Raw genomic sequence first — 115,343 nt, 5'->3', positions numbered from 1 at the left:
TTACACCAAATGATAAAAATTGAACATTTCGAGATTTTTAATAGTGAAATTAAATGAATACAACACTAGTTGTTAATTATAAGAAAAATCAAAGAAGCATTTAGTTTAATTTTCAGAATAACTGTTATTATAATTTTTCGTGTTTTTTGAAGAGGTAAAGGAAATATAAAGCACGATAATAATACAGAATAATAGAGTGATATGAAAAAGGAAATGAAGCGTATTTGGAACAATTCCATTCATTACTGGAAGGAAAGAATGGGTATCTCCAAACATTTGATTATATCTTTCGACTTTTTGTTCTGCACCATACCCAAATAAGTAAGGAATCCACCAGGATATTAGCACTCCAACAAAAATACATAACTGGTGGATTATTAGCCAAAGTTTAACCCAAATTGGATACCTTTTTCCCATAAATTTAACTAACAAGCCCATTAATATTAAAATTTGCCCTACATTAATCAATGTAACAGTGATTAATTCATTATATGAATTTGCTTCTCTAATGGCTTGAACGTCATTAAATGAACCTAAAGGAACCCAATCTTGTACGATCATAAAAAAAAACATAAAACTAAATCCAGCCAACAATAGTTTTTCTGAAATACGTATTTCTTTTTTCACAGATTCCCTCCTATAAAATAACATACATTACAATTACAACAACTACAATTTAGCACATACAGATAACTCTTTCTATATCCCTAAGGTCTAATTTAATGTAAGGCTTAGGTCTTAAAATTTAGAGTATTTTAATTTAATGCTACAACGCCAACTCTGTTCCTATACATCAATTCTTCTCCTTTTGAAAGAAACACCACCATTCGTATAGGTTCAACTTGAAATGAAAAATCACTGGTTAACCATTTTTTAATCTCTACTTTCATAATATTAATAAATTCTACTTTATCGGCACTACGGAATTACTTGTGTAACCCCATTTGTTTAAAGCTAAATAAAAGCGTTATGCTAACTCAGATACTTTGATCTCCAAAAGTCTCCCTCTTAATCAACTGAAGCATCAAAATAACATCCTTTTTTATGCACACGAACATTCTTTCGTGTATATTTAAATTATTCTAATAAAAGGAGATATTCTTGATGAATTCTATTGATTTAATTATTTTAAACTTTAATGAAATTAGAAGAAGAAGTATTAAAGTCTGGACATCTATTCCTGATGAGAAACTCCAATGGAAGCCAGATGACGAGGCAATGAGTTGCCTCGAAATGATTAGACACATACTTGAAAGCGAACATTACTATCACTTAGCAATCAAAAACAAAGGGAGTTTGTCCGTTTTCAATTCTCCTTTTGAAAATCGTCCCTTTACCACAGTAAATGATGAACTGAATTATGCTGAACCTTATAGAAAAGCATTTCTGGATACAATCAAGTCATTTTCTGAAGAAGATTTAGAAAACATTAAGATTGACCGTTCTGACTCAGGTTACATAAGAGACTTAGGTGACATGTTATTACGTGTTGGCTATCATGAATCTGTTCATACAGGTCAGTTATTAGATTATTTAAGAACAGCAGGTATTCCAAGAGTCCGTATCTGGGATTAGTACACTCAACTGGTGCTACCATAAATTGTGGAGCGCCTATTATATTTCATAAGTTAGTTCCGAGCTCCGGCAATACTTTTTTCCAACTGCGAAACCTCCTTACTCTTTTGTTTAATAAAATAGCTTATTACGAATTTTTATCTACAAGCTGCGTAAAATATTAATGGACGTTAAGCGAATCATCTACTTTCCATATAAAAGAGGTGATCGCAATGAAGTTTGTCTTTATATTCTTGATTGTCAAGAAAAGTATTATTAGTTCCATTATTAATTGGTTTAAAGAGTTTTTTAAGTAAGCAATGCTTAAAATTTTGGGCCTTCGTCCAATTTTGATTCGCGGGCCCGGGTTTCTCAAAACTCGGGTCCGTAATATAATTAAATTAATACAGCTAAAATAACTTTATTAATGATCCAAAACAAAGACTCCTGATAAACTCCCATCTCGGCTGCCACTGGATTAATCCACAATACCTCTTGGGCTCTCTGCCCCTGCTACTGCTGTCACATCCATTGTTTTAATATATCGGACGAGCATATCTCGAAAGCAAGACTGGAGTAGGAGGGAGTTTAATACATTAATTAAATTAATTCGGTCATCTATGAGCACTACGGAGAGTTTTTTTAATACCACGCTGTAAGTTTTTTGGAACCCAAGGCCAAACCCATGGTTTCTTTTCACAAACAAAAAGCCCCTGACGCTCAGAGCGCCAAAGGCTATAAAGATTAATACATTTGCATATACTGCTCTCTTTCCCACGGATGGACTTGCGTTCTGAACATATCCCATTCGATCTCTTTTGCTTCTAGGAAATGTTCTAAAATATGTTCTCCAAGTGCAGCAGTCATGACTTCATCTGCTCTAAGCTGATCCAATGCTTGCGCCAAAGTAGCAGGTAAATCTACAATTCCTTCCTCAATGCGCTCTTCTCTTGACATCACGTAAATGTTGCGATCAACAGGAGCCGGAGGAGTTAAGTTATTCTTAATTCCGTCAAGACCAGCGCTTAACAGCACAGCCATTGCTAAATATGGGTTAGCAGATGGATCGACGCTTCGTACCTCAACACGAGTGCTTAGACCGCGAGAAGCTGGGATCCGAATTAATGGTGAACGGTTTCTAGCAGACCATGCTACATAACATGGAGCTTCATATCCAGGTACTAAACGTTTGTAAGAGTTAATTGTTGGGTTTGTTACTGCTGTAAACGCTGGTGCGTGTTTAATGATACCAGCAATGAATTGACGAGCTGTATCACTGAGTTCTAAGTTTCCAGTTGTATCAAAAAATGCATTTTTACCGTTAGTAAATAGCGATACGTTGCAGTGCATCCCAGAGCCGTTAACACCGAATAATGGTTTCGGCATGAATGTAGCGTGTAAACCATGCTTGCGAGCAATCGTTTTTACTACTAGTTTAAAAGTTTGGATTTGGTCACATGCAGTGATTGCATCTGCATATTTGAAATCAATTTCATGCTGACCAGGTGCCACTTCATGGTGAGAAGCTTCGATTTCAAAGCCCATTTCCTCTAATTCTAGTACGATATCACGGCGACAGTTTTCCCCTAAATCAGTTGGAGCTAGGTCGAAGTAACCACCGGCATCATTTAACTCAAGAGTCGGGTCTCCTTTTTCGTCTAACTTAAATAAAAAGAACTCTGGCTCTGGTCCCAGATTGAAGTCAGTGAAGCCTAACTCTTCCATTTCTTTCAAGATACGTCGTAAGTTATTACGTGGATCTCCTAAAAATGGAGTGCCGTCTGGATTGTAAATATCACAAATTAAGCGTGCAACTTTTCCTTTTTCAGCAGTCCAAGGGAAAATGACCCATGTATCCAAATCAGGATATAAATACATGTCGGATTCTTCGATTCGAACAAATCCTTCAATAGAGGATCCGTCGAACATCATTTTATTGTCCAACGCTTTTTCGAGCTGACTGATAGGAATCTCCACATTTTTGATTGTTCCTAAAATGTCAGTGAACTGCAGGCGGATAAACTTTACGTTTTCCTCACTCGCCATTCTTTTGATATCATCTTTAGTAAACTTCGCCATTCTACTTCCTCCCTATTTTTACTTCTTGTTGGCCTCTCCCAACTAGTGACATGCTAGGAAAAGCTTTTATGACTTAAAAAAGCGAGACATATCTCCTTGACGAAGGGAAGAACGGTTGAAACGACCAGCTTGCATCATTTCAGCCCTTAAAATCCTCCTCAATTCATCATCAGATAATTCACGTCTTACTTTTTTAGCTTCTTTCTCCATCTCCTCAGTTACTACTTCTTTCTCCTTCACAGCAAAAAGTTGTTTAATTCCAGCAAGATTAACTCCTTGATCAATAAGATCCTTGATCTCAAGCAGAAGGTCAATATCATTAAGAGAAAACATTCTCCTGTTTCCCTCTGTTCGCGCCGGAGAAATCAATTGATGTTCCTCATAGTAGCGGATTTGCCGAGCAGTTAAATCAGTTAATTGCATCACAATTCCTATTGGAAATAGTGGCATCGTACGACGAATTTCACTTCCGCTCATGCGATTTTCTCTCCACCTTTCTATCATGCTTTTATTATATTTAATGTTAGGTTTTCTGTCAACAGATGTTAGGTTATATTACATGATTTTTTTAAATATTATTTTTCTTTGATCTTTTGAGCTATTTACCTAGTATTTTTCATCAATACTTAGGAGCTTCTTTTCTAATAAATGATTTAGTGCGATGCAAATCGCTATTTTGACATGTGAATATGTTAATCCCCCTTGAACGTATGCCACATATGGTGGACGGGTCGGTCCATCAGCGGTAAGTTCTATACTCGCTCCTTGGATAAACGTGCCTGCTGCCATAATGACATCATCTTCATAGCCAGGCATATAACTCGGATATGGTGTTACATGGGAATTAATAGGAGAAGAAAATTGAATGGCTTGGCAAAAAGCAACCATCTTCTCTCGCTCATCAAACTGGACAGACTGGATTAAATCCGTTCGCACGGCATCCCACTTTGGATTCGTATTCATTCCCAGCTTTTCAAGCGTGGCCGCGGTCAGGATCGCTCCTTTTAATGCTTGACCAACGATATGCGGTGCCATAAAAAAGCCCTGATACATTTCTTGTAGACTATAAAGAGAAGCCCCTGCTTCTCTACCGATCCCAGGAGACGTAAGTCTATAAGCACAAGCCTCGACCCATTCCTTTTTGCCGACAATATAACCGCCGGTTTTAACAAGACCGCCACCTGGATTCTTGATCAGTGAACCAGCCATTAAATCTGCGCCGACATGACATGGTTCAATCTCTTCCACGAATTCTCCGTAACAATTATCAACAAAGACGACAACATTCGGATTAACCTTTTTTACAAAATCAATCATTTCTTTTATTTGCTGAACTGTAAATGACGGTCGATTCGCATAACCTTTAGAGCGCTGAATACCAATCATTTTCGTATTGGGCTTCATCGCTTGTTTAATCGCGGGGTAATCGATATCCCCTTCTGCCGTTAAAGGAACACTATTATAAGAAATTCCATATTCCTTCAGTGAACCAACCCCACTTCCCCTAATACCAACGATTTCTTCGAGAGTGTCATAAGGCTTCCCTGTTATGTACAGAAGTTCATCACCAGGTCTAAGTACGCCAAAGAGGGAAATGGAGATAGCGTGAGTTCCTGAGATGATTTGAGGTCTAACTAGCCCAGCCTCACCGCCAAACACCTCTGCGTAAATATCTTCTAATGTATCTCGGCCAATATCATCATAGCCGTAACCGGTTGAGGGATTAAAATGAGAATCACTCACACGATGATGCTGAAAACTTGAGAGCACTCGAAATTGGTTGCGATCGATTCGTTCATCAATCTCTTTATGCAGATCCTGCACTTGCGCTTCTACTTCTTTCATGATTTTTTCTAACTGCTTCCCATATGTTAATTGCTGAAACATGCTGTTCTCCTTCTATATATCAAATATCATTTTCATTTAATCGAATAGTGATAAAGTTGGCCAAGAATTTGATGATCAGTCAAACAATAGCCTTTGCACACATATAATTGTTTTTCTTCATGAAAACGAAGCTCTCTTAGTATGGTATCATTCTTTAATTGCGCTAACAGCTTTCCTTCTGTTGATGGAACCTCCACATGGTAAAATTCCATTGCTTGCAATACAATTTGTTCAATTTGTTTTTTTAACCGCATGCGATCTTGTTCATCAAACGCACTAATTAGGATTGTCTCAGTCTTGGCAGTCGGGACAAAATCACCGTGCTGCTGATCCTTTTTATTGTAAACCGTTAGCTGAGGAATTTGCTGAACTTCTAAATCCTCCAATAATTTATGGACCGTTTGCTCATGTTGAAAGTAATCCTCATTCGACATATCAACAAGATGAAGAATTAAATCTGCTTCCTTCACCTCCTCAAGCGTTGAACGGAAGGCGGCGATTAGCGTTGTAGGCAAATCTTGGATAAAACCAACCGTGTCCGTTAAAAGAGTTCCAAAGCCACTTGGCAAAATCATTTTTCGTGTCATTGGATCAAGCGTTGCAAATAATTGGTTTTCTTCAAATGCATCAGCTTCTGTCAGACGGTTAAATAAGGTCGATTTCCCGGCATTCGTATAGCCAACGAGTGCAATTTGGAACGCTTTGTTTTTCTTGCGTCGTTCACGATAACGATCACGATGCTGGACAATAACACTAAGCTGGGTCTTGATATCATCAATTCTACGGCGAATATGGCGGCGATCACTTTCAAGCTTCGTTTCCCCAGGTCCCCTTGTCCCAATTCCAGCTCCTAATCTTGACAGTTGAAGTCCTTGACCACCGAGTCTTGGTAGGAGATATTGAAGCTGAGCTAATTCCACCTGTAGCTTTCCTTCCTTTGAACGGGCTCTCGTTGCGAATATGTCCAAAATTAATTGTGTTCGATCAATAATCCTCCCCTCAAGCTCTGCAGAGAGATTTCGCACTTGACTTGGAGACAGCTCATCATTAAAAATAATCAGTTCGGCCTCAAGCTCTGCTTCCAATGCTTTTAATTCTGCCACCTTCCCCTTTCCTATGTATGTAGACGGATGAATCCGTTCTCTTTTTTGCGTTAACTTCGCAGCTACCTTTCCCTTTGCAGTTTCTGTTAATGACTCAAGCTCTTCCATTGAATATTGATAGCGAAGATCATCCTCTGTTGTTTGACAACCTACAAGGATCACTCTTTCAATACTCGCTTCCTGTTTTGACAAATCATTTCCTCCTGTCCATAAAGCCTCTATATTAATTGGAAATTGAGTGAGCAATCTACTTCGAATTCATCATATCAAAAAAGGAGAGCGAACACGAATTTTGTAAAAAAATAAATATCTTTCATTGCAAACATACTCCGTGATAAAATCAAATTGTTTGTTTTAAGTGGGCGAATTTATCATTTAGAGGAGAATACAAGAATGACCTGGGAAGTATTAAGTATGATCGGCACCGTTGCATTTGCTATTAGCGGAGCGATTATTGCAATGGAAGAAGAATATGATATTTTAGGAGTTTACATATTAGGAATTGTGACTGCTTTCGGAGGAGGGGCGATTCGCAACCTGCTTATCGGGGTCCCAGTTTCAGCACTATGGGAGCAAGGACTCTTTTTTCAGGTTGCCCTTTTATCAATAACGCTCGTCTTTTTCTTCCTTAACAACCTCCTCAAAATATGGCAAAGATGGGGTAACCTCTTTGACGCCATCGGTTTGTCAGCCTTCGCAATTCAAGGTGCTCTCTATGCTGTAAAAATGGAATTGCCCCTAAGTGCCGTTATTGTCGCGGCAGTACTGACTGGAAGCGGCGGTGGGATCATCCGCGATTTATTAGCAGGGAGAAAACCATTGGTATTAAGCTCAGAGATATATGCTCTGTGGGCAATTTTAGCAGGGATCGCAATTGGCTTAAAATGGGCTGTAACTTCCTTTGAATTATATACTCTTTTTATCATCATCACTTTTTTACGCGTTTTATCTTACACTTATAATTGGAAGCTTCCAAAACGATTTAATCTTGCCATTCAAGCAAAAAAGCGAAACATAGAGAGTTAACATCGACCTTCGGATCATAGAAGGCTGACTTTTCGTCAGCCTTCATCAAGAATTAAATCGTTACTTCGGATCGTCATCAAATCATGACGATCGAATTGATTTTGCATGAGCAAGCGCATCGATTGGGCACGAATCGATTTTTCAATCACATTTCGCATATATCGGCCATTGGAGAAGCTTGTTACGTTCAAGGAATTTTTAATCCAATATAAATGATCACGCAGCCTTTTTTCCGCTTCATGACTTAATGTATACTCTTTCTCCCGCAGCATCTTATCACCAATTTCCATTAATTGATCAATGGTATAATCAGGAAAATCGATCACGAGTGGAAAGCGTGAATAAAGACCGGGATTTAACGTTAAAAACTGATCCATCTCTCTGGAGTAACCGGCAAGAATCAATATGAAATCATGTTGTTTATCCTCCATATGCTTGACCATCGTATCGATCGCTTCTTTTCCAAAATCTTTCTCACCGCCACGGCCTAAGCTATATGCTTCATCCACAAACAAAATGCCACCCATTGCCTTTTTGATTAAATCTCTCGTTTTTTGAGCTGTATGACCAATGTACTCCCCTACCAAATCTGCTCTCTCAGCCTCGATGAGATGGCCTTTAGAGAGAACATTCATTTTTTGGAATAACCTGCCAATCAGCCTTGCAACCGTTGTTTTTCCTGTACCGGGATTTCCTTTAAACATCATGTGAAGTGCCTGTTTTCCGACTTTTAAACCTTCTTCTTCTCGTTTTTTATTAATATATATCCAGGCATATATTTCTTTAATCGTTTTCTTCATTTCTTCCATTCCCACTAATGTACCCAGTTCCTCTTCAATTTCCTTTAAAGCTGCATGCTCCTGTGGAATCGTCTTTGGAACCACTTTTACATCTGGCAACTCCTTCGCAACCGTTTTTCTTATTTGTGAATTAAGAACAATGCTAATTTGACCGTTATTTTTCATACGAAAAGGTTGGTCCAAAGCTTTCACCTCACATTTCTAAAAGCTGTTTTCTCTAGATGAATTCAGAAAAATTCAATAGTTGGGTGAATCGGCCATGTTTACGAAAAAGCACCGCTTCTCCATCTCAAAAGAATTATTTATCATCATCATACTCTGATGAGATCATTTTCGTGACACTAGCCTAATTTCACTTTTACACAGGTTGGGATATGATGCTGTTGATGTTCGGTTTTTCATGAAATTCCCGATTCTTTCGTAAATGAAAAAAGGAGTAATTAATGCAACTACAACTAGGCAGCCATCTGTTAACATAGCCTTCGTTAAAAATGTTAACTATACTATATGTATTCAATCTAAACCTATTTCATTAAAGTTTTTATTAAAAACCCCTTCATCCTTTAAATCTGGTCCCGATGTGAATGGAGCAAGGTTGTTTTCCTTAGTGTTCATTGTACTAACTGGAAGTGCGAGCAGAGAAACGGATGCACCAAACCTAAGCGCTGAACCAGCTTCTTATTGTTGAGGGGGAAACTATTCCCTTTACGAAAGAAACGTAAAAAGGCTCGCTTCATATCGAAGCGAACCTTTGTATTTTACGATTGTGAAGGATTTTCTAAATCAATTTGCACATTTCTTTGTGGGGCAAAGGTTGAGATTGCATGCTTATAAACAAGCTGCTGCTTGCCTTCTGATTCAAATAACACGGTGAAGTTATCAAAACCTTTTATTTGACCTCTTAATTGGAAACCATTTAATAAAAAAACTGTAACACTGCTTCCATCCTTACGCAATTGATTTAAGAATTGATCTTGAATATTAATGGATTGTTTCATCTGGGATCCTCCTCTTTTATCTCTATTAATATGTATTCGATTTTATTTTCAGCTTTCCTTCAATATACGTGGAAATTTCCGCAATTTTTTTTGTAAATGTTACGTTGTCGGTCACATCTGACATATCGAACCACTGAACATCCATTTTATTGCGAAACCAAGTTAGCTGCCGTTTTGCATAACGGCGAGAATTCTGTTTTAATTTCTCAACGGCTAAATTTAATGGGAGTTTCCCATCAAAATAATCGTACAGCTCCTTATAGCCAATCGCTTGGACCGAGCCGCAATCTCTAAGTCCAGATTGATACAATCCTTTCACCTCGTCTACTAATCCTTGCTCGATCATGATGTCAACCCGCTTGTCAATGCGCTCATATAGTTGTTCTCTTTCCATTGTTAACCCAATTAGAGCAGTGTCATAGCATAAATCCGCCGTTTGTTTTTCTTGAAATTGACTCATTGTCTTACCAGTACAATGGAAAATTTCGAGAGCTCTTATCACCCTGCGCACATTATTGGGGTGAATATTCCTAGCACCAAGCGGATCAATTGTGAGAAGTTCTTGATAAATTACATCTTTTCCTTCTTTTTCCGCTTTTAATTCCATGCTTTTTCGAAATTCCTCATCCGATGGGGCGCTCGAAAATTGATAATCATGAATGACTGACTGGATGTACAAGCCAGTACCACCAACGATTATCACCAGCTTATTGCGATTGGTGATATCCGAAATTTTTTCACGAACAAGCGTTTGAAATTCTGCAACAGAAAAGGATTGATTCGGCGCTTTAATATCAATTAAATGATGGGGAATTCCCTCCATCTCCTCGTTTGTGATTTTTGCGGTGCCTATATCCATTCCTTTATATACTTGCATCGAATCACCACTAATGATTTCACCATTGAAACGTTTGGCCAATTCAATGCTCATTTTCGTCTTTCCTACAGCAGTAGGTCCAAGTAAAACAAGGACTTTTTCTTTACTGTCCACTACCTCCACGCCTTTACTATCCATTTGTGTTTTTATCGCAGTAAAACTGCTAATTCTCATCGTAACACATTTAAAGGCTATTTTCTTCATTTGTAATATTTTTTAACAAACATGTCGATACATTTTTTTAAGTTTATGAACAAATTAATCGCGAAATACGAGAAACTTTCAACATTTAATTAGCATCTCCAAAAATATCCAGTTTATTCACATCCATGCACAATTTACAAATAATCCATTTTACATTACAATTCCTTAACGTTTATATAACAACCCCCTAAATGAACCACTTCCATGCTAATTTATATAAAGACATGAACAAACTGTAATTTTTATATTAATTCTATTTACTACAGCATAAATGATGTCATCAAGAAAATAGAGAATAGGTGGGGAAAGAAATGCTTGCAGCAAATGAAATTGGAATTGACTTAGGAACTGCAAATATATTAGTCTATAGCAAAAATAAAGGAATTACATTGAATGAGCCCTCATTAGTAGCCGTTGATGTCCGTACAAAAAAAGTGATTGCTTTCGGTCAAGAAGCGAAGGAAATGGTTGGCAAAACACCTCCTCATATCCATGTCATCCGCCCTCTTAAAAATGGAGTTATTGCGGACTTTGATATTACGACAGAGCTTCTGAAAATCATCATGAAGCAAGCTATGAATAAATCTGGCGTAAACGTTCGAAAGCCGAATGTGATCATCTGTACCCCTTCCGCAGCAACTAGTGTAGACAAACGGGCGATCCAAGATGCTGCACGGAATGCCGGTGCGAAGCAAGTCTTTTTAATAGACGAGCCTGTTGCCGCAGCGATCGGGTCAGGGCTTCCAGTAGATGAGCCTGTGGCCAATATGATTGTCGATATTGGCGGCGGTTCTACGGAAGTAGCCATCATTTCTTTTGGAGGTGTAGTCGCAGCCCAATCGATCAATATAGGCGGAGATCGACTGGATGAGGAAATTATTCAATATGTGCGTAAAAATTATAATGTCCTTATCGGAGAAAGAACCGCTGAGCAAGTAAAAATGGAAATTGGCCATGCCCTCGTAGATCATGAAGAACTAAAGATGGAGATTCGTGGACGGGATCTAGTAACTGGTTTACCGAAAACAATCACTCTATCATCTTACGAAATTCGTGAAACGTTAAAAGAATCCTTACTCCATATGCTGGAGGCGATTCGTGCTACTTTAGAAGAATGCCCGGCAGAATTAAGTGGAGATATTGTTGATAGAGGTGTTGTTCTCACAGGTGGTGGCTCACTTTTAAACGGAATGGAAGAATGGTTAAGTAAAGAAATCTTCGTACCTGTTCAGCTTTCAGAAAGTCCACTTGAATCTGTCGCATTAGGAACTGGTGAATCATTAAGTATTATGAAAAAACTTCGCCAAGCGGCAAAATAAAACAACGAAAAGTGCCCTTAAAACATGTTAAGTTTGAACTGCTCCTATAAGTCAGACTGATTCTGGGCAGCTTTCCATCGTCCTTAAATAACTGTTGATTTTAACAGAAAGAACGAGAAGTTTGTTCGCAAGGTGCAAAGTTAATAAAGAGCCTTGTCTACTTTCCTAGACGATATGAAAATGCAACGATGGGCACTTTAGTTGCCACAAAATGTGAATGATACCATTAGATAGCCATTACATTGATGCGGATTGAAAACATTTGTCGGGATCAAACGAGATGTTACAATAAGGCTATCAACACTGAACTTTGCAAAGAAAGCGAACATTTACAGGCAGCCTGAGAGGTTGTATAAACGGTCTTTGTTATACAACCTCTTCAAACTAAAAGCCTGACTTGCGACCATATTAATGATTTCCATGAGCCCGTACCCCATGTCTATGGTCATGTCCTAACGTAATTCGCCTTTTTCCTATTCAATTGATTTTCGGCGCCACTTATTAAAATAAAGGAAAATAGGCAGTGGAATAAGAATAAATCCTAAGCTTTTAATCATTTGGTTTTTGGCGTTCTCCTTTTGTCGCTCTCTCTCATCCTCCATCAATTGCTCGTACTCTGCTCGTAATTGCTCCTCCGTTAATGTAACCGCTTGTTTACCTTCTATTTTCTCACTTTGTCTCATGATTTTAAAATCAGAATAGGTCTGATAATAAGATGGTGGATTAACTAAGTCCGCCGTTGCCATAAAGATTGAAATTCCGCCGCCAATCACCATCATTAATGTGGCAAAAAGAACAAGGTATACATAAAGATGTCTGACCAAACTTTCTCCTCCTTCCTTACTTTTTGATAAAACAACAATTAGAAAAATAATGAAGACTGCTATCATGATTATTGGTAACAAGGATATTAAAAACATCAAATAATAACCGCCTCCTCGTCTATCACTATATTATGCTTTATTAAAGCATTTCACACCAGCTATCATCTCACAATGTCGGTTCTATAATAACGGATATTTTCTGCATAATTGTACAATTGAAATGAAATGCTAACGATATATCAGCGAGATTTATTGATGAATGGATTGGCTGGGGTGCAAATGAAAGCTTCAGATATAAATAAAGATATTCAAAAAGTATATTCCTTATACAATCAAGCCCATGAATCATTTGTGGATATTTGGCAAAAGATGATTCTGTTTAGCCCAATGTGGTGGCTAGGATTTACTTTAAGTATTTTACCGTGGATTATTTGGTTCAAATTACATAATCGCCAGAATAGAGGCGATCTCATTCGCGCCGGGTTATTCATGGCGATTATTGCATTAATACTTGATTCAATCGGCCTCCAATTCGGCCTTTGGACATACCCATATAATGTGTTTCCATTTATTACAGGCTATTTGCCATGGGATCTTACTTTATTACCCGTCTCAATGATGCTTATGATTGAACTTAAGCCATCTTTAAATCATTTTCTAAAAGGAATCATCTATGGAGCACTTGCAGCATTTATTGGTGAACCAATTGCAATGTGGTTAGATTTGTATGAACCTATTCGTTGGAAAAGCATTTATTCTTTTCCCATATATGTTTTATTATTTTTGCTATCGAACTATATTGCTAAAGGCAAACCGTTTCACACAACATTGTAATTACTACTTGCAATCCTTTAATAAAATTTTGAAACGATCACACCAAAAGAAAGACAGACGGTTCATGAATCATTTCCAAGGTAAAATAAAATGATGGCACCTTTAAAGAAGTCTCTCTCTCCGTCTAACCAATTGAGAACGAACATGAGTAAATGAACGATGTTCAAGTCCATCTCGTAATAGCGAGTATAACATTTTGACTCACTTTCTCAATTATTCATATTCTGAAGGATTTACTGTGAAAGCATAGACTAAATAAATGACTAAACATATAGCCGTCGTAATAAATCCCCAGCCAAGTGTTAATTGATCAATGACTAAATAATTATTACATAACGACTCTTCCGACCATATATATAAGGCTCCCATCCCAAAATACTTGACTGTAAAAATAAAAATAATAATATTTTTCCCTGCCTTTGTTAGCTTCTTCCAACTATCCCTCAGTGGCATTCCAGCCAAAAATGGTAAGCTCATAAACTTCCAAATCTCCATAGTTTGCATCGTTAATGCTTCATCCATTGTTCGAGGAATAGTCCAATATATCATTATCATCATAAAAAGGGTGATCCCTGGTATGCCATTATGGTTCCACTTTTCAAAAAAACGATGGGACCGTCTCAATAAAAAGCCAGACATTAAGAAACCTGAAATGACCAGCATGGGCATTTGCATATGCATATGGGTTATCATCATAGATTCAAAAAGAGCAGCAATAGGTGGGATCATCAAGAAAATATATAATAATAAGCCATAGATAAATTGTGTCATCTCTTGCTCACCTGCTCACCTTCAAGTATCCTTTCAACTTTTTCAGCCGCCTCCTCAATTTTGGTAAAATCCATCACCTCTCTAAGGCTGCCAGTTTTATCGACGAGATAAAAGGCTGAATTATGAGTAAAGTTTCCTTGACCATCAGGAATGACAATAACTCCGAATTTTTCTAGTAACGTATTTAGTTCTGTTTTGTCCACAATCCTTGCCATTCGCCATGTTTCCCCATCACTTTTAAAAGCTTTTCGATATCTTTCCAATGTTTCTGGCTCATCTCGTTCTGGATCAAAGCTAATGCTAAGAAAGACAATCTCATCTCCCATATACTTCTGTGGTAGCAAATCATATACTTGAGCCATATTGTATTCTAATTGAGGACAAACCGTTCCACATGCTGTGTACAGGAAAGTGATAAACATGAATTTCCCTTCAAACTCAGAGATAGGATACGTTCTCCCTTTGCTATCCTCCAGCGTCACGTTTGGAACCTTTGGCTGTTCTTCCATTAAGCGATTGACCCTAGCTGATTCTTCTGTAAATGCTTTAAATCCGTCTGTGCCGATGAAAAGCAGAATAATGCCAAACGATACCACGACAAGTAAAGCTATCGTGCTATGAAAGTTTTTATGCATCAGATCACTTCCAAATTTCATTTTGAATTGAAAGACCACCATAGACCTTAAAAAGATAGCTCCAAATGGTGCTATCTTTTCATCCTCAATAAATAATTACCATGTTTTAAAAGGAGGTGAACCTGGTGGTGCATTGACAATCATATCTGTCAAAGGCAGAACATATGCCATAGCAATTACGATCATCATGACAACAACCCAAATTCCCCAGCGCTCTGTCATATATGGAGCAGCCGTTTCATTTTTTTCCACTTCAGCAATTGGGAATTCGACTTCCCCTTTTGGCGCAAAGAACATCATATTAAATACAGCATGGACCTGAAGAATTACCGCAATTAACAAAAGGGTTGCACCTATGCCAACCGCTGTCATCAATGGATTCCATCCTAATGTCTCTGCAAAATCGCCATAGGTTGTAAAAGATGTCCTTCTCGGGGAACCAAACAATCCAGCTGCATGCATGGAGATAGCCATGATTACCATTCCCACCGTCCAAATAATTGTTTGAATAACGCCTAATTTATTCATTTGTGGAGTTAACACCCGTTTTGAAAGGTAAGGTACTAACCAGTAGCTAATTCCAAAGAATGTCATGACCACTGACATTCCAAGTGTTAAATGGAAGTGCCCAACTATCCACATCGTGTTATGAACCACCTGATCTAATTGATTTGTACTTTGCACGATCCCGCCTGCTCCGGCTGGGATAAAAGCTGCCATTGCGATAAAAGGAGATAGGAAGCGAACGTCCCCCCATGGAAGTTTCTTAAACCAACCAAGTGCTCCCTTGCCACCTTTCCTTCTACCTGTACGCTCAAAAACTCTAAACATCGCATAGGCAGTCATTAATGAAGGAAAACCAATAGCAAGACTCATAAATACGTGCATAAATTTGATCGGAAGTGATATACCTGGGTCAACAATCTGATGATGGAAACCACCTGTAATATTCATAATGACAAGTGCAATCACAACGACGCGAGTTAAATAATCATTCCATCTTGTACCCCCAATAATTTTTGGTACGATAACATACCATGCAGATACAGCTGTTAAATACCAGATGTTGACCGCCGTATGTCCAAATGCCCAAAATAATGTTCTCGCAACCATAACATTAATCGTCTCGACCCAGCCGAGAGACCATGGAATAATCATAAATAGTACTTCCACAGCAACGAATGCAGTTGCTCCGACCAATAACACAAACACCCCGGTTGCAAAGAATGCTAAGATTGGAAGATGTTGTCCTTTATGATTCTTCCTCCAATGAGCCACGTTGATGAATGCTCCTGTTGCCAGCATCCAAATTCCTAATACAACGAATACTAACCCAAAATAGAAGACTGGATGGGCTGCCATTGGTGGATAGAATGTATACATAACAGAAGCTTCATTCATTAGAACTGGAACAACAACCAAGACAAGACCTACCATTTTTGTCCAGAATCCAATCCAAGCCAGTTTTCGCACCTTTGGCAAGAGACCACCTAATGTATGGGAAAGACCCGCGTAAAAATATCCGATCGTAAAAAATGCGGAGAGTACAACAACGAGTAACAATCCATGTGCGGTCAATATTTGATAATAATTCAGCCAAGCTGGTAATTCCAGAACCCCTGCCCGGTTCAACCCTTGCAATAAACCTAGCAATCCCCCGAGCAGTAATGCGACAAAAGCGACAGCTAAATATGATTTCGATATTCGCGCATCCTCTAAACAAACGCCTAAAACCTTATTCTTTTTCTCGCTAAGAACTGCTGCTCTTCTATTTTGTTCAATAGCCGCGTCCATTTTGATTCCCTCCTTTATTTAACCGTAATCGTCGTGCTCATTAACTGATGTCCTGCACCGCAATATTCATTGCATAGCACTAAATACTCACCAGGCTCAGAAAATTTCTGCGAAATTTTTTGGATATGTCCTGGCATGACCATTGCATTAATATTCGTATTCGCTACTTGAAATCCGTGTACAACGTCCTTTGAAGTTAACGTGAAGTGTACGGTTGAACCTGCAGGTATTTCAAGCTCCATTGGCGTAAAACTGAAAACTTGTAAAGTCATCACAACTTCATATTCTTTTTCGCCAATTTGCTTTATTCCAGGTTCATCAAATGGAGCCGTTTCATCTACTTTTTGCGGATCTAGTATTTCATTATGACTTGGCGGTCCCATTTCCAATGCAAATGCTTGATAGCCAGTAATCAACATAAATATCATGATGATGCCGAAGCTCAGTGTTAACCAAATTTTTTCATCAAGGTGCATCATATTTTCCTCCTTTAAACTCTATCCATATAGACTCCGAATATTATAAAGTAAGTAACTAGAATAACGGCTGCAACCACACCGACAGAGATCCACGTACCCAATTTTGATGTGGCAAGTTTATCCGTATTTTCATTTTCAACATTTATTTCATCTTGAACATGGTCAGAAGCTTTCATTAAAATTCCCTCCCTTAGTTTTCTCACTTTCAGCATAATTGCGAATGATTCTCATCGTAGTGAGAAAAATCACTTTGCCACTTCCTTTATTCAAAAAACATTCACTTTTCCGCTCGATTATCGCGATAATCACTGTTGTGTAGGGAATAGCAAAATAAATATCCTTTTAACGAATTCGGATTTTTATAAAAAAATGCCTAACCTGTATACGTTCTTTAAGACAGGTTAGGCATTGGGCTCTATTTTTTAAAAGAAATGCACTCACTATAATGATGGACTGATTGGAAAAGAAATATAATCGTATTTGAACTTAAAAACATATCGCACCCATTTCTCTCTGGAAGAACCGGTTTCCTTTAAAGAGGAAAACAGTTCTAAAAGAATAAAATCTACTATTGTATTGAATTACGAAAAAACGGCACTCCAATCATAGTCCCCAGATGTTTCAATACTCCTTGGCCAATTTGAACACCAATTAGGAACAATGGTTTTTTCCACCCTGTCAAAGCTTGGTGTATAAGGCTTAATATCAAGTACTGGCGTTCCATCCTCTGCATCAATATAAGCTAGACCTATAATCCCCTTGTCAACCTCAAGATAAGAGATATAGACACAAGTAAGAGCGATGGGATTTGGACGTTCCGGAGCACGTGTAGCAAAAGTGCCTAATGTATCCGGAGAACCTTTGTAAGGGCTTTTCTCAATCAACTTTGAACGCGACTCCTCAGTATCGCAATGATGGAACCACCATAATACGTTAATGTAACCGAAGCCCTCAAGGTTCCTAAGGCCAGGAATAAACGCCTTTTCCAGTTCAATCCGTATTCCATTTTCGTCTGAACGCACCTTTCCAATCGTTTTTACAATGAACTGTTCCATATATAATTCTCCTAATCAATATATTTCGGCGCCGTTATATTATTTGTGCTGACATTTATAAATTGATAAAAAATAGACAGCATACAAGAGATCGTTCAAAAGGAATCCAAGTATATAAAGAAACTATTAATCGTCAATTCAAGGATCAAGAAAATGCTTTAAAGTTTGTGAATGAAGTAGCCCAGCAATATCCGAGATATGTAAGAGATCAGCTGCAGGTCATTCAATACGCTATTACCCATTTTCGACCTCAAATAGAGAAAGCCCTCGCTGTTTGTCTAAAAAAGCAACTTTGGAGTGCAAACGATCTACATGATATTGCACAACATTTAACTAGATTAAAAAAAGGAAAAGATATATCTCCTGCTTCAATCGAAGCTAAAAAAGATACCCCCGCAACAAAGGTCAGCAGTAAAAAGGGAAGTAGAATATTATACGAACATAATTAGAGGTGTTTCATAATGACTAGCACTGTACAACTCTTACAAGAACAATTTCGCCATCTTCGGATGGCGGAAACGGCCGATGAGTTGCCAGTATTACTACGAAATGCGGAGAAATTTTCGTGGACGTATCAAGAGTTTCTACAGGAACTTCTAATGCATGAAATGAAGAAACGTGAAGATAAGAATGATTAAAATGGGCTAAATTTCCGTATCTCAAAACAATTGATGAGTTTAAAGTTGAAGAACAAATATCGCTTAGTACACGTCAATTAAACCAGTTAAGGGAACTAACTTGGCTAGAACAACAATACAACCTATTTTTATTAGGACCGCCAGGTTCAGGTAAAACGTATATTAGTATAGGACTAGGTTTAGAAGCTATTCAAAAGGGCTATAAAGTTGCCTTTTCTACAATGGGAGAACTCATCCATCTACTAAAAACAGAAGAGTATATAAGAAAGTCTCAAACTCAGTTAAAACGCTTAAAAGAGTCTGATATGGTAATTATTGATGATTTAATGTATATGGCAATGGATCAGAGAGAAGTCAATCTACTTTTCCATCTAATCAATTATCTATACGAGCGTAGTTCCATTATTTTAACTTCCAATAAAGGTCCAGAAGAATGGGGAGAACTATTGGGAGATCAAGGAATCACGACAGCAATTTTAGACCGATTACTCCATAGAGTAGAAGTTATTCAATTGAATGAAAATGACAGTTATCGAATAAAACATCGCACTACCATTTTCGGAAAAGAAAGTGTTCAAAAATTAATTAGCATAAAGTGTTCAAAACTACTTGACGGTTACAAGTATCTTAAGCAAATAAACTTAGCAAGAACTACGGGGGATAAATGGTAAAGTTAAGAGGCATGAGTCCAAGAACTCATGCCTTCCCAAGTAATAATACTTGTCTAATCCTTTTGGTCACTTCTTATAAAAAGGAGCTTTTTGCTACATGACATCGAAATTACTTTTTCTAGATTTAAGTATAAATCTCTTGGTTCCGTAACTATCTCTTCTAAAAAAACTTCTCACATATCTACTAGAGTGTTATCTGACTACTAAGACTCTATATGAAAAGATGTAAAAGCTAAATAGTTTTCACTGCAAATTACCTCTTTATTCCTCAGGAACAACATTCAAAATAACTAAATATACTTTTTCATTCTTTTTAAATTCTCCTACAAAGAGTACCTGATGTATTTCCAGAGATTCACCTGATTTTAAGTTATGTTGATTCGACTCTATCATCTTTTCTAAATTATCTACAAAAGAAAAATCAGGATAGGTTTTATAAATTGTCCATTCATTGATTATTTGGTTCTTTATGCGCATTTTTTTACAGTCCTTTCAACTATTTACAATACGGGTGATGAGTATTTTGTTCAGAATAATCGTGACTAATTATCACACGGTGGTAATCCGTATAGCCATAATCACTCATTCTCATATTCATTGTACGACCACCTTTAAATTTTTTTATATATGTAGTAGTCCTAGAGTTATCTCCATGTGTTGTTGTAAACTTTTCATCAGGAACTGACCTCGTAGTATTTGTTAAACTTTTAACACCAACATCCTGTGCGTATCTAGATCTACTACAAGATGATGCAGCATTATTCACATATTTATGCCTATCAAAGGCATGATCACTTAAGAATTGGGATCGTGTACTACCTCCATTTATTTTAAATGGCACCTGATAGTCTCGTAGTAGAGAAATTGGATTAGACTCTTCCTCGGATGGTATTTCTTGCGCTGCAGATATTTTCTTAACCGAATCTCTCCATTCTATTGATTTTTTTATTTGCTCTACTTCTGTTTTTGAATTAATATTTTTTTCTTCTACAAAGATTATTTTTGCTTCTGAATTCACCACAATATTTAGGTCTACGCTTTGTTCATTATCTTTTATATCATTCCAATAATACCTAACTTCATTACTTCCCTCTTCTAAAATATCATCTATGAAATTCAATTTATACAAAGCTATCTTTTCTTCACTTTTGATTCAGTATTATCATGATAAGGTAACTCCAGAGCAGCGAGACCAACACCTCCAGAAAAACAAATAAAAGCAAAAATTACTAAAATAAAAGACAAATACAATTTTCTTTTCATTAAGTAACATTCCCCCTATGATAAAAATTATTAGTATTTTTCCTATCATACATATACAGAAAACTCTAAAATATCGCACAATAACAGGAAATTAATTTATATAATACCAATATTTTCAAAAAATGTAAAGCGGTGTTATTGGAAATTTTTAAAAAATTTAAAAAACACACCCGAGACTATCTCTTTTTAATAATCAAAGGATCCAACTTCTGAAGTTACCGACACACATCTATTTTCAGTTGAGAACAACTAAAAAAATATGCTTGAAATCAAAACTACCATTATTCCTCCTACCTTAAAAAATTTATTTCAAGTAGAAAGAAGTAAGGAGTAGCAATTCCAAACCGAAGTGAGATATTCATTAAAGAATCTCTACTTTTATTATATAGTCAAATGCATCAATCTTGAGTTGAACAGAAAAAACTTCATTCATTCGTTTTTTCATCAATCCATCTACACCAAATTTTTCAAACACTTTAACCTATTTATCTACCAAATTATAACTTTTTAGCTACCAAACAATATTCTAATTTGCTTTCTGGATATTCTATAATTATCAAAAGCTTAATTGATTCACTATATTTAGCAGTAAAAAAACACCCCGAAAGTAAGATTTGAAGCTAACTTTTGGGGTGCAATTCATAGCCAGAGTTTTTTAAACCATTAAAAGGGGTTTCTAATTCCTTAGAAACCCCTCTACATCACGCGTTTAAACATCTTTTCCATTTCATATGTTGAGTAATGAATAATGATCGGTCTTCCGTGTGGGCATGTGAATGGATCCGATGATCTTCTTAACTGATCCAAAAGTGCTTGAATTTCACTCATTTGCAAATAATGATTTGCTTTTATCGAAGCTTTGCAGCTCATCATGATCGCTGCTTCCTCTCGCAGTTTCTTTATATCGACTTTTTTCATTGTGAGCAGTTGTTCGAGCATTTCTTCAATAATTTCCTTTTCCAGTCCTGTTGGAAACCACTGCGGATGAGAGCGTGCAATAAAGCTATTGATTCCGAAAGGTTCTAAAAATACACCAACTTCTTCAAGCTGCTCCTTATGCTCCATAATTTTAATCGCTTCATCTGCCGAGTATTCAAAAGTTAAAGGTACAAGCATCTCTTGAAGCTCGCTTTCAACCTGTCCTACTTTCTCACGAAAATATTCATATTTAATTCTTTCTTGTGCGGCATGTTGATCAATAATGTAAAGTCCCTTTTCATTTTGAGCCAAAATATAGGTTCCATGCATTTGACCAATCGGATATAACGGTGGGACTCTTGATTCAACGTTTGCTTCATCTTTGCTGACAGTTGCTGGTGCTGAAGCAATCATTTCCTCCTCAACAAATGAGCGTGCGGCTTTAACTTGGCTGCTTTCTATCGGTCTAACAGGAAGTTCCCTTATTGTTTCCTGCACTTCAACCTGCGGAAATTCTTCAAAAGAAAATGTCGGTTGCGCTTCTTTAGCAACTGGAAGATGCTCGAAATCGAAAGAGGGCTGCTCCGATCTTTCTACTTGTTTTGGTTCTCGCTTCAAACCTTCTGGAATAAGTTCTTTTTGGTGAAAAGCGTTTTTAATTGTTTCTGTTACAAGGTGATTTAATTCAGCTTCTTTACTGAATCGCACTTCCATTTTTGAAGGATGAACATTGACATCCACCAAAATCGGGTCCATTTCAACGTTGAGCAAAGCTATTGGAAAACGTCCAATTGGAAGAAGAGTATGATATCCTTCTTGAATTGATTTTACCAATGGATAGTTTTTAATAAATCTACCATTAACCATCGTTGTAATATAATTGCGCGATGCCCTCGTTATCTCAGGCAAAGCAAGCCAGCCACGAATGGTAAAATCAAGTGAAGTCGCTTCAATCGGAATCATTTTTTTAACGATATTTAGACCGTAGATTGCCGCCAGCACTTGGCGTACGTCCCCATTGCCATTCGTATGCAGAAGCTTTCTATCATTGTGTATAAGGCGGAAAGAAACTTCTGGATGAGAAAGGGCAAGGCGATTGACAATATCGGTAATATTTCCAAGCTCTGTATGAACTGTTTTCATATATTTTAATCTTGCTGGTGTGTTGAAAAATAAATCTGTGACAATGATATCTGTCCCTTTGCGGCTTGATGCTTTTTCAAAGATTTCTACATGACCACCTTCTAAAACGAGACGCGTTCCCTCTTCACCTGTCGATGTCTTAATCTCAATCCTTGAAACAGAGGAAATACTTGGAAGGGCCTCTCCACGAAACCCTAACGTTCTAATTCGGAATAAATCTTGATCATTTTTGATTTTACTTGTGGCATGACGCTGAAAAGCCATTAATACATCTGATTCTTCAATTCCATCACCATTGTCTGTAATGCGAATTTTCGCAAGACCTGCTTCTTCTACCTCGATTTCGATAATCGTACTATTGGCGTCTAGCGCATTCTCCACTAATTCCTTTACAACAGAGGCAGGTCTCTCTACTACTTCACCTGCAGCAATTTTATTCGAAAGTAGATCGTCTAGCTGAATAATTTTCCCCATTACGCCACCCCTCAACAATTAGCCTTTTAATTTTTTATGGAGCTCATATAGGGTATTCATCGCTTGCATTGGCGTCATCTCTAAAATATCGATTTCCCTGATTTGATCCAATGCTTTTTTCTCCTTTGCACTGAATGGAGAAGCTTCCTTGATCACTGGCTCATCAAAGAATGACAGCTGCCCACTTTCCAACTTTGGAGGTTGCACGCTTTCACCTTGATTCTCAAAGTTTTCAAGCAGTTCATTAGCCCGCTTGATTAAAGAGTTAGGCAGGTTAGCGAGCTGGGCAACGTGAATCCCGTAGCTCTTATCGGCAGCACCCTCCTTAATTTTATGTAGGAAGACAACTTTGCCATTTTGTTCAATTGCACTAACATGTACATTCTTTAATTGCTTGAGCTCCTTATCTAATACTGTTAATTCATGGTAATGGGTTGAAAATAAAGTTTTCGCGCCAATTTTATTATGAATATGCTCAATAATCGCTTGCGCAAGCGCCATTCCATCATAAGTAGAAGTCCCACGACCAATTTCGTCAAAAAGAATCAGACTATTGGCTGTCGCATTTTCAATCGCATGATTTGCTTCAAGCATTTCAACCATGAACGTACTTTGACCGGAAATTAAATCGTCTGCAGCGCCGATACGGGTAAACACCTGATCAAAAATAGGCAAGGTTGCTTCACTGGCAGGGACGAAGCAACCGATTTGGGCTAGAATCGCCGTAAGGGCAATTTGGCGCATATACGTGCTTTTCCCAGACATATTCGGTCCAGTTATAAGAAGAATTTCTCTTTCTTTATCCATGTAACAATCATTTGGAACATATTCTTGTGCATTCATTACTTTTTCTACTACCGGATGTCTGCCCTCCTTCAGCAAAATCAAACGTTCAGAGGAAAATTGTGGCTTCACATAATGCCTTTCTTCACTTATGGAAGCAAAACATTGCAGTACATCAATCTCACTAACTATTTTTGCTAATCTTTGCAATCTCGGAATATAGCATTTTACAAACTCGCGGATTTCTGTGAATAACACATATTCCAGCTCCACACTTTTTTCCTCTGCTTGTAGAATGAGCGCTTCCTTTTCTTTGAGAGCAGGCGTCACAAACCGCTCCGCATTTGTTAATGTTTGCTTCCGTTCATATTGCCCTTCCTCAAGCAAATGAAGATTCGCCTTTGTCACTTCAATATAATAACCAAACACACGGTTATAGCCGATTTTCAACGATTTAATTCCCGTTTTCTCCCGTTCTTCTCGCTCGAGTTGCGCAATCCACGTTTTTCCGTTTTTGCTAGCATCACGATACTTGTCTAACTCTTCATGATAGCCATCTTGAATGATGTTTCCATCTTTGATGGATAAAGGTGGATTGTCAACGATCGCTCTTTCCAGTAAATCGACTACTTCTTCGCAAGGATCAAGCTGAGCAGCTAAAAGAGCCGATTCTTCATCTTCCATCTGTGCAATAATACTTTTCAGATGTGGTATTTGATAGAGGGAGCGTTTTAATTGCATCAAGTCACGGGCATTGACATTGCCAAAGGCGACTCTTCCTGCCAACCTTTCTAGATCATATACTTCTGTTAGTTTTTCCCGCATTTCCTGCCGTTCAAAATAATGGGACATGAACACTTCAACGAGAGATTGACGTCTGATAATATCTTCCTTTTTAATAAGAGGGCGATCTATCCATTGCTTTAACAAACGTCCGCCCATTGCTGTTTTCGTTTCATCCAACAGCCATAATAAAGAACCCTTCTTGCCTTTCGAACGAATCGTTTCTGTCAGCTCAAGATTTCGTTTTGAATAATAATCAATCTTCATAAATTGCTGAATTTCGTATCGGTTGACAGGCTGAAGGTGATCAAGCGATCTTTTTTGTGTTCGGTACAGATAGTTGAATAACCGTGAAATCGTACTCTTTAACTTCGTTTCTTCCATAGAGTTGAGAAGAGTTGAAAAACTCTCATTTATCGTTTCATTGTCTTCAAAAGATAAGGTAGCCGCAAATCGTTCACGAATTTTAAGCTGCAGTTCCTCAGACAGCTGTGAAGGAATGACCACTTCCTTTGCACCTGAAAGAGCAATTTCATTTAAAACAAGCTCGTAATCCCCTTTAAGCAACGTAACCTTGCTTTCTCCAGTAGAAAGATCACTATAAGCGAAACCATAGCTCCCATCCGAGAAAGGACTTAGAGCAGCTATAAAATTATTTTCTTTCTCTTGTAGCCCTCGACCTTCCATCATTGTTCCTGGAGTAATTAACTGAACAACTTCCCGTTTGACAACGCCTTTCGCTTGCCTTGGGTCCTCCGTTTGTTCGCAAATTGCGACTTTATATCCTTTTTCTATTAATCTTTCTATGTATTGCGGTGCAGAGTGATACGGTACTCCACACATCGGGATTCGTTCCTCAGAACCACCCTCACGGCTTGTTAATGTAATTTCAAGCTCCTGTGACGCCTTCAGTGCGTCATCAAAGAACATTTCATAAAAATCCCCTAATCGAAAAAATAAAAAGGCATCTTGATAATCTGCCTTCACCTGTAAATATTGTTGTATCATCGGCGTATATGTAGCCATTCTAATCCTCCAAAACTTTTCTCACATTAATGAATAATATGGATCTATTATATCATAGGTAAAAATAAGCGAAAACGGTTTGCATCCAATACCAAATTTTTTCGTACTTCTTCAATATTCTAAGGACAAGATTACCGCATTCTTAATTATGCAAAATCAATGCTAAAAACTGGTTGATAAAAATGGCAAGACTAGGTAAACTTTCTATAATCTAACTCAAAGGGGGAGAGTGGAATGAAATTTAATCGCAAAGACAAAACACTTGAAACAGAACGCTTACAGCTTCGGCTATTTACAGCAGCCGATGCGGAACAGGTGCGTTCCCTCTGTGACAACTTTACTATTTTCAAGACCACTTTGAATATGCCCTATCCTTATTCTTTAGAATGCGCTCTTTCATGGATGGCGAATCATGAACGTAACTTCACTGAGGATAAATTATATGAGCTTGCGATTACCAACAAAAATAACGGCCAGCTTTACGGAGCGATCGCTCTTTCCAATCAACGTCTCCATCAAAATGGGGAAATGGCCTATTGGATCGGAAAGCCCTTTTGGGGAAATGGCTATGCCACAGAAGCAGCACGTGCCATGTTGGAGTTTGCTTTTGAAGAAAAAAACTACCATCGCGTATATGCACGATATTTTAAATCGAATCCTGCCTCGGGCAGAGTTTTGGAGAAATGCGGAATGGTCTACGAAGGCACCCTTAAAGACCATGTATATAAATTAAACACTTTTGAAGACCTGATTTATTACGGCATCGTAAAGTAAAAAACAGGACTGCACTTTATGTGAGTCCTGAACCCAAAATTAAAAATGTATACGGGCAGCTAATAAAATACAATACGTTTAACCACCAAGCAAAATGCATAGGGAGCAAGTAATGAGTCCATGACTTGCTAGCAGGAAAAAAGCTGCCTAAACAACATCTTTTATACAAATTCTTTTTTTCTTGAAGCCTGTTTCATTACACTGATTTAGTTTTCCTTAGCTATTTTCGAAAACTCGCTAAGCCTTCACTAATTTCTTTCGTTGCTTGATACACACGCTGATATAGATTAAAAAGCTGCCCATACTCGCGGACATTTTGCTCAATTGGCTCATATACTTTCGCAATCTTTATAAAGCTTTCTGCACATTCATTCAGTGAGGAAAACCAATTGCAGCCATATGCCGCTAACATCGCTGCGCCAATTCCCGGCCCTTGTTCACTCGAAAGCTTTACAACCTTGGCTTGAAAAATATCAGCTTGCATTTGCAGCCAAGTGTCATTCTTCGCTCCACCGCCGATCGATATAATCGTATCAATATTTTTTCCACTATCTTTAAACATTTTGATTGATTCATTTAATGAGAAGGTAATCCCCTCCAAAATGGCGCGAACAAAGTCAATGCGCTTATGCGAGCTATCTACCCCGATAAAGCTTCCACGTATAAACGCATCTGCATGTGGGGTCCGCTCCCCAACTATATATGGGGCAAATATAAGTCCCCTCGCTCCAATCGGAACTGCTTCAATCCCTGTTAATAATTGCTCATAATCTTCATTTGCAGCGAAAGCTTCTTTAAACCAACTTAAGCTATACCCTGCTGCAAGAGTAACACCCATCGTATAAAAAGCATTCTCTTTGCCATGATTAAAGAAATGAACCTTCCCTTCGAAATTTCGCCCTCGATCCTCCTCATAAGCAAGAACGACTCCTGAAGTCCCGATGCTGCATAATGTTTTCCCAACTTCTAAAATTCCAGCTCCAATCGCACCACATGCGTTATCAGCACCGCCGGCAAACACTTTTGTTTTTTCAGATAAACCTGTTAACAGAGCAATCTCCCTTGTAATGGTCCCAACAAATTGATGCGATTCTATTAAAGGAGGACATAATGAAATATCCAACCCTACAGCCTCACAAATTTCACGACTCCAGCATTTACGGGTACAATCAAGCAATAGGGTTCCAGCGGCGTCAGAATATTCCGTATGAATGTGTCCTGTTAAACGATAACGCAAATAATCCTTCGGCAATAAAAAAGTTTTTGCTTTCTTATACAGATGTGGTTCGTGCTCCTTTACCCACAAAAGCTTTGGTAACGTGAAACCTTCCAAAGCAGAATTTTTAGCAATTTCTAATAGGGTTTCCTTGCCAACAAGCCGATTAATATCCTCACATTGTGAAGTTGTCCTAACATCATTCCAAAGAATGGCGTTTCGAACGACTTCATGATGTTGATCCAATAACACAAGCCCATGCATTTGCCCTGAAAAGCTAATTCCCTCAATATCTTCTGGAGAACCATGAAAGCCTTTTACAAGCATGGATAAAGCAGTAATTGTCTTTTTGACCCACTCCTCCGGTTCCTGTTCGCTATATCCTGATTTTTTTTGAATGAGAGGATATGGTTGTGACAATTCGACACATACCTCACCTAATTGATTCATCAATATTATTTTTACTGCACTCGTACCAAGGTCAACACCGATAACGTATTTCATTGTTTAACACCTGCTTATCTTATAAAATGTTGGAAAAATGCCAGGAATTTCCGGAACATGAATTTAACGGACAGAAACGACCTCTGCTTCTAGCAAATATTGATTAAGTATCGCTCTTAACCGTTCATAGCGACCTGAAGTATTTTTGATTTCTTTTAAGGAGAAAGCATGTTGTTCGAGCTGATGGAAATCTGTTCGCCCTTCAACAACGTCAAGCCCGATTCCTTTCGAAAAACTTTCGTAACGCTCCGCAATAAATTTTTCGAATACTTGGTCCTCTATTAGGCGCTGGGCCACTTTAAGACCGATGGCAAACGAGTCCATTCCAGCAATATGGGCATGAAATAAGTCTTCTGCTTCAAACGAGCCTCTCCGTACTTTGGCATCAAAATTGAGTCCACCTGAGCCAAGGCCACCATTTAAGAGAATTTCATACATAGCAAGAGTCGTCGAATATAAATCAGTCGGAAATTCATCTGTATCCCATCCTAGAAGCATATCGCCTTGATTGGCATCAACAGAACCGAGCATGCCGTTAATGCGAGCCGTTCTTAACTCGTGCTCAAATGTATGCCCTGCTAGTGTAGCATGGTTCGCTTCAATATTAAATTTAAAATGGTCGGTAAGATCATATTTTTGCAAAAATGCCAGACCAGTTGCAACGTCAAAGTCGTATTGATGTTTCGTTGGTTCTTTCGGCTTTGGTTCAATGAGAAATTGACCAGTGAAGCCAATCTCTTTCGCATAATCAACGGCCATATGAAAAAAACGCCCTAAATTATCCAATTCCAGTTTCATATCAGTATTAAGGAGTGTTTCATAACCCTCACGGCCACCCCAAAAGACATAGTTTTCAGCATCTAATTCCTTCGCTATTTCCAAACCTTTTTTTACTTTTGCCGCCGCATAAGCAAAGACATCCGCATTTGGTGAAGTTGCTGCCCCATGGAGCCAACGGGGATGTGTGAAATTGTTAGCCGTGTTCCAGAGAAGTTTCGTTTTGCTTGTTTTTATATACTCTTTCAGCATTGCCACAATTTCATCTAAGTTTCTGTATGTTTCTGCCAATGTATTCCCTTCTGGAGCAATATCCACATCATGGAAGCAGAAATAGGGTACATTTAATTTTCCAAAGAATTCAAATGCGGCCTCCACCCGGGCTTTTGCCTGATCCATTCCAGTTAAATGATCCCATGGACGAAGCATGGAACCTGCTCCAAACGGATCAGTGCCTTCGAACGTAAATGTATGCCAATAAGCGACAGCAAATCTTAACGTTTCTTCCATCGTTTTTCCTGCGATTTTTTCTTCTGGATTGTAGTGCTTAAAGGCAAAGGGATTAGTCGATGTAGAACCCTCGAACTGAATTTTTGAAATACCATTAAAATATGACATGGAATAACCTCCTAATTGGAAAAAAATAATAGCTAAATGAAAATGTTTACATTATGATATGAATAGACTTTTGTTTATTAAGCAGAAAAACAAATGTAAAAAGTTGCAAGGGAGATTCGTATGAACGAAATTAGCACTGTCGTCTATCGTATTTTTGAGTGGATTACTCGTTTTGCTTACCTTCAGCTTTTATGGATTCTATTTAGTTTAGTCGGTGGAATTATCTTAGGATTTTTTCCAGCAACTGTCGCTATGTTCGCCATTATCCGCAAGTGGCTTAGGGGGAATAAAGACATTTCACTCTTCCCGACTTTTTGGAACTTTTATAAAAATGAGTTTCGAAAAAGCAATCAATTAGGACTCATTCTTTACCTGCTTATCTTCATAATCGGCATCGATTTCATTTATCTACATGAAAATAGTGGACAATTAACGTGGGTGCAGGCTCCCTTATTTGCGTTCATGCTTCTCTCTCTGCTGTTTGTTTCCTATCTATTTCCTGCTTTTGTTCATTTTGAGCTCAACCATTTTTCGATTATGAAGCATGCTTTTTTTATTATGCTTGTTCACCCATTGCATAGCTTGCTAATGCTGCTTTCACTACTATCACTGTTAGTGATCGTTTATTATGTTCCTGCTTTCGGTTTTATTTTTGGTGCTAGCAGCTCCGCATTTATGACAATGTCGTTAGCACTACACGCTTTTAATAAGCTTCAAAAGAAAACGAGTTAGCCTTTTACTGCACTTGAAGACATGCCTTCAACGACTTTATTGCTGAAGAAAATAAAGGCGATTAAAATAGGCAGTACACTGATAATCAAAGTAGCTCCGATGGCGCCCCAATCTGTCATATATTGCCCGATGAAATTTTGAATCCCGACTGTTAATGTTTTATATTTATCAGAGCTGATAAAAGTATTGACAAAAACAAACTCATTCCAGTTGTAAATCATATTGATAATGACAGTTGTGGACATAACAGGAATTGTCATCGGAAGGATAATGCGAAAAAACATTTGCGGGACGGAGCACCCATCAATAATTGCCGCCTCTTCGATCTCTCGCGGAAGAGTATAATAGAAACCAAGTAAAATCATGATTGTGATCGGAAGATTATAGGCCGTATAAGTGATCACGATCGACCAAGGGCTATCAATTAAATTGATATTAAGAAACATATTAAATAAAGGAATGATCGAAGAATGGATCGGAATCATTAATCCTACCATGAACAGACCAAGGACAAGCTTGCTTAGCTTCCATTTCATCCTAGTAATCGCGAAAGTTGCCATGCTGGCAAAAAGCACTGTTAATAAAATAGCGAGCCCCGTAATCCAAACGCTATTCCAAAAATAAACCCCTATACCGCCCTCCCATACTTTCGTGTAATTCTCCCACCGGAATTGTGATGGCAATGCAAAGGGGGAACCAGAAAAAATTTCTCGATTATCCTTTAAGGAAAACAAAAACAGCCAAATGATCGGAAAGATTTGGAATACAGCGACAATCGCTAATGACAAATAAAGAAAAAAAGAACCTATTCTCTTCATGAAAAATCCTCCTCCTTCCTAATATTGAATTTCTTCTTTTGTTGCCGTTAGCTTACGAACAATAAACGTCACAACAAGAGTTATGATTAAAAGTACGAAGCCAATCGCACTTCCGTAGCCGAAATTATTGCTGCTAAAAGCGAGTTTGTACATGTACGAAGCCATAACTTCACTAGCGCCGTTTGGTCCTCCACCAGTCATAACATAAATTAAATCAAAATATTTTAATGAACCGACTACAGCTAAGACAATCGTTACTTTCACGACACTCATAATCAGCGGCAGTTTGATTTTTAACGCAATTTGCACGGGGGAAGCCCCATCAATCCGCGCAGCTTCAATAATAGATTCAGGGATATTTTTTAATGCTGCATAATAAATCAATATATAGAAGCCTGCATATTGCCATAAAATAGGCACGAAAATCGCGTACAGCACAAGTGCTGTATCAGCCAACCATGCAGGTGGATGTTCGACTCCAATCGCCATAAGAATTTGATTCAGCATTCCATTTGTAGGATTGTATATTTTAATCCACAATTGAGCTATCGCCACAGACGAAAGTAGCATTGGAATTAAGTAAATTTTTCGGAGCAAATCGGCCCCCTTTATTTTTGAGGACAAAATAAGCGCAATTACTAAGTATAAAAGTAAACTAAGCGTTGAAAATATCGCCAGTAAAAAGGAATGCCATGCACTATCCCAAAATTTCCCGTCTTGCAACGCATTCATATAATTTTCCAATCCGATAAACTTCATCGCACCGATTCCATCCCAATCCATTAAACCGTAGTAACCGGATAACGCTAACGGGATAAAAATTAAGATTGCCGTTAACAACAGTGCTGGTAATACGAATAACGCGATGAGCCATTTATTGGACATAACCTTATCCATCACATTCAACCCCATATTCGCTAAGTAGAAAAGGCCTGTAAAAAAATACTCCTCTTCTAGTTACAAATTTTAACGATGACACCAATATGAATAAAACGATTGATCCTTCCTTCAGAGAAAACAGTTATTTTTTCTTTAGCTAAAAAGTTGCTTTGACCGATGAGCCAAAGTATATCCCTTAGCTCATCAAGTCAGAGAAAAGCTATATAAAAAAATACTTGTACGATTTAAAAACTAAGTTCATAAACTGCCATCCTACTACACTATTATTCTGCTGCAAGCGCATTCTCGTGTTCTTTTGCAAATTCGTCAGGAGCTACTTCCTTGCCAAAAATAGCTTGAATCATATTTAAATGAACTTCAGCAACCTGTGGGCTCATTTGAACATCAGCAAAAAGTGTTATATTCGTTGCATTGCTTAGTTCGTTTAAGACGTCTACATACATTTGTGGCAGCTCTAACGAGTCAGCATCAAGCTTGGTTGCTGGAATAACGCCGGCTTGTGTGACCGATTTTTCTCCCCATTCCTTTACAAAGTAGGAAACAAACTTTTTCGCTTCTTCCTTAACATCGGAATCTTCACTGACAAATAGCCCTACACCAGGACCACCGACATGACTGTTTAAATCCCCTTTTCCATCAACGGTTGGGAAATTAAAGAAACCAATTGAATCTCTAAACTCCTGTGGGACTTCTTCATTTGTTGTAAAGTTTGGCAAATCCCAGGAACCAATTAAGTACATTGCTGCTTGTTCACTCATAAACATACTTTTCGCTTCCTCATCGGCCAAACCGTTGAATCCTTTTACAAACGCATTCATATCAACTAAATTTTGCACTTCTTCCGCCGCTGAAACTAAGGCAGGATCTTCAAAAGTTCCAGAGCGATTGATTGCGCTCGTTAGTACATCTGTACCGCCGATTCGATCCGCTAAATACATATACCAAAGAGAGCCAGTCCAACGGTCTTTATTTCCAAGGGCAATCGGCGCAACCCCGTTGTCGTTTAAAGTTGTAATAATATGTTTGAATTCATCATAAGTTTTTGGCGCTTCAAGTCCATATTCCGCGAAGATTGCTTTATTGTAGAAAATTGTTGCGATGTTTAGTTCTAGAGGTAAACCATATGTCTTCCCGTCAATAGCATAGGCCTCGGCTGTGCCTGCTACAAAACTATCATTCAATTCATTTTCAAGAAGATCATCTAATGGAGCAAATTTATTGCCTTCAACATAAGGAGTTAAAAAACCTGCCGCCCATGTCATCCCCACATCCGGCAATTCATTGGAAGTAGAGAGTACCTTCAGCTTATCTTTGTATTGTTCATTACTTAAAACTTCCAGCTCAACCTTAACACCTTCATTTTCCTTCTCAAAATTAGCAATAATTTCATTCACAATGGTGTGATGTGTTTTTGAGCTGCCTTCTGGCCATAGATGCATAAACTTAATCGTTTTCGTATCACCTGAATTGCTAGAGACATTTTCGCTATCTGTGCCTGAGCAACCAACGATGACAAAAATAGTAGCAACTAAGGTGAACAACAATGTAATCGCTTTCTTTTTCCTCATACATAAGCCCCCTAAAAAGTGTATGATGCTTATTACATAAGCTCAAAGTTAGAATAACAGAGAACAATTCGTTTGTCTAGTGGATAAACTAAGTGTATAATAAACTCAAAGAGGCTAGCTTTTTTCCTATACATCTATGAAAATCGCTGATTTAATAGCATCTCTCAAGAAAAGAAAAGTTATCAACATATTGCGGTTGTCGATTATTGTCAGAAAATATTGAACGAATACCAATCACTTCCCTCAATCTTGCTCCATGCTAAAATTGATCCGTATAATGAAAATATAAACTTAAAAGAAAGAGATGACCGTTTAATGAAAACGTGGAACCAACATGTAGTAAAACAAGAAAACAAAACACTCGTCTTAAATACAATTAAACAGCTCTCTCCTATTTCAAGAGCTGAAATTGCCAATCTGACTGGACTCAATAAAGGGACTGTATCCTCTCTTGTCAGTGAATTGTTAGAAGAGAAACTGATATATGAATCTGGTCCTGGGCAATCAAGCGGTGGCAGAAGACCTGTTATGCTGCTCTTTAATCAAGTTGCCGGTTTTTCAATTGGAATTGATCTCGGCGTCAACTACTTACTCGGGATTGTGACCGATCTTCAAGGAAATATACTGCATGAGAAGACGATTAGTTATAAAGATTTGACCTATGAAAAAATTATGACTCATTTGTACGATATCATTGATCAGCTAATCGCGTTAACACCTAAGAGTCCATATGGAATTGTTGGAATCGGCGTCGGTGTACCTGGAACGGTAAGTAAAGCGGGAAAAGTATTGCTCGCACCTAATTTGAAATGGAGAAATATTGACTTAAAATCTGTTCTTCAAGATAAATACAATGTTCCCATCATTATTGAAAATGAAGCGAACGCCGGCGCTTACGGTGAAAAATTGTTTGGAGCGGGAAAGGAAGCGAAAAATCTTGTTTATGTAAGCGTCGGGATAGGAATTGGAGTTGGATTGATTTTAAACAACCAATTATATCGCGGAAATAATGGCTTTTCAGGGGAACTTGGTCATATGACAATCGACATCGCTGGAGAAAAATGCAGATGTGGCAATAAAGGCTGCTGGGAACTGTATGCGTCAGAACAAGCATTGCTAAAAAAAGCCAACGATGCCGGCCTTTCTTCAACGGGAGATGATGTTACACTCGATTATTTATTAAAGCTTGCCACATCTGGAGAAACAATCGCGATTCAGCAGTTTGAACATATTGGAGAAAACCTTGCAGTCGGAATCAATAATATCATCAACATCTTTAATCCTCAGCAAATTATTATTGGAAACCGGATGGCATCAGCCAAACGGTGGCTGACAAACCCATTGGAAAAGCGGATGCAAGCTCGAACTTTATGGTTTCAGCAGCGCGATTTAGAAATTAATTTTTCCGAGCTATCCACACATTCAGCTGCTTTAGGTGTGACCGCTTTTGTGGCAGAGAATTTTTTCAACAGTGATCTGCAAAAGTTTTCTCAAGCACTTTAGTTCATCAGGAATGCACAATCGTTCGCGATTGTTTTCTAATTATAATAAAATAATATGAATGAGGTGGGGAAACATGGCAAAGATTCAAAATCCCATTTTAACAGGTTTTAATCCAGACCCGTGTATTTGCAGAAATGGAGAAGACTATTACATTGCGGTTTCGACCTTCGAATGGTTTCCTGGAGTTGGAATTTATCACTCCAAGGATTTAAAAAATTGGCGTTTAGTCTCAAGACCTCTCAATCGATTAAGCCAGCTAAATATGATTGGCAATCCTGATTCTGGCGGAATTTGGGCACCTGCCCTCTCCTATCATGATCAAAAATTTTGGCTGATTTATACCGATGTAAAGGTAACGGAAGGACGCTGGAAGGATTGTCATAATTATCTTGTGACTTGTGACACGATTGACGGAGATTGGTCTGAACCAATCCATCTAAACAGTTCAGGCTTTGATCCATCATTATTTCATGATGAGGATGGTAAAAAGTATTTAGTCAATATGCTTTGGGATCATCGCATCCACAATCATAATTTTTACGGAATCGTATTACAGGAGTACAGCGCTAAGGAGCAAAAATTAATTGGCGATGCAACGGTCATTTTTAAAGGCACAGACATTAAATTAACGGAAGCTCCCCATCTTTATAAAATAAATGACTATTATTATTTACTCACAGCTGAAGGTGGCACGAAATATGATCACCAAGCAACCATTGCACGTTCCAAACAATTATTTGGACCTTACGAAGTTCATCCAGACAACCCACTCATTAGTTCCTTCGCTCATCCAAGAAACCCCTTACAAAAGGCAGGACATGCATCTATTGTACAGACCCATACGGATGAATGGTTTCTAGTCCATTTAACCGGTAGACCACTGCCACGTGACGGCCAGCCTTTATTAGATCCGCGCGGCTTTTGTCCACTTGGAAGGGAGACAGCAATCCAACGTTTGGAATGGAAGAATGATTGGCCCTATGTTGTTGGGGGAAATCAACCATCACTTGAAATTGATGGTCCTGAGATTGAAGAAGTCATATGGAGCAGCGATGCCAATATAAAAGATGACTTCAACAGTCCTGAATTAAATCTTCAGTTTCAATCATTACGCATCCCTTTAGGTGAAGAAGTTGCTTCTTTAACAGCTCGTCCAGGACATTTAAGACTCTATGGCAAAGAATCGTTAACTTCGAAATTCACGCAGGCTTTTATTGCGAGACGGTGGCAGCACTTTTATTTTACAGCAGAAACGAAAGTCGCTTTTGAGCCAACAACATTCCAACAGTCGGCAGGGCTTGTAAACTACTACAATACACAAAACTGGACCGCACTACAAATTTCATGGCATGAAAGGAAAGGACGTATTCTAGAAATCATGACCTGTGATAATTTTAGCTTTACTCAGCCCCTTTTTGACCAAGAAATCTTGCTTCCATCCGAACTTGAATATGTTTATCTTCGCGTCGATGTAGAATTACATGTTTATTCTTACTCCTACTCCTTTGATGGTCAAAACTGGGTTAAAATTCCAATAAAGTTCGACTCATACAAACTTTCTGATGATTACATTCAAGGCGGAGGATTCTTCACAGGAGCCTTTGTCGGGATGCAATGTCAAGATACATCTGGTCAAAATCGACACGCCGACTTCGATTACTTTCTTTATCAACCACAGTAACACAAATGAGCACCTGCTTCTTACGGTGCTCATTTTCGATTCATCTACTAAAAACGGAATTTAGCATTTCTCTTTCGTTTTTTCCTTTATTTTTGTTCATCGGTGTTGATTTTTCTTAACCATTTGCTTAACAAAAATTAAGCACAAAGAAAAAACTAGGAAGCATAATCTCCCTAGCCTTCGTTTTACTCTTCCTCAGAGCCGACTAAGAAATCTGGATCTAAATCCTCAAACTCCTCATCGTCTACATCAAAGTAGTCTTCATCATCATCTTTATGCTTGCCTGGATGAACTTCTACACATACCTTTGTTTCCCCAATGACTTCCACTAGAAACTCCCTCTCGACGTGCACGATGATTTTGTTTCCATTTGGGGAAATAACTGCTTCGACACAGTTTGGCTGCTGAAGTACTTTCACGATTACGTCGAGGTCGTCAAGGCAATCTGGGTCACGATATTTTAGTTTAATAACGTCTGTATAGTCTACTCGTTCTGTGACAACTTCAGTTTGTGTATTATCATTAAAGGAGTACCAAACATTAATGTCATAGTAGCCGCAAACTTCAACTGTTTTGCCAACCTTTTTCGCCTCGTACGTATGGTTGATAATCCAACAACCTAGGATGCTAGTTGGATTATTTTTTGGGCAAATCGTATGATTGGATTGGGTGAATTTTCGTCCTTTCGCTACGACCGCTTTTGTGATAATCTCTCTGTATTCTCCCATTGCGAGCGAACCCTCCTCACTTAAGTTTCATTTCATCCTATGCGGGATATTAGACTAGTGTGCTTATCTTTTTATGAATGTCTATCCTTGTCAGAACGTAATGACACTCCATTTATTCGGGCAATTTTTCATGAACTAAACGTCAATTTATCCTATGCATGAACCCAGAAATGGGTGAATGCAGGAAGATGGGAAGAGGGTTCCTTCTTTACAAGAAAAAGCGCAATTCGAGGAAATTATTGTATTAACAGATTGGGTAAGAGAACAACGCGAAATTAGGCTTCTACTATCTGCTTGAAAGTAAAACAGCCTCTGCCGCCAAAACGGAAAAGGCTGTTTTACCTATTTTTAATGATTATGTGAGCATTCTTTATTCTTTATTTCTGCTCCCGTTTCACCACTGAGAAGATTTCCCCCTGTGGAGGTGATGATTTCATCTGTTACTTTATTAGAAATCGTTGAAGCAACTAACTGGAGCAATTCATTCACATCACCTTGAGACTGTTTGAACTCTTGGACAACTGGAATAGCATCTAATTCTGCTTCTATTTTAGCAATCTTTTCTTCCGTTCTCTTTAATGCTTCAGGTTTTCCATAGTGATGAAGATTGACCGCTTGCTTTTGTAATCCTTTAATCTCATCAATCAATTTGCGGACTTTTTCATTTTCATGAATTTGCGCTTCTGCTCTTTTAAAGAAATCAACTTCCTCTGTTTGCGCAATTAATGTTGCAAGTTCTTGTGCACGCGCTACAATTTCGTCTTTTGTATATTTCGCCATATTATTTCACCTCGACTGGTTGAACTTCTTCTACCATCTCTCCATTTAATGACCAAGTCTTTGTTTCTGTCACTTTTACCTTTACGACTTTACCGATAGCTGTTTTTGGACCAACAAAGTTTACAAGCTTGTTTCTACGTGTATATCCTGCTAACACATCAGGATTGTTCTTGCTTTCTCCCTCTACAAGAACTTCAACAACTTGATCCTTATATTTCTTCATTGCTTGAGCAGAAAGCTCATTTACAAGGCTGTTTAATCGTTGGAGACGTTCTTTTTTTACTTCCATTGGAACATTATCCTGCATTTTTGCCGCAGGTGTTCCCTCACGTGGAGAGTAAATGAACGTATATGCTGCCTCGAATCCAACTTCGCGGTATAAAGAAAGGGTTTCTTCAAACTGTTCATCGGTCTCATTTGGATATCCAACAATAATATCCGTTGATAATGCGACATTCGGGATAGCTTTCTTTATTTTACGAACAAGTTCAAGATACTGTTCTCTTGTATACTTACGGGCCATAATTTTTAAAACATCAGTTGAACCAGACTGAACTGGCAAATGAATGTGTTCGACTAGATTTCCACCCTTTGCAAGAACTTCAATAAGATGATCATCAAAATCACGAGGATGACTAGTCGTAAAGCGAACACGTGGAATGTCAATTTTACGAATTTCATCCATTAAGTCGCCTAAACCATATTTCATATCGTCAAAGTCTTTCCCATAAGCATTCACGTTTTGCCCAAGAAGGGTGATCTCTTGATATCCTTGTGCAGCTAATTGCCGCACTTCATGAATAATTTCTTCTGGACGGCGACTTCGTTCTTTTCCCCGTGTATATGGGACAATACAATACGTACAAAATTTGTCGCAGCCATACATAATGTTAACCCAGCCTTTAATATTACCACGACGAACCTTCGGAAGATTTTCGATGATATCCCCTTCCTTAGACCAAACTTCTACAACCATTTCCTTTGACATATAGGCTTCTTGCAGAATGTTTGGCAGGCGGTGAATATTATGGGTTCCGAAAATCATATCGACTTGATTGTATGTTTTTAGAATCTTGTTCACGACAGATTCTTCCTGTGACATGCACCCACAAACCCCAAGCAAAAGATCAGGATTTTGTGTTTTTAAATGCTTTAAATGACCGAGTTCACCAAACACCTTATTTTCGGCATTTTCACGAATCGCACAAGTATTTAGTAAAATAACATTAGCATCTTCAACGGTATCTGTCGGCTCATAACCTAGACCGATGAAAATCCCTGCCATTACCTCCGTGTCATGTTCATTCATCTGACATCCGTAAGTACGAATATAAAATTTTCTTCCTTTACCCATTCCCATGAATTCTTCTGGAATAGCAAAATCATGATGGTATTTAACCTCTTCTTTTCCTCTCTTTTTTGCCTCTTTTAAGGACGGAGGTACGTATACAGTTTCAAAGTATTTGCTGTAATCCTTTTCGGATTTTTTGTCCGAAGAATTAGCAACCTGTACTTGTTGACCTTCTAATCGTTGTTTCTCATTCATTGAAAATCTCCTTTCTCATGAATCCACTTGTAAAAAGCTTCTTATCATTTTAGTAGATATACACACATTACTAAAGTATAAACCCAATAGGAAGTGAATACAATAGGAAGCCTGCTTTTATCCCTTTAAAACTTAGCATGAACTGCTCTGATTTTGTCAAAGCATTTGAGGTTGCAGACTGTATACAAACTCGAAGGATTTCAGTTTGCCTACAGTTTTTACAGCCAATATCCAAAAATGACAAAAGCCATCGAGAGGCTGCCTCTCGATGGCTTTTGTCGACACTCTGACAACCTCAAAGCATTTGAGGTTGTTTACATTTTCTTTCCATTACATAAACTCAGCTACTAGTTTTTCAAAATGTGCTTCATCTATTTGCAGGTCTGCTTGGGAAAGCGGTGTTTCTGAGTAACCAGGAAGCATCTCCTGATAAGATGGACGCTCCGTATTTTGATAAATAAGTCCGGTTACTAAGCCATCATGTTTCATAAGGGTTTGCATGGCTTGTTCACGGCTTGATGGATCATATCCTTCAATATCTGCCAATTTCGTAAGATTTTCTTTGAACCAATCATACGTATTGACCTTGTTATACGTTACACATGGACTAAATACGTTGATTAAAGAAAAGCCTTTATGCTTAATTCCAGCTTCAATTAAAGCCGTTAAATCTTTTAAATCAGTTGAAAAGCTTTGCGCTACAAAAGTAGCACCAGCAGTTAATGCCATTTCCATTGGGGAAATTGGTTGTTCAACAGATCCTGATGGCGTCGATTTCGTTTTGAAACCTGCAGCCGATCTTGGAGAAGTTTGACCTTTTGTTAAACCATAGATTTGATTATCCATGACGATATATGTGATATCGACGTTGCGACGAATAGCATGAATCGTATGTCCCATCCCGATTGCAAACCCATCTCCGTCACCACCAGAGGCAATCACAGTTAAATCACGATTGGCCATTTTTACCCCTTGGGCAATTGGAAGAGAACGTCCATGAATTCCATGGAATCCATATGAATTAATATATCCAGAAATACGTCCTGAACAACCGATACCTGAAACAACTGCTAAATTTTCTGGTTCCAGCCCAACATTTGCTGCCGCTCTTTGAATAGCCGCTTGAACCGAGAAATCCCCACACCCTGGACACCAGTTGGGCTTCACATTGTTACGAAAGTCTTTAAATGTTGCCATTTTTAGAACAGCTCCTTGCTTTTTGTATAAATTTCATGTGGCAAGAATGGATTTCCGTCGTATTTTAAGTGGTTTTTCACTTTGTTAGCATGTCCGACGTTCATCTTCAGAATATTGGCTAACTGACCTGTTGCATTGTTTTCAACAACAAGAACGTTTTTAGCTGATTGAACAAGTGGTAACATCTCATCCGTTGGAAATGGATGAATTAAGCGAATATGAGCATGATTCACTTTTAATCCATCTTGCTCAAGACGAGTTATCGCTTCTTCAATCGCCCCACGTGTAGAGTTAAAGCCAACGATTAAAAGGTCTGGCTCTTGATGAGGAGCATTCTTATATACTGGTGTATTAAATTTCAAATTTTCGATTTTGCGGAAACGCTTATCCATTTGAGCATTACGATTTAGTGCAGATTCTGATGGTTTTCCTGTTTCATCATGTTCCACCCCTGTGACATGATGAATTCCGTTTTTCATTCCTGGGATGACACGTGGTGAAACACCATCTTCTGTCACTTCATAACGTTTGAAATAACCTTTATTTTCAATTTCTGGCAACTCATCTTGCTGTAATTTTCCGCGGCGAATTTCAATTTTACTATAATCAAGCGGTTCCACTGTCTGTTTTCCGAGTGAGAGCTGCAAATCGGATAAAACAATAACCGGACATTGGTATTCTTCAGCTAAATTAAATGCCTCTGCCGTATCATAAAATGCTTCTTGAACCGTGCTTGGAGCCATAACGATCTTTGGAATTTCACCATGAGTTCCATAAATCATCGCCATTAAATCAGATTGCTCCTGCTTTGTTGGTAAACCTGTTGATGGGCCCCCACGTTGAGTGTCAACAATAACGAGCGGTTGTTCAGTTATACCAGACAAGCCAATCGCTTCCATTTTCAATGAAAGGCCAGGACCTGCAGATGCCGTTAGTGCACGAACCCCGGCATAATTAGCACCGATCGCCATCGTAGCAGCTGCAATTTCATCTTCAGTTTGAATAACTGTTCCGCCAAGCGCTGGAAGCTTCTGGATTAAATATTCCATAATTTCTGAAGCAGGTGTAATCGGGTATGCAGCCATAAAGCGACAGCCACCAGCTAATGCTCCAAGAGCGATAGCATCGTTTCCAATCATGAAAAGACGTTTATTTCCATCAGCTTTCTCTAAATGCATCACTGCATTTTCAGCCAATTCAGCTTTCATATGGTCAAACCCAGCCTTAACGGCTTCCATATTCTTATCAACAACTTGTTGGCCCTTTTTGCCAAAGATTTCTTGCACCACTTCTCTGAAAACATTAATATCTAAATCTAGTACAGCACATGTAGCACCAACTGCTACCATGTTTTTCATTAAAGATGTTCCCAGTTCAGTAGCAATCTCTGTGAATGGGACTGCATACAAAGTCGCATTGGTATCCTCTGGTTGAGCAGGATTAAACTTCGCATCAGCGATGATAATTCCATTGTCATGAAGCTCTTTGTAATTTAGATCCACTGTCTCTTGGTCAAACGCGACTAAAATGTCTAAATCATCCGAAATAGACCGAACTTGAGTCGTACTTACACGAATCTTATTGTTCGTATGCCCACCTTTAATTCGTGATGAAAAGTGACGGTAGCCATACAAGTAGTAGCCCAGACGATTCAGAGCAATTGAAAAAATTTCCCCAGTACTTTCAATACCTTCCCCTTGTTGTCCGCCAACTTTCCAAGAAAGTTGATTGATCATGTCTTACACCCCTTCAGATACGTTAAGAAATATGTAAAAAACGTTATTTGATTTCGACGAGCTCATTTCAAAATGGTTCATTCAGCCTAGAAACAATTTCTAAGACAGAAGAAAAATATCGATCGCAATGCTTCCAGACGAATCTGAAACATTGTGAAATTTACTCATGGTCTAGTACAATTCTCACCCAAATTTCATTGGAAAAGTAGGGTACTAAACGCTTTCAATTCTAGCCCTATGTTGTGAAAAAAGCAACCCTTTCCGCATAAATATTGACGAAAGTATGAATATTTTTTTAGTTTTCAAAACATAATAAATAGTTGGCAACCTTTGCTGTTTCATAAATGTTTTCCATGATTGAAAAAATTTAAATTTCTTTCAAGAAGGCTTTGTTATATGTCCATGTTGATATTTGGCTCATTTCGAGTAAAACCAAGTTTTCACAGAAAATGAACCAAATATCGTTTAATTTCAAGAAAAAAGCCTGCTTGCTAAGCAAACAGGTTGTGTGCATAAGGATTTCACCAGCAGGAATGTTCATTCATTCCTTCATAAGTTTTGTCATATAGAATCAACGACAATGTCAACCATGCCTTTAACCCCAATGCTTCGTTTTCCCCTAAACATTACCTTGGTTCAACAATTAACTTAATGGCTGTTCGTTCTTCTCCATCAATCTGAATGTCTGTAAAGGCCGGAATACAGATTAAATCAACTCCGCTAGGTGCCACAAATCCTCTTGCTATTGCTACTGCCTTTACGGCTTGATTCAATGCACCCGCACCTATGGCTTGGATTTCCGCAGCTCCTCTTTCCCGCAGAACTCCGGCAAGCGCACCAGCTACAGAATTAGGATTAGATTTTGCTGAAACTTTTAATATTTCCATTCCTAGCTCCTCCTCGTTTACCCCCCCTGAATGTTCATCTATTGAACAGGTCAGGTATATATGATTCCATTGCTACTATATTCAAATGTTAAATCACATATTCCAGCTTGGACAAAATATTGGAGAAATTGCTTTGACATTTTCAAAAAAACTCCTTAAACAACGAAGAATAAATTTTGATGTTGAAACATTTTTGGCCCATTTCCATTGAAACAAAAGTTTCAGAAGAAATGGGCCAAATTCTATGAATAAAATGGGTGATCCTCATTAATTAAAATGCGTTCAATTTTTTTAGCCAAACCCGTTTTATTATCTAATTGTACTAACACGGCACTTAACTGGGTTCTCCCCGTTTTTGGAACTTCAAAACGGACCGGCAGCCCTGTTAAAAACCGTTTTAAGACAACTTCCCGCTCCATTCCAAGAATGCCATCATACGGTCCAGTCATCCCTACATCAGAGATGTATGCTGTACCTTTCGGCAACACGCGATTATCAGCTGTTTGCACATGTGTATGGGTCCCAACAATAGCAGATACTCTACCATCTAAATACCAACCAATTGCTTGTTTTTCACTAGTTGCCTCACCATGAAAATCAACGAAGATAAAAGGAGTTCGCTCCTTTGCCTCTTTGATAAGTTGCTCAGCTTTTAAAAACGGATCATCGATCGCTGGCATGAACGTACGACCTTGGAGATTAATCACAGCAATTTCAAGTTGATTCATTCGCACATACACGATCCCTTTCCCAGGGTTATTTTCTGGAAAATTAGCAGGGCGAATAAGGTACTTCGCATCTTCAATAAATTCAAAAATTTCACGGTTGTCCCAAGTATGATTGCCGAGCGTCACTACTTGCGCACCAACCTCTAAGAAGCTCCGATAAATTTTTTCCGTAATTCCCTTTCCACCCGCAGCATTCTCACCATTTATAATCGTAACATGTGGTCGATATTTTTCTTTCAGCTTTGGAACATATTCCATCACCATATCACGGCCAGGAGATCCCACTACATCTCCAATAAACAATATATCCATGTTCAATCCCTTTCTCTTATATACTAATGGTCCATTATAGCAAAAAAATAAAATAAATAAAACGGTGCATTTGCACCGTTTTATTTATTTTGCATATTCAACAGCTCTCGTTTCGCGAATAACTGTTACTTTTATATGTCCTGGATAATCAAGTTCAGATTCAATTTTCTTGCGAATATCTCGAGCAAGACGATGTGATTCTAAATCGTCTATTTGATCAGGTTTTACAATAATACGTACTTCTCTACCTGCTTGAATCGCAAATGATTTCTCGACTCCATCATAGGACTCAGAAATCTCCTCAAGCTTTTCTAAGCGACGAATATAGTTTTCCAACGTTTCTCTTCTTGCTCCAGGTCTAGCGGCTGATAACGCGTCTGCAGCGGCCACGAGTACAGCAATGACAGATTGAGCTTCACTATCCCCGTGATGGGAAGCAATACTGTTGATGACAACTGGGTGCTCTTTATACTTTGTTGCAAGCTCAACACCAATTTCCACATGGCTCCCTTCTACTTCATGATCAATTGCTTTGCCGATATCATGAAGTAATCCAGCACGACGAGCCAATGTTTCATCTTCTCCAAGCTCAGCAGCTAATAATCCAGAAAGTTGGGCAACTTCAATGGAATGCTTAAGCACATTTTGTCCGTAGCTTGTACGAAACTTTAGACGCCCCAGAATTTTGATTAAATCTGGGTGGAGACCATGTACCCCAACCTCAAAAGTTGTTTGCTCACCAATTTCTCGAATATGCTCATCCACTTCGCGACGTGCCTTATCAACCATCTCTTCAATACGAGCTGGATGAATGCGGCCATCCTGAACAAGCTTCTCTAGTGCAAGTCTTGCTGTCTCTCTGCGAATTGGATCAAACCCTGAAAGAATAACAGCCTCCGGAGTATCATCAATAATGAGGTCAATCCCTGTAAGAGTTTCAAGTGTACGAATATTACGGCCTTCACGTCCAATGATACGACCTTTCATTTCATCATTTGGTAAACTTACAACTGAGACAGTTGTTTCAGCCACGTGATCCGCCGCACATCTTTGAATGGCTAATGACAAGATTTCTTTTGCTTTCTTGTCCGCTTCCTCTTTTGCTTTATTCTCACTCTCTTTAACCATTAAAGCGATCTCGTGAGATAATTCCTTATCCATTCGCTCTAAAATGATGGACTTCGCTTCATCACGCGTTAAGCCTGAGATGCGTTCAAGCTCAGATTGTTGCTTCTTTAAGATCTCGTCCACTTTGCTTTCCATCTCTTCAATATGCTGTTGTCTTTTGTTAAGAGAATCGTCCCTCTTTTCTAATAGTGATTCGCGTTTATCTAACGACTCATCTTTTCGATCTAAGTTTTCCTCTTTTTGCATTAAACGATTTTCTTGTTTTTGCAACTCATTTCTTCGATCACGAATTTCACGTTCAGCTTCTGTTCGAAGCTTGTGAATTTCATCCTTTGCTTCTAGCAGAGCTTCCTTTTTAGTCGAGTCCGCATCACGCTTTGCATCCTCTAAAATTTGCTCCGCCGCATCTTTTGCACCTGCAATCTTTGCTTCAGCAACGGATTTACGAACAAAATAGCCAACAACGGCACCGACGAATAGGCCAAGCAAAATGGAGATGATTATAAATCCTAAATCCATCATTTCACCTCCTCTTGCTATGAACTTTTTGTTTTTACGTTTCTAAACTGTCGGCATGTACATTGTCATCCATCAATATACAGCACAAAGGCTTTTTAACGTTTTAATCATTATAAAAATTGTAAAATATACATATTAATTGTAAAGGTGTGAATTTTTATTGTCAAGTGCCTGTCTAGTCAGCCATTTGCCAGTTGTTACTAAAGCTGTAGAGCTTCTCGATCCGTTTATGCCACAACTTATTAGCAGTTCGTTCAGCAAGCAGAGAATTTTGACATACAAAACAGCAAAGCCTCTTAAGCTTTGCTGTTTTAAATAAGGGCATACATCCCCATAGCTTCTGAACGTGAATAAATACAAGCTCTTAATCGACAAGATCAAAAGTTTCTTGGCCCTCATCTTCACCTTCTACGACCTTAACACCATCCAAGCCATAGTACTCACGGATTTTCTGCTGAATTTCCAATCGAACTTCCGGGTTTTCTTTTAAATATAGCTTTGCATTTTCACGACCTTGGCCAAGTCGTTCGTCGTTATAGGAGTACCAAGAACCGCTCTTTTGAACAATATCAATTTCGGAACCTAAATCGATAATCTCGCCCTCTTTAGAAATTCCTTCTCCATACATAATGTCCACTTCAGCAACTCGGAATGGTGGTGCGACTTTATTTTTGACGACTTTAATTTTCGTTTTATTTCCAACCATATCGTTGCCTTGCTTTAATGTTTCTGCACGACGGACTTCGAGACGGATAGAGGAGTAGAATTTTAATGCACGTCCTCCAGGTGTTGTTTCAGGATTTCCAAACATCACCCCAACCTTTTCACGAATCTGATTGATAAAGATGGCGATTGTTTTAGACTTATTAATCGCTCCAGAAAGCTTACGAAGAGCCTGAGACATTAGCCGAGCCTGCAAGCCTACATGACTGTCTCCCATCTCCCCTTCGATTTCGGCCTTCGGTACGAGTGCAGCAACAGAGTCGATAACTAAAATATCAACTGCACCACTTCTTACAAGTGCCTCAGCGATCTCTAGTGCTTGCTCTCCTGTGTCTGGCTGGGACAGAAGCAATTCATCAATATTTACACCGAGATTTGAAGCATAAACTGGATCTAAAGCATGTTCAGCATCGATAAATGCAGCTTGTCCACCTTCAGCTTGCACTTCTGCAATTGCATGCAGAGCCACAGTCGTTTTACCAGAGCTCTCTGGTCCGTAAATTTCAATAATCCGTCCCCGTGGATATCCACCAATCCCCAGAGCTGCATCCAGTGCTAGAGAGCCACTCGGTGAAGTAGATATTTGCCGATCTGTTTGTTCACCCAATTTCATAATGGAACCTTTACCAAATTGTTTTTCTATTTGTTTCAACGCCATTTCTAAGGCTGCTTGACGATCGCTCACCATAAATTCCTCCTTATTTCATCCAATCGGTTCATCTCTTAAAAAACCTATCTCTAATATAACTGTTTTCCACTCATTTGTCGAGAAAAAAATCGAACATCCATTCGTTTTTTCTCGGTCCATTAAGAGCTGAAATTTTCAACTTCCCTTAAGAAAAAATCGCATCTTAGTAAGAATGGCTGCGGAGTTATACTTATTTTAACCATAATCTGAAAATATTTAACTATCGCTATCCTCATGCTAATGGAAAATGTAGCATGCTCTTCACAACAACTCAATTACAATTGCAATCTTAATCTATTAATCCCTCGTGTCCAAAATGGAAGCGACAAAATTCTCCTTTTTCCATTTGCCATTTATAGAAGACCTTTTTCATAAAAAGAACTTCACAAAATCCATGTAGACCATTAAATGGTAAAAAAGAGCGTGCAGGCAGTCACCGCTCAAAGTTGGATTTCGAACATCATTGCTTTTCTTTTTCTAAACAACTAAAAGCAAGTGAAGGATGTTGATCTGTATCCTCTCCTCACTTGCTTTTCCTTTAAGTCCTATCATTCCTTTAAGCTATTGAGCAGGAAATGACATCCATGCTTTATCGTTCTAAGCCGGATCCCTTCCCTCGTCCCCGCAAGCTGCAACTGCTCATATTTGGGCTCTCTTCCTTTGATAGAAATACCAATAAAGACCATTCCGACTGGTTTGCCTTCTTGCTTTGCTGGTCCCGCGACTCCTGTAAAACTTATGCCAATATCAGCTTGTATGAGAGAACGGACATTTTCTGCCAGCTCAAGGGCACACGCAGCACTAACTGCTCCATAAGTCTCGGTCGTTTCCTTCTTAACGTTGAGGACATGTTTCTTCACCTCAGTGGCATAGCAAACAACACCACCCTTAAAAACATCACCCGCGCCTGATATTGAAGTAATCTCCTGCTGGAAAAGCCCTCCTGTAAGGCTTTCGGCACAGGCTAACGTCAAATTTCGGGCATCCAGCTCTTGAAACAACTCATTCATTAATGAAGTGGAATCATAACCATAAAAATACTCTCCCACTCTTGCAAGAATTTGTTGTTCAGTCTTGTCGATCAGCTGATGAGCGAGTTCTTCATTTTTCGCCTTCGCCGTTAATCGAAGCGTCACCTCACCATCTGCAGCAAGCGGTGCAATTGTTGGGTTTTGCTGTCCATCAATTAAATCATCAATTTCAGTCTCTAACATCGATTCTCCGATCCCAAAAAAACGGAGAACACGGGAAACAATTTTGTCATTAATCGGCTGAAGCTTCAAAATCTCCTTTTCGCCATATTGGGAAAACATTGGTTCAAGTTCTTTAGGTGGACCTGGTAACAACATATAACTTCGTTCATTTACAGTCACAACCATTCCAGGTGCCATTCCATGATCATTCGGAAGGACAGCGGCACCTTCTAATACAAGGGCTTGTTTGCGGTTGTTGTCTGTCATTACTCGATTGATCGTTTGAAAATACTGCTCAATCGAAGAAAGAGCCACTTCATCATGAACGAGCTTCTTCCCTAAGTGTAACGCGATCGTCTCTTTCGTTAAATCATCCTTCGTAGGACCGAGCCCACCCGTCAGAATGATGAGATCCGCCCTACTCTCCGCAATTTCTAGAGCACCCTTTAACCGTTCTGGATTATCACCGACAACTGTATGGTAGTAAACATTGACACCAATATTGGCAAGCTGCTTCGAAAGAAATTGAGCATTCGTATTCACAATCTGCCCAAGCAATAACTCCGAGCCAACTGCAATGATTTCCGCATTCATGCAAAACACCCCTACCCATGAAAGTTATGTCCAGCCAAATATCGTAGATTCTTTTATTTGGAGTTGATGAAAACATGTTTATTTTTACTAAAATAATCCCAGCCTGACCAAACTGTAAAAAATGCAGCGACCCAAAGGGCTATATCAGCAAACGGCAATGACACGAGTTCAAAAATCATATTATGTAATAATAAAGCTGAAATCGCAATAATTTGCGTCCATGTTTTTATTTTCCCCAACATATTGGCAGCAACAATTTCCCCTTCTCCAGCCAAAATTGCTCGAAGTCCTGTTACCGCAAACTCTCTGCTAATAATTAGAATCACAATCCATGATGATGCCATACCAATTTGGACAAGAACAATCAACGCTGCCGAAACGAGTAGCTTGTCCGCCAACGGGTCCAAAAACTTCCCAAGATTCGTTACTAAATTATATTTACGGGCATAATAGCCATCAATCCAATCGGTCGTAGAGGCTATAATAAAAATCAATGCTCCTACAAAATGGGCAATTGGAAGTTCTGCACCAAGAAATTTCATCTCACCCCAGGAAAAAGGATAGAGCATTATAAGAAGAAACAGAGGTATAAGTAAAATTCTTGAGACGGTTATTTTATTTGGCAAATTCATTTAATTTACCCTCCAACTTTAAAAATATAGATCAATCCTAATCCTTAATCATGGTCTTCATTCTCTACACATGTATAGTAAAAATCGATGCAGAAGACAAAATAGTTAAAAGCGAAAAATAGTCACCGAATCGATGACTATTCAGAAGTTTTCGTGTAACGAATCGTAATATCTTGTACGGTCTGGCTTTCAGGCGTTGCAGCATATTCCAGCTTTTCGTCATTTATATAGATCTCTGTGTTTGGCGCACTTCCAACCCTGATCACAACTTCTTCTTCATTTGATAAATCCTCTGTATGACTATCCGTACCACCTGTCGTAAGCATTCCTTGGAAGACTGATTGACCAGCACCATTTTTAATACTCACCCAAGTTTCACCAGTGGAAACAAGCTTCAGCTCAAAGTTATCGGCATTTTTGAGTTCATAAGTAGTTCTTCTTCCTTGCGATTCCACAACCGTTATTTCTTGTTCTTGTGCAACCTCTTCTTCGGTTGAATCAACATCTTCATCTTTACCATTTTGCTCATCCTCTTCTTCATCAACAACTGGCTCTTCTACTGGCTCACGCGATAAATTCTCAGCTTCCTCATAAGATGCCCCATCAGAATTATTTTCTATCTGCTCATTCGTATCTTTACCGGCAGTTTGCGAATAAAAATACCAAATGACTGCCAGCGCACCAATTATAAAGGCTGCAACCAATATTTTCGGGAGAATATCAAAGAATTTAGAATTTCCCCCTGAAATATTCCTGCGAGTTTGAACACGGGAAAGCTTCTCAGGTAAATCGTCTTTAAAAGCTGTAGGGACATCCGCTTGATATTGCTCAAACAACTCCTCAGGCTCTAAATCGACTGCTTCCGCATATTGTTTAATAAAGGCACGGACATAGAAAGGTCCCGGCATCATGCTATAATTTCCTTCTTCTATTCCCTCTAAATATCTTTTTTGAATTTTCGTCACAGCTTGCAAATCATCTAAGCTCATATCTTTTTCAAGACGAGCCTCCTTTAAACGATTCCCTAATTCCGTCAATTTGTAACACCTTCCAACTGATAATTTTCATTATGTCTCTATCACCATTCCATAATGTGAGCAATCGAAGACATCATTTTCAACCCTACATATCATATTCAACCTTGGTTAAGGAATCCGACCTTACATTAAAAATCAAAACCACCAAAGTCAGAATCAGAAAACATATTATTTTTTTCAACAACTTCGTATGTAATCTCTTGTTCAGGATCATCTCGCAATTCAATAATATAATCAAAATCATCGAGAGTATACTCTGTATTTTGCACAAATATATCAGGATGCTCAACAACTTTCACGGCAGGCAAGCGCATAATCTCCCGCACCAATTGCCAATGACGCTCATTAGCTCTCCTTGTTGAGACGATCCCATCGATAATAAACAGATTATCCTCACTATACTCATCTTCAATTAATTTATTGCGAATGGTTTGTTTTAATAATGTTGATGATACGAATAGCCATCTTTTATTAGCACAAACGCTGGCAGCAACAACAGATTCTGTTTTGCCAACGCGTGGCATGCCACGAATGCCAATAAGCTTATGACCATCCTTCTTAAATAATTCTGCCATAAAATCAACTAATAATCCAAGCTCATCCCGAACGAAGCGGAAAGTCTTTTTATCATCGGCATCTCTTTGTATGTATCGCCCATGCCGAACAGCTAATCGATCCCGGAGCTTTGGAACACGGAGCTTTATGACTCTTATTGTATCCATCGTATGTAAAATAGACTCTAGTCTAACAATTTGATCATGGTTTTTAGCTAAAATTAACAGCCCGCGTCGGCCCTCATCGATACCATTAATCGTCACAATATTAATAGAAAGCATCCCTAGCAATGACGAAATATCACCAAGCAGTCCAGGGCGATTTGTTGTTATTTCATATTCTAAGTACCATTCTTGCTTTTCCATGGAAAACCTCCTTAGAAGTAGAAATATAGGAGTGCCTGTGATCCCAAGGTGCGCATGGTATCTTTATGAATTCCATCAGCTTGGAAAGAGCTTTGCTGGCATTCTCCAAATTATTCTCTTATTCGACAAAATCACCAAAAATAAGCAAATTCATCTAGCTTCTATAATAAAGGATTTTCTATGAATATGAAAGAAAAAAGCGAGTTCAAGTTTAGAAAAGATATAGATAAGAGCACCCATAACAATTATATTCTTATTCCCATATATATGACAATTTTTATCCCTATTTCAAAGTCATTTTTGTAAAATAAATGATCAGGAGCATTCAATGATTCCAGTGAGGACGGACCAAAGGAATTTCCCCTGTGCATAATCAACCTGCCAAATTACAACATGTCTGCTCTTTAATAATTAAAGCCGGCTGGGATTCCCTTAACTTATCGGGGATGTTGGTTAGCACTTAGCTGCTTGAGGTGCGGTAGACATAGAGACTTCAAAGTGGGCTCGACCACAACGAGCACCTAAACCACGAGTAAAAAAGAGAGGCGAAGCCTCTCTTTAAGAATAAACAAAAACATTTTAGGAATTTCCATTATTTTGTACTAACTTAACCATTACGTTAGCAATCGCATGCTGCTCTTCTGGAGTAGCAACAGACCAAAGATCAGCTAAAATTCTTTCTTGTTCGTTCTTCGGATCTACTTGCTTTGCTAAATAATCACCAACCTGATACGCGATATCGCTAATAACCTCTTGATTCATTCCTTCATTTTGAGCCTGATGTAAGCGATCTCCTAAAAAGTCTTTCCATTGATTCCAATTTTCAAGTACAGACATGAAATAACCTCCTTAATTATATTACGTGGTTATTTTGCTTACTTGACAGGGATATTATACATATTTTACATATTTTTTCATCAAGGTTTTTAATAGGTATAGTAGTGTCACCAAAGGATGAATGAGCCATCCTTTCATTTACACATACCAGCCGCCATTAACAGCGATAATTTGTCCAGTTATATAAGCGGCTCTTTCTGATAAAAGAAATGACACGGTATCAGCAACATGTATTGGCTTTCCTAATTCCCCCATTGGAATTTCTTCAACCAGATCTGCAAGCTCATCCTCTGAAAAAGCCGTAATCATAGGTGTTTGGATCGCTCCTGGAGCAATGCCATTAACCCTGATTCCACCTAAAGCAACCTCTTTGCTCAATGCCTTAACAAAAGAGAGTTGTGCACCCTTAACGGTGGAATACGCAACCTCACAAGCGGCTCCTGTTTGGCCCCAAATCGAGGAAATGACAATGATGTTGCCACTTTTATTTCTCAGCATCTTAGGCAGCAGTTCTTTTGTCAGCAATAATGGACTTGTAACATGTGCAGTAATTAATTTTTCCGCCTCTTCCTCCTGCAAATCAACAAGAAGACCATAATGACTCATCCCACTATTGTGAATGATGGCATCGAGTGAAAATATCTGAGATACAACCAATTTGTAGCCATTACGTGAGGATAGATCCGCTTGTATCGGAATGTACTCCCCTTCATAACGGGAGAGCTCCTCCATAAGCTGATGAATAGACTGTTCATTTTTATAGAAATGCAAATAAAGATTATATCCTTCCTTCGCAAGGGTCAAAGCGATCGCCCTGCCAATTCCCCCACTTGCACCAGTAATTAACACAAATTTCTTCATAAAAAATCCTTCCTGCTCCCCTAAAACACTGCTCTTATTTTTTCTTTGGCATGATCTGACAGACCGATAAACGCTCTTCAGAAATAAACTCGTTTGCCACCCTTTTTACTTCATCAATTGTCATTTTTTCAAGTGTTGGGACAACATCAAATAAATTCATTTCATTAAATGCATAGCGTGTAAATTGATTGGCAATGAATTCGGGAGAGTTGACTGCCCGTAAAAAACCACCAATCTTCTTCTTTTTTGTTCTTAGTAATGCTTCCTCCGTTAAGCCACCGTTTTTTATGGCAAAAAGCATTTCCTTCAGTCTTGCCACTAATTGCTCAGGATTGCTTGTATCGCCACCAATCATGGCAAAGCCAAAGCCCGATTCCTGCGTATAATCATAGGAAAATGTATCATCAATTAATCCTTCGTTATAAAGCTGTTCATAATTAACTGAGCTTTTTCCGAACAGCATATCCAACAGTACATTCGTAGTCAGTTCATTTTTCAGCATTTCCATTCCACTTTGGTCATGATGCAATGCCTTTATTCCAAGCAGACATTTCGGAGTTTGCACATTCATTTCAAGAATTTTCTTTCCTTCGTTCGCTTCCTTTTTTTCAGCTTCAAATCGTCTTTTAATCTCTGGCTGTGATTCAAATGGTTTCTTAGCTTGATTTTCTTTAATTTGATTCATTATCTTCTCGACATCAACCGGTCCGACCACGAACAATAACATATTGCTCGGATGATAAAAAGTGTTATAGCACTCATACAACATATCCTTCGTGATATGGGAAATGGAATCGATCGTTCCAGCAATATCAATTTTAACAGGGTGATTTTGATAGAGATTTTCGATTAAACCAAAATAAAGTCGCCAATCTGGATTATCATCATACATCGTAATTTCTTGGCCAATAATTCCTTTTTCCTTTTCAACTGTTTTTTCTGTAAAATAAGGTTCTTGGACAAAATCCATTAATGTCTCTAAGTTCAGTTCCACATTTGAAGTACTGGAAAAGAGATAGGCTGTTCTTGTGAAGGAAGTAAACGCATTCGCAGATGCACCTTGGCGACTAAATTGTTGGAAAACATCCCCATCCTCTTTTTCAAACAGTTTATGCTCAAGAAAATGGGCAATGCCATCAGGCACCTTGACAAACTCTTCCTTGCCAAGAGGGATAAAGTGGTTATCGACCGATCCATATTTTGTCGTAAAAGTTGCATACGTTTTATTAAATCCCCGTTTCGGGAGGATATAGACATCTAATCCATTGGCTAATTTTTCATAATAAAGCTCTTCTTGTAATTGTTCAAATGTGATTTTTTCCATTATTGCACCGCCTCCTGTCCCGTTAAAAAGTAAACAGTGTCAAGCTGGATTTTTTGAGCAACCTTTACGATATCTTCCTTTGTTGCTCTTTCCATTTGTTCCAGCCAATGATCCAATGTGATGTTTTGATGTGAAACGACATTATGATAAAGGATTTCAACTATTCCCCTTGCCGTATCTATGGTTTCTAAAAGCTGATTACGTATGACTGCCTTTGTTTGCGCCAGCTCCTGTTCGGAAAAATCGCCTTTTTTCATTGCAGCCATCTGCTCATTAATAATCGCTACTGCCTGCTCATAATTTCTGTGTTCAATTCCCGACATGACCATCATCAAGCCTTTATGACTCTCCAGACGACTGGCTGCATAATAAGCTAAACTGGCTTTTTCTCGAACGTTTATAAATAGCTTCGAATGAGAAAAACCCCCGTAAATACCATTTAGAACTTGAAGGGCATAATAGTCCTCATCGCCATAAAATATATTTGTGCGAAAACCAATGTTTAATTTCCCTTGCTTGACGTCCTGCACTTCATTAATTGTTTTTACTTCACGTTCTGCAACCGCTTCACTCCGTTCAACGAGTTTTGGCTGACGGGGAGAAAACTTAATTTTTTCATGTGCTATTGCTGCCACTTCATCTTCGGATACGTCCCCTATTACATATAAATCGAGTTCATCCTCTGAAAATGCCTTTTTATAATAGGAAAATAAACTTTGTGCCGTTATCCCAGCCACTTCATCCATTTCTCCATGGACATGAAGAGCATATCGTTCCCCTTTACACATTTCCTCCACTAGTCTTGTACTTGAATATTTCATCTTATCATCATAGTTAGATTGAATTCTTTGTTTATGTGTACGCTTCTCCTTTTCAACTGTATCTTGCTCAAAGGCATTATTGGCAACGTTTGGATTTGTCAAAATTTCCGCTAAAAATTCCATCCCTATCCTTAAAAGCGGCGTTTTATCGGATAAAAACTTCTCGTTTGCGATTTCTAAAGCGAAGCTAATAACATGATAATCTCCTTTTTTGGCCAAATCGACATAAAAGCTAGCTCCATATAATTCGTCTAAAAAAGCTCTTAGCTTTGTTGAGGATGGATACTTTTTTGAACTGCTCTGCAAAACATACGGCAACAATGCCCGAAGTGTTACTTCTTCCTTGCTTATTGGAGCTTTCATTTTCCAAACAAGTGTATTCGTTTTGAATTTTTCAGTTTTTACGATATGAAGATTGTAGCCTTCCATTTCTTTCACTGATTCTGATATAACAGTCATTAAGACATCCTCCTTAGCATCATACATACTCCTTACTATCATACCCAATAATTTTTGTTAAACTTTCAAGAAGATATTATTACTATACCTTGCCGCTATTTTCCATTTCAAGTAGAAGACAATCATCGGATCAAAAAAGACCTGACAATAGTCAGGTCAGAAATTACGATTAACGATGTCCTTTGACATAAGGAATCCCTGAAGCCTTTGGAGCATCTGCACGACCAACGAACCCGGTTAGTGCCAGAATCGTTAACACATATGGCGCGATGATTAAAAATACTGATGGAATATTTTGAAGCAATGGAATTTGTGCACCAGTGATACTTAAAGAAGTTGCAAATCCAAAAAATAGCGCAGCTCCCAATGCTCCGATTGGATGCCATTTACCAAAAATCATCGCAGCTAAAGCAAGGAATCCTTGTCCAGCAATCGTATGCCCTGTAAAGTTACCAGAAATCGAAAGCGCGTAAACAGAGCCACCAATTCCAGCAAATACGCCAGATAAAACAACGCCAATATAGCGCATGCGATTCACATTAATTCCCATTGTATCGGCAGCCATTGGATGTTCACCAACGGAGCGAAGCCGTAAACCAAATGGGGTTTTGAAAATAATATACCAAACTAGAATGGCAACGAAAATGGCAATATAGGATGTATAAGGAATACGTGAAAAGAAAATATCACCAATTACCGGAATATCCGATAAAAAGGGAACATCCTGCTTGTTAATGCGGTAATCAACAAAATCAGTTTGCCCTTTATTGTAAATCCGTCTAATCAAGAAAAGGGTCAGTCCAGCCGCCAGCATGTTAATCGCTACCCCTGATACCGTTTGATCTGCACGGAAAGTAATACTTGCGACAGCATGTACAAGAGAAAATATCCCGGAAGCAATCGCTGCAACAACGATCGCAATCCATGGTGCAGCCGCACCAACACTGTCTTGAAGAGTTAAAGTTGTCACAACACCAGCAAAAGCTCCAAATAGCATAAGCCCTTCAAGACCGATGTTCACAACGCCTGAACGTTCACTCATTACTCCACCAAGAGCAGTAAAAATGAGAGGGGCTGCTGTATACAACGTAGCGGGAATAATAATCACCAAAATATCTAAAAAGCTCATGTTATTTCCCCTCCTTGCTAAAGCGTGTAAGTAATAAGCGTATTAAATAACTAGATGCAACAAAGAAAATAATTAAGGCAATAATAATCTCAACAAGTTCTGAAGGGACGTTCGCATTGAAATTCATTTGCGGCGCTGCTGTATTCAAACCTCCAAATAATACTCCAGCAATAATAATCCCGAATGGATTATTTGCCCCTAATAGAGCCACAGCAATTCCATCAAATCCCGTTCCCGTAAATGCAGAAAGCACCGTCATATTTTGGAATGTTCCCAATCCTTCCATCGCTCCAGCAATTCCAGCAAATGCGCCAGAAATGGTCATGGAAAATACAATGTTCTTGGAAACATTCATACCCGCATATTGTGAAGCGTGGCGGTTATACCCAACTGCTTTTAATTCATAGCCCGTCGTTGTTTTTTCTAAAAGAAACCACATGATGATTGCCATTAAAACGGCAGCCAAAATGCCCCAATGGAGACGAGAGCCATTTGTCAAATCAGATAAAAAACCAGATGAAAGCGAAGCTGATTCTTGAATTTTGTATGATTTCTCATTACCTGCATACAAATATCTTTTAATAATATCCGCTGTTGTATAAAGCGCTACATAGTTTAACATTATCGTTACAATAACTTCATGTACTTTAAATTTTGCTTTTAAAAACCCGGGAATCATCCCCCAAAGCCCACCTGCGATTGCTGCAGCTAGGATCGCTACAGGAATATGAATAACTGCCGGTAAATTAAGAGCATAGCCAACATAAACAGACGCTAGCCATCCTACTAATAGCTGCCCTTCAACCCCTATATTAAACAGCCCTGTTTTAAAAGCAAAACCAACTGCAAGCCCGGCTAGAATCAGTGGAGAAGCAGCGCGAATCATTTCACCGATATTTTTTGGACTTCCAAACATTCCTTGAAATAAAGCACTGAAGCCTGCCGCTGGATCGTAACCACCAATTAGCATGATGATCGCTCCTACAAGCATCCCTAAAATGGCTGAAAAAATAGGTACAACAATATTAAATAACTTGTCATTTTTCAGGAGTTTTTGCATTATGAAACACCTTCTCTTTCTCTCTTGCCACCAGCCATTAATAGCCCTAACTCCTGCTCTGTTGTTTCTTTAGGGTCTACTACATCAACGATTTTACCTTCATATATTACGGCAATTCGATCACTTAAATTCATGATTTCATCCAGTTCAAATGAAATTAACAGGACCGCTCTGCCTTTATCTCGTTCTTCAATCAGCTTGGAGTGGATAAATTCAATTGCGCCAACGTCTAGTCCCCTTGTTGGCTGGGCAGCGATTAATAAACTTGGACTGCGATCGACTTCTCTCGCAATAATTGCTTTCTGTTGGTTCCCACCTGACAAAGCTCGGGCAGGCGTGTATTCTGAAGGTGTTCGAACATCGTATTCCGCAATTAAGGCTTTCGCTTTTTCATAGATTTTATTGTCATTTAAAATGCCAGAATTTGAGTACGGTTTTTGATAATAGGTTTGTAAGACAATATTCTCCCCCACTGTGTAATCAAGCACCAACCCGTGTTTATGGCGATCCTCTGGAATATGTCCAATCCCTGTTTCAGTGATTTTACGTGTGGACAAATGGGATGTTTCCTTCCCATTAATTTTTATGCTCCCTGATTTTATCTTCCTAAGACCTGTAATTCCTTCAATAAGCTCAGATTGACCGTTTCCATCAACTCCTGCGATTCCTAATATTTCCCCGGCTTTCACATCTAAGTCAAGTCCGTTTACACTGGGAATATTTCTCGCATCGGTAACGACTAAATCTTTTATCTCCAGCACTACTTCTTGAGGCTCAGCATCCTTTTTATCCACTTTAAAATGCACCTCGCGTCCCACCATTAAGGCAGCGAGCTCATCAGGATTCGTTTCTGCAACATTAACTGTTCCAATTCCTTTTCCCTTACGTATAACTGTACAGCGATCACAAACTGCCATGATTTCCTTAAGTTTATGCGTAATTAAGATAATCGACTTTCCTTCAGCAACTAGCTTGCCCATTATTTGGATAAGCTCCTTAATTTCCTGAGGTGTTAACACTGCAGTCGGCTCATCAAAAATTAATATCTCGGCCCCACGGTAAAGCGTCTTTAAAATTTCAACCCGCTGCTGCATCCCTACAGAAATATCCTCAATCTTAGCGTACGGATCGACAGCAAGGCCATACCTTTTCGAAAGTTCCTCAACCTTCTTTGCCGCATCTTTAATATTGATTTTCCCAGCAACAGTAGGTTCACTGCCTAGAATAATGTTCTCCGTGACCGTAAAATTATGGACGAGCATAAAATGCTGGTGTACCATTCCTATTCCTAAACGGTTCGCCACATTCGGATCAGTAATTTTTACGGGTTCACCTTTAACCTTTATTTCTCCTTTTTCCGGTTGATATAAACCGAAAAGAACATTCATTAAAGTCGATTTCCCTGCACCGTTCTCACCAAGCAATGCATGAATTTCTCCCTGCTTAACTTGTAAGGTAATATTATCGTTCGCAACAATGCCTGGAAACTCTTTTCGAATGCCATTCATTTCGATTACGTATTCCACCAATATCACTCCCTATTTGAATGGAAAAAATTATCACTTTTAGATCCTACTAAACAACAAATCGATTTCAAACGTGCCAAGTAAAATATGTATTGAACGAACGTTCTCATAACTTTAAGGACGTGATCGTCTCGTTGTTTATTGGCTCATTTATTCTTCAGACGATCGAAGCTTCTTTTATATTTGTCGTTATTAAGCATTTTTTTACATTTAAAAATGTTACTTTTTTGCAGCCTTTTCTAAAGAATAAATGAGGCAATAACATCTCTTCTAATTCTTTCCAGAGAACCTTTTCTCGGAAAAGTAAGGCTAGTGATTGTGTTGCCACTAGCCTTACATTGAAACTCTTATTTATTGTAGTGAAGCTTCGAATGCTTCAAATTCTTCATCCGTTTTAGGTACTTCAATTTCCCCATCAAGGATTTTTTGTTTAAATTCTTCCACTATATCTAGTGCCTCTTGGCTTACGTTTTCTGTTGTAGGAGCGATTCCTACTCCCTCTTCAGCAAGACCAAATACTGTTTCTTTTCCACCAGGGAAGTTTCCATCTAATGCCATTTTAGAAATTTCATAAACAGCATTGTCAACACGTTTAACCATTGAAGTTAATGTTACGTTTTCTGGAAGTCCTTCTTCATGTTGGTCACGATCAACCCCGATTACCCATACTTCTTCACCGTTTGCTTTACGGTTTTTCGCTTCAGTGAATACTCCGTTACCAGTTCCACCAGCAGCATGATAAATAATGTCTACCCCTCCACTATACATTGTGGAAGCAATGCTTGTTCCATTTTCAGGCTTATTAAAGTCACCAGCATATTGAACAACTACTTCAATAGTAGGGTCAACTGATTTAACACCGGCTTTAAAGCCGTTTTCAAACTTCTTGATTAGTGGTGAATCAACTCCTCCAACAAAACCAAGTTTCTTTGATTTCGTATGCTTTGCAGCAATTACACCAACTAGGAATGAACCACTATGCTCATCAAATGTAACATTAGAAACATTATTTAACCAGACTGGTTCTCCGTTTTCATCTGATAAAAGACTATCAATTAACGCAAAATGTGCGTTTTCATTTTGCTCTGCAGATGCTTTAACCGCATCAGCTAGTAAAAATCCAGCTGCAAATGTAACATCAAATCCATTTTCAGCAAATTGACTCAAATTCGGAATATAATCAGCTTCTTTTTCTGATTGAAGGTAACGGTACCCTTCATTTTCTGTTAAGCCTTTTTCTTCACCAAACTTTTTTAAACCTTCCCACGCAGATTGGTTAAATGATTTATCATCTACCCCACCAGTGTCTGTTACAAGACCAACTTTGAAGTCGGATGCTTTATTATCCTTTCCTTCATCTCCGCCGCCTTGTTCACTTTCGTTGTTTCCACAAGCACCTAAAATTGTTCCTGCAGCAAGTACGAGTGATAAAGCTAATCCAAATTTACGCTTTTTCAAGGTTTGTACCCCCTATAAATTTGATTTAGTAGATTAACATCAGGACCTCTTCAGCTTAAATTCTCTTTCGCAAGACATGAAAGCTGAACTTGTCTGCTCGAAAGTAATTAACCGAGTAAAGAATCGGCATATCCTTTTCGTCGAAATGCATTTGCTTTAAAACAAGCAAAGCAGTTTCAGGGTCACATTCTAGTATTGGTGAAATTCGTTCATGATATCCAAGCGGTTCAATTTCGGCAATGGCGTATGTAATTTTTCTTTGTGAAGTCTCTTCTAATACATGGAAAAGTGATTCCCTCTCATGTGAAAAGGTTTGAGGTAAATAATGATGCGGCACATGATCCACGCAATAGACGACCGGCTCTCCATTTGCAGTGCGAACTCTTTCCATCACAAAAATTTCATCATCTTCAGAACATGCGAATCGACGGATATCCTCCTCGGTTGCACCTAGAGTATCCGAGCTTAGAAAAATGGTACCTGGCTTCATTCCGACTTGAACAATCATATTGGTTACACTATTAAGCTGTTCAATTCCAGAGGAAAATAAAGGTTTAGCATTAACAAATGTCCCCACACCATGGCGTCGGATAATCACATTTTCTTCTTCAAGGATTCGCAACGCCTCTCTTAGTGTTGCCCGACTAACTCCTAAAAGCTTTGCCAGGTCAAATTCAGAGGGCAACTGCTCCTTCTCTTTGTAAATCCCTTTTTCGATATCCTGTTTAATCCGATCAATCACCTGTAAATATAAATGTCTGTTATCTGATTTGATGGACATCCTTTACTTCCTCCAACCAATTTTCTCCAAGACATCAGACCTCTGATGTATAATCATTCCTACTAATCGAAAATACTATACCATTTTTCAGTTCATAAATAAATAGAGAAAGACAAGATTCTACAAATTTTACTTCAAAAAAATTTACAAAACCTTGCAATGATAGACATTATGAGCCTTTCATTGCAAAAGTGGGGAAGGGATTTCAATAGTATAACGCATTTAAGAACCTGCCTCTTCTGAAGGCTTGTCCATCAATACTGCACGAGGCTTACTGCCTTCATACGGTCCAACTACCCCTCTAAGCTCCATTTCATCTATCAATCTGGCTGCTCTCGTATAGCCGATACGGAACCGTCTTTGCAGCATCGAAACTGAGGCTGTTTGCATTTCAAGAATTAATTCCACCGCTTCATTGTACAGCTCATCCTCGACTTCAGACGTTGTTTCCGGAAGATCGTCTGGAATCATTTCTTCCTGATACTGGGCTTTTTGTTGGTCGATCACAAAGTCAACAATTTCCTCGACTTCGTCATCTGATAGAAAAGCACCTTGTACACGTATTGGTTTAGAAGCACCGACTGGTAAAAAGAGCATATCCCCTCTTCCTAGTAGTTTCTCAGCACCACCCATGTCCAAAATGGTGCGGGAATCAGTTGCAGAAGAAACAGCAAACGCAATTCGTGAGGGAATATTGGCTTTGATAACACCGGTAATGACATCAACAGATGGTCGTTGTGTAGCGATGATCAGATGTATGCCAGCTGCACGTGCCATTTGTGCAAGACGTGTAATGGCATCCTCTACATCCGATGAAGCTACCATCATCAAGTCTGCCAGCTCATCGACAATAACAACGATGTATGGAAGTAAAGGCTGTTCAGCACCAGACTCGGCATTATGTTTCTTCATGTATTCATTATATCCTTCAATGTTTCGCGTGCCTGTATGCGAAAACAATTCATAGCGACGTTCCATTTCACTAACTACTTTTTGCAAGGCTTGTGAAGCTTTTTTCGCATTTGTCACCACTGGCGCAAGCAAATGCGGGATTCCGTTATATACATTTAATTCGACCATTTTCGGATCGATCATCATTAGCTTCACTTCATGAGGTTTAGCGCGCATGAGGATACTCGTAATAATACCGTTTATGCAAACACTTTTTCCACTACCTGTAGCTCCTGCAACGAGCAAATGCGGCATTTTATTTAATTCTGCCAGCACGGCCTCTCCTGTAATATCCCGGCCCAATCCAATCATTAGTTTAGAGTCTGGCTTATCATTTTGCTTTGATTCAAGCACTTCCCTTAAAGAAACCATCGCCACTTCAGAATTTGGAACTTCAATTCCAATTGCAGATTTACCTGGGATAGGCGCCTCAATGCGAATATCCTTTGCCGCTAATGCCAGAGCTAAATCATCGCTAAGACTAACGATTTTGCTAACCTTAACCCCAACATCGGGATGTACTTCATACTTTGTTACAGCGGGACCTAAATGGACCTGCGTCACCTTCGCCTTCACACCAAAGCTTTGAAATGTTCTTTCAAGCTTTGCCGCATTTGCATGGATCAATTCATATTCACCGCTTTGATCCGTATGTCTCGGTAGCTTTAATAACTTAATTGGCGGAAGTTCATAATCGACATTCTCCACTTCCGTAAAGGTAATCGTCGGAGCTTGTTCTTCATCATTCTCCGCAGACTCCGCCTCTTTTTTGTCATTTCTTTTATGTATATCTTCTTCAGGCTGGACGTAAGCTCTTTCCGCAAAGCTAGAAATAATCGGCTCGGACGGTTCCTCTCGTTCATTCAAAACCTGCTCACCTGAATGCGGAGCTATCATCTCTTCCTTTTTTTGTTGTTCTTTCCATGCTTGTTCCTTCGCACGAGTTGCTTCTTTTTTAGCCACTCTTTTTTCCTTCGCAGTTTTTAAATCATCGGTGAATTTTTTCCATTGATTTTTAACAAATCGCCCAATTGAGAGAAGCATCTTAACTGCTGCCTCTCCAAACGTTTTACCGGTTAAAAGTACAATTCCAATCATAATCAAAACAGCAGCAATAATTTTTGAACCTGCCTCATCAAATAAAAAGTAAAATAAGGCAAACAATATTGCTCCGACCATTCCTCCGCCAAGATCGGTCGTGCTCGTTTCGCCATTTACCTCCATCCAAAAAAGCTCCCACGTATTCTTAATCACACTTGGATCAGCAAACTTCCCATTGTTTAACAAATTATTAAATAAGGTGACGTGGCTTAACAGTAAAAGTGAGGCTACAATTAAATAAATCCCCACAAGCCTCCGATGGAAATAGTTTGGAATTTCTCTCTTCCAGATAAAATATCCTCCTACTACGGCAAGTGCCAACAAACACAACATAAACCATTCACCAGTGAAAAAGCGGAAAAATAAAACAATCGCCCTTCCAACAGCTCCTAATCCTGCAATTGAAATGGCTGCTAATGCAATAAAAATAAGACCGATAAGCTCGAAGCGGATCGTTCGCTTAAACTGAGTACTTTGCTTTGTGCTTCTTCTACGTTTCCTTTTTGCCATTCAATCACCTTAAATCTTGTAATTATTTTTCAAAACGAAAGCAGCCTAAACGGCTGCCTTTCTTTTGAGGTGAACCTATTATACCATAAGTCTTTTCTCTAATACCATCGTTCTTGGGCATTAATGGATCGAAATCATCGCACCTGGACTGTAGCGCTGATCGAGAAAATGGTTTGGGTCGCTACTAAGATTGCGTATAACTCTATATTTTTGTTCCCCCGTCGCTTCAACAATGAGTGGGATGCCCTCATGCAATATTTGCTTTTGCTTGCCAAATTCATGTTCGTCGCTTGGGAAAATAAGCTCCTGAGGCATCATCGTATATAAGATCACTGAATCAACTCCTCACTGTTTTTCTTATTTATCTCAATCAATTCATCCAATTTTCTCATCGCTTGACCAATTCCTCCAACTTCATCAATTAATCCATACTTAACCGCATCTGTCCCTATTACATTCGTACCGATATCTCTTGTTAAATTTCCTTTTTCAAACATCAAATTTTTGAATTTTTCTTCCGAAATGTTTGAATGCCGTGTCACAAAGCTTACCACTCGCTCTTGCATTTTATCCAAATATTCAAACGTTTGCGGAACACCGATCACAAGACCAGTTAGGCGGATTGGATGAATCGTCATCGTTGCCGTTTCTGCAATAAATGAATAATCACATGAGACGGCAATCGGAACTCCGATGGAATGGCCGCCACCTAGAACAATCGAAACGGTTGGCTTTGACAACGATGCCAGCATTTCCGAAATCGCTAAACCTGCCTCAACATCCCCACCAACTGTGTTAAGAATGACTAATAGCCCTTCTATTTTTGGGTTTTGCTCAATTGCTACTATTTGCGGGATCAGATGTTCATATTTTGTTGTTTTATTTTGGGGTGGCAATTGAAGATGACCTTCAATTTGTCCAACTATTGTTAAACAGTGAATTTTTGAATCTTGCGAGAGCTGAGGAACATTTGTTTGCCCTAGCTGTTGAATTTTTTCCATTAAAGGAGAGGACTTATCCTCTTTGGGCTGCTCCTGTCCTTCCTCCTGCTCACTTGTAAATTTACTGTTGTGCTCCATTCCATATTCTCCCTTCTGTACAATAACTTATTGTTAGTATTGAACCTGGCCCGCAAATTCATGCAGAAAATCACAGGCGAAAAGAAGGGAAAGCAATTAGAAAGAGATTGTAACTGAGATTAAATGCGGAGCCAGCTTTTTATCGGAAGGAAGGTTAAAATGCCAGTTGTTTTCTCGCAAGACGGGGATACGAATTTCTTGCCTTACATGGAATCAGAGCATGTGTAAACAAAGTTTCACAAAATGTTGATTAACAAAACCACATGATAAAAAAGAGAGGTCCACAAGGACGCTCTCTATACTTCCATGATAATCGGCATAATCATCGGTCTTCGTTTCGTTTTTTCAAATAAAAACTGGTTGAGCCCATCTCGCATGTCTTGTTTAATACTCGCCCAATCAAAAAACTCTTGGCTAATATTTTTTTCCACAACTCCTTTTACAAGTTTAACAGACTCGACCATAAGCTCTTCAGACTCCCGTACATAAACAAAGCCGCGTGAAATAATTTCAGGACCTGCCGAAATTTTCTTTTCCGCCTTATTTAAGGTTACTACAACAATGAGAACACCATCCTGCGATAAAAGTTTGCGGTCTCTTAAAACAATATTGCCAACATCACCGATTCCACTTCCATCAACTAATATGTTTCCAGCGGGCACTTTTCCAGCAATTTTAACTTGATCACCCTCTAATTCAAGAACATCCCCTTTATCGATCATCGCAATTCGATCGTCAGTAATCCCGCATTCTTTCGCAATTTTACTATGGGCCTTCAACATGCGGTATTCACCATGTACCGGAATAAAAAACTTCGGGTTCATCATATTAATCATGAATTTAAGTTCTTCTTCGCTGCCATGACTTGAAGTATGAACCATCCGTCTTCCAGAAATAACGCTGGCACCTGCACGACTCAACATATCAATTGTCTTATATATGAATACCTCACCGCCGCGTAATGGAGAGGCAGCAATTAGAACCGTATCGCCCTCTTGAATATTTATATATCGATGCTGCCCCTTTGCCATCTTTTGAAGTGCTTCAATTGGCTCTCCTTGCATCCCTGTTGCTAAGATGACAATTTCATCGTCATCATAATCCTTCAATTCATCAATCGGTATGATTAATTCATGATGGACATGAAGATAATCAAGCTCGATCGCAATATCAAATACTTGCTGCAAACTCTTCCCTACTACAACAATTTTTCTTCTGCTTTCATAAGCAGCATCAAAAATATGCTGAATTCGATTTAAGTCTGATGCAAAAGAGGCAGCAATTATTCTACCCTTTGCGTTATAAAATACATCCTTCATCGAACGAACTACAATCGCCTCTGATGGTGTATAACCCGGCTTCTCAGCATCCGTACTGTCTGATAAAAGACAGAGTACCCCTTTTTCACCTAAAGCTGCCATTTTCCCTATTTCTGGCTTGTAAAGATCGGTGGCTGCCTGATCAAATTTAAAATCGCCCGTATAGACGATTGCCCCTTCTGATGTATGTATCGCAATACCAACAGAATCAGGAATGCTATGATTCGTTTTGAAGAAAGAGACGGTAACCGTACTCAGATCAATAATTGAATCTGAGTGTATCTCCACAAAATTCGTTTTTCCTTTATATTCCTGTTCCTTCAGTTTCGCTTTGGCAAGGGCAAGCGTAAGCTTCGTACCGTATACCGGTGCTTGTACATGACGTAAAAGATAGGAAAGTGCTCCGATGTGATCCTCATGTCCATGGGAGAGAAAAATCCCTTTTATCCGTTCCTTATTTTGCGTGAGAAAGGTAATATCCGGGATGACGATATCAATTCCGAGCATTTCATTTTCTGGAAACATGAGACCCGCATCTAAGACTAATAAGTCCTCGTCCACATCAACCACATACATGTTTTTGCCAATTTCTCCGACTCCTCCTAGAGCTACTATCTTGATGTTTTCATTCTTTCTTATGTTCAATGTCATACTTCCTCCTACTTGTTGTTTCCGACCCGAGATCAGTTACCATCATTATACTTGAAAACTGAAACCCTTTCCAATCAATTTTAGCGAATCTCCATTACTCCAAGTCTTAAGTACCTGTCTTTATCATAACCAAAAGGGTGGGAACCCTTTCCAACCAATAATTTTCAAGTGCTCTTATATAAAGTGCTTTTACATTAGCTTTCTATAAATAAAGATGCCTAAAAGTTTTCTCGACGAAGGCGGACTGCTTGCGCTTGGCATAAAGAGAACCGAATCTATAAAAAACCGGCTCAAACACTGCTTAATTGCAGCGTTTGAGCCGGCTTTTTAAAAGCATTAAGCCTTATTTAATAAAGCAATTAGCGCATTTCGCTCGTGCTCTGTTAAAGGGACTAACGGCAATCGTACTGAACCGACATTTAACCCTTTTAACTGAAGAGCTGTTTTTACTGGTACGGGACTCGGTGCTTTAAAAAGACCTTCCATCATTGGTAAAAGCGTTTGATGAAGCTCGGCTGCACGTCTATGCTCCCCGTTCAAGAATGCGTGCACCATTTCTTGCATTTCTTTTCCAATGATATGCGATGCGACTGAAACAACACCAGTTCCTCCGATCGCTAAAACCGGAAGTGCAATCCCATCGTCACCACTGTATAAAAGAAAATCTTCTGGCGTATTAGCAATAATTTTTGTCATCGCATTTAAATCTCCGCTTGCCTCTTTCACGGCTGCAATATTCGGAATTTCAGCCAAACGAATAATTGTTTCGGGTAAAATATTGACTACAGAACGGCTTGGAATATTGTAGACCATCACAGGCAATGTTGTTGCTTCGGCAATTTCTTTAAAGTGCTGGTACAGACCTTCCTGATTTGGTTTATTATAATAAGGAGCGACCACCATAATTCCGTCAACACCAAGCTGTTCTGCCTTTTTTGTCAACTCGATAGAAGCATATGTGTTGTTGCTCCCCGTCCCCGCAATAACCGGAATTCTCTTATCGACAATTTTTACAACGTGCTGAAACAATGCGATTTTTTCTTCTTTAGTCAATGTCGGAGATTCACCAGTTGTTCCAGCAACAACGAGAGAGTCCGTTCCGTTTTCAATCAAATAATTAATTAACTGAGTTGTTTTGGCAAAATCTATATGTCCCTTATTATCAAATGGGGTTACCATTGCGGTTGAAACTCTACCAAATAAAGCCATATTTACACTCCCTTGTGTACAATTAACACGATTCGAAGTTCATTATTTTCACAGTTGGAAAACTTCTTCAACCATTAATCCAATCTTTCATATTCAAATGTATCATTTTGAAGCTCAAAAGCATCATGCAGCGTATTGACTGCTGTGACAAGATCATCCTGCTTTACTAATACCCATATCGTTGTATGACTATCAGCAGATTGTAAAATTCTTATTCCCTTTTCCGATAAGGCAGTCACAATCTTCGCTGTAATACCAGGGACCCCAGCTATACCAGCTCCTACAATTGAAACCTTTGCACAATTTCTTTCTAACAGCGGTTCATATCCTTTGGCTTTTAAAATTTCTTCTGCCTTTTCACTCATTTCATCAGTTACCGTATACACGACACCGTTAGGAGAGATATTGATAAAATCGACGCTTATTTTTTCATTGGCCATCGACTTAAAAACTTCTGCTTGAAGGTCGTATTCACCCTTTCTCGCCAACACCTTAATTTGTGTAACCGGGGCAACATGGGCAATCCCTGTCACTGTGCGCTCATTAATATCACTGCCTCTATTGCTGCGATTTAACGTCGTCACAAGCGTCCCGGGATTGTCCGAATAGGTGGAACGAATTCGGATTGGAATTTTTGCCTGCATAGCAATTTCCACTGCGCGTGGATGAATGACCTTTGCTCCTTGATAAGCAAGGTTACATACTTCGTTATACGTAACAACACTCAGCGGTCGCGCATTTTCTGCAATACGGGGGTCCGCTGTCATGATTCCTTCTACATCGGTAAAAATATCGACCCATTCAGCTTGAAGTGCTGCTCCTAATGCTGATGCAGAGGTATCACTTCCACCTCGGCCAATCGTCGTTGTATCACCATTTTTGGCAGCTCCTTGAAATCCAGCAACAACGACGACATCATAGTTTTGCAACTCTTCAAGCAACCGATCGCATTCCATCTTTACAATCTTTGCATTGGTATGATCATGATTGGTTCGGAATCCTGCTTGAGACCCTGTTAAAGAGGTTGCCTTAATCCCGTTTTTGAGCAGCATTTCTGTAAAGACGACACTGGAAATCACTTCCCCGCATGAGAGAAGAAGATCCTGCTCGCGCTTTGTTACCATTGTTTTTGCTCCATCAATTAATGAGAGCAGTGTATCCGTTGCATAGGGATCTCCACTTCGTCCCATGGCTGAGACGACAACCACTACTTTATATCCTTCTAGGAGTGCTTTTTGAATATGTTTTTTGGCATATTCTCGCGTTTCCTCACTTCTTACAGAAGTTCCCCCGAATTTTTGAACGATAATCTTCATCGTAACACCTCAATTATTAGAAAGGCTCTTTTCTTAATTTCATTCTTAGTTGTTTGCGAGCAATCTATCCCGAAAACTTATTTAACTAGTCCGATTTTAATTAAACTTTCTGCAATCTGAACTGAATTCCAAGCAGCACCCTTTAGCAAATTATCCGATACAACCCACATATGAAAGCCGTTTTCTTCATCTAAATCTCTGCGAATCCGCCCAACAAAAACATCGTTTTTACCGACGCAGTCAGCAGGCATTGGGTAAATTTGATTCTGTGGATCGTCTTGTAGGACAACACCAGGAGCATCCTGCAATAAAGCTTTAATGTCTTCAGGTGTTACCCCAGCTTTCTCTACCTCGAAATAAAGTGACTCAGAGTGTCCTGTAGCAACAGGCAATCTTACGCATGTTGCCGCAACCTTTAATTCAGGTAAATGCATAATCTTTTTCGTTTCGTTAATCATTTTCATTTCTTCAAATGTGTAGCCATTGTCCATAAATTTATCAATTTGCGGAATCGCATTAAAAGCAATTTGATAATGCTTCTTATCCGATTTAACTGGTAAAATCTTTGGTTCGAAGTCTTCATTCTCAATAATCGCCTTTGTTTGCTCATAAAGTTCCTCGACAGCCTGTGCACCAGAACCAGAAACAGCTTGATAAGTGGAGACGATCACCTTTTTTAAACCGAACGTTTCAAATATTGGCTGTAACGCGACCACCATCTGAATGGTAGAACAGTTTGGATTAGCAATGATTCCATTATGATGATGTAAATCGGTCTCGTTCACCTCTGGTACAACAAGCGGCGTATTTTCATCCATTCTAAAAGCACTCGTATTATCGACCACAATCGCTCCCCTTTTAACCGCTTCTGGAGCAAGTTCTTTGGATACACCGCCTCCAGCACTGAAAAGAGCAATATCAACATTTTCAAAGCTTTCTGGTTTTGCTTCTTGAACGATATATTCTTGTCCTTTAAAAATCACTGCCTTTCCAGCAGAACGTGGTGAAGACAGCAATGTTAACGTCGAAATTGGAAAATTCCGCTCTTCAAGAGTTTTTAGCATTTGTTGCCCAACCGCTCCTGTTGCTCCAACTACTGCTACATGAAATGCTTTTCTTTCTGTCATAATTGTTTCCCCTTCCCATCTATATATGAATTGTTGGCTAGACTTAAATAGAAGCTAACATACATGTACCTTCTATAAAATTAGTTTCATTAATCATAATGTAATAAAAATGAGACCGATTCATCTTTGTAGAATTCGTTTTAAACTTCATGATTTTTAAAATAAAAAGAGGTATTACTATTAAATATTACATCATAATATGATCTATTTTACCATATTCATACTTTAATGAAATAAAATTTTGTCTCATTGAGAGAGAATTATCCATTCCTATTTTTAGCGGCAACGGGAGAGATTTTTCATCAAATATGGATCGCTGAAAAATCTCAGTCCCCATCCTCCTTCTTTTGATAAGGGGTATTCCACCTGCCGCCATTTTTTTAGTAAATACTATTGATCTTTATACCGTTCAACAAGTACTGGTTGAAGCTGCTCCCCTTTCATCGCTGCCTCCACCGTGTCCTGTAATAAAGACATTCTTGCCACTAACGAGTTCGGCTTTTTAATCGGATCATCTTGACCATATGGGATAAAATATATATTTTTTGTTGCCATCAACCTCATTAAATTGACACCATTTAAACCGAGAGCATCATTGGTTGAAATTCCTAAGACGACTGGTTTACGATTTCGCAGAGTAGCTTTTGCGGCCATTAATACAGGAGAATCAGTCATTGCGTTCGCAAATTTACTAAGCGAATTCCCAGTTAATGGAGCAATAACCATACAATCAAGTGGAATTTTGGGGCCTAACGGCTCTGCTTTTACAATGGAATCAATAACTTTATTTCCCGTTAAGTCTTCAATCCGTTCGATCCAATCTTCCCCTTTTCCAAAACGTGTGTCTGTATTTTTGACGGTATGGGTTACAACTGGCAAAACTTCTGCCCCTGCATGAACGAGCTTTTCTATTTCTGGAAAAACTTCATCGTACGTACAATGGGAACCAGTTAACCCAAAACCAATCCTCTTACCATTAACACTCATGCTCCTTACCCCTTTCGTGATTGTAAATCCTCCTGCAGTACTCTTGACAGAACGTTCGCCAATATTTGCCCTGCTGTCCTAGGTGCAACGATACCTGGCAAGCTAGGTGCTATCAATGCTTTAATTCCTCTTTTTTCTGCATAACGAAAATCAGTTCCTCCAGGCTTTGAAGCCAAATCAATAATCAATGTGTGCGGTGGCATTTTCGATATCACCGAAGCTGTCACGATCATATGAGGAATCGTATTTATACATATATCCACATCTCTAACATGTTCTCCGAGATTTTTTAATTGAAAAGGAGTAAGTGACATTTCTGTTATTCTTGCAATATGCTCTGTTTTTCTTGCCCCCACCTTTACATAGGCACCTAAGGCATTAAAAGCTCTAGCTACGGTCATTCCAACTCTACCAAGACCTAGAACAAGCACGTTTGAACCATGAATCGTAAAATCTGTATGTTGAATAGCCATCATAATTGTACCTTCAACCGTCGGGATTGAATTATAAATAGCAACGTCATCTCTTTGAAAAAGCTGAACAAGGCGGCGATCCGCTTTTTTAGTGATTCCGCTTAAATAGGAATTGGTGATTCCTGAATAAACTGTGCAATGTGATGGTGTCTCCAGCAATATCTCCTCAGACAATAATACCTTTTCATTTGAAAAGATTGTATCAACCTGACCGTCTAAACCTGTTCCAGCTACCGGAAGAATAATGGCATCGATGATGGAAAAATCGACTTCATCTATCTTCTCTTTTACCGCTCCTGAAAATGCGTGATCAAGCTGCTCGAAGCCTATTAGTGAGAGTTTTGCATCAAGCTCAGTTAATCTACGGATAATCTCCAACTGTCTTGCGTCTCCACCGATGACTGCTAAATGCAATCCTGTCAGCATAAAAAATTCACCTTCTTTTTTTGAAATCCTAAGCTAAGGCAAGATTATAAGTTAATGAACTCATTTTGTTTTATCGTTTTTTTAAAATATCAACTACTCCAACATCTTATGAATGAAAGAAAGGATCGGTGAGTTATCCCACTAAATCTCTTCTCAATTTGGTCAAGAGCTCTAGAACAACAGCTTAGGAACGTAGGTCTTAACCATTGGATAACGTGTTTCTGTCGATGATTTAAAGGAGTTTTTCCTCATCCCATAGCTTGGGTTAAAAGAGCCGCGGAAACGGATCTGAACTTTGCCTAAGATAATGCTCCTGCAATATTTCCCTATTTTTTTCTGGCGATGTTATAGGATTGTGCTGATTTTGTGAAAAACCAAGGCTTCCGTCTTTAAACTGAACGACCACTCTGACTCGGGTAAAATGTAACGCTGCTCTTCCTTGTCCGAATACACTTTCTTTTCGGACTTTGCTCTTCGATTCCCTAACATAAGAAATAAAATATTTTAAGGTATATATTCAAAAATTTTCTCCCCTGTTTCACCCGAGTAAGAGCTAAAATGCACCAATAATGAGCAACAATATGGTTGAACCTAACTTATTTCAAAAAAGAAAGGGTTGATGCAAAATACTATTTGCATCAACCCTCATCTAAATCGTTATTTGGTACATCAATAATGATCATATCATTACCGATTTTTTTAATATGGCGCCATGGTACTCGAACTTCTCCGCCTTGTCTTTTGAAGCCAAACCATTTTAACGACGGAATAAGCAATGCCCTGATTTGGCCACTATTCTCATCGATTTCTAAATCGGTTTGCCCCAGAACGCCTAGGCGCTCTGCCTTTTTAACATCGACTATTTCCTTCCCGCTTAATTCACTGAGCCTCAATTCATTCCCCTCCGTTTCCATCACTCCTTATATATGTATCAATAAAGTACAAAATTTAGAATAAGCTCGACCTAAATTATTTACATTTTGCCAAATTGGAAATTTGCGGTCCATCTTGTCATTCTACAAAAAACAACCTGCCGAAAAGCAGGTTGCAAGACGTTAAATATTCTTTGGTAACTCTCCCTCTGGGCTTATGAGGGAAACCGAAAATGCATTTGTGAAAATTGTATTGGCGAGCTTGTCAACGCCTTCCTTAGAGACCTGATCAATCTCATGAACAATTTCATCAAGGGTGCGATGGCGTTTTAACAGAAGCTCATTTTTTCCATTGCGGCTCATCCGGCTGTTCGTACTTTCTAAACTTAGCATTAAGCTCCCTTTTAACTGCTCTTTACAGTTGTTTAGTTCTTTTTCTGTAATCCCTTCACTTTTTAAATTAGCAAGCGTTTCTTTAATCGTATCAAACAATACATCCAACTGCTTAGCACCCGTACCTCCATAAATCGTCACAATTCCGCTATCGTGGAAGGAAGAATGATAAGAAAAAACAGAATAAGCAAGCCCTTTTCGTTCACGGACATCTTGGAATAATCTTGAACTCATGCTCCCGCCAAGAACATTATTTAAAACGATCAAATTATAAATGTCTTCATGCCCTACTTGTAGCCCTTCAAACCCAATGCATAGATGGGCCTGTTCCGTTTCCTTTTTCCGTGCCATATGGTTCATATGGAACATAGGCTTTCCATCAGGCTGCTCCTGATTCCCAGCTTCATAGCTCCCAAAATGTTTTTCCACATCAGAAATAAACGATTCAGTAATATTTCCGGCAATGGAAATCACGACATTTTCTGGAGTATATGTATTATGCATATATTCTTTTAATGTTTCACCGGTAAAGGATGCCAATGTCTCCTCTGTACCTAAAATCGGATAGCCTAACGGATGATTTTCATAGACAGCTTTGCTCAATAAATCATGCACAATATCATCGGGTGTATCCTCATACATTTTTATTTCTTCATAAACAACATTTTTTTCTTTTTTCAACTCTTCTTCATCAAAGGTTGAATTGAAAAACATATCAGCAAGTACTTCAAGAGCAAAATTCGCATGATTGTCCAGAACCTTTGCATAGTAGCAAGTATATTCTTTTGATGTGAAGGCATTAACCTGACCGCCGATACTATCGAATGATTCAGCTATTTCACGCGCTGATCTCGTCTTTGTTCCTTTGAAAAACATATGCTCAAGAAAATGAGATATTCCGTTGTTTTCCGGATTCTCATTACGTGAACCAGTTCCAATCCAGACGCCGATAGCAACAGAACGAACAGTAGGTATATTTTCTAGTACGATTCTTACTCCATTTTGACAAGTATATCTCTTAATCACGCAAATTCCTCCTGATTCAAAACATGATGCTAAAAAATTACATCGTTTCATAATAAGCGGTAACGACGGGTCTCACCGTTGCCTTGCCGAAAAGACTTTATTTCGTAAACTGTTGTTCATGATGATCATTTACGAAAACAGCCTCCATAAAAAATTGCCAGGACTAGACTGCTTCTCATCCTAAAAAGAAGGAGATGATAGGTCGGCATTAATCTTAGCTTGTCTCTTTTTTCCTCTAATATCCGAAAGTCTTACCGTCTTTCACTTAGCAGCTCTGAGACTGTATTGATTTCTAAATTTTTATTTTTAATTTCAGTAATTAATCGATCGAGCGCTTTGGCAGTTGAATCGGTCGGATGCATCAACACCATTGCCCCGTTATGAATTTTACTGATGACGCGATTGATAAGTACTTCAGGTGCAGGTTTTTGCCAATCGATCGTATCGACACTCCATAAGACAGTTCCTAGCTTTTCTTCAGCTGCAATTTTCACTACTTCATCGCGATAACTTCCACTAGGGGGCGCTAGCCATAAAGGTATTTTTTCAGTGGTTGCTTCAATCACTTCATTTGTTTTTTGAATCTCCTGTCTGATCATTCCCGCGGAAATTCGCTTCATATCGGGATGTGTATAGGAATGATTTCCTACCTCATGCCCTGCGGAAGAAATCATTTTTGCTAATTCAGGATGATTTTTTACCCATCTTCCCTCTAAAAAAAAGGTAACGTGAACATTATGTTTCTTCAAAGTTGCAAGAATAGGGGAAAGATATTCATTGCCCCATGCTACATTAATAATAAAGCTAACCATTTGCTTTTCTGGATTGCCTTTATAAATTGGATTTGGAGGAAGATCACGAAGATGGATATTCGGTTCAACTTGTTTATACACAAGCTTTTCCTTTTTAAACTTCCCATCCTTTTTCATCTTCTCAAATGATGCGTCAACATCAACCTTTAAACCATTAATGCCCGGAATTGCCTTCCAGACTGGGTCAATTTTCGCATCTATTGGTGCAACAGCGTAGTCTTTTGCCTTAGAGCGAATTTCTTCATATAAAGGGTCAACTTTTTTACTGACAAATGTACTATCTCCCTTTAATTTCGCCAAATATTGTACTGTTAAAGAATTATTAACAATAAGGACACCGAGTAAAACAATCATAGCAATAAAAACCAGCTTTTTCATCCTTTATGCCTCCTTCCTTACAAATTATGAGGAAGGAGGACAAGGTAGAACTAGGTTTCCAGAAAACCCACTTCTAGTATTAAAGAGACACAAAAAGCCAGGGCATCCCCTGACTTTTTCGAAGCATAGGAGCACTTGTTTCTTAACTTCGTGAGTGAAACATTTACTTCTGTGCCTGTTCCTTTTGCTCTCGTTGCTCTTTTAGAACAGCTTTTCTGGATAAGTTCACACGACCTTGTTTATCAATCTCCGTTACTTTTACAAGCACTTCATCACCGATTGATAATACATCTTCTACTTTTCCAACCCGTTCTTCAGCTATTTCTGAAATATGAACTAAGCCATCTTTACCGCTAAAGATTTCAACAAATGCACCGAATTTTTCAATTCGTTTAACTTTTCCTAAGTACATTTGACCAACTTCCACTTCACGTACGATGTCTTCTATAATCTTTTTCGCTTTTTGGTTCATTTCCTCATTGGTTGAAGAAATGAAAATGGTACCATCTTGTTCGATATCGATTTTAACATTTGTTTCCTCGATAATTTTGTTAATCTGCTTTCCACTTGGTCCGATAACGTCGCGAATTTTATCTGGGTTAATATGCATCGTTAAGATTTTTGGAGCATATTGAGAAAGCTCGTTATTTGGTGCAGAGATCGTCGCTAGCATTGACTCAAGAATTTGCATCCGGCCTTTTTTGGCTTGTTGCAATGCTTCTTCTAGAATTTCACGAGATAATCCTTCAATTTTAATATCCATTTGCAGGGCAGTTACCCCTTTAGCAGTACCTGCAACTTTAAAGTCCATATCTCCCAGATGATCTTCCATTCCTTGAATGTCTGTTAAAACGGTATAATGTTCGCCAGATTTCACAAGCCCCATCGCAATTCCAGCAACCGGTGCTTTAATCGGCACCCCTGCGTCCATCATTGCCAACGTACTTGCACAAATACTCGCTTGCGAGGTTGAACCGTTTGATTCAAGTACTTCAGATACTAAGCGAATTGTATACGGAAAGTCGCTTTCAGAAGGGATAATTGGTTCAAGAGCACGCTCGCCAAGTGCACCATGTCCAATCTCCCGACGACCAGGTCCTCTAATTGGTCCTGTTTCTCCAACACTAAAGCTCGGGAAGTTATAATGATGCATAAAACGTTTTTCTTCTTCGATTCCTAAGCCATCTAATATTTGCACGTCTCCTAATGCGCCAAGTGTACAAATACTTAATGCTTGTGTTTGTCCACGTGTAAATAGTCCAGAGCCATGCGTACGAGGAAGAAGCCCGACTTCTGAAGATAAAGGACGGATTTCATCTGGATTACGACCATCAGGGCGCACTTTTTCTTCTGTAATTAACCGACGAACTTCACCTTTTACAAGCTTGTCTAATATTTGCTTTACTTGCTTCAGGTCATCTTCATCTGCTTCCTGCTCTTCATACTGAGCAATCACTCTGTCTTTCACAGCTTTAATCGCGTCTTCACGTGCATGCTTTTCCTGCACTTGAATGGCTTCAATCATTTCTTTTTCGCATGTTTGACGAATTTCTGCTTCTAATTGCTCATCGACATTGAAAAGGATAACTTCCATCTTTTCCTTGCCAACTTTTGCAGCAATTTCTTCCTGAAAGGCGATTAAACGTTTAATTTCTTCATGACCAAACATAATGGCTTCAAGCATCGTTTCTTCCGGCACCTCATCTGCACCAGCTTCAACCATATTGATCGCATCTTTTGTACCGGCAACGACCAGATGGATATCACTTTTTTCCATTTGTTCTACATTTGGATTAATAATAAAGTTTCCATCTATGCGTCCTACCGTCACTCCAGCAATCGGTCCTTCAAACGGAATATCTGAAATTGATAAAGCAAGAGAAGAGCCAAACATCGCTGCCATTTCTGATGAGCAATCTTGATCAACGCTCATAACCATGCTAATTACCTGGACTTCATTTCTAAAACCATCGGCGAATAACGGACGGATGGGACGATCAATTAAGCGGCTTGCTAAAATCGCTTTTTCACTCGGACGTCCTTCCCTCTTAATAAAACCTCCTGGTATCTTTCCAACAGCATATAGTCTTTCCTCATAATTAACAGTTAACGGAAAGAAGTCTAGTTTTTTCGGTTCTTTTGAAGCAGTTGCCGTGCTTAATACAGCAGTATCTCCATAACGGATTAGTGCTGAGCCGTTAGCTTGTTTTGCCAATTGACCAATTTCAACAGTTAGTGGCCGGCCAGCCCACTCTATGGAAAAGATTTGTTTTTCTTGTCCCATTCCTTTTAAAACCCCTCTCTTACTAACACTCCTGGGAGATTTAGCTAATAAAAATTATATATTGTATCTTAAACTCCATCTCATTACTCTAGTAGGCATGAAGATGACGGATAATATTCATTATTTTAAATATAACATTATTTGGTATAGTCAGGTCCTCTCCCACGATAAGTCAAACTCGATTCGCTTTGGCTTATCGATTTTTCTTTATCGAAAGAACAGGCCCTTCCAGTTTGTACGGCGATGAGCAAGCCGCTTCCGCTTTTCTTATATTATGTACATTTTTTTATGGACTTAAAATACGAAATTATGTATTAATTTTCCAATTATTTAATGCTAACAAAAAAGCGGGAAAACTCCCGCTTTTGTTAACATCCAGTTCTTATCGACGTAAACCAAGTCTGTTGATTAACTCACGGTAACGTTGAACGTCTTTGTTACGAAGATAAGTTAATAGGTTACGACGTCTACCTACCATTTTCAAAAGACCGCGACGTGAATGGTGGTCTTTCTTATGAGTACGTAAGTGATCATTTAAATTATTGATCTCCTCAGTAAGGACAGCGATTTGAACTTCTGGTGAACCAGTATCGTTCTCATGTGTTTTGAACTCGTTGATAAGTTCATTCTTACGTTCTTTTGTGATTGCCATCCGTTTCACCTCCTAAATATTCAATCCCCAAATGCTCCAGCAAGCGTCGGTGACTCGACTTGCCAAGCAAAGGTTCATTTTTAATACGTGTATTCATCCAAATATATACGAAATGAATTCACGTTAATTAGAATACAACTTTTTGTGACAAAAAGCAAGAGGAAACAATATATTTCGCTGTTCTCGGTAAAATACACCTAAACTTTATGAAAATAATCAATCGTACTCGCCTTGTCTTTTTCTATTTGTTGTACAAGCTCCTCAATACCATTGAATTTTTTCTCTGCTCTAATCCTTTTATGCCACTCAACCACTACTTCATAACCATAAATTTCCTGAGTGAATTGAAAGATATGGACTTCAACTGATGGCTTAGGAGCTTGGGTTTCATTAAATGTTGGCTTATATCCTATATTACAGACGCCCTCATACCAGTTATCTGCAACAAGGATTCTTACTGCATAAACACCTATTGGCGGGAGATAAAAGGAATCATCAATAGCGGTATTAGCAGTTGGAAAGCCAATTGTTCGACCTCTTTTATCGCCATGAATAACAATCCCACTCGTTGTGTAAAAACGGCCTAAAAAGTCAGGTATTCTTTCCACATCCCCCTCCCGTATCAATTTACGGATAAGAGTGGAGCTTATCTTTTCATGCCCGTTTGACAATTTCGGTACAGTCGTAAATTCAAATTTTCCTCTTGAATGAAACGGGAGTGTCTCCATCGTGCCTTTCCCTAATCTCCCATAACTGTAATCAAAACCGGCAACCACATGAATAACATTTAAAGCAATTAAATATTGATCGACAAACTCCTGTGGAAGAAGGTTAGCAAATTCACTTGTAAATTGCACCACAAATAAATAATCTACATGCAGCTGCTCTATTAATCTCGCCTTCTCTTTTAGCGGTGTGATATATTCCACATGTTTTATATCCCGTCGAAGAACTACAGACGGATGAGGATCAAAAGTCATGACGGCCACCTTGCCATTTCTTTTTTCAGCTATTGCTGCAGCCGTATTTATTACTTTCTGGTGCCCGTAATGAACACCGTCAAAAAAACCTAATGCCATCGTCATTGGCGCAAAATCTTCAGGCTTAAATTGATGAGGATGATGAATTTGAATAACTTCCACTTATTTTCCCACCTAATTCCTGTCACAGAAAAATCTCGTATAGTCTATATTTTCAGCACTTTTTTAGGCTTCATTAGCCCTTCTTTTTGAGGGTGTGCCTCATAAATCGCTAAGGCAGTACCATCCACCTCTTCCAAAACGATCGGTCCTTTCTCATTGAGAAAGGGCTCTGGAATAGGAAGGACAGCTCCATTTTTTACTTTCTCACCTAATTTATCATTTATTTGATATTTCGGCAAATAATATAAGGCTGTCTCAATCGGTTGAAGAGCCTCAACAATTGCTCCTGTTTCCACTAATTCCTCGATATCAGAAAAAGTAAGACAATCGTCTAAAGTAAAACTCGCAGACCTGATACGAGTTAATTGTGACATATGTGCGGGATATCCAAGCTTCTCACCAATCATTACGGCAAGTGTGCGAATATACGTTCCTTTGCTACATGACACTTGAAAGCGAAAACGAATCAGTTCTCCTTCAAATTGCTCCCGCTCATCCAGCAGTTCAATTGAATAGATCGTCACTCTTCTAGATGGCCGTTCCACTTCCAATCCTTGCCTTGCATACTCATACAATCTTTTTCCATTAACTTTTACTGCTGAGAACATCGGAGGCGTTTGTGTTATTTCACCTGAAAGCTCAGCTAAAACGGCTAGAATTTCCGCTCTTGAAAAAGATTTTTTTACTAAGTTTTCCTCAACAGTTTCTCCTGTTGCATCCTCTGTCGTTGTAGTAAAGCCAATCATCACTTCTCCGACATATGTTTTTCCTGCATCCGTTATATATTCAGCAACCTTCGTTGCACGTCCCAAGCAAATGGGCAGTACGCCATCGACCTCAGGATCTAATGTTCCTGTATGTCCAATTCTTTTCATCCGCAATATTTTGCGCAGCTTAAAGACACAATCATGCGATGTCAGTCCTTTCGGTTTATACAGTGGCAATATTCCTTCCATCTCTATCCTCCTCTTCACTTTTATATGAACGACCTCGCGTTTTGAAAGAGATTATCTTCAAAAACAGAAATGGTTAAGATTAGGTTAGCACGAATGCAACAGCGTAAAGGCCAAATATTGCATTTCTTTGCGTTCATTGACACCGACCTTTTTCCTAGAAAAAAGCAGGCTCACTCTGTTTATTATCGATATACAAAGATATACCAATGACATTAAAATCGGCTTGAGCGCCTTCGCAACCATCAAGGAACAGATTGTTCCGTAAGAAGTTTTCGTTAGTGCTCATCACGATACAAACTTAAAAGGGCCTATTGGAAACCTTCAGTTGACTTATCGCAGATATGTTTGTTACGTTTTGACTGCTTGCGATAGACTAGATGCACGCTTTAAAAAGGAATCCGCAACAAACGAAATTTATATTTTTCCTAAACAACGAGAGAAAAAGGATAGACAGCCCGTCTATCCCTCCTCCATGTCAAAATATATGAAAGCCTTTCATCATCTGCGTTAGCGCTCGCAAGTCGACTCTAATCTTCATGATCCTTCGATTGGTTCTCTTCTTGAAGCTTATATAAAAGGGAATCGATACGATTACCATAATCAATCGATTCATCAAATTCGAATATGATTTCCGGTGTTTTTCTCAAGCGAATTCTCTGCCCAATTTCTGAGCGGATAAAGCCTTTTGCTTTTGCTAAACCTTTAAGCGTATTCTCCTTCTGCTCATCATCTCCTAAAACGGAAATGAATACTTTAGCCTGTTGAAGATCACCAGTTACTTGAACATCTGTCACGGTAACAAACCCTATCCGAGGATCCTTAATTTTCCGTCCGATAATCTCGCCGAGTTCCTTTTTCATTTGTTCGCCAACACGATTAGATCTAAGACTCATTTTTGTCACCTCTAGTCCTTAAGAAAAGTACAAGCGCCCCTGCTATCGACGAACAAGCTGCTTTCGCTAGCATGCTAAATCAAGCAACAAGTTTGTTAGGCGTTAGGCGGCTGACGCTTGACCATCCATCATGTGAAAAATTAAACATTTTTGTAACAAGGACAAGCGTCCTCTTCCTTATATGGCCTTCTCTGTGAAAATTTGCATTATAAAAAGGCTTAAACTATTGGGGCTTAAAGCCACTCAATATTAGTAATTGTTCTCTCAATTTCTGGGAAAGAATCGATAAACTTAAGCGCGTTTTGCAGTTCCATTTCAGACGAAACTTGAGAAGAGGTTACAACAACGATGGCAATTTTTGTTCGCTGCCACACATCCTGAAAATCAACTTCCGATACTGAGACGTTAAATCTCTGCTTCAGTCTGACAAGGACTCGCTGTAAGACTGCTCTCTTCTCTTTCAGTGAATGAGCATCATAAATGATACACTCACAAACTGCAAGACCCACTATCATTAACGTTCCACTTCCTCCATAATATATGCTTCAATCACGTCTCCTTCTTTAACATCATTAAAGTTTTTAATCGTGATTCCACATTCATACCCTTGAGCAACTTCTTTCACATCATCTTTGAATCTTCTTAAAGCATCAATTTCGCCTTCGAAAATTACGATGCCATCACGAATGAGGCGAACGCCACTGTTGCGGGTGATTTTTCCATCCGTAACATAAGAACCTGCAATTGTTCCAACTTTGGATACCTTGAAGGTTTGACGAACTTCAGCCTGCCCAATAATTTTTTCTTCAAACTCAGGATCAAGCATCCCTTTCATCGCCGCTTCAATTTCTTCGATCGCTTTATAAATGATTCGATGAAGACGAATATCGACTTCCTCTGATTCAGCGGCACGCTTCGCATTGTTATCAGGACGGACGTTAAATCCGATAACAATTGCATTTGATGCAGCGGCGAGTGTAATGTCAGACTCATTAATGGCACCAACGCCAGTATGAATTATTTTGACATTAACCCCTTCGACATCTAGCTTTTGGAAAGCTGCTGCTACCGCTTCAACAGAGCCTTGTACGTCTGCTTTGACAATGATATTAAGTTCTTTCATCTCACCTTGCTTTAAATGATCAAAAAGATTGTCTAAGCTTATGCGTGTTTTTTCGCTTCTTTGCGCTTGTAGTGCTTGAGTCGCGCGGGCTTCACCAACTTGACGTGCTGTCTTTTCATCTTCGAAAACGACAAAACGGTCTCCTGCCTGAGGGACATCATTCAAGCCTGTAATTTCTACAGGTGTTGACGGACCTGCTTCTTTTACGCGACGGCCAAGATCGTTGACCATTGCACGAACACGCCCAAATGTATTTCCAACTACAATTGGATCGCCCACCCTTAATGTTCCGTTTTGAACGAGCAACGTTGCAACTGAGCCTCGGCCTTTATCTAATTGAGCTTCGATCACAGTGCCAATCGCCTTTCTGACAGGGTTTGCTTTATATTCCTCCACTTCACTGACGAGCAAAATCATTTCTAACAGAGAATCAATTCCTTCTCCAGTTAGGGCAGAAAGCGGTACAAAGATCGTATCTCCTCCCCATGCTTCAGGGATTAATCCATGCTCAGTTAATTCCTGCATAACACGATCCGGGTTGGCTGCCTCTTTATCAATTTTGTTGACAGCCACAATAATTGGCACTTCTGCGGCTTTCGCGTGATTAATTGCCTCAATTGTCTGTGGCATAACACCGTCATCTGCAGCCACAACTAGTACAGTAATGTCAGTGATTTTGGCACCACGGGCCCGCATTGTTGTAAAAGCAGCGTGACCTGGAGTATCTAAGAAAGTGATCTTTTTCCCGTTCTCTTCCACTTGGTATGCGCCAATATGCTGAGTAATTCCCCCAGCTTCACCCGCTGTCACTTTTGTATGACGAATCGAATCAAGCAGTGTCGTTTTCCCGTGGTCAACGTGTCCCATAATCGTCACGACAGAAGGTCTTTCCACTAGCTCGGCATCATCGTCCTCAGTGAAATACACCTCTAAATCTGTAACATCAACTTTAACTTCTTCCTCTACCTCAACGCCGTACTCAGAAGCAATCAATTCAATTGCATCTTTATCTAGGTCCTGATTTATCGTCGCCATTACACCAAGTAAGAACAATTTCTTAATGATTTCAGAAGGCTCGCGATGTATTTTCTTCGCCAATTCAGCAACCGTTAATGATTCGCTAAAAGTAATTTTTGCTGGAAGTTCTTTTTCTTTCCTTTTTGGAGGCTGAGATTGAACTTGAGGCTGATTCTTTCCTTTGTTTTTCTGATTTTTATTTTTGTTTTTTTGATTTCCTTGATTATTATGGTTACTCTTAAAACCTTTATTATCTTTTGATTGCCCTTCACCTGAACCTTTTTTGCCGTCACGTGTTTTCGGTGTTGCGCCGCTTTGCGCTTTGGCTGGACCAGCATTCCGTTCCCCAACTGTACTGGTTTTCTCCTGCGTTTTTGCTGGCTGAGGCTGTTTTTCCTCTTTATTGTAAAGACGATCAAGCTTCTGGATTGTATCCCCTTCAATTGTTGTCATATGATTTGAAACCTCTATATTCATTTCTTTTAGTTTAGTGATCACGTCTTTACTTGAAACATTATGTTTTTTTGCGTATTCGTAAACTCGTATTTTACTCATATTTTCACCCCCGCAAATATTAATCGAGCACTTGTTTCAGCTTATTGGCAAACCCTGCATCTAAAACAGCCACAACTACGCGGGCTTCCTTTCCAATTGATTGGCCGAGTAAATTGCGGTTCTCCACCAACTTATATGGAATTGAAAAGGAGTTGCATTTATCCGTCACTTTTTTCGCGGTATTGGCGGATGCATCCGCAGAGAGCAATACAAGCTTTGCCCTGCCACTTCTTATTTCTTTTACAACAAGCTCTTCGCCTGAAATGATTTTCCGCGCTCGATTGGCTAGGCCTAACAATGACATCCATTGATTTGGTTTCATTAGGATTGTCGTTTCTCCTTCTCTACTAACTCAAGTAGTTCATCATAAATAGAATCGTCTATTTCGACCTCTAAATGATTTTTCAATGTGTTTTTCTTTTTGGCTAAAAGAATGGCTTCCTTGTCTTTTGAAAGGTAAGCTCCGCGACCATTTTTCTTTCCTGTTAAATCGATGGAAACTTCACCTTCTTTTGAGCGGACGACGCGAACAAGTTCTTTTTTCGGCCTCATTTCACCAGTCGCCACACATTTCCGCAAAGGAACTTTTTTCCTGTTCATCCATCTCTCACCTCTTTTTACTCACGTGAATCCTCTAAGTTTAAGCTTAAATCATTATCATAATCCTGCTCATCTTCATCATCAAAGCTGAGAATTCCTTCTTCACGTGGGAATATTCCAGCTTCTCTTGCATCAGTTTCCGATTTAATGTCGATTTTCCAGCCTGTCAGTTTAGCAGCAAGGCGAGCATTTTGACCTCTTTTTCCAATCGCTAGTGAAAGCTGATAATCTGGTACGACAACTGTAGTTGCCTTCTCTTCTTCGTTAACGATCACGTCAAGTACCTTTGAAGGACTTAAAGCATTGGCAACAAATACAACTGGGTCATTTGACCATTTTACAATATCGATTTTTTCCCCTTTAAGCTCGTTTACAACAGCTTGAACTCGTGCCCCCTTAGGTCCTACGCAAGAACCAACAGGATCGACCTCAGGGTTTTCAGAGTGGACAGAAATTTTTGAACGATCTCCTGCTTCTCTTGAAACCGATTTAATCTCCACCGTTCCATCATAAATTTCCGGAACTTCTATTTCAAAAAGACGCTTCAATAAGCCAGGATGAGTTCTCGAAACGTAAATTTGAGGACCTTTAGTCGTCTTTTCTACTTTTGTAATAAACACTTTAATGCGGTCATGTGGTCGATATCTTTCATTAGGCATTTGTTCATTAGCTGGCAGGATCGCTTCGATCTTTCCTAAGCTTACATAGATAAATTTAGAGTCCACACGCTGTACAATTCCTGTCATGATATCTTCTTCACGATCAATGAATTCTGAATAAATAATGCCTCGTTCTGCTTCTCTTACTCTTTGAGTAACAACCTGCTTCGCCGTTTGTGCAGCAATTCTGCCAAAATCCTTTGGTGTTACTTCGAGTTCGACAACATCTTCAATTTGGTAGTTTGGATTGATTCTGCGTGCATCCTCGAGTGAAATTTCAAGACGGGGATCAAAAACTTCTTCCACGACATCTTTTCTTGCAAAAACTCTCATCGTACCGGCACCTAAATTTAAATCAATGCGAACATTTTGAGCTTGATTAAAGTTTCTCCGATAGGCAGATACTAACGCTGCTTCAATCGCTTCAATAATTACCTCTCTTGAAATTCCTTTTTCTTTTTCCAGCAAGTCAAGAGCATCTAGCAATTCACTGCTCATTTGATTTTATCCCCCTTTGATCTCTATCAAATTAATTAATTTCTTCACAAATTCACTTAAGAAAAAGTTACGGCTAACCGAGCGTTTGCAATTTTGTCCATTGGGATGTGAACGATTTTCTTTCTTGTTTTAATCGTCAGCTCTATCGTTAACTGATCAGTTGAGTAGTCAGTTAACTTTCCTTCAAAGCTTTTCTCACCATCAATCGGTTCGTATGTTTTCACAAAAACGTTATGCCCAACTGCTCGTTCATAATCCTTTTCCTTTTTGAGAGGTCGCTCAGCACCTGGAGATGATACCTCCAAGAAATAGTTGTAAGGAATCGGATCAATTTCGTCTAGCTTTTCGCTTAATTTCTCGCTTACTAGTCCGCACTCCTCAATGTCAACACCGCCTGTTTTATCAATGTAAACACGAAGGAACCAATTTTTTCCTTCTTTAACATATTCAATATCCACCAATTCAAGATTAAGTTCATCCACGATGGGACCAGCAATCTCTTCGACAATTTCAATTACCTTACTCATATTTTCCCTCCTAACTTTAACTGTTCTGACTAGAATCAACTTCAGTTCTACGGGACATGAAATTGACTCAGGCTGTTAAAAACACAAAAAGGAAGTAATGTTAAAATTCCTTGCCTCAGACAGCTCGCAAACGCTCGCTTTCTTCGCTGCTTCTCCTTATCCGGCACTTATTCCCTTCGCTCCTTGCAACGCTCCGCGATGAATAAACAAACGTTTTAAAAGGAGCTTAAAGGGTAACTGCTATCTATCACTCTTGACTTTGTCTACACTCTGACTTGCTGTTATGTAGAAAAACATTAAGATAAATCCAGTTCTTTTAATCCCGTTCACTTTGCAAATGGTTATTTTATTGAATATGCTAGCCGATCATCCATTTTTCAAGGGCCAATCTCAGGCAATCGAAAAAGAAGCTTTCCCAAACAAACAAGAAAGAGCGGGGGAGCCCCACTCTTGTAAACGAGAGTTATCGATAGTATTTCCAATAAAACTATACCATAACCAATATTTTTATGCAAACAATAGTGTTCTTTCCACTTGACAAATTCCAATCTAGTTTCAAGGAGTTTTGTCCATTTTTAAAGTTGCCAAACGAGTTTCGTTTATTTCGTACGGAATTTTCGTTATCTCAGCTGCGCTTTACAGCAGCCCCTAACAACTTCTAGAATAATGATAACTGATTTTGCTCTGGCATATCAGCAAGACAACCATGATTATCTAAATATTCCATGATTGTCTTAGAAACTTTACCGCGCTGTTGCAGATCTTCTTTTGACAAAAATTCCCCATCTTCACGAGCTTTTACAATATTAATAGCGGCATTTGTTCCAAGTCCTGGAATCGAATTAAATGGCGGGATTAAAGAGTTTCCATCAATAATAAATTCCGATGCACTTGAACGATATAAATCTACCTTTTTAAAAGTAAATCCTCTCTCATTCATTTCCAATGCCAGTTCAAGGACAGTGAGCAGGTTTTTCTCCTTCGTTGAAGCTTCTAATCCCTTTGCAATGATTTCTTCAATCTTTGCACGAATCGCTTGAGAACCTTTGACCATTGCTTCAATATCAAAATCCTCTGCTCTTACAGTGAAATAGGCTGCATAATAATATAATGGATAATGGACTTTAAAGTAAGCAATCCGGACTGCCATTAACACATAGGCTGCGGCATGGGCTTTTGGGAACATATATTTTATCTTCTTACAAGAATCAATATACCACTCCGGAACCTCATTCCTGCGCATTTCTTCTTCCATTTCATCTGTTAAACCTTTTCCCTTACGAACAGACTCCATGATTTTAAAAGCAAAGGATGGTTCCAGCCCTTGATAAATAAGATAAACCATAATGTCATCACGACAACCGATAACTTCACTAAGTGTACAAGTATTATTTTGAATCAATTCCTGAGCATTCCCTAGCCAAACATCCGTTCCGTGGGATAACCCAGAGATTTGCACAAGTTCGGAAAAAGTAGTTGGTTTCGTATCCTCCAACATTTGCCGGACAAAGCGAGTACCGAACTCAGGTATCCCCAGCGTTCCTGTTTTACACATAATTTGTTCTTCCGTAACGCCAAGCGCCTCCGGTCCACTAAAAATTTTCATCACTTCTTTATCATCTGTGGGAATCGTCTTTGGATCAATCCCGCTTAAATCTTGGAGCATCCGAATAACTGTCGGATCATCGTGTCCTAATATATCAAGCTTTAAGACGTTGTCATGAATAGAGTGGAAATCAAAATGGGTTGTCTTCCATTCAGAATTCCGATCATCAGCAGGAAACTGAATCGGCGTGAAATCGTAAATATCCATGTAATCCGGGACAACAATGATACCACCTGGATGCTGACCAGTCGTCCGTTTAACTCCTGTACAACCAGTTGCTAATCGCTCAATTTCAGCGCCGCGAAGTTGAAGATTATTATCCTGTTGATACGCCTTCACATATCCAAACGCCGTCTTATCAGCAACCGTACCAATTGTTCCCGCACGGTAAACGTAATCCTCACCAAACAGGACTTTCGTATAATTATGAGCCTGCGGCTGATATTCACCTGAGAAGTTCAAATCGATATCAGGTACCTTGTCCCCTTTAAAGCCAAGAAATGTTTCAAACGGGATATCGTGGCCATCTTTGACGTATTTCTCTCCGCAATTTGGACATTCTTTATCAGGCAAGTCAAAACCAGAACCAACTGAACCGTCATTAAAAAATTCCGAATGCTTACAGCTTGGACAGACGTAGTGTGGTGGCAATGGGTTTACTTCTGTAATTTCTGTCATCGTCGCCACTAGCGATGAGCCTACCGAACCACGGGAACCCACTAAATAGCCGTCATCTAAAGATTTCTTTACAAGCTTATGGGAGATTAAGTAAATAACCGCAAATCCGTGACCAATGATACTCTTCAACTCTTTTTCTAAACGCGCCTCCACAATTTCTGGAAGATTCTCCCCGTAGATGTCTTTTGCACGACGATAGCTCATGGAACGGATCTCATCGTCCGCACCTTCAATTTTCGGTGTATAGAGGTCATCTTTTATCGGTTTTACAACATCAATCATATCAGCAATTTTATTCGAATTGGTGACGACGATTTCTTTCGCCTTTTCTTTCCCTAAAAATGAGAAAGCATCCAACATTTCATTCGTTGTTCTGAAGTGTACGTCTGGAAGCTGATGCCTATTTAAAGGATTAGCTCCCCCCTGTGAATTCACAAGGATTTTACGATAGATCTTATCGTTTGGATTTAAGTAGTGAACATTTCCCGTAGCAACAACAGGAATCTCTAGCTTCTCCCCAAGCATTACAAGCTTTTTAATAATATCCTCTAGCTTATTTTCATCTTGAACTAGCTCTAATTCAAGCAAATGAGCATAGACTTCTTTTGGATGCACTTCAATATAGTCGTAGAAACGGGCAGTTTCTTCCACTTCTTCAGCCGCCTTTTGCATCATCCCTTCGAACACTTCACCTTTATCACAGCCGGAACCTACTAAAATTCCCTCCCGATACTTTTGCAGTACCGACCTAGGAATTCGCGGAACACGATAGAAATATTCAATATGAGCAATTGAGATCAACTTGAAAAGATTTTTCAAGCCAACATCATTTTGAGCTAATAAAGTACAGTGAAAAGGACGAGCCCTTTGATACGCATTTCCTTTCCCCATATTGTCATTAAGCTGATCATGATACGTAATTCCCTTTTCAAGAGCTTCTTTAAGCATAATGAGCAGTAAATATCCAGTTGCTTCTGCATCATAGATGGCGCGGTGGTGTTGGGTAAGTTCCACATTAAACTTTTTTGCCAATGTGTTTAACCGATGGTTCTTCATTTCTGGGTACAGAAAGCGGGCTAATTCTAATGTATCAATAACAGGATTTGTCGCCTTCTCCAACCCGCTTTTTTTGTAGCCGACATTAAGGAAGCCCATATCGAAGGAAGCGTTGTGGGCAACTAGGACAGCATCATCAACCCATTTATGGAAATCTCTTAATACTTCTTCAACCTCAGGAGCATCCTTCACCATCTCATCTGTAATTCCCGTTAAGTCAATTGTTGTTGCAGATAATGGATGGTGAGGATTGGCGAAGGCTTCAAAACGATCGACAATTTCTCCGTCTTTAATCTTAACTGCAGCCAATTCAATAATCGTATCATATACCGCAGATAAACCGGTCGTCTCTACGTCAAACACCACATAAGTGTCTTCAGAAAGGAGGCGATGAGCATCATTATAGGCTATTGGAACACCATCATCAACGAGGTTCGCTTCAACCCCGTATAAGATTTTTATATCATTTTTTTTCCCTGCACTGAACGCTTCTGGGAAAGATTGAGCAACCGCATGATCGGTAACGGCTATTGCTTTATGGCCCCATTTTTTCGCCTGAGCGATCAAACTGCCAACTGAACTCACTGCATCCATTTGACTCATCGGTGTATGTAGATGGAGCTCTACTCTTTTTTCCCCTTCTCGAGCAGTGTCCTGTCTTTCCACTGGTTTTATTTCATTAATATCATTTCCGATCATAACTAAATCACGGACGAATGTATCGTTTTGAATGCTTCCCCGAACCTTTACCCACATTCCTTTTTGCACTCGTTCAAATAAGGCGGCATCTTCCTTATCTCGGGAAAACATCTTTACCATTATTGAACTGGTGTAATCGGTAACCTTAAACGTCAACAATGTCCTGCCACTGCGAAGTTCTCTTGTCTCCGCAGCAAAAATATAGCCTTCAATCGCAATACGGCGTTCTTCATCAACGATATCAATTAACTTGCGAAAATCGGCGTCATCTTTAATGGTTAAGCCGATTGTTAATGGACCGGAAGGAACTTCAACACCAGCTTCTTTTTCCGCTTCCTGTTTTTCCATTTCCATTAGAGCTTGCATTCCTCGCTCTTGATCTTCCTTTTTCTTCGCTTCTAAAAATTGTTCATATTGCTCGTTCGAAGATTGCTCATTGATCTCTGTTTCTATAACAAATACAGGAAAGCCCAGTTGCCGATAAGCTTCCTGAATCATCTCGCTATATTTTTTCTTAATGGTTAAGCCTTCCATATCATTATTTACTTTTATGAGCAATTTGTTTCCAACTACATGCGGTATTTGTTCGTTAAGCAATTTCAACAATGGGGGAGCAATTCCCTCGAGCTGGAGTACACAAGAATTCCAGTATTCGACGATTAACTGCTCTGTTGCTTCATCATTTTTAACCTTAATGGAATGATATACAGTAGCGATATGGGAGAATGCTTTCTCTAATTGAGAAGTAAATTTTTGATAAACATTATATGGTAAAATATTTTCAAATATAAAATGAAAATGCCATTTTCTTGCCTGCCTTTCAACAATCACTTTATCAATCTCGGCTTGTTCAAAATGGGTGACCATTTGATCATCCGTTAATTGCAATTGTTGGAGCAAGTGTTGGAATGCTTCTCTTTTATCAGACGCTCCACTCATCACTCTCTCCCCTTCCACGATAATCTATCAAAAATTTATTATAACATATATGATCAAAGATGAATCGAAAAACACCTAAAGGATGCAAAGGTGAAATCTATATAAAAATAAGTGACTCCCGCAAGAATGCACCCTTCCTGCGCACCCTGAAATTTTTAGGTTTTCGTTGCTTGCCTTAACTTAAATCGACTCATGGACTCAAGATTCGAAATCGATATTTTGTTAAATAGTTTTGTTAAACAATATTCCTGCTAAAAATCAATACAGACTATATCGAAACCGAGCAATAAAAAACTGGTATCAAAAGATCACTGTTGGTGGTGACCTTTTGATACCAGCTTCTTTAATTATATGACTTTACAGGAAAAATCTTTGAATATCGTTCCACGTTACCACGAGCATAAGAAGCATTAATAATGCAAAACCGATAAAGTGAACCATTCCTTCTTTTTGTCGGTCAACCGGTTTTCCTCTTAAACCTTCTACAGCAAAGAACATCAATCTCCCACCGTCTAATGCCGGAATCGGAAGAAGATTCATAATTCCTAAATTAATGCTAAGTACTCCTGCCCACTTCATTAAATAAAGGACACCGGATTTAGCCACCGTATCAGTTGAAACATAGATCCCAACAGGACCAGATAAAGCATCAATTGAAAATTGACCTGTTATCAGCTTACCGAGCATGGAAAAGATCTCCTTTGTCCAAATATAAACCTCTTTTGCCCCGTATGTGATCGATTTTAGTGGCGATTTCTCCATTGGACTATAGACGCCAATAATTCCAATCGTTTTCCCATCTTCTACTTCTTGTGCTTTTGGAGTAACGGGAATGGTCAGATCTTGCCCATCTCTTTCCAGGAAGAATTCCAATTCCTTTTCGGGATTCTTCTGGATAACTTCCACCACATCTTCCCATGTGGATATTTCAGCCCCATCGACTGTATGGATAATATCGCCTTCCTTAAGACCTGCTTCTAAAGCAGCTCCATCAGGAGTTAATTTGCCAAGCATCGGTTCGTGTGTTGGCATTCCTTGAATTAAAGCGATGATCACAAAGACGACAAAGGCTAACACGAAGTTCATCAATGGACCTGCAAAAATAGCCATCGTTCTTTGACCGAGTGTTTTTGAAGCAAATTGACGATCATAAGGTGCAATTAAAGTTTCTTTTCCATTTTCAACAAAATTTGCTTTTCTGCTGACTCGAAAGGTTTGCAGACGATCATCATCGCCCTCTTCATAACCTTTTATCATTAACTCATGTTCAACATCAGCATGCTCAACCTCAATCACGCGAATATCAGGGTATTTTTCCTTATTATTAAGTACAATTTTAGATACTTCATCATTTTTATCAAACAACAGACCAACACGGTATCCAGGCTTGATCTCGACCATTTCAGGATCTTCACCGGCCATGCGTACATAGCCACCAATCGGGAGAAGGCGAATCGTATAAACCGTGTCATTCTTTGTAAATGAAAGGAGCTTCGGTCCCATCCCTATCGCAAATTCACGACAGAGAATTCCCGCCCTTTTTGCAAAGATTAAATGTCCTAATTCATGAAAAAATACTAACGCCCCGAAAATAATAATAAAGGCTATAACTGTACTCAAAATATAACCACCTTTTATTTAGGCTACGTTAAATACGCTTTTTGTCTCATTTTATAGGGAACTTAGCGTTTCCCCAGTTTCATTGTCTTGAATTGATTAAAGAGAAGCTACCTTGTTCATCCCCCACCAATCACCGCAATGAGCCAAAATGATAAATGTCAAATAACATCGCCTTTATTTTAGAAGTGAGTAAACGAATGCTCTAGTTTCCTGATCAACTTCTTGAATAAGGGAAAGATCTGGATCTTTAATGGAGTCATGTGCAATTAGCGACTTTTCAATTAGTTCCTCGATCTGCAGAAACGTAATTTTACCGTTGAGAAACGCTTCGACAGCTGCTTCATTGGCAGCATTTAACACCGTTGGCAAAGTCCCACCTGCCTTGCCTGCATCAAAAGCAAATTGCAAGCATTTAAATCGATTAAAATCCATATGGTTAAAATGCAAACGGCCAATTTCAGCTAAATTCAACCTATTCGCCGTACTTAAAGGCAGTCTATCGGGATAGGTTAGCGCATATTGGATCGGAACTCTCATGTCTGGTGTTCCTAGCTGTGCAATCACGCTACTGTCATGAAATTCAACCATGGAATGGATAATACTCTCTTTATGGAGCAACACATCAATTTTTTCATATGGAATGTCGAAGAGCCAATGTGCTTCAATTACTTCTAAGCCCTTGTTCATCATCGTTGCCGAATCAATCGTAATCTTTGCACCCATGGACCAGTTCGGATGACTCAATGCCTCTGAAACAGTGACATTTTGTAATTCATCCCTGCTTTTATCCCTAAAGCTTCCTCCTGAAGCAGTTAAGATTAGCTTTTCAATATTTTTCTCTTTCTCACCCTGTAACGCTTGAAAAATTGCTGAATGCTCACTGTCTACAGGCAGGATAGGGACGTCAAACTCCCTTGCTGCGTTCATCACAAGATGCCCTGCCGTCACTAACGTCTCTTTATTTGCAATACAAATCGTTTTTCCAGCTCGAATCGCTTCCAGTGTTGGATATAATCCTACACTACCGATAACAGCATTGACAAGAATAGTTGACTTAACATATACAGCAGCTTCTACTAAACCATCGTTGCCAAAAGTAAATTTCACATTCGGAAACTCTAGCTTTAAATTATCCATATCTTCCTTGTCGGCAACAGACACTAATTCCGGTTTAAATTCAGCAATGATTTTCCTAGCAAGTGTAATATTACGGCCAACAGTCATTGCAGCTAATTGAAATTCATTTGCATGTTCTTTAATTATATTCAGCGTTTGCGTTCCGATCGAACCAGTTGCCCCTAATAAACTAATATATTTCAACGATTTCACTCCTGATCATAAAAGCACTTACCATGAGCCTTCCATCTAAATTAAATGGAAGAAATACAGCAGTGGCCACACAAATAATAAGCTATCAAAGCGATCTAGTATCCCTCCATGACCTGGTAGTAATCTCCCAGAGTCTTTGACATGATAATGCCTTTTTAAAGCAGATTCAACTAAATCACCCACCTGTCCAAATATGGAAAGAAAAATGGTAATGATTCCTAATTCCAAAAAAGAGGCGTCTATATCTGAAAAAAGGACAAACAGTACAGATACAATTACCGCACAGAAGATTCCGCCAAAGAAACCTTCCACTGTTTTATTAGGGCTAATTTCCGGCCATAGCTTTCTCTTTCCAACTGCGCGGCCTATAAAGTACGCTCCTGAATCTGTTGCCCAAATAATAAAGAGGGAGTAAAAAATGTAAATTAATCCACCAGCTTCCCTTATTTCGATAAAATATAAAAAACCCATGCCGATGTAAATGATCGACATAATTGAGAAAGCAACATCGTCAAAGGTAAATTTGTTTTTCGTAGCCACTGTATAGGTTAAAAATAGCAGAATGGCTAACAACGCAACCTCTACCTTTGAATATTTGAGGACGATTAGAATCTCCTGTAATTGATTCGGTAATAAAAAAATCCACAGTACAATTAGCGATATCAAGCCCGGTACTGAAAATAGCTTTAATTTCCGCATCTTTAATAATTCATAAAGAGCGATAGACGCTAATAAATAGGCGAGCAAAATCAGGGGAACTCCGCCTATTATAACAATCGGTAGAAAAATTGCTGCTGCGATAATTGCTGTAATAATTCTTTGCTTCATCTAATATATTCAACACCTTTATTATACTCCACCAAAACGCCGTTGCCGATTTTGGTATGCTTCTACAGCCTCAATGAAATGCTGCTCATTAAAATCAGGCCATAGCACATCAGTAAACCAAAATTCCGTATAAGCAAGCTGCCATAACATGAAGTTGCTTAAACGAATTTCTCCACTTGTTCTGATCAAAAGATCCGGATCACTTAGTTTGTTTGTCATTAAATAAGAGGAAAAAGCCTCTTCATCGATCATATCTTCCTTTATTATACCACTTTTATAATCTTCTAAGACACGCTTTACAGCGTCCACAATCTCACTTCTACTTCCGTAATTAAGGGCAAAATTTAAGACAAGACCATCATTATCCCTCGTTTTGTCCATTGCATGCTCGATAGCTCCAATCGTATGTGAAGGTAAGCTTTCTTTATAACCAATCATTTCGACACGGACGTTTTCTTCAACAAGCTCTGGTAAAAAGGTTCCAAGAAATTCTTCAGGCAGTTTCATTAAATAATCTACTTCCATTTTGGGACGTTTCCAATTCTCAGTTGAAAAGGCATATAAAGTAAGCGTTTTTACTCCTAGTTCATTCGCCAGCTTCGTGATCTTTTGGACACCTTTCATCCCTTCATGATGTCCTGCAACTCGTGGGAGAGCCCTTTTCCTTGCCCATCTACCATTTCCATCCATAATAATCGCCACATGTTCTGGAATAGGTTGCTTTTTTAAAAATTCTATTTGTTCCCGGAGAATGGGAGAGTTTTTGTTATTTTTCCATGACTTTAATTTATCTAACATGATTCCGCTCCTCCAGAGGGATCATTTTTTCCCGAATACTTAAGTTTAGCACGACGAAAAAATGAGCCTTCCATTCAATATTCCACTTTTTTCCGTAGCTGCCTCTATCATAACAAAAAATAAGTGAGATATCTCTATAAAAAATTATGTACGAGCAAGAGAAATTAAGACTACAAAAATTTCTATTTCAAAATTACCCTAACCTCCCAATATCCTACCCTTTCCATTCACTTTTGTAAAATAAAAACCCCCTATAATTAGAGGGTATAACTGATAAAGTTATCTTTATACTTCCAAAATTTCTTTTTCTTTATCCTTTGTCAGGCTATCAACTTTAGCAATATACTCATCTGTTAGCTTTTGAATATCGTCTGAATAGCCACGTTGATCATCTTCTGTAATTTCACCATTCTTTTCAAGCTTCTTTAAGTCATCATTGCCATCGCGGCGAATGTTACGTATAGCAATTTTCGCTTCTTCAGCTTCTTTCTTGACCACTTTTACCAGCTCTTTACGGCGTTCTTCAGTTAGCTGTGGGATCGAAAGGCGAATGATATTCCCGTCACTTGTTGGTGTCAAGCCAAGATCTGACTTTAGAATAGCTTTTTCTATTTCTCCCAAAACTGATTTATCATATGGTTGAATCACTAATAAACGAGCTTCTGGGACAGATACACCAGCTAATTGATTAATTGGAGTTGGTGCGCCATAATAATCGACAGTAATTCTATCTAGCAAGGAAGCATTTGCTCTTCCTGCACGAATACTTGCTAGTTCACGAGTATATGCTTGAATCGCTTTTGTCATTTTATCCTTTACATTCGCTATAATTTGTTTTGGCATTTTTATTTCCCCCTTACAATTGTTCCTATCGTTTCACCAAGAACAGCTTTTTTAATATTTCCATTTTCCATAATTGAAAATACAATTAGCGGGATATCATTGTCCATGCATAAAGATGAAGCGGTAGAGTCCATCACTGCTAAACCTTCCTTTAACACATCTAAATATGATAATTCATCATATTTCTTAGCATTCGCATCCACTCTTGGATCTGCTGAGTAGACACCATCGACATTATTTTTAGCCATCAAAATGACATCTGCTTCAATTTCTGCAGCTCGCAATGCGGCTGTTGTATCAGTAGAAAAGTACGGGTTTCCAGTTCCTGCAGCAAAGATGACGACGCGCTTCTTTTCAAGATGGCGAATGGCCCGACGTCTAATATACGGTTCTGCGACTTGACGCATCTCAATCGATGTTTGCACTCTCGTTTCTACTCCAACTTGTTCTAAACTATCCTGTAATGCCAGTGAATTCATCACCGTCGCAAGCATCCCCATATAATCAGCATTAGCGCGATCCATACCCATTTCTTCACCAATTTTTCCGCGCCAGATATTGCCTCCACCCACAACAACAGCAACTTCAACACCAAGTTCAGCTAATTCTTTCACTTGATTTGCCACCGATTTTATAACAGTTGGGTTAATTCCAAAGCCTTTTTCACCAGCTAATGCTTCACCACTTAATTTTAAGACGACTCGTTTGTATTTTGGACTGCTCATGAGAACCTCCGTATGTATAATTCGGATCCCTTGTTCATTGCTACTTTAAACTAAAGGCATCATGTTTGTTTTTGAAAATAGGGAACACAACGTGTCCCCTATCGGTTTTAAATTCAAATTATTTTTTAACTTGGCTCATTACTTCTTCAGCGAAGTTATCTTCACGTTTTTCGATACCTTCTCCAACTTCATAACGAACGAAGTCACGAATCTTACCGCCTTTAGCTGAAACGAATTGTCCAACTTTTTGATCAGGATTTTTAACAAATGCTTGATCGTTAACACAAACGTCTTCAAAATATTTGCCTAGACGACCCTCAACCATTTTTGCAACAATATTTTCAGGTTTACCTTCATTTAGAGCTTGCTGAGTTAGAACTTGACGCTCACGTTCAACTTCTTCTGCAGACACTTCATCACGAGAAACATACTTTGGATTTAAAGCGGCAATATGCATGGAAACATCTTTAGCAGCTTCTTCATCTGTCGTTCCTTCAAGAACTGTAAGAACCCCGATGCGTCCGCCCATGTGTAAATACGCACCAAATGCATCGTTGTCACCTTTTGTCTTAATTTCAAAGCGTCGTAATGACAGTTTTTCACCGATTTTAGCAATCGCCGCATTAATATGAGCTTCAACTGTAGAACCATTATCCATCGTTTGGGCAACTGCTTCTTCGACATTAGCTGGTTTCTTCGCAAGCAGATGATCGCCTAACTCTTGTACAAGTGTTTGGAATCCTTCATTTTTAGCAACAAAATCTGTTTCAGAATTTACTTCAAGAATGACAGCTTCATTGCCGTTTACTTTAACTGAAGTTAAACCTTCTGCAGCAATACGATCGCCCTTTTTCTCAGCTTTCGCAATTCCTTTTTCACGCAAAAGGTCAATTGCTTTTTCTAAATCGCCATCAACTTCTTGAAGCGCCTTTTTACAATCCATCATACCTGCGCCTGTTTTTTCACGCAGTTCTTTAACCATTTGTGCAGTAATTGCCATAATGAGTTATCCTCCTTAAATCTATGTATCATTATTTTTAGCTCGACTAGCAAAAGCTAATCTTTAATCCTTCATTTTTCTCAAAAAAAGGTGATAAAGAAGGGTAAAGCCCTCTTATCACCTTCATTGAATCAACTCTATGATGTCTAGTTCCAGCGCCTAGTCCCTAAAAATTCACTTGTGAATCCGCCAAGGAGGTTAAAGAACAACCTCTTTGGCGGCTCATCTTGTGCTTGTCAGAACTGAGCAAGGCGCTTCCACTTTTTCCATTACGCAGTTGTTACTTCTTCGCCTTGTTTCGCTTCTAAAATCGCATCAGCCATTTTTCCAGTTAATAGCTTAACTGCACGAATCGCATCATCGTTAGCAGGGATTACAACATCGATCTCATCTGGATCACAGTTTGTATCAACAATACCTACGATAGGAATATTTAATTTATGAGCTTCTGCAACAGCAATGCGCTCTTTGCGTGGGTCAATGATGAATAAAGCATCTGGAAGTTGCTTCATGTCTTTAATTCCACCTAAGAACTTTTCAAGACGCTCTTGCTCTTTTCTTAAACCGACAACTTCTTTTTTGGGAAGCACTTCAAAAGTACCGTCTTCAGACATTCTTTCAATATCTTTAAGTCGGGCAATGCGCTTTTGAATGGTTTCGAAGTTTGTTAAAGTACCACCTAACCAGCGTTGGTTTACATAGTACATTCCAGAACGTTCTGCTTCTTCCTTCACAGAATCCTGTGCCTGTTTCTTTGTACCAACAAAAAGAACTGTACCGCCATTTGCAGCTAATTCTTTTACCCAGTTATAAGCTTCTTCAACCTTCTTAACTGTTTTTTGTAGATCGATAATATAAATGCCGTTACGTTCAGTGAAGATATATTTCTTCATTTTTGGGTTCCAACGGCGAGTTTGGTGTCCGAAATGTACACCAGCTTCAAGCAATTGCTTCATAGAAATTACTGACATGTTTCTTCCTCCTAATGGTTTTGTTTGCCTCCGCCCATATCATCTTTAGTCAAAAACTGTTTAATGCGCTTGACAAATTGTCTTCATATTAAACAGCACCATTTGCCCAAATCCATGAACGTGTGTATTAACACCATTTGTAAATATAGCATATGTGTCATGACGAATCAAGTCATTCTTTTTCATTTTGTCGTAATTTGAATAATAATTCTAATTCAGTTTTGCCTTTACCAAGCTTTTTAGCAATATCCTCGATTGACAGACCTTGTTTTTGCAACAAAATTGCTTTGTGATAAACTGATTCATCATTTATATCATCGCTATCTTCTATTTTCTCTCTCTGTGCTTCCTTATTCTCAAGATTAGGCTTGACCTTTTCTTGGTCAAGTTTTTCTTCACTATTACCATTTACATTTCGGTATGCTTTGACTGCTTGAAAAACAGTTCCTTTACGATAGGTGATGTTTTCACCCTTTTCAAGCTGGACGCGTTCTTTGTTAAGCTCCATATTATCGTCTATTTGCTCGGTGATCGCCATTCCCTGCCCTGCTTCAGTCTTACTTTGAACTTGACTTAACTTCTCGATAAATTTTTCATTTTCCTCTGTCATTTCTATTAAATAACTCGATATTACCTCTTCAATCTCTTTAAGAATTTCTTCCTGCCTTTTTTCGACTACAAGAAGTCTGTTTTGACGCAAATAAAGAATAACGATACAAAATAAAGCGACAATATTTAAAATTAAACTGATAAATAAAAATAAGTTCGTCATGGTACCCCTCTATCCGCTGTAATCCACCCTTGTCCCTTTGTATGGATGCTGTTCCTTTGGATGGTGTTTCTGTTTTCCTTTGTTCGATCCATGTTGTTGAGACTGAGACTGTTCCTCGCGGTGCCTCTCTTTTTGAAATCGGGTGACATCCTTTTGTTCATGTTTAATAACTGAATTTTTCTTTTTTTCCTCTTCCCTTTTCACACTTAGGGAGGCAAGATCATGCTGTAGCTGACCTCGTTGCTGCATTTGCTCTAATAATTTCCCCGCATCATGTGTTCTAGGAAGTGCGACCTGCATTTCAATTGCTTTGAGGCTCATTATTCATTCACTTCCTCACTAAAATAATTAAAGGCAAAGGCGTGCTAAATTGGTTGAAATACAATTTCTTTATTTTCTAATATAAATTTCACATATGAATGCGTTTTCTGAATTACTCTGATATATTTGCCAAAACAAAGACTTGTGTTTGGATATATTTTTTCATAAACATAGACAGCATAATGTTCTCGATTCCCTTTTTTGGCTTCGATCGCTTCAAGCTCACCTTCAACCTGTGCTAATTTAAGCTCTAATTGCTGCTTTGTTGCTCTTTGTTTGACGATCAGCACTTGTTCCTGCGTGGTAGGCTTTCCTTTTATTTTCGCTGCTTCAACTAATTTATTTTCGATCATTCTTAACTTTTTTATATTTTCAGAGAGCTCCTTCATCTCTTTTCTAAGCTCTATTTCTTTTTGTTCAATAGAAGAGTCATAGCCAACATAAAGCTCTGTTTTTGTGAATAGATGGTTTCCAACCTCTTTCACATGTATATCTTTTCCTGAACGAAGAACGCCACCGATAATATGACCTTGTTTACAGTAGATTGATTCTTTTGCCTCAATCTGGCTATGGAGAGAGGAAGTGTTAATAATTACATCCTGACCAGCACGAACATCTGCCTGATTTAAGTAATTTGCTTGAATGCTTCCTCCTGCCACTACTTTACCACGATTCCCAGCTGTAATTCCGCCAGAGATCAGGATATTCCCTCTAGCAATCAGTTGTGCACCTTCCACAAGTCCAGTGATTTTAATGTCACCGCCAGCAATAACTTCATACCCGGTTGGAACATTGCCACGAATAACAACATTGCCAATGAAATTAATATTGCCTGTTTTTAAATCTAAATCTCCATTTACTTCAAATACAGGGTTAACAGTAACCATTTTTTGGGTAACGCTTACTTGACCGTCCGTTGTTGCAATAAATTGATTTCCTTCCTTAATAACATTTTTTCCAGCCCTTGTCTTCAATGGTTTGCCGTCACGAGCAGGGAGTAACTTTCCCGTTACTCCACGTCCGTTTACACCGTTAGTTTGCGGAACTATTTTGGCAATCACTTGGCCATTCTTTACTGAAGGGATATCGAGTACTTCACGAAAATTAATTTTTTCTTTCTTTTCCGATTCTTCTTTTTGTATCTCTAAAATTAAATGTGCATCTTCGCCATTTTTTGGTTCAATGCCCTCTGCAATCGTAAGGGGATAATTTTGCACCTTCGGTTTTGCCGCAATTTCATGAAGCAACGAATGATTAATACCAAAAGAGACATTTTGCTCCCCTAAAAATGTCTCAAGGGCATTAACTGAAATTGAAAAATTTTCGTCCTGTTTATCAATTAATTCAATGTCAGCTTTCAATTGATCTTTACTTATTCTCACGCGAAAGGGTATCTCCATTTTCTCCGGCCCTCTTTCTTTTCTTATCTTCCATTTACAAGTGTATTAGATCATTTTACTTAAAGATTGTCTCAGCTTAAATATTGCTTTTGAATGGATTTGTGAAATTCTTGAAGTGGATAAATCTAGTACTTGTCCAATTTCTGTTAAGGTGAGTTCTTCTTGATAGAACAAACTTAAAACAAGTTGTTCTTTCTCATTTAATTGGGCGATCATTTCCGACATTTCTTGAATCAGTTCATCCTTTACGATTTTTTCCTCGGGAATATCGGCCTTTATATCCTTTATTGTATAGGCTTGACCATCTTTTTCGTCTTGGTCGCTACCACGCTCATCAATTGAAAGAATGCTTGCAAAAAAATGCTCATTCATTGTGGCATGGACTTCTTCTTCAGGCATGTCTAGCTCAATAGCAATATCTTTAGCCGTCACATTCCTCATAAATTTTTGTTCAAGTTTTCCGATAGTGGCTTCGATCTTTTTCGCTTTTTCCCTCGTACTCCTTGATAACCAATCTTCTTTTCTTAGACCATCAATGATTGCCCCGCGAATTCTGAATGACGCATACGTATCAAATTTCAATTCTCTTGTCGGATCAAATTTTTCCAGCGCATCATACAAACCCATTAATCCAAGGCTATGAATATCATCTCTTGATACATTTTTTGGAAGGCCAACAGCTACCCTTTGTACGTGATAACTGACAAGAGGCATATATTTTTTGACTAACAGGTTTCCTGCTTCTGAGTCGCGGGTCGAAATCCATTTATCCCATATTAGTTGTTCCTCAGTTGTTAATACCTGTCCCATTGCAACCTCCCAATACTTTATTAAATTCCGACCATTATTACCAATAATCGTCGCACCTTTTGAACATATAAATAGCGAATTACATTTATCTTTAACATATTCTCATTCTTATAAGGCAGTAGATTTATACTATTATTATAGCAAATTCACGTTCATCATATTAGAGAAGTTCGAAAATTGTCACAACTATTATTAAAGATCATTAATAGGAAAATATACCCATAAACAAGAAAAATCAGTCCTTTTTAGGGGACTGATTCAACATGACTAAAGATTAAAAACACCTTTGTTAACGGTGCGTATGTGGAGTAGACAAGTTTTTGGATCGAACTCAATCGTTCGACCGCTATTTCCACCAACATCTTCTCCAACAATGGCAATCTTATAAGCTGCAAGCTCTCTTTTCACTGCTTCCACATTTCTCGGGCCAATTCTCATCATGTCATTCGAACTAGAGAATTGAAACATTTGTGCACCGCCAGCCAGCTTTGCCTTCAATGAATAGTCCCGTGCGCCATTTTTTAACAATCGATTGACCAGTTCCTTTACAGCAGTATCCGCGTATTTTGCAATATTAAAGGCTCCACCCTTTGCAAGTGTGGAATCAGGTAGCATTACATGTGCTAATCCGGCAAGCTCTTTCCCTTGATCATAGATAACAACACCAACACATGAGCCCAATCCCGATGTTCTTATATGATAAGGTGTTCTTACAATATTCATATCCGCAATCCCAACCTTAATCACTTGAACCGTATCATTCATTCTCAGTTACTCCTAATGCTCGAAAAATAATCTCAAAAGAGTCTGGATCAGGCAAAAGGAAGAAATGCCCCTTTACACTTTTAGGACCATTATAATCATCATCATCTAATGCTGTATCAATCACAATAGCGAAGTCACTGACCTGGGACAACTCGATTAAACCATAGCTAATAATGGCACCAACCATGTCTATACTTAATGCGGGAACAGATGGATATAAATCTAATTTGGTAAAATCTGATAAAGACGATAGATATGAGCCTGAGAGAATATTACCAAGCTCTTGCAGGGCAGACATTGCTATTTCGTCATAAGGTAGTTTCTCAAATGAAAATTGACTATCTCCGGTCATTTCTTTAATAAACGTACTTGCTTGTTCTAAAGATAGAACGAAAAACATACTTCCCGGAGCATCTCCCTCAATTCTTAAAAAAACACTAGCGACGATATTTTCTGGACCACCCGCCATCTCCATCATCTCATCAAAGGAAACAACTCTGACTTTCGGCACCCTCATATCAATTTTCTTATTAAGTAAGGTTGAAAGAGCGGTCGCAGCATTTCCAGCCCCAATATTCCCAACTTCTTTCAAAACATCTAAGTGAACGGTTGAAATTTTCTCCAGAAAACTCATAATAGTTAGCCTTCTATCTTACTATCTGAACGAATTTCATCCCGATTCAAAATTTTCTCAAGATCCAATAAGATAAGAAGCCGTTTATCAATTTTGGCAACTCCACTTATGTACTCTGCTTCCTCAACACCAACCACTTCTGGCTGTGGCTCAATAGAGTTCATATTAACATCAATAACATCATTGGCCGCATCGACAATTAAACCGACTTCCATATCATCAAAAGAAATGATGATCACTCTTGTGCTTTCAGTGTATTTAATTTCATCAAGACCAAAACGCAGTCTTAAATCGATAATCGGTGTTACAACACCTCTTAAATTAATGACACCTTTCACATATGGAGTTAATCCAGGCACTCTAGTAATATGCTCTATCTTTTCTATCGAGTTCACTTTGTTTACCGGAATGGCATATTCCTTTTCTTTCAACTGAAAAACAATGAATTTAATATCCTCTGTTAAAGTTTCAGCCATTATCGTCACCTTCCTTTAAAAGGGGTTCCTCCACAGCTATCCGTGGAGAATCGTTTCACAAATCTATTTGATTAATGCGTTGCAGTCTACGATTAGCGCAACTTGACCATCACCAAGGATTGTTGCACCCGATATAGCAAAGACATTCGTTAAGTAATTACCAAGCGATTTAAGAACGACCTCTTGCTGACCAATAAAGGAATCAACAATCAACCCAGCCATCTTATCGCCTTTTCTTACGATAACAACAGAGTAAAATTCGTCCTCTTCCTCTTGGCTCGGCACTTGAAAAATATCTTTCAAGAATAGAAGTGGTACTACCTTGCCGCGGAAATCAATCACTTTTTGATTATGGGCATTTAAGATTTCATCCTTTTTAACAATTGCCGTTTCTATAATGGAAGAAAGAGGAACTGCGAACTTTTCCTTTTCAATTTCAACAAGCATAACAGAAATAATTGATAGAGTAAGAGGTAATTGGATAGAGAACGTCGAACCTTTCCCTTCTCTTGACTCAATCGAGATCGCACCGCCCAATGATTCAATTGTATTTTTAACGACATCTAGTCCTACTCCGCGACCAGAAACATCTGATATTTTATCGGCAGTCGAAAATCCAGAAGCAAAGATTAACTCGAATACTTCCTTATCAGTCAGTGTTGAGGCCGTTTGTTCATTAATAATTCCGTTTTTAATTGCTTTTTCAAGGACTTTTTGTTTTTTGATTCCTGCACCGTCATCATCAATCTCAATAAAGACATGATTACCACTGTGAAATGCTTTTAACACAACCGTCCCCTCTTCATGCTTGCCGTTCGCTTTTCGAACATCCGGCGTCTCTAAACCATGATCGAGTGCATTTCGAATGAGATGGACAAGGGGATCACCAATCTCATCAATAACAGTTCTATCGAGCTCCGTTTCAGCGCCAATAATTTCCAAGTTAACCTTTTTGCCTAAATCACGAGCTAATTGTCTAACCATTCTAGGGAAGCGATTGAACACCGTTTCTACAGGGACCATTCTCATATTTAAAATAATGTTCTGCAGATCACCGGTAATCCTGGACATTCTCTCAACTGTTTCATGTAGTTCTTGATTTTTCAAATCATTAGAAATCTGTTCTAATCGACCACGATCAATCACAAGCTCTTCAAATAAGTTTAGTAAAATATCAAGTCTTTCAATGTTTACTCTTATGGTTTTGTTGCTAGCTTGTTTCGTCGTACTTGTCTGCTTTTTCTGTTCCGTCTCAACAGGAACATCAGAATTTGTTGTTGCTTCTACTGTTTTCTTGCTTTCCTCTTCACTAGAAGCCTCAGTTGTTTCCTGTTTATTTCGAATATCTCCGAGTGAAATCGCATTAATCTCCACCTTTTCGACTTCGGAAACTTTCATAATTATTTTCTTTAAGTCCTCTTGGTTTTCTTTTGAAACGATCGATACGGTAAATTCTTGATCAAACTGCTCTTCTTCGAGTTGATCAACAGGTGGTGTTGATTTAATGACTTCTCCAACCTTCTCCAACACTTCAAATACCATATACACTCGAGCCGCTTTAAGAAGACAATCCTCCCTTAAGGCAATCGTAATTTCATAGGCCTCAAAACCTTGCTCTTTCGATTGCTCAAGAACTGTGTATTCAAATTCATCGTATTCACTTTTAAAAGTTGATGTCGTTGATTCTGCAGCAGTAGTAGTAGCGGCAGCCTCAGCCTGCGACTGTACCTGCAGCGGACTTTCACCCTTTTCAATCAATTTTAATTTTTCTACTACTTCTGTTACATTTCTTTTTCCATCTCCACCATCAGCAATCGAAAATACCATTGCCTCCAAATCATCAACTGCTTGAAAGACAACATCTAATATTTCAGGCGTGACCGATAGTTTATGATTGCGGATCGCATCAAGAACATTTTCCATTTGATGGGTCAAACTAGCAAGATCCTCATAACCCATTGTTGCAGACATACCCTTCAAAGTATGAGCTGAGCGGAAAATATCATTAACAATGTTTATATCTTCAGGATTTTTCTCAAGATCAAGCAATCGTTCATTACAGCTTTGCAAATGTTCTTTGCTTTCTTCAATAAACACTTCAAGATATTGATTCAATTCCATTTTCTTACCCCCTTCGACATATCTGGGATGTTCAAAAAGTTTATGCAAGATAGCTAGCGAATTCTCCGACTTTACCTAGACAAATGGTTTATCCATCTCCCAGGATAGCAGACCTCTCAACCTACTAATCTCATTAATTTGAACAATCACTCACTCTTTCAATTTTCCCTAAATATATTGCAGTATCGTTTCAGCAATTTTGTCGACATTTTCAACCTCATCCACCAAATTAGTAGCAATAGCTGCCTTGGGCATTCCATACACGATCGATGTCGCCTCCGACTCTGCAATAGCTGTTACCTCACCGCTATTCTTTAACTCTATTAATCCCTGTGAACCATCAGCCCCCATTCCTGTCATTATAACGGCAATTTTCGTATAACCTGAAATCGTGCTGATCGATTGAAACATCACATCTACAGAAGGGCGATGACCGCTTTTGGGTGGTATATTTGTACTCAGTTCAATCTTTAACCTTGCTCCAGCTTCTTTTACAAGTAAATGGTAACCACCGGGAGCAATATAGATCGTACCTTTTTCTGCAATTTCCCCATCCTCCGCTTCCTTCACACGGCACTCAGATAAAGAATCGAGTCTAGCAGCAAGACTTTTTGTGAATCCAGCCGGCATATGTTGGACAACAAAAACAGCGGCATCCAAATCTTTTGGTAACTTTGTGACTACCTCTTGTAACGCTCTGGGACCACCTGTCGATGTCCCTATACAAATAATCTTTTTACCATTAGCATGACTTTTTTGAGCGGGACGAAGTGACTGTCCCTTTCGTTCTATTTTACTACATTCTTTTGTTGATGGAATAGTACTTTTGGCATAAGTGGTTTTTTTCATTATTTCAGCCAGATTAGCTTTGCTGGCAGAGATGACTTTCTCGATTAATTCTTCCTTTACCTTAATAAGATCAAGAGATATTGGACCAGATGGTTTTGTAATAAAATCGATCGCCCCATAAGAAATCGCTAGCATTGTATTCTCAGCGCCGAGCTGTGTTGTGCTAGACAACATTAATACTGGAACCGGACGTTCTTTCATAATTATTTGAAGCGCCTCTAAACCATCCATTACAGGCATTTCGATATCCATCGTTACAACATCCGGTTTTAAAGCACCGATTTTTTTTAATGCATCCTCCCCATTTCTTGCTGTGCCTATTACGTCTATAGAAGGATGCTCTGACAGAAAATCATTTATCAGTTTTCTCATGAATGCTGAATCATCAACAATAAGCACTTTAATTTTTGGCATTACCCGCCCTACCTTTCAAAGAGAAATCGCTTTAACTTTGAAACAAACTGAATAGCATTAGAAGATTGCATCTCATTAAAATTTTCCTGTTCATATCGCTCTGTAAGTTCTACTAACGCTTTAGAAGTTAGAGATTTTGTTGTTAAAACAAACGGTGTTTGATTCGCTACGGCTATTCTAACTGATTTATCATCGGGAATCATTCCAAGCAGCTTTAATTCACGCCTTAAAAATTTCTTCGTTACCGAATTAAGCCGATTGAAAGTTATCAGTCCATCATTTTTTTCAATTGTTCGGTTTACAACCACTAAAAAGGGGACTTTTTCATTTTGCATATGTATATGTTTCAACATGGCGTAGCCGTCCGTGATTGAAGTGGGTTCAGGTGTCGTAACAAGGATGATTTCATCAACTGACAGAATCAGTTGGAGTGTTTCTTCCGTTACACCCGCCCCCATATCAAAAATGACATAATCATACGCGTTTAAAACAGCAGAAAATTCCTCCGTAAACTTCTCAATCATGTCCTTGTCCAGCTTAAAGAGTCTATTCAACCCTGTACCACCAGCAATATAGTGGAGATTCTCAGGACCTTCCATCACAACATTGTTTAGAGATTCTTTTTTGTCAAAGAAATCAACAATTGTGTATTTTGATGATTTGCCTAATAAAATATCAATATTGCCCATTCCTACATCCATATCAAATAGTAGCACTTTATAGCCTTTACGACACAAGGAGATCGCAAAGTTTAATGAAAAATTCGATTTTCCGACTCCTCCCTTACCACTTACTACGGCAAGAGCCTTCATTTTTCTTAGCTTCGACATATTATTTAGACGTCTTCTCAGCGCTTCAGCTTGATCTTTCATCAGATTCATCCTCAAGAATCAATTTACTAATTACTTCTGCAGAAGCAGATACTTTATCATCAGGTACATCTTGTCCATTCGTTAAGTAAGCTACCCCAATTTGATATTTGTCGATCATATTATACATAGCCCCATACGTCGCTGTTTCGTCTAATTTTGTAAAAATAAACTGCTTAATATCAATACTTGAGAACTGCTTAAATATTTCTTCCATATCACTTTGCTTCGAAGTTAACGATAAAACGAGAAATGTTTCCATTTCGTTTTCATAATCGATAATATTTTTAAGTTCTTCCACATACCGGGGGTCACGAAAATTCCGACCTGCCGTATCAATTAAAACGACATCATAGTCTTTGAAAGTGTCGCAGGCCTTTTTAAAGTCATTCAAGTTATAACAGACCTCTAATGGGACCGAAAGTATTTTTGCATATGTCTTTAATTGTTCAATCGCTGCAATCCGATAAGTATCGGTTGTTATTAGCGCCACTTTTTTACGGAATTTTAACATTGAATCAGCTGCAATTTTTGCTAATGTGGTTGTTTTTCCAACACCCGTTGGACCTACGACATTTACATACTTTTTTGAAAAAGAGATATCACCGAATCTAAACATAGAAATCCGCTCAGCCATCTCCTCCTTGCACCACCGCTTGACATCATCAATCGTGGAATCTCTTCGATTCGTATACCATTTTTCAAGTAATGAAACCATTAACTCGTTGCGTATAGAGGCTTCAATTTCCTGTGAAATGAGCTTTTGATTGATGTGTTGCAGTAATTCTGGATAGACGGTATCTTCTCTTGTGGAAGAAATATTTTGCAACAGTTGTTTTACTTCCGTTAATTCCTTGATCACTTCAGAGGATGTATTTTCTTCTGCTTTGATAAATTTGAGCATAGGATTTTCTTTTTGTGTTGCAACCGGTTCATAGTAGAGCATTTTATTGATCGGTTTTTCTTTTACCCTTGTTTCCCGGCTATTGGACACTTGATCCATTGCTGCGATTACCTCAATGCACCTTTTTCGAAACAAACCAAGGAATCCACCAGTATAAACGATTTTTGAATTTAAGATTACCGCATCATTGCCTAATTCAGCTCTAATTCGCTTCATCGCTTCAGGCATTGAGCTAGCCACAAATTTCTTTACCTTCACTCAATATTCACCACCCCTACACTTTGTACCTCAACATTGGCCTCGAGTTCGTTATAAGACAATATTGGAATTTGTGGAAAATAGCGTTCTGTTAACTGTCTAATATACATGCGAACAGCTGGTGAACAAAGAACGATCGGAGTTTGCTCCATTAACGAAAGCTGTTCCACTTGTGCAGCGATGGACTCCAAAATCGACTGAGATACATTCGGATCAATCGATAAATAATTGCCATGCTCTGTTTGTTGAATGCCATCTGCGATTATTTTTTCAATTTTTCCAGAAACGGTTATAACTTTTAATTGCTCACCACCTGAACTGTACTGATTCGTAATTTGTCTTGCCAAAGCTTGTCGAACGTATTCAGTTAATAAATCAGTATCAGATGTCACCTTTCCAAAATCGGCCAATGTTTCAAAAATAATCGGCAAATTACGGATGGAAACATTTTCCCGCAACAGCTTTCCGAGAACTTTTTGTATTTCTCCAACAGATAATGGATTTGGTGTCACTTCTTCTACCAGTATTGGATAGCTCTCTTTTATATGGTCAATTAGTTGTTTTGTTTCCTGTCTTCCAAGTAGTTCATGGGCATTCGCTTTTATAATCTCTGTGATATGGGTGGAAACGACAGATGGTGGGTCGACTACCGTATAGCCAAATATCTCTGCCTGCTCCTTCATATCTTCTGTAATCCATTTAGCAGGGAGACCAAAGGATGGCTCCACCGTATCAATACCTTCTATTGAATCATCTTCGACTCCCGGACTCATTGCTAAATAATGATCAAGAAGGAGTTCTCCTCGCGCCATTTCATTGCCTTTAATTTTAAGCCGATATTCATTTGGCTGTAGCTGGATATTATCACGAATTCGCACAACCGGAATAACAAGGCCTAGCTCTATTGCTAATTGTCTCCTGATCATAACGATTCGATCTAATAAATCCCCCCCCTGGTTGGAATCTGCTAGCGGAATTAAGCCGTAGCCAAACTCAAACTCAATAGGATCGACATTTAAAAGACTAACTACGCTTTCCGGACTCTTCAGTTCATCTGTTTGAATGTCCTCTTCGACATCTTCCAATTGTTCCTTCGACACTTCTGGGATTTTAGTCATTCGGTAACCACCAAGAAGCATTAAACCACCTACAGGAAGCGTAAATAATGCCCCTATTGGTGTTAATAAACCTAATAATATAATGGTACCACCTGTCACGTACAACATTTTTGGATATGATAAGAGTTGTTTTGTTATATCCTGTCCAAGGTTTCCGTCAGAAGCAGCCCTTGTTACAACAATACCAGTTGCTGTCGAAATTAATAGAGCAGGAATTTGGCTGACAATTCCATCCCCCACTGTAAGAAGTGAAAATTTCGTTGCTGCTTCAGCGATCGGAAGCCCTAGTTGCGTAGCACCAATCACGATTCCAAAAAGCAGATTGACTAGTGTAATAATTATGCCAGCAATGGCATCTCCTTTCACAAACTTACTGGCACCATCCATAGCACCGTAAAAATCTGCTTCTCTGCTAACTTTCTCTCGACGTTCTCTTGCTTCATGCTCAGAAATCATACCAGCATTTAAATCAGCATCGATACTCATCTGCTTTCCTGGCATTGCATCTAATGTGAAACGTGCTGCTACCTCAGAAACACGTTCTGATCCTTTTGTGATGACGATAAAATTGATGATTACCAAGATAATGAAAATAACGAGACCTACTACGACATTTCCGCCGATTACAAATGAACCAAACGTTTCAACTACATTTCCCGCATCCCCTTTTGAAAGGATAGAACGAGTCGTCGATACATTCAAGCCCAAGCGAAATAATGTAACTAATAAGAGCAATGAAGGAAAAACCGAGAATTGTAGTGGTTCACTCATATTCATCGAAATCAGTAAAATGAGGAGAGCTATCGATATATTCACAATTAATAGGATACTCAATAGCCATGTTGGAAATGGGATAATGAGCATAGCCACAATTAAAATGACACTGAGTAATACAATTAAATCTTTAGCTCGCATGGTGTTTCCCCCTAATTGAAAGCAAATAGGCGCTAATTATTCTGTTGGGCCCTTCACAAACATATTTAATAAACAGTGCCCATTGCTAGATCTTAAGAAAATGAACAGAGATTACAAAGGAATCAATATAACATTATGATCTTTATTTAAATCCTGTTGTAAAATTAAATCTTGTTCTTAGCTCGATAAACATAGGCCAATATTTCTGCCACCGCTTTAAAAAATTCTTCAGGAATGGCATCGCCAATCTCAGTTTGGCTATATAAAGCTCTTGCAAGTGGACGATTTTCCACTAAAACGACATCATTTTCTTTCGCAATATACTTAATCTTCTGTGCTACATAATCAACACCCTTTGCCACAACAAATGGTGCATCAAGCTTACTTTCATCGTACTTTAAACAAACTGCATAATGAGTTGGGTTGGTGATCACGACATCAGCATTAGGAACTTCTTGCATCATTCGTCTCATTGCCATTTCACGTTGACGCTGTTTAATTTTTGACTTAATCAATGGATCGCCTTCGATGTTTTTATGCTCATCCTTGATATCCTGCTTCGACATTTTAATATTCTTTTCAAAATCATATTTTTGATATAAATAATCTAGTATCGACAATACTATTAATAAGATAGATGCAATTAATCCCATTTGCACTGTTAAATTTGCAATTGTTGTAATTCCAGCCCCAAGCGATTTTTGCGCTAATATCAGGATTTCTTCTTTTCGAAACCAAAGGACAGAAAAGGTAGCCAAGCCAACAAGCGAAATCTTTAAAATCGACTTTAACAGTTCTACGATCGCCCGAAGCGAAAAAATTCTTTTAAATCCTTTAATCGGATCCAATTTTTCCAACTTAGGTTGAATCGTTTCTGTTGAAAACAAAAAGCCAAACTGCATATAATTCGCTGCAACTCCCGCGATCATTGCGACAGCCATAATCGGAGCAAGGACAAATACAAGTTCCTGGAGAATATCTAAAAGGATAATCCGCAGATTATTTTCCGTTACATTCAAACCGATATACTGCTGATAAGAATGCTTAAAGATATTGAGTAATGATTCAAAAAAAAACTGTCCAGCAAATAATAGGGTGAGAAAAACAGCTAGTAACACGATTGCCGTATTAACATCTTGACTTTTAGCAACCTGCCCTTTTTTTCGACTATCTTGCCGTTTTTTCGGCGTCGCTTTCTCTGTTTTCTCACCTGCGAACAACTGTAAATCTAACTTTATCCATTCCATATTATGAACTCCCAATTAGATCCATAAGCCCCCTCATTGTACCGAGCATTAGTTCAAAAAGCTGTGAAACAACGCCCATCATAATCGCCATAACCGCAAATATGACAATGAAGCTAACTCCTATTTTCAGCGGTAGACCAACAACAAATACGTTTAACTGAGGAACAGTTCTTGCAACAATCCCCAAGGCCACATCCACTAAAAACAAA

At 38.8% G+C, this 115,343-nt stretch carries 103 protein-coding genes and 1 pseudogene (1 of these 104 running past the window's edge); 10 read left to right on the top strand and 94 right to left on the bottom strand.

Annotation, left to right across the window (positions count from 1 at the left end; all coding sequences use genetic code 11):
* Positions 1-105 precede the first annotated feature (105 nt).
* Positions 106-627, bottom strand: coding sequence for a hypothetical protein (locus FCJ93_RS02980; protein ID WP_137742873.1), 522 nt, complete (start codon positions 625-627; stop codon positions 106-108).
* 477 nt (positions 628-1,104) lie between these two features.
* On the opposite strand from FCJ93_RS02980, the gene FCJ93_RS02975 reads away from it, so the two are divergent.
* Entirely contained in the window at positions 1,105-1,575 is a 471-nt protein-coding gene (locus FCJ93_RS02975; RefSeq protein ID WP_137742872.1) for a DinB family protein, read from the top strand.
* Between the two features lie 457 nt (positions 1,576-2,032).
* Here the strand turns inward: FCJ93_RS02975 and FCJ93_RS02970 are convergent, their stop codons facing one another.
* From FCJ93_RS02970 to hflX, 5 genes are all read right to left on the bottom strand, one after another.
* Positions 2,033-2,254 carry a hypothetical protein gene (locus tag FCJ93_RS02970; RefSeq protein WP_137742871.1) on the bottom strand — a complete coding sequence of 74 codons (222 nt, stop codon included), beginning with the start codon at positions 2,252-2,254 and terminating at the stop codon, positions 2,033-2,035.
* A gap of 44 nt (positions 2,255-2,298) precedes the next feature.
* Positions 2,299-3,633, bottom strand: coding sequence for a type I glutamate--ammonia ligase (gene glnA, locus FCJ93_RS02965; RefSeq protein ID WP_137742870.1), 1,335 nt, complete (start codon positions 3,631-3,633; stop codon positions 2,299-2,301).
* A 66-nt stretch (positions 3,634-3,699) separates the two neighbouring features.
* A complete protein-coding gene (locus FCJ93_RS02960) occupies positions 3,700-4,110 on the bottom strand; it encodes a MerR family transcriptional regulator (protein WP_095308270.1) in 411 nt (136 codons plus the stop codon).
* Between the two features lie 129 nt (positions 4,111-4,239).
* Positions 4,240-5,520: a methionine gamma-lyase family protein gene (locus tag FCJ93_RS02955; protein WP_095308265.1), complete on the bottom strand. Its 1,281-nt coding sequence runs from the start codon at positions 5,518-5,520 to the stop codon at positions 4,240-4,242.
* A gap of 32 nt (positions 5,521-5,552) precedes the next feature.
* Positions 5,553-6,815: a GTPase HflX gene (gene hflX / locus FCJ93_RS02950; RefSeq protein WP_095308259.1), complete on the bottom strand. Its 1,263-nt coding sequence runs from the start codon at positions 6,813-6,815 to the stop codon at positions 5,553-5,555.
* A 201-nt stretch (positions 6,816-7,016) separates the two neighbouring features.
* On the opposite strand from hflX, the gene FCJ93_RS02945 reads away from it, so the two are divergent.
* Positions 7,017-7,649 carry a trimeric intracellular cation channel family protein gene (locus FCJ93_RS02945; protein WP_137742869.1) on the top strand — a complete coding sequence of 211 codons (633 nt, stop codon included), beginning with the start codon at positions 7,017-7,019 and terminating at the stop codon, positions 7,647-7,649.
* 35 nt (positions 7,650-7,684) lie between these two features.
* Here the strand turns inward: FCJ93_RS02945 and spoVK are convergent, their stop codons facing one another.
* The 3 genes from spoVK to miaA form a co-directional block, all read right to left on the bottom strand.
* The gene (gene spoVK, locus FCJ93_RS02940) at positions 7,685-8,632 is read right to left on the bottom strand and encodes a stage V sporulation protein K (protein WP_137742868.1); all 948 of its coding nucleotides are present in this window, start codon (positions 8,630-8,632) and stop codon (positions 7,685-7,687) included.
* A 575-nt stretch (positions 8,633-9,207) separates the two neighbouring features.
* Positions 9,208-9,447: an RNA chaperone Hfq gene (gene hfq / locus FCJ93_RS02935; RefSeq protein ID WP_095308249.1), complete on the bottom strand. Its 240-nt coding sequence runs from the start codon at positions 9,445-9,447 to the stop codon at positions 9,208-9,210.
* Positions 9,448-9,472: 25 nt separating this feature from the next.
* Positions 9,473-10,462, bottom strand: coding sequence for a tRNA (adenosine(37)-N6)-dimethylallyltransferase MiaA (miaA, locus tag FCJ93_RS02930; RefSeq protein WP_095308725.1), 990 nt, complete (start codon positions 10,460-10,462; stop codon positions 9,473-9,475).
* A 377-nt stretch (positions 10,463-10,839) separates the two neighbouring features.
* Here miaA and mreBH point away from each other — a divergent pair, with 377 nt between their 5' ends.
* The gene (gene mreBH, locus FCJ93_RS02925) at positions 10,840-11,847 is read left to right on the top strand and encodes a rod-share determining protein MreBH (RefSeq protein WP_095308247.1); all 1,008 of its coding nucleotides are present in this window, start codon (positions 10,840-10,842) and stop codon (positions 11,845-11,847) included.
* A 473-nt stretch (positions 11,848-12,320) separates the two neighbouring features.
* On the opposite strand, the gene FCJ93_RS02920 is transcribed toward mreBH, so the two are convergent.
* Positions 12,321-12,671, bottom strand: coding sequence for a hypothetical protein (locus FCJ93_RS02920; protein ID WP_235879392.1), 351 nt, complete (start codon positions 12,669-12,671; stop codon positions 12,321-12,323).
* A 255-nt stretch (positions 12,672-12,926) separates the two neighbouring features.
* Here FCJ93_RS02920 and FCJ93_RS02915 point away from each other — a divergent pair, with 255 nt between their 5' ends.
* Positions 12,927-13,505, top strand: coding sequence for a CBO0543 family protein (locus FCJ93_RS02915; RefSeq protein ID WP_095308245.1), 579 nt, complete (start codon positions 12,927-12,929; stop codon positions 13,503-13,505).
* A gap of 213 nt (positions 13,506-13,718) precedes the next feature.
* On the opposite strand, the gene FCJ93_RS02910 is transcribed toward FCJ93_RS02915, so the two are convergent.
* The 6 genes from FCJ93_RS02910 to FCJ93_RS02890 all read right to left on the bottom strand — a co-directional run bounded on the left by FCJ93_RS02910 (position 13,719) and on the right by FCJ93_RS02890 (position 18,239).
* On the bottom strand, positions 13,719-14,276 hold the full coding sequence (locus FCJ93_RS02910) for a hypothetical protein (RefSeq protein ID WP_095308243.1): 558 nt from the start codon (positions 14,274-14,276) through the stop codon (positions 13,719-13,721).
* Positions 14,273-14,911 (bottom strand): SCO family protein, encoded by a 639-nt coding sequence (locus tag FCJ93_RS02905; RefSeq protein ID WP_095308721.1) that lies wholly within the window; start codon positions 14,909-14,911, stop codon positions 14,273-14,275. The genes FCJ93_RS02910 and FCJ93_RS02905 overlap by 4 nt, the downstream gene beginning before the upstream one ends.
* Before the next feature lie 96 nt (positions 14,912-15,007).
* Positions 15,008-16,705: a cbb3-type cytochrome c oxidase subunit I gene (locus FCJ93_RS02900; RefSeq protein ID WP_137742867.1), complete on the bottom strand. Its 1,698-nt coding sequence runs from the start codon at positions 16,703-16,705 to the stop codon at positions 15,008-15,010.
* 14 nt (positions 16,706-16,719) lie between these two features.
* Entirely contained in the window at positions 16,720-17,184 is a 465-nt protein-coding gene (locus tag FCJ93_RS02895) for a cytochrome c oxidase subunit II (protein WP_095308239.1), read from the bottom strand.
* Between the two features lie 11 nt (positions 17,185-17,195).
* A complete protein-coding gene (locus tag FCJ93_RS24745; RefSeq protein WP_170211188.1) occupies positions 17,196-17,360 on the bottom strand; it encodes a hypothetical protein in 165 nt (54 codons plus the stop codon).
* Between the two features lie 405 nt (positions 17,361-17,765).
* Positions 17,766-18,239 carry an SAM-dependent methyltransferase gene (locus FCJ93_RS02890; RefSeq protein WP_137742866.1) on the bottom strand — a complete coding sequence of 158 codons (474 nt, stop codon included), beginning with the start codon at positions 18,237-18,239 and terminating at the stop codon, positions 17,766-17,768.
* Positions 18,240-18,301: 62 nt separating this feature from the next.
* Between FCJ93_RS02890 and FCJ93_RS02885 the strand changes: the two genes are divergently transcribed.
* Both FCJ93_RS02885 and istB read left to right on the top strand, forming a co-directional pair.
* Positions 18,302-18,688, top strand: a complete 387-nt coding sequence (locus FCJ93_RS02885) for a hypothetical protein (RefSeq protein WP_137742865.1) — start codon at positions 18,302-18,304, stop codon at positions 18,686-18,688.
* A 12-nt stretch (positions 18,689-18,700) separates the two neighbouring features.
* Positions 18,701-19,455 (top strand): annotated as a pseudogene (gene istB, locus FCJ93_RS02880) (IS21-like element helper ATPase IstB); the annotation flags it as partial.
* A 354-nt stretch (positions 19,456-19,809) separates the two neighbouring features.
* On the opposite strand, the gene FCJ93_RS02875 reads toward istB, so the two are convergent.
* The 5 genes from FCJ93_RS02875 to mutS all read right to left on the bottom strand — a co-directional run bounded on the left by FCJ93_RS02875 (position 19,810) and on the right by mutS (position 25,938).
* The gene (locus FCJ93_RS02875) at positions 19,810-20,025 is read right to left on the bottom strand and encodes a hypothetical protein (RefSeq protein WP_095308234.1); all 216 of its coding nucleotides are present in this window, start codon (positions 20,023-20,025) and stop codon (positions 19,810-19,812) included.
* Between the two features lie 19 nt (positions 20,026-20,044).
* Complete coding sequence (locus tag FCJ93_RS02870; protein WP_137742864.1) at positions 20,045-20,677, bottom strand: hypothetical protein; 633 nt, start codon at positions 20,675-20,677, stop codon at positions 20,045-20,047.
* Positions 20,678-20,679: 2 nt separating this feature from the next.
* The gene (locus tag FCJ93_RS25600; protein WP_268951547.1) at positions 20,680-20,811 is read right to left on the bottom strand and encodes a hypothetical protein; all 132 of its coding nucleotides are present in this window, start codon (positions 20,809-20,811) and stop codon (positions 20,680-20,682) included.
* 696 nt (positions 20,812-21,507) lie between these two features.
* Complete coding sequence (mutL, locus tag FCJ93_RS02865) at positions 21,508-23,346, bottom strand: DNA mismatch repair endonuclease MutL (protein ID WP_137742863.1); 1,839 nt, start codon at positions 23,344-23,346, stop codon at positions 21,508-21,510.
* An 18-nt stretch (positions 23,347-23,364) separates the two neighbouring features.
* Positions 23,365-25,938, bottom strand: coding sequence for a DNA mismatch repair protein MutS (gene mutS, locus FCJ93_RS02860; protein ID WP_137742862.1), 2,574 nt, complete (start codon positions 25,936-25,938; stop codon positions 23,365-23,367).
* A gap of 234 nt (positions 25,939-26,172) precedes the next feature.
* Here mutS and FCJ93_RS02855 point away from each other — a divergent pair, with 234 nt between their 5' ends.
* The gene (locus tag FCJ93_RS02855; RefSeq protein ID WP_095308228.1) at positions 26,173-26,712 is read left to right on the top strand and encodes a GNAT family N-acetyltransferase; all 540 of its coding nucleotides are present in this window, start codon (positions 26,173-26,175) and stop codon (positions 26,710-26,712) included.
* Between the two features lie 220 nt (positions 26,713-26,932).
* Here the strand turns inward: FCJ93_RS02855 and xylB are convergent, their stop codons facing one another.
* Entirely contained in the window at positions 26,933-28,432 is a 1,500-nt protein-coding gene (gene xylB / locus FCJ93_RS02850) for a xylulokinase (RefSeq protein WP_137742861.1), read from the bottom strand.
* A gap of 63 nt (positions 28,433-28,495) precedes the next feature.
* On the bottom strand, positions 28,496-29,827 hold the full coding sequence (xylA, locus tag FCJ93_RS02845) for a xylose isomerase (protein ID WP_137742860.1): 1,332 nt from the start codon (positions 29,825-29,827) through the stop codon (positions 28,496-28,498).
* 120 nt (positions 29,828-29,947) lie between these two features.
* On the opposite strand from xylA, the gene FCJ93_RS02840 reads away from it, so the two are divergent.
* Positions 29,948-30,559 (top strand): YesL family protein, encoded by a 612-nt coding sequence (locus FCJ93_RS02840; RefSeq protein WP_095308223.1) that lies wholly within the window; start codon positions 29,948-29,950, stop codon positions 30,557-30,559.
* Here FCJ93_RS02840 and FCJ93_RS02835 read toward each other — a convergent pair.
* The 3 genes from FCJ93_RS02835 to FCJ93_RS02825 all read right to left on the bottom strand — a co-directional run bounded on the left by FCJ93_RS02835 (position 30,556) and on the right by FCJ93_RS02825 (position 33,845).
* The gene (locus FCJ93_RS02835; protein WP_095308221.1) at positions 30,556-31,377 is read right to left on the bottom strand and encodes a carbohydrate ABC transporter permease; all 822 of its coding nucleotides are present in this window, start codon (positions 31,375-31,377) and stop codon (positions 30,556-30,558) included. The genes FCJ93_RS02840 and FCJ93_RS02835 overlap by 4 nt on opposite strands.
* 18 nt (positions 31,378-31,395) lie before the next feature.
* Entirely contained in the window at positions 31,396-32,274 is an 879-nt protein-coding gene (locus FCJ93_RS02830) for a carbohydrate ABC transporter permease (protein ID WP_095308719.1), read from the bottom strand.
* Between the two features lie 266 nt (positions 32,275-32,540).
* The gene (locus FCJ93_RS02825) at positions 32,541-33,845 is read right to left on the bottom strand and encodes an extracellular solute-binding protein (protein ID WP_095308218.1); all 1,305 of its coding nucleotides are present in this window, start codon (positions 33,843-33,845) and stop codon (positions 32,541-32,543) included.
* A 315-nt stretch (positions 33,846-34,160) separates the two neighbouring features.
* Here FCJ93_RS02825 and FCJ93_RS02820 point away from each other — a divergent pair, with 315 nt between their 5' ends.
* A complete protein-coding gene (locus FCJ93_RS02820; RefSeq protein ID WP_095308216.1) occupies positions 34,161-35,348 on the top strand; it encodes an ROK family transcriptional regulator in 1,188 nt (395 codons plus the stop codon).
* A 73-nt stretch (positions 35,349-35,421) separates the two neighbouring features.
* Positions 35,422-37,029, top strand: coding sequence for a glycoside hydrolase family 43 protein (locus FCJ93_RS02815; RefSeq protein ID WP_137742859.1), 1,608 nt, complete (start codon positions 35,422-35,424; stop codon positions 37,027-37,029).
* Between the two features lie 185 nt (positions 37,030-37,214).
* Here the strand turns inward: FCJ93_RS02815 and FCJ93_RS02810 are convergent, their stop codons facing one another.
* The 68 genes from FCJ93_RS02810 to fliR form a co-directional block, all read right to left on the bottom strand.
* On the bottom strand, positions 37,215-37,757 hold the full coding sequence (locus FCJ93_RS02810; RefSeq protein WP_095308212.1) for an outer spore coat protein CotE: 543 nt from the start codon (positions 37,755-37,757) through the stop codon (positions 37,215-37,217).
* Between the two features lie 348 nt (positions 37,758-38,105).
* Positions 38,106-38,537 (bottom strand): RicAFT regulatory complex protein RicA family protein, encoded by a 432-nt coding sequence (locus tag FCJ93_RS02805; protein ID WP_137742858.1) that lies wholly within the window; start codon positions 38,535-38,537, stop codon positions 38,106-38,108.
* A 1-nt stretch (position 38,538) separates the two neighbouring features.
* Entirely contained in the window at positions 38,539-40,083 is a 1,545-nt protein-coding gene (gene miaB, locus FCJ93_RS02800; protein ID WP_137742857.1) for a tRNA (N6-isopentenyl adenosine(37)-C2)-methylthiotransferase MiaB, read from the bottom strand.
* A gap of 330 nt (positions 40,084-40,413) precedes the next feature.
* Entirely contained in the window at positions 40,414-41,280 is an 867-nt protein-coding gene (locus FCJ93_RS02795) for a 2-oxoacid:ferredoxin oxidoreductase subunit beta (protein ID WP_095308207.1), read from the bottom strand.
* Between the two features lie 2 nt (positions 41,281-41,282).
* The gene (locus FCJ93_RS02790; protein ID WP_095308206.1) at positions 41,283-43,016 is read right to left on the bottom strand and encodes a 2-oxoacid:acceptor oxidoreductase subunit alpha; all 1,734 of its coding nucleotides are present in this window, start codon (positions 43,014-43,016) and stop codon (positions 41,283-41,285) included.
* 626 nt (positions 43,017-43,642) lie between these two features.
* Positions 43,643-43,903 carry a stage V sporulation protein SpoVS gene (spoVS, locus tag FCJ93_RS02785; protein ID WP_003181955.1) on the bottom strand — a complete coding sequence of 87 codons (261 nt, stop codon included), beginning with the start codon at positions 43,901-43,903 and terminating at the stop codon, positions 43,643-43,645.
* A 242-nt stretch (positions 43,904-44,145) separates the two neighbouring features.
* Positions 44,146-44,943 (bottom strand): TIGR00282 family metallophosphoesterase, encoded by a 798-nt coding sequence (locus FCJ93_RS02780; RefSeq protein WP_137742856.1) that lies wholly within the window; start codon positions 44,941-44,943, stop codon positions 44,146-44,148.
* An 84-nt stretch (positions 44,944-45,027) separates the two neighbouring features.
* Complete coding sequence (gene rny, locus FCJ93_RS02775) at positions 45,028-46,590, bottom strand: ribonuclease Y (protein ID WP_095308202.1); 1,563 nt, start codon at positions 46,588-46,590, stop codon at positions 45,028-45,030.
* A 364-nt stretch (positions 46,591-46,954) separates the two neighbouring features.
* The gene (gene recA, locus FCJ93_RS02770; protein ID WP_095308717.1) at positions 46,955-47,998 is read right to left on the bottom strand and encodes a recombinase RecA; all 1,044 of its coding nucleotides are present in this window, start codon (positions 47,996-47,998) and stop codon (positions 46,955-46,957) included.
* Between the two features lie 551 nt (positions 47,999-48,549).
* Positions 48,550-49,788 carry a competence/damage-inducible protein A gene (locus FCJ93_RS02765; RefSeq protein WP_137742855.1) on the bottom strand — a complete coding sequence of 413 codons (1,239 nt, stop codon included), beginning with the start codon at positions 49,786-49,788 and terminating at the stop codon, positions 48,550-48,552.
* Positions 49,789-49,841: 53 nt separating this feature from the next.
* Positions 49,842-50,420 carry a CDP-diacylglycerol--glycerol-3-phosphate 3-phosphatidyltransferase gene (gene pgsA, locus FCJ93_RS02760; RefSeq protein WP_095308198.1) on the bottom strand — a complete coding sequence of 193 codons (579 nt, stop codon included), beginning with the start codon at positions 50,418-50,420 and terminating at the stop codon, positions 49,842-49,844.
* A 137-nt stretch (positions 50,421-50,557) separates the two neighbouring features.
* Positions 50,558-51,457, bottom strand: coding sequence for a helix-turn-helix domain-containing protein (locus tag FCJ93_RS02755; RefSeq protein ID WP_137742854.1), 900 nt, complete (start codon positions 51,455-51,457; stop codon positions 50,558-50,560).
* 128 nt (positions 51,458-51,585) lie between these two features.
* Entirely contained in the window at positions 51,586-52,377 is a 792-nt protein-coding gene (locus FCJ93_RS02750) for a DUF3388 domain-containing protein (RefSeq protein WP_095308194.1), read from the bottom strand.
* Between the two features lie 579 nt (positions 52,378-52,956).
* Positions 52,957-53,214 carry a DUF3243 domain-containing protein gene (locus FCJ93_RS02745; protein ID WP_095308192.1) on the bottom strand — a complete coding sequence of 86 codons (258 nt, stop codon included), beginning with the start codon at positions 53,212-53,214 and terminating at the stop codon, positions 52,957-52,959.
* A 138-nt stretch (positions 53,215-53,352) separates the two neighbouring features.
* Positions 53,353-54,075, bottom strand: a complete 723-nt coding sequence (gene ymfI / locus FCJ93_RS02740) for an elongation factor P 5-aminopentanone reductase (RefSeq protein WP_137742853.1) — start codon at positions 54,073-54,075, stop codon at positions 53,353-53,355.
* Positions 54,076-54,109: 34 nt separating this feature from the next.
* Complete coding sequence (gene yfmH / locus FCJ93_RS02735; RefSeq protein ID WP_137742852.1) at positions 54,110-55,399, bottom strand: EF-P 5-aminopentanol modification-associated protein YfmH; 1,290 nt, start codon at positions 55,397-55,399, stop codon at positions 54,110-54,112.
* A complete protein-coding gene (gene yfmF, locus FCJ93_RS02730; protein WP_137742851.1) occupies positions 55,399-56,679 on the bottom strand; it encodes an EF-P 5-aminopentanol modification-associated protein YfmF in 1,281 nt (426 codons plus the stop codon). The genes yfmH and yfmF overlap by 1 nt, the downstream gene beginning before the upstream one ends.
* Positions 56,680-56,848: 169 nt before the next feature.
* Positions 56,849-57,808 (bottom strand): ABC transporter permease, encoded by a 960-nt coding sequence (locus FCJ93_RS02725; protein ID WP_095308184.1) that lies wholly within the window; start codon positions 57,806-57,808, stop codon positions 56,849-56,851.
* Between the two features lies 1 nt (position 57,809).
* Positions 57,810-58,868 (bottom strand): ABC transporter permease, encoded by a 1,059-nt coding sequence (locus FCJ93_RS02720; protein ID WP_095308182.1) that lies wholly within the window; start codon positions 58,866-58,868, stop codon positions 57,810-57,812.
* Complete coding sequence (locus tag FCJ93_RS02715; RefSeq protein WP_095308180.1) at positions 58,868-60,394, bottom strand: ABC transporter ATP-binding protein; 1,527 nt, start codon at positions 60,392-60,394, stop codon at positions 58,868-58,870. The genes FCJ93_RS02720 and FCJ93_RS02715 overlap by 1 nt, the downstream gene beginning before the upstream one ends.
* 351 nt (positions 60,395-60,745) lie before the next feature.
* The gene (locus tag FCJ93_RS02710) at positions 60,746-61,852 is read right to left on the bottom strand and encodes a BMP family lipoprotein (RefSeq protein ID WP_137742850.1); all 1,107 of its coding nucleotides are present in this window, start codon (positions 61,850-61,852) and stop codon (positions 60,746-60,748) included.
* A gap of 55 nt (positions 61,853-61,907) precedes the next feature.
* The gene (locus tag FCJ93_RS02705) at positions 61,908-62,633 is read right to left on the bottom strand and encodes a GntR family transcriptional regulator (protein ID WP_095308176.1); all 726 of its coding nucleotides are present in this window, start codon (positions 62,631-62,633) and stop codon (positions 61,908-61,910) included.
* Positions 62,634-62,855: 222 nt separating this feature from the next.
* The gene (locus FCJ93_RS02700) at positions 62,856-65,195 is read right to left on the bottom strand and encodes a DNA translocase FtsK (protein WP_137742849.1); all 2,340 of its coding nucleotides are present in this window, start codon (positions 65,193-65,195) and stop codon (positions 62,856-62,858) included.
* 120 nt (positions 65,196-65,315) lie between these two features.
* On the bottom strand, positions 65,316-65,528 hold the full coding sequence (locus tag FCJ93_RS02695) for a YlzJ-like family protein (protein WP_095308172.1): 213 nt from the start codon (positions 65,526-65,528) through the stop codon (positions 65,316-65,318).
* A complete protein-coding gene (locus FCJ93_RS02690) occupies positions 65,525-66,274 on the bottom strand; it encodes a ClpP family protease (protein ID WP_095308170.1) in 750 nt (249 codons plus the stop codon). The genes FCJ93_RS02695 and FCJ93_RS02690 overlap by 4 nt, the downstream gene beginning before the upstream one ends.
* 296 nt (positions 66,275-66,570) lie before the next feature.
* Complete coding sequence (locus tag FCJ93_RS02685) at positions 66,571-68,244, bottom strand: ribonuclease J (RefSeq protein WP_211344077.1); 1,674 nt, start codon at positions 68,242-68,244, stop codon at positions 66,571-66,573.
* A 336-nt stretch (positions 68,245-68,580) separates the two neighbouring features.
* Entirely contained in the window at positions 68,581-69,453 is an 873-nt protein-coding gene (gene dapA / locus FCJ93_RS02680) for a 4-hydroxy-tetrahydrodipicolinate synthase (RefSeq protein ID WP_137742847.1), read from the bottom strand.
* 74 nt (positions 69,454-69,527) lie between these two features.
* Positions 69,528-70,769, bottom strand: coding sequence for an aspartate kinase (gene dapG, locus FCJ93_RS02675; RefSeq protein ID WP_095308166.1), 1,242 nt, complete (start codon positions 70,767-70,769; stop codon positions 69,528-69,530).
* A 77-nt stretch (positions 70,770-70,846) separates the two neighbouring features.
* Positions 70,847-71,896: an aspartate-semialdehyde dehydrogenase gene (asd, locus tag FCJ93_RS02670; RefSeq protein WP_095308165.1), complete on the bottom strand. Its 1,050-nt coding sequence runs from the start codon at positions 71,894-71,896 to the stop codon at positions 70,847-70,849.
* A gap of 390 nt (positions 71,897-72,286) precedes the next feature.
* Positions 72,287-72,883, bottom strand: a complete 597-nt coding sequence (gene dpaB / locus FCJ93_RS02665) for a dipicolinate synthase subunit B (RefSeq protein ID WP_095308163.1) — start codon at positions 72,881-72,883, stop codon at positions 72,287-72,289.
* 5 nt (positions 72,884-72,888) lie between these two features.
* On the bottom strand, positions 72,889-73,782 hold the full coding sequence (dpaA, locus tag FCJ93_RS02660; RefSeq protein ID WP_095308161.1) for a dipicolinic acid synthetase subunit A: 894 nt from the start codon (positions 73,780-73,782) through the stop codon (positions 72,889-72,891).
* A gap of 638 nt (positions 73,783-74,420) precedes the next feature.
* The gene (locus tag FCJ93_RS02655; protein WP_095308713.1) at positions 74,421-74,675 is read right to left on the bottom strand and encodes a YlmC/YmxH family sporulation protein; all 255 of its coding nucleotides are present in this window, start codon (positions 74,673-74,675) and stop codon (positions 74,421-74,423) included.
* Positions 74,676-74,837: 162 nt separating this feature from the next.
* Positions 74,838-76,073 (bottom strand): M16 family metallopeptidase, encoded by a 1,236-nt coding sequence (locus FCJ93_RS02650; RefSeq protein WP_095308159.1) that lies wholly within the window; start codon positions 76,071-76,073, stop codon positions 74,838-74,840.
* A 251-nt stretch (positions 76,074-76,324) separates the two neighbouring features.
* Positions 76,325-77,263 carry a polysaccharide deacetylase family protein gene (locus tag FCJ93_RS02645; RefSeq protein WP_095308157.1) on the bottom strand — a complete coding sequence of 313 codons (939 nt, stop codon included), beginning with the start codon at positions 77,261-77,263 and terminating at the stop codon, positions 76,325-76,327.
* Positions 77,264-77,426: 163 nt separating this feature from the next.
* Positions 77,427-79,547, bottom strand: coding sequence for a polyribonucleotide nucleotidyltransferase (pnp, locus tag FCJ93_RS02640; protein WP_137742846.1), 2,121 nt, complete (start codon positions 79,545-79,547; stop codon positions 77,427-77,429).
* Between the two features lie 382 nt (positions 79,548-79,929).
* Positions 79,930-80,199: a 30S ribosomal protein S15 gene (rpsO, locus tag FCJ93_RS02635; RefSeq protein ID WP_095308153.1), complete on the bottom strand. Its 270-nt coding sequence runs from the start codon at positions 80,197-80,199 to the stop codon at positions 79,930-79,932.
* 197 nt (positions 80,200-80,396) lie between these two features.
* Positions 80,397-81,341, bottom strand: a complete 945-nt coding sequence (gene ribF / locus FCJ93_RS02630; RefSeq protein WP_095308151.1) for a bifunctional riboflavin kinase/FAD synthetase — start codon at positions 81,339-81,341, stop codon at positions 80,397-80,399.
* Between the two features lie 44 nt (positions 81,342-81,385).
* Positions 81,386-82,297 (bottom strand): tRNA pseudouridine(55) synthase TruB, encoded by a 912-nt coding sequence (truB, locus tag FCJ93_RS02625; protein ID WP_095308149.1) that lies wholly within the window; start codon positions 82,295-82,297, stop codon positions 81,386-81,388.
* Positions 82,298-82,824: 527 nt separating this feature from the next.
* A complete protein-coding gene (gene rbfA / locus FCJ93_RS02620) occupies positions 82,825-83,190 on the bottom strand; it encodes a 30S ribosome-binding factor RbfA (protein ID WP_095308147.1) in 366 nt (121 codons plus the stop codon).
* A 233-nt stretch (positions 83,191-83,423) separates the two neighbouring features.
* On the bottom strand, positions 83,424-83,705 hold the full coding sequence (locus tag FCJ93_RS02615; RefSeq protein ID WP_095308145.1) for a DUF503 domain-containing protein: 282 nt from the start codon (positions 83,703-83,705) through the stop codon (positions 83,424-83,426).
* A complete protein-coding gene (gene infB, locus FCJ93_RS02610; protein ID WP_137742845.1) occupies positions 83,705-85,885 on the bottom strand; it encodes a translation initiation factor IF-2 in 2,181 nt (726 codons plus the stop codon). Before infB ends, FCJ93_RS02615 begins: the two co-directional genes overlap by 1 nt.
* A 19-nt stretch (positions 85,886-85,904) precedes the next feature.
* The gene (locus FCJ93_RS02605; protein ID WP_095308139.1) at positions 85,905-86,207 is read right to left on the bottom strand and encodes a YlxQ family RNA-binding protein; all 303 of its coding nucleotides are present in this window, start codon (positions 86,205-86,207) and stop codon (positions 85,905-85,907) included.
* A complete protein-coding gene (rnpM, locus tag FCJ93_RS02600; RefSeq protein WP_095308136.1) occupies positions 86,207-86,485 on the bottom strand; it encodes an RNase P modulator RnpM in 279 nt (92 codons plus the stop codon). Before rnpM ends, FCJ93_RS02605 begins: the two co-directional genes overlap by 1 nt.
* 17 nt (positions 86,486-86,502) lie before the next feature.
* Positions 86,503-87,642, bottom strand: a complete 1,140-nt coding sequence (gene nusA / locus FCJ93_RS02595; protein WP_095308134.1) for a transcription termination factor NusA — start codon at positions 87,640-87,642, stop codon at positions 86,503-86,505.
* 56 nt (positions 87,643-87,698) lie between these two features.
* Positions 87,699-88,169, bottom strand: a complete 471-nt coding sequence (rimP, locus tag FCJ93_RS02590; protein WP_137742844.1) for a ribosome maturation factor RimP — start codon at positions 88,167-88,169, stop codon at positions 87,699-87,701.
* 658 nt (positions 88,170-88,827) lie between these two features.
* Positions 88,828-93,147 carry a PolC-type DNA polymerase III gene (locus FCJ93_RS02585; protein WP_137742843.1) on the bottom strand — a complete coding sequence of 1,440 codons (4,320 nt, stop codon included), beginning with the start codon at positions 93,145-93,147 and terminating at the stop codon, positions 88,828-88,830.
* 357 nt (positions 93,148-93,504) lie between these two features.
* The gene (gene rseP, locus FCJ93_RS02580; RefSeq protein ID WP_095308128.1) at positions 93,505-94,767 is read right to left on the bottom strand and encodes an RIP metalloprotease RseP; all 1,263 of its coding nucleotides are present in this window, start codon (positions 94,765-94,767) and stop codon (positions 93,505-93,507) included.
* Positions 94,768-94,941: 174 nt separating this feature from the next.
* Positions 94,942-96,087, bottom strand: coding sequence for a 1-deoxy-D-xylulose-5-phosphate reductoisomerase (locus FCJ93_RS02575; protein WP_137742842.1), 1,146 nt, complete (start codon positions 96,085-96,087; stop codon positions 94,942-94,944).
* 45 nt (positions 96,088-96,132) lie between these two features.
* A complete protein-coding gene (locus FCJ93_RS02570; protein ID WP_095308124.1) occupies positions 96,133-96,924 on the bottom strand; it encodes a phosphatidate cytidylyltransferase in 792 nt (263 codons plus the stop codon).
* A gap of 21 nt (positions 96,925-96,945) precedes the next feature.
* Complete coding sequence (locus FCJ93_RS02565; RefSeq protein ID WP_095308122.1) at positions 96,946-97,722, bottom strand: isoprenyl transferase; 777 nt, start codon at positions 97,720-97,722, stop codon at positions 96,946-96,948.
* 285 nt (positions 97,723-98,007) lie between these two features.
* Positions 98,008-98,565: a ribosome recycling factor gene (gene frr, locus FCJ93_RS02560; RefSeq protein WP_137742841.1), complete on the bottom strand. Its 558-nt coding sequence runs from the start codon at positions 98,563-98,565 to the stop codon at positions 98,008-98,010.
* A gap of 2 nt (positions 98,566-98,567) precedes the next feature.
* Entirely contained in the window at positions 98,568-99,290 is a 723-nt protein-coding gene (gene pyrH, locus FCJ93_RS02555) for a UMP kinase (RefSeq protein WP_095308118.1), read from the bottom strand.
* Positions 99,291-99,408: 118 nt separating this feature from the next.
* A complete protein-coding gene (gene tsf, locus FCJ93_RS02550) occupies positions 99,409-100,290 on the bottom strand; it encodes a translation elongation factor Ts (protein ID WP_095308116.1) in 882 nt (293 codons plus the stop codon).
* 269 nt (positions 100,291-100,559) lie between these two features.
* Complete coding sequence (gene rpsB / locus FCJ93_RS02545; RefSeq protein ID WP_095308115.1) at positions 100,560-101,261, bottom strand: 30S ribosomal protein S2; 702 nt, start codon at positions 101,259-101,261, stop codon at positions 100,560-100,562.
* 172 nt (positions 101,262-101,433) lie between these two features.
* Positions 101,434-102,033, bottom strand: a complete 600-nt coding sequence (locus FCJ93_RS02540; protein ID WP_137742840.1) for a hypothetical protein — start codon at positions 102,031-102,033, stop codon at positions 101,434-101,436.
* 9 nt (positions 102,034-102,042) lie between these two features.
* On the bottom strand, positions 102,043-102,354 hold the full coding sequence (locus FCJ93_RS02535) for a hypothetical protein (protein ID WP_137742839.1): 312 nt from the start codon (positions 102,352-102,354) through the stop codon (positions 102,043-102,045).
* A 44-nt stretch (positions 102,355-102,398) separates the two neighbouring features.
* Positions 102,399-103,736 (bottom strand): DUF342 domain-containing protein, encoded by a 1,338-nt coding sequence (locus FCJ93_RS02530; RefSeq protein WP_170211187.1) that lies wholly within the window; start codon positions 103,734-103,736, stop codon positions 102,399-102,401.
* A 63-nt stretch (positions 103,737-103,799) separates the two neighbouring features.
* The gene (locus tag FCJ93_RS02525; RefSeq protein ID WP_095308107.1) at positions 103,800-104,564 is read right to left on the bottom strand and encodes a FliA/WhiG family RNA polymerase sigma factor; all 765 of its coding nucleotides are present in this window, start codon (positions 104,562-104,564) and stop codon (positions 103,800-103,802) included.
* Positions 104,565-104,831: 267 nt separating this feature from the next.
* A complete protein-coding gene (locus FCJ93_RS02520; RefSeq protein WP_095308105.1) occupies positions 104,832-105,329 on the bottom strand; it encodes a chemotaxis protein CheD in 498 nt (165 codons plus the stop codon).
* Positions 105,322-105,963: a chemotaxis protein CheC gene (locus FCJ93_RS02515; protein WP_095308103.1), complete on the bottom strand. Its 642-nt coding sequence runs from the start codon at positions 105,961-105,963 to the stop codon at positions 105,322-105,324. Before FCJ93_RS02515 ends, FCJ93_RS02520 begins: the two co-directional genes overlap by 8 nt.
* A gap of 5 nt (positions 105,964-105,968) precedes the next feature.
* Positions 105,969-106,439: a chemotaxis protein CheW gene (locus tag FCJ93_RS02510; RefSeq protein ID WP_095308101.1), complete on the bottom strand. Its 471-nt coding sequence runs from the start codon at positions 106,437-106,439 to the stop codon at positions 105,969-105,971.
* 63 nt (positions 106,440-106,502) lie between these two features.
* Positions 106,503-108,560 (bottom strand): chemotaxis protein CheA, encoded by a 2,058-nt coding sequence (locus tag FCJ93_RS02505; RefSeq protein ID WP_095308099.1) that lies wholly within the window; start codon positions 108,558-108,560, stop codon positions 106,503-106,505.
* A gap of 168 nt (positions 108,561-108,728) precedes the next feature.
* Complete coding sequence (locus FCJ93_RS02500) at positions 108,729-109,823, bottom strand: protein-glutamate methylesterase/protein-glutamine glutaminase (RefSeq protein ID WP_095308097.1); 1,095 nt, start codon at positions 109,821-109,823, stop codon at positions 108,729-108,731.
* 8 nt (positions 109,824-109,831) lie between these two features.
* A complete protein-coding gene (locus FCJ93_RS02495; protein WP_095308095.1) occupies positions 109,832-110,695 on the bottom strand; it encodes a MinD/ParA family protein in 864 nt (287 codons plus the stop codon).
* Entirely contained in the window at positions 110,679-111,854 is a 1,176-nt protein-coding gene (flhF, locus tag FCJ93_RS02490; RefSeq protein WP_095308094.1) for a flagellar biosynthesis protein FlhF, read from the bottom strand. The genes FCJ93_RS02495 and flhF overlap by 17 nt, the downstream gene beginning before the upstream one ends.
* Positions 111,851-113,887, bottom strand: coding sequence for a flagellar biosynthesis protein FlhA (gene flhA, locus FCJ93_RS02485; protein ID WP_095308092.1), 2,037 nt, complete (start codon positions 113,885-113,887; stop codon positions 111,851-111,853). Before flhA ends, flhF begins: the two co-directional genes overlap by 4 nt.
* Before the next feature lie 164 nt (positions 113,888-114,051).
* Complete coding sequence (gene flhB / locus FCJ93_RS02480) at positions 114,052-115,134, bottom strand: flagellar biosynthesis protein FlhB (protein WP_095308090.1); 1,083 nt, start codon at positions 115,132-115,134, stop codon at positions 114,052-114,054.
* 1 nt (position 115,135) lies between these two features.
* Positions 115,136-115,343: the 3' portion of a flagellar biosynthetic protein FliR gene (fliR, locus tag FCJ93_RS02475; protein ID WP_095308088.1), read on the bottom strand. It continues 569 nt past the right edge of the window; only the last 208 of its 777 coding nucleotides appear in the window; its start codon lies off the right edge, out of view; its stop codon occupies positions 115,136-115,138.

Origin of the sequence: Robertmurraya siralis, from assembly GCF_005502275.1 — a bacterium.
Classification (GTDB): domain Bacteria; phylum Bacillota; class Bacilli; order Bacillales; family Cytobacillaceae; genus Robertmurraya; species Robertmurraya siralis.
The sequence above is the reverse complement of the archived record's forward strand: the minus strand, read 5'-3'. Positions and strand labels throughout refer to the sequence as shown.

Excerpts from the sequence above, each read along its gene's own strand:
- FCJ93_RS02765 (WP_137742855.1), bottom strand. The coding sequence starts at position 49,788 with ATGAATGCGGAAATCATTGCAGTTGGCTCGGAGTTATTGCTTGGGCAG.
- FCJ93_RS02910 (WP_095308243.1), bottom strand. The coding sequence starts at position 14,276 with ATGACACAATTTATCTATGGCTTATTATTATATATTTTCTTGATGATC.
- FCJ93_RS02795 (WP_095308207.1), bottom strand. The coding sequence starts at position 41,280 with ATGGCAACATTTAAAGACTTTCGTAACAATGTGAAGCCCAACTGGTGT.
- FCJ93_RS02605 (WP_095308139.1), bottom strand. The coding sequence starts at position 86,207 with ATGAAACCAAATCAATGGATGTCATTGTTAGGCCTAGCCAATCGAGCG.
- FCJ93_RS02835 (WP_095308221.1), bottom strand. The coding sequence starts at position 31,377 with ATGAAGAGAATAGGTTCTTTTTTTCTTTATTTGTCATTAGCGATTGTC.
- FCJ93_RS02855 (WP_095308228.1), top strand. The coding sequence starts at position 26,173 with ATGAAATTTAATCGCAAAGACAAAACACTTGAAACAGAACGCTTACAG.
- FCJ93_RS02975 (WP_137742872.1), top strand. The coding sequence starts at position 1,105 with ATGAATTCTATTGATTTAATTATTTTAAACTTTAATGAAATTAGAAGA.
- FCJ93_RS02830 (WP_095308719.1), bottom strand. The coding sequence starts at position 32,274 with ATGGATAAGGTTATGTCCAATAAATGGCTCATCGCGTTATTCGTATTA.
- dapG (WP_095308166.1), bottom strand. The coding sequence starts at position 70,769 with ATGAAGATTATCGTTCAAAAATTCGGGGGAACTTCTGTAAGAAGTGAG.
- nusA (WP_095308134.1), bottom strand. The coding sequence starts at position 87,642 with ATGAGCAGTGAATTGCTAGATGCTCTTGACTTGCTGGAAAAAGAAAAA.
- FCJ93_RS02615 (WP_095308145.1), bottom strand. The coding sequence starts at position 83,705 with ATGATAGTGGGTCTTGCAGTTTGTGAGTGTATCATTTATGATGCTCAT.
- FCJ93_RS02725 (WP_095308184.1), bottom strand. The coding sequence starts at position 57,808 with ATGAGCTTTTTAGATATTTTGGTGATTATTATTCCCGCTACGTTGTAT.
- FCJ93_RS02570 (WP_095308124.1), bottom strand. The coding sequence starts at position 96,924 with ATGAAGCAAAGAATTATTACAGCAATTATCGCAGCAGCAATTTTTCTA.
- FCJ93_RS02510 (WP_095308101.1), bottom strand. The coding sequence starts at position 106,439 with ATGGCTGAAACTTTAACAGAGGATATTAAATTCATTGTTTTTCAGTTG.
- FCJ93_RS02810 (WP_095308212.1), bottom strand. The coding sequence starts at position 37,757 with ATGGGAGAATACAGAGAGATTATCACAAAAGCGGTCGTAGCGAAAGGA.
- yfmF (WP_137742851.1), bottom strand. The coding sequence starts at position 56,679 with ATGACTGTTATATCAGAATCAGTGAAAGAAATGGAAGGCTACAATCTT.
- frr (WP_137742841.1), bottom strand. The coding sequence starts at position 98,565 with ATGCCAAAACAAATTATAGCGAATGTAAAGGATAAAATGACAAAAGCG.
- FCJ93_RS02790 (WP_095308206.1), bottom strand. The coding sequence starts at position 43,016 with ATGATCAATCAACTTTCTTGGAAAGTTGGCGGACAACAAGGGGAAGGT.
- pnp (WP_137742846.1), bottom strand. The coding sequence starts at position 79,547 with ATGGGACAAGAAAAACAAATCTTTTCCATAGAGTGGGCTGGCCGGCCA.
- rimP (WP_137742844.1), bottom strand. The coding sequence starts at position 88,169 with ATGAGTAAGGTAATTGAAATTGTCGAAGAGATTGCTGGTCCCATCGTG.
- FCJ93_RS02700 (WP_137742849.1), bottom strand. The coding sequence starts at position 65,195 with ATGGCAAAAAGGAAACGTAGAAGAAGCACAAAGCAAAGTACTCAGTTT.
- ymfI (WP_137742853.1), bottom strand. The coding sequence starts at position 54,075 with ATGAAGAAATTTGTGTTAATTACTGGTGCAAGTGGGGGAATTGGCAGG.
- FCJ93_RS02705 (WP_095308176.1), bottom strand. The coding sequence starts at position 62,633 with ATGTCCATCAAATCAGATAACAGACATTTATATTTACAGGTGATTGAT.
- FCJ93_RS02750 (WP_095308194.1), bottom strand. The coding sequence starts at position 52,377 with ATGGAAAAGCAAGAATGGTACTTAGAATATGAAATAACAACAAATCGC.
- asd (WP_095308165.1), bottom strand. The coding sequence starts at position 71,896 with ATGACAGAAAGAAAAGCATTTCATGTAGCAGTAGTTGGAGCAACAGGA.
- FCJ93_RS02495 (WP_095308095.1), bottom strand. The coding sequence starts at position 110,695 with ATGAAAGATCAAGCTGAAGCGCTGAGAAGACGTCTAAATAATATGTCG.
- miaA (WP_095308725.1), bottom strand. The coding sequence starts at position 10,462 with ATGGATAGTAAAGGCGTGGAGGTAGTGGACAGTAAAGAAAAAGTCCTT.
- FCJ93_RS02915 (WP_095308245.1), top strand. The coding sequence starts at position 12,927 with ATGAATGGATTGGCTGGGGTGCAAATGAAAGCTTCAGATATAAATAAA.
- FCJ93_RS24745 (WP_170211188.1), bottom strand. The coding sequence starts at position 17,360 with ATGAAAGCTTCTGACCATGTTCAAGATGAAATAAATGTTGAAAATGAA.
- glnA (WP_137742870.1), bottom strand. The coding sequence starts at position 3,633 with ATGGCGAAGTTTACTAAAGATGATATCAAAAGAATGGCGAGTGAGGAA.
- truB (WP_095308149.1), bottom strand. The coding sequence starts at position 82,297 with ATGGAAGGAATATTGCCACTGTATAAACCGAAAGGACTGACATCGCAT.
- rnpM (WP_095308136.1), bottom strand. The coding sequence starts at position 86,485 with ATGAACAGGAAAAAAGTTCCTTTGCGGAAATGTGTGGCGACTGGTGAA.
- FCJ93_RS02535 (WP_137742839.1), bottom strand. The coding sequence starts at position 102,354 with ATGAGCCTCAAAGCAATTGAAATGCAGGTCGCACTTCCTAGAACACAT.
- rny (WP_095308202.1), bottom strand. The coding sequence starts at position 46,590 with ATGGATTTAGGATTTATAATCATCTCCATTTTGCTTGGCCTATTCGTC.
- xylA (WP_137742860.1), bottom strand. The coding sequence starts at position 29,827 with ATGTCATATTTTAATGGTATTTCAAAAATTCAGTTCGAGGGTTCTACA.
- FCJ93_RS02685 (WP_211344077.1), bottom strand. The coding sequence starts at position 68,244 with ATGACATTGAACATAAGAAAGAATGAAAACATCAAGATAGTAGCTCTA.
- FCJ93_RS02820 (WP_095308216.1), top strand. The coding sequence starts at position 34,161 with ATGAAAACGTGGAACCAACATGTAGTAAAACAAGAAAACAAAACACTC.
- FCJ93_RS02645 (WP_095308157.1), bottom strand. The coding sequence starts at position 77,263 with ATGAAAAAGCTGGTTTTTATTGCTATGATTGTTTTACTCGGTGTCCTT.
- FCJ93_RS02745 (WP_095308192.1), bottom strand. The coding sequence starts at position 53,214 with ATGTCTGTACTTGAAAATTGGAATCAATGGAAAGACTTTTTAGGAGAT.
- FCJ93_RS02720 (WP_095308182.1), bottom strand. The coding sequence starts at position 58,868 with ATGCAAAAACTCCTGAAAAATGACAAGTTATTTAATATTGTTGTACCT.
- rpsB (WP_095308115.1), bottom strand. The coding sequence starts at position 101,261 with ATGTCAGTAATTTCTATGAAGCAATTGCTTGAAGCTGGTGTACATTTC.
- xylB (WP_137742861.1), bottom strand. The coding sequence starts at position 28,432 with ATGAAATACGTTATCGGTGTTGACCTTGGTACGAGTGCAGTAAAAATA.
- FCJ93_RS02780 (WP_137742856.1), bottom strand. The coding sequence starts at position 44,943 with ATGGATATATTGTTTATTGGAGATGTAGTGGGATCTCCTGGCCGTGAT.
- infB (WP_137742845.1), bottom strand. The coding sequence starts at position 85,885 with ATGAGTAAAATACGAGTTTACGAATACGCAAAAAAACATAATGTTTCA.
- FCJ93_RS25600 (WP_268951547.1), bottom strand. The coding sequence starts at position 20,811 with ATGAAAAGAAAATTGTATTTGTCTTTTATTTTAGTAATTTTTGCTTTT.
- FCJ93_RS02815 (WP_137742859.1), top strand. The coding sequence starts at position 35,422 with ATGGCAAAGATTCAAAATCCCATTTTAACAGGTTTTAATCCAGACCCG.
- pgsA (WP_095308198.1), bottom strand. The coding sequence starts at position 50,420 with ATGAATTTGCCAAATAAAATAACCGTCTCAAGAATTTTACTTATACCT.
- spoVS (WP_003181955.1), bottom strand. The coding sequence starts at position 43,903 with ATGGAAATATTAAAAGTTTCAGCAAAATCTAATCCTAATTCTGTAGCT.
- FCJ93_RS02895 (WP_095308239.1), bottom strand. The coding sequence starts at position 17,184 with ATGATGCACCTTGATGAAAAAATTTGGTTAACACTGAGCTTCGGCATC.
- FCJ93_RS02875 (WP_095308234.1), bottom strand. The coding sequence starts at position 20,025 with ATGCGCATAAAGAACCAAATAATCAATGAATGGACAATTTATAAAACC.
- pyrH (WP_095308118.1), bottom strand. The coding sequence starts at position 99,290 with ATGAGCAGTCCAAAATACAAACGAGTCGTCTTAAAATTAAGTGGTGAA.
- FCJ93_RS02525 (WP_095308107.1), bottom strand. The coding sequence starts at position 104,564 with ATGGGACAGGTATTAACAACTGAGGAACAACTAATATGGGATAAATGG.
- FCJ93_RS02960 (WP_095308270.1), bottom strand. The coding sequence starts at position 4,110 with ATGAGCGGAAGTGAAATTCGTCGTACGATGCCACTATTTCCAATAGGA.
- tsf (WP_095308116.1), bottom strand. The coding sequence starts at position 100,290 with ATGGCAATTACTGCACAAATGGTTAAAGAACTGCGTGAAAAAACAGGC.
- hfq (WP_095308249.1), bottom strand. The coding sequence starts at position 9,447 with ATGAAACAATCCATTAATATTCAAGATCAATTCTTAAATCAATTGCGT.
- mreBH (WP_095308247.1), top strand. The coding sequence starts at position 10,840 with ATGCTTGCAGCAAATGAAATTGGAATTGACTTAGGAACTGCAAATATA.
- FCJ93_RS02505 (WP_095308099.1), bottom strand. The coding sequence starts at position 108,560 with ATGGAATTGAATCAATATCTTGAAGTGTTTATTGAAGAAAGCAAAGAA.
- mutL (WP_137742863.1), bottom strand. The coding sequence starts at position 23,346 with ATGGGGAAAATTATTCAGCTAGACGATCTACTTTCGAATAAAATTGCT.
- FCJ93_RS02840 (WP_095308223.1), top strand. The coding sequence starts at position 29,948 with ATGAACGAAATTAGCACTGTCGTCTATCGTATTTTTGAGTGGATTACT.
- FCJ93_RS02825 (WP_095308218.1), bottom strand. The coding sequence starts at position 33,845 with ATGAGGAAAAAGAAAGCGATTACATTGTTGTTCACCTTAGTTGCTACT.
- FCJ93_RS02945 (WP_137742869.1), top strand. The coding sequence starts at position 7,017 with ATGACCTGGGAAGTATTAAGTATGATCGGCACCGTTGCATTTGCTATT.
- rbfA (WP_095308147.1), bottom strand. The coding sequence starts at position 83,190 with ATGAGTCTTAGATCTAATCGTGTTGGCGAACAAATGAAAAAGGAACTC.
- rpsO (WP_095308153.1), bottom strand. The coding sequence starts at position 80,199 with ATGGCAATCACAAAAGAACGTAAGAATGAACTTATCAACGAGTTCAAA.
- FCJ93_RS02890 (WP_137742866.1), bottom strand. The coding sequence starts at position 18,239 with ATGGAACAGTTCATTGTAAAAACGATTGGAAAGGTGCGTTCAGACGAA.
- FCJ93_RS02585 (WP_137742843.1), bottom strand. The coding sequence starts at position 93,147 with ATGAGTGGAGCGTCTGATAAAAGAGAAGCATTCCAACACTTGCTCCAA.
- dpaB (WP_095308163.1), bottom strand. The coding sequence starts at position 72,883 with ATGAGTGTTAATGGTAAGAGGATTGGTTTTGGGTTAACTGGTTCCCAT.
- FCJ93_RS02690 (WP_095308170.1), bottom strand. The coding sequence starts at position 66,274 with ATGGAGCACAACAGTAAATTTACAAGTGAGCAGGAGGAAGGACAGGAG.
- flhB (WP_095308090.1), bottom strand. The coding sequence starts at position 115,134 with ATGGAATGGATAAAGTTAGATTTACAGTTGTTCGCAGGTGAGAAAACA.
- dapA (WP_137742847.1), bottom strand. The coding sequence starts at position 69,453 with ATGGCTTTATTTGGTAGAGTTTCAACCGCAATGGTAACCCCATTTGAT.
- dpaA (WP_095308161.1), bottom strand. The coding sequence starts at position 73,782 with ATGCTGACAGGATTGCATTTAGCAGTCATCGGTGGAGACGCAAGACAG.
- miaB (WP_137742857.1), bottom strand. The coding sequence starts at position 40,083 with ATGAATGAGAAACAACGATTAGAAGGTCAACAAGTACAGGTTGCTAAT.
- FCJ93_RS02520 (WP_095308105.1), bottom strand. The coding sequence starts at position 105,329 with ATGAATGATACGGTTCAAGTGATTAAGGTTGGGATTGCGGATATGAAT.
- mutS (WP_137742862.1), bottom strand. The coding sequence starts at position 25,938 with ATGGCTACATATACGCCGATGATACAACAATATTTACAGGTGAAGGCA.
- FCJ93_RS02905 (WP_095308721.1), bottom strand. The coding sequence starts at position 14,911 with ATGCATAAAAACTTTCATAGCACGATAGCTTTACTTGTCGTGGTATCG.
- FCJ93_RS02900 (WP_137742867.1), bottom strand. The coding sequence starts at position 16,705 with ATGGACGCGGCTATTGAACAAAATAGAAGAGCAGCAGTTCTTAGCGAG.
- FCJ93_RS02540 (WP_137742840.1), bottom strand. The coding sequence starts at position 102,033 with ATGACGAACTTATTTTTATTTATCAGTTTAATTTTAAATATTGTCGCT.
- FCJ93_RS02515 (WP_095308103.1), bottom strand. The coding sequence starts at position 105,963 with ATGAGTTTTCTGGAGAAAATTTCAACCGTTCACTTAGATGTTTTGAAA.
- FCJ93_RS02565 (WP_095308122.1), bottom strand. The coding sequence starts at position 97,722 with ATGTTAGATAAATTAAAGTCATGGAAAAATAACAAAAACTCTCCCATT.
- FCJ93_RS02955 (WP_095308265.1), bottom strand. The coding sequence starts at position 5,520 with ATGTTTCAGCAATTAACATATGGGAAGCAGTTAGAAAAAATCATGAAA.
- flhA (WP_095308092.1), bottom strand. The coding sequence starts at position 113,887 with ATGCGAGCTAAAGATTTAATTGTATTACTCAGTGTCATTTTAATTGTG.
- yfmH (WP_137742852.1), bottom strand. The coding sequence starts at position 55,399 with ATGGAAAAAATCACATTTGAACAATTACAAGAAGAGCTTTATTATGAA.
- FCJ93_RS02805 (WP_137742858.1), bottom strand. The coding sequence starts at position 38,537 with ATGGCGAAATATACAAAAGACGAAATTGTAGCGCGTGCACAAGAACTT.
- FCJ93_RS02500 (WP_095308097.1), bottom strand. The coding sequence starts at position 109,823 with ATGCCAAAAATTAAAGTGCTTATTGTTGATGATTCAGCATTCATGAGA.